Below are 115,343 nucleotides of genomic sequence, written 5' to 3'. Positions count from 1 at the left end.
CCAGTCGTCCACGAAAACGATCATGCCAGAAGGCTCAGGTGTGGCCAGGAAGCTGCGGACGGCCGCTGGCGCAGTATGGGGCGGCCGCCCGGGACCCGCCGTCATGCAAAGACCACAGCTGCGTCGCCGAGAGGCAGCAGCGCGATGGCCAGCAGGTCCGTGCGGGCGGGACGCGGATCCTGCGGCGAATCGTCTGGTTCCGCCGCGGGCGCACGCAGCCGGTCGACGAGTAGCGCTTCGGCTCCCGCCCGCTGCGGGACCTGCTGCGCCGCGCGCCCCCGTGCCCCGCGGGCCATCCTCGCCGTCCTGAATTGGCGCATCCGCCGATGGTGCGTCTGTTCGGGGGTGATGAGCGAGCAGATCGCGGGCAGGTGCGCGCCGACAGGGGAAACGGCTCCCCGGATACGGCAGGCCCGACATCGGGCCGGCGAAGAGGAAGGACACTTCATGTCGCAGGTCGAAGAGTCGATCGAGGTCAACGTCCCCGTGCGTACGGCGTACAACCAGTGGACGCAGTTCGAGACGTTCCCGCACTTCATGGACGGTGTGGAGCGTATCGATCAGCGCACCGACACCATGACGCACTGGGTCGCGAAGATCGGTGGAGTGACCAAGGAGTTCGAAGCGGAGATCACCGAGCAGATCCCCGACGAGCGAGTCGCCTGGACCACCCTGGGCGGCGAGGTGAAGCAGGCGGGCGTGGTCACCTTCCACCACCTCGCCGACAGCAAGACCAAGGTGATGCTGCAGCTCGACTACGACCCGGACGGCTTCGCCGAGACCGTCGGCGACAAGCTCGGTTTCGTCAAGCGGCAGGTCACCGGTGACCTGAAGCGGTTCAAGGCGTACATCGAGGACCGCGGCCGCGAGACGGGGGCCTGGCGCGGCGAGGTCTGATTACCCCGTACTGGCCTCCCAGGGTGAAGCTCCCCGGCCCGCTGTCACCCGCTGCCGGGCCGGGACCGACTGGGAGTGGGGTGCGAGCCCCCGAGGACGGAGCGCCGACGGCGACCCGCGGCCGGATGCCGCGCCACGGGCCACCGTCGGCCCCACCTCGTCAGACCGCGTGCAAGACAGGCGGTTCACCAAGGGCCATGCTCCGCAAAGCCCGGATCACCGACCGCCACGGTTACGAGCCGAAGCATTCCAGCAAGAAGCCCGTGCGCTCGCCCTGACCGGCGCGTCCTTCGATGCGGTCACCCCCGGCCTCGATGAAGCCTGCCACGTCCTCGACCAGGCACAGCCCTCCGAACCCGCCAGCTGCAACGGGCTTGTGTGCGCCGGCTACCAGTCGGCCCCGGAGGTTGCTCAGTCGGCCTGGTCGGCCTGCTTGGGCAGGTAGAACATCAGGGCCCACATCAGGGCGAGGAGGCCGCCGACCCACCACAGCACGGTCACGAACGCGTCGCGGTTGACCGCGCCGTCGGGAGAGCCGCCGGTGACGGCGAAGAACGCCACGCCGGTGAGCGCGGTGCCCAGCGCGATGCCCAGGTGAATGGCGGTGTTGAACAGGCCCGAGGCCGAGCCTGCGTCCTCGTGCGGGACCCTGGCCAGCGACAGATCGGCGAGCGGGCCGGAGACCATGCCCAGGCCGAAGCCGATCAGCACTACCGGAGCGGTCATGGCCCGCATGGTCAGTTCGCCCTGGTGGCTGCCGATCTGGAGCCCGTAGGCGACCATCGCAGCGGTCGCGATGAGGACCCCGGCCTGCGGCAGACGGCGGGCGAACCGTCCGGCGGCCTTCGCCGCGATGGTCGCGCCGCCCAGTTCTCCCACGGAGAGCAGTACGAAGGCCACCGCGGCCTCCAGCGGGCTCATGCCCAGCCCGCGCTGGAGGTACAGCGTCCAGGTCATGAAGAACAGGCCGCACAGCAGGCCGTGCAGCAGGTCCGCGGCCATGCCCCCGCGGAACTGCCTGACCCGGAAGAGGGACAGGTCCATGAGCGGGGCGTTGTCCTGCCGGCGCCACTGGTGGCGCAGGAACAACCAGAGGACCAGGACGCCGGCGCCGAGCATGACCAAGCACCACAGCGGCCATCGGTGAGCGTGGCCCTCGGTGAGCGGGAAGAGGATCAAGACGATGGCCAGGCAGGACAGCAGCATGCCGGCCAGGTCGAGCCGGTCGGCCTTGCGGACGGTCGACTCGGGGATGAACCTGCGTCCGAGCAGGAGTACGGCCAGCCCGACGGGCACGTTGACCAGGAAGATCGGCCGCCAGGACAACCCGAACAGGTCGGCCTGGGTGAGCACGCCGCCCAGGACCGGGCCCAGGACGTTGGCGATGGCCAGGACGGCCCCGTACAGGCCGAATGCCTTGCTGCGGCTCTGGCCCTCGAAGGTGACGTGCATGGTCGCCAGGACCTGCGGGATCATCGCGGCCACGCCGACGCCCTGGAGCAGACGGGCGCCGATCAGCACACCGGGGCCGGTGGCCAGACCGCACAGCAGCGAGGCAGCGGTGAACACGACGGTGCCGACGAGCAGGATCCTGCGGCGGCCGTAGATGTCACCCAGCCGCCCGCCGGTGATCAGCCCGACGGCGACCGGCAGGGAATAGGCGGTGGTCAGCCACTGCACCGCGACCGGTCCGGCGCCGGTCGACTCCTGGATCGCGGGCAGGGCGGTCAGGATGACCGACTGGTCGAGCATGTTCATCAGCTCGGCGGTCAGCAGCACCAGAAGGGCGATCCATGCCCCCACGGCCATCGTCGACGGTCCGGATGACGGGGGGTTCGGGGTCTGGATGGTGGCGTGCTCTGGCTCGTTGCCGAGCGAGGAGGAAGACAAGACGGGAGCTCCTGATCCAAGGGAATCGGGGAGCCCTGCCGACAGCCGCACCGGGGCCGTGAACACGAGACCCGGGGCAGACGGCAGAGCTGCACCCGGGAAGGAAACTGCGGGGAACGGTGACGCAACTCAGGCCAGCGCGACGTCCGCCCCCCGAACACGTGCGACACAACAGCACGCGGGGATAACGGACGACTACATGGCCTGGTTGATAAGAAGTCACCTCAAGATCGACACACAGATGGAAACAGGAAACCTGGTCACCGTCACCGATACCTCGGCACAGCAACCCCACCACGTTACGACACCCCGGAGCCCAGGCCCACATCAAATAGTGGACGCAGGCCGGGGCCGCGCGTCACGGGAGAGGATACGCAGAGGCCCCGCACCTTCCGGGAAGGTGCGGGGCCGTTGGGCGGCTACTGGTGCGGAGCCGGCCGGGTCACCAGGTGCCCGGCAGGGCCTGCCAGCTGCGGAGGCTGTTCTCGAAACCGCCGTCCGGGCGGCTCTTGAACGTGAAGGTGCTGGAGGCACCGCTCGCGTAGTTATACACGATGCCGATGTCCTCCCGGCCGTCACCGTCGGTGTCGCCCGAGACCGGCAGGGCAGCGCTGGTGCCGTACCAGTTCCCCTCCGGCGTGTCCCAGCTGCGGACGTTCTCGCCGACCGTGCCGTCGGCCTTGCCGAGCAGGGTGTCCAGCGAGGCGTGGCCGTCACCGTGGTCGTACATCAGGGCGACGTCGGCGCGCTTGTCGCCGTTGTAGTCGCCGACGGTGATCTTCGTCTTCGCGTACTCCCAGACACCGGCGGCCTTGGCCCAGTGCTTCACCGGGGCGGCGAAGCCGCCGTTCGGCTGGGCGAGTCCGGTGAACAGGGCCGTGCCGTAGGAGGCGTAGCCGTACATGGCCAGGAAGTCGTCCCGGCCGTCGCCGTTCATGTCCCCGACGCGGAAGGTGGCGTAGTCGATCCACCACTTGCCGGTGCCCGTGCGCCAGCTCGCGACGGAGGCGTTGAAGGTGTTGTCGCCCTTGGAGGTCCACGTGTGGGCGCCCATGTCGCCGTCCCCGTAGTCCTGGATCAGGGCGAGGTCGGCCCGCTTGTCGCCATTGAAGTCACCGGCCAGGGGCTGGGACTTGGCCCAGGTGTACACGCCCTTGGCGACGGTGATGCTCTTCACCGGGGTGAAGGTGCCCGTGGAGTTGGAGACGAAGTTCCACAGCGCGGTGCTGCCGTCCTCGTATCCATACCAGGCGCCGATGTCGGCCCGGCCGTCGCCGTTGAAGTCGCCCGCGACCCACTTGGCCTGGGTGGCGGAGAAACTGCCCTTGGCGCTGGTCCAGCGGACCGTCGGCTCCGAGAAGCCGCCGCTGGGCAGACCGTCGAAGACCCACAGCGCGGTGGTGCCGTCGCCGTAGTCGTACGCGGTGGCCAGGTCGCTGCGGCCGTCGCCGTTGAAGTCGCCCGACAGGTCGGTCCGCAGGTGCGCGGTCCGGTCGGCGGGCAGGTGCTCGACGGTGCTGCCGGTGGTGCGGTTGTGGCGGATGTAGCCCTTCTCGAAGTCCTCCCGGGGTCCGCCCGCGACCTCGTACTCGTCGGAGGTGGGGTAGCCGAGGGTGCTCTTCTCGCCGCCCAGCGCGATCCACTTCTTGCGGATCGAACCGAACACCGACCAGGCGCCGTTGGTCTTGGTCCAGTAGACGGAGCCGGTGTCGGCGGAGTCGGAGCGCTTGCGGAAGTGGTTGAAGCGGGCCACGCCGCCGTCGCCCACGTTCGTCTCGTCCGTGGTCGGGTAGCCGAGGTAACTGGCCGGGCCGCCGAGCGAGGCGTACTTGTCGAAGACCGCTCCGTGGACGGACCAGGCGCCGGTCTCGGGAGACCAGTAGATGCCGCCCCTGCCGCCCGCGGTGGAGGAGAAGGTGGAGTTGTAGCCCGTGCCGTCGAAGTTCTTGGCCTCGTCGGAGACGGGGTAGCCCATGATGGACTTCTCGGCGCCCATGCTGAGCCACTTGGCCCGGATGGCGCCCCAGACGACCCAGGCACCGCTGCTGGGGTGCCAGTAGATGGAGCCGTTGTCGCTGGTCGCGCCGACGCCGCGGATGTTCACGTACCGGCCCACGCCGTCGGCGGGGACGAGGACGTCGGTCGTCGGGTAGCCCAGCGCCGTGCCGCCCTTGGCCAGGAACTTGGACAGGATCGGGCCGCACAGCGTGTGCGTGCCGGTGGCCGTCGAGGTGAAGGCCTGGCACTCGGACCACGAGGTGCCGCCGAGGACCAGCGGACGGCCAGCCGCGAAGGCGGAGCCGGCGGACGCGGCCCGGCCCGGGAACTCGGTGATCCGGCCGTCGCCGCCGCGGGACCACAGGTCCGCGAAGCCGTCGGTCTCGAAGTCGCCGTTGGTGGACAGGTGCGGGTAGGCGGCGCCGGTGAACCCGGTGGCGATCTCGCCCGCACGGGCGGAAGGCTCACCGAAGACCGCGAGGTCGGCGGTGGTGGCCGCGCCGGGCTCCGTGGTGCGGCGGCTGGTGTACTGGTGGATCTTGCCGGTGACGGTGTCGCGGGCCCAGACCTCGGGCAGCTGGTCGCCGTTGAGGTCGCCGGGAGCCATGATCGTCATGTTCTTCCAGTCGGCGTTGCCGAGCGCGATGGGCTCGCCGAACACGTCCAGGAAGCCGACCGCGGAACCGAGGTACAGCCACAGCTGGTCGCCGGACTTGACCAGCAGGTCCGGCTGGTCGTTGTCGTCGGTGCGGCCGTCGCCGTTGTCGTCGTTGACGCTGCCGATGGAGACGACCTGGTCGGCATTGGCCCAGTGGTCGTTCGCCTCGGGATCGGCGACCTGGAGTTCCAGGCGGTTGGCGTCGGCGTTCTCCAGATCACCGTCGCCCTTGTTCGGGTAGACGTAGAGGTTCTTGCGCGAACCGTCCGGGCTGGGCCTCAGGACGACGAGGTCCTCGTAGTAGTCCTCGTTCCAGCTGCCGCGGTGCGCCACGGAGGCGGCATCGGCGAAGGACCCCTGGTCGAGCTGGCGGGACAGATCGAAGGTGCCGTCGCCCTTGCCCGGGTGCATCCACAGGGTGCCGGCCCCGGGGTCGACGCTCCAGATGTCGACCGTGCCGTCGCCGTTGAGGTCGCCGTGCTTGTCACGGGTGGCCAGGCGCTTGGCGTAGAAGAGGTATTCCTTGAGGTTCGACCGGTTGCCGGAGGCGTCCAGGCTGCGGACGAAGAGCCGCTGCGGACCGGCCGTGGTCGGCATGTACTTGACGTCGATCGAGCCGCCCTGGGTCGTCGGGGCGACCTTGTTGACCTTGGGGTTGGAGTCGGTCCACCACTCGAAGGCGGTGACGTCCTTGACGCCGTTGGCACCCAGGGTGAAGACGCCCTCGGTGCGGGCGAAGCCCGTCTTCTCGGGGTCCTCCTCGTTCTCGGGGAACTGGACGGACTTCACGGACGGGGTCTTGTCCGGCCTGGTGCGGTCGATCGTGAAGGTGCACTGGCCCGCCCAGGGACCGGGAGCACCGACCTTGTCCAGTGCCCGGACGTCCCAGCGGTAGGTGCCGTCGAGCCCGGTCGCGGGGATCGGCAACTGGGCCACATTGCCGTTGGTGACGCTCCTTTCGACCTTGGTGGGGGTCGAGGCGCCGTCCTTCCAGTAGTGGAACTCGGCCCAGAGACCGACGTCCTCCTTGTCCTTGTCCTTCACGCGGGCCCGCAGGACCACCTGGTCGGTCGTTCCGATGGTGCCGCCGGTGCAGGGGACGGAGGGGTCGGTGGAGCGCTCGGTCACCTTGTCCGGGGTGGTGTTGAAGGTGACCGAGATGCGGGCGCTGTTCGGGTCGAGCTTGCGCCAGGAGACGTCGACGGTGTCCTTGGCCGCCTTCAGCCCGAACGTCCAGTTGCCCCAGTGCTTCTGCGCGGCCGTCGCCACGGCCGACTTCACGTTCAGCTCGATCAGGTCGCCGTCGCCGGGGCAGTTGCGCCCGCCGTAGGACTGGCCGGTCGCGTCGACCATGCGGACCCAGTTCGGCTGGTTGTTCCAGGTGGTGGACTTGGAGATGGTGCCGGTGTCCCAGACCTGGATGTCACCGGACTTGCAGCTCCAGGAACCGGCCGACTTCTGCTTGATGCGCAGGGTCGACTCGATGATCTGCTTGTCCCAGTAGTCGGTCATGCCGACCTGGAAGAACGTCTTGGCGCAGATCACCGCGTTGCCGTTGGCGGCGTCCTTGGCACAGCCGACGCGGGCGTCCTTGCTGAGCGTGCCGCCGTTCCAGTAGTTGGTGTTCGGCGAGGACGGGAACGCGTTGTGCTTGTACGCGATCGTCCAGGCCTGCTTCCAGGCGTCCCAGGTCGGGTCGATGACGACCGGGTACGTGGTGTCCGGGGCCCGCAGCAGGCTCTGGTCCGGGGTCAGCGTCAGCGTGGACCCGGAGAGCCGGATGCCGAGGTCGGCCTGCTTGGCGCCGGTGGTGACGCCCTCGACCGGGGCGACGGGAGCCGCCGGGGCCGCGGCCGCGGGTGCGGCCTGCGGGGCTACCGCGGGTGCGGCGGCCGGGCGCGGCGCCTTGGCCGACGGGCTCGCCGGGGCGGCGGCGTCGGGGGCCAGGGACTGGGATCGGGCCTGCGGCTGCTGCTGGGCCTGCGGCTCGGCGGTCTTCTGCCCGCCCGCGTCCCACATTTGCGGCTTCGCCGAGCCGAACACGGTCTGGCCGTTCGGGTCCAGCGCGCGCAGCTGGCCGTCGGCCTCGGCACGTACGGTCAGCCCCTTGGCCTTGAGGCCGAAGTCGAGCTGTGCGAGGGCCGGGTTGGACGCCGCCTCTCGGGACTTGACGATCAGGGCGTGGGAGAAGCTGTCCACGGTCGCGCTGACGCGCAGGTCGACTCCGGGGAGGACCTCGGGGTAGACGGCGCTGTCGCCCTCCAGCTTCGGCTCGGGAAGCGGCTTGGGCCAGGACAGGGAAACATCACGGCCGTTTTCCGACATCACCGCCAGCGGAGCCTCGCCGCCGCCGGAGAAGGTCAGGCCCATTGCCGTTGCTTTAGGTGCGACACGTCCGTCGCGACCGCGCTCCAGAGTGGTGTCGACCGGTATCAGCTTTCCGCCCTTGCGGACCCGCACGGGCACCAGGGCGCGATTGGCCGTTTTGGTCCCGTCGGGGTTGGCCCACACGTCGTCGGTCTCGGTGCGCCCGCTCACGATCTCGACCGGCTTGCCGGTCCGCTTGGCCTCTGCGGCCGCCCTTTCGGCGTCGGTCCGGGCGGCGGGATCCTCGCTTCGGGCAGCCGCGTCACGGGGACCGGCCGCCACGGCGGCGGGTGCCGCGGCCAGCAGGCCGGCAGTCAGTGCCACGGTGGTGACCAGCGCTGATGCCCGTAGGCGTGGCTGGCCGATGGCGCGGAGCCGCGCCAGGGGTGGTCTCACGGGTGTTCCTCGCAGTCGTCCCGCGCGCCCCGGGAACGGTTCCCGCGCGCGGATGGCTCGAATCGGACCGGGTGAGCTTCTCACGTGGGGCGCACCAGAAATAAAGCGGAAGAGGAGATTCCCATTCCAGGGACTTACTGTCCGCCTTTGCCCGTTCTTGGTTTCCTCAAGAACCTTGGAAAACCTGCGGTAACGGCCGCAATAAAGTGTGACGCACTCCTCGCTGTTACTTTTTGGGTCGTTGTCGAAACAGCGTGTAGATTACTTCCACGCGTGACTTTTCACGGAATCCACTTTGCCAAATCACAATTCGTACGGTAGGGGCGGGCGGCGCAGACGCTCGCTCGGCTGGTTGATACCAGCCCTGGCCGTCAGCCTGGTCGTCACAGGACTCAGTGCACCGCCCGCGACGGCCGCCACCGGGACCAAGCCGGAACTGCAGAAACTGACCAAGGTCGGGGGCAAGCCGGTCACCGGCAAACCCGCCTCCGGCCCCGCGGAATCCCAGCGGAACAAGTGGACCGGCGCCCCCGCGGTCGCCTGGCCCGCGGCCGGCTCCGCCGAGGTCCGGGTCCCTGCGGCCACCACCCCCGAAGCCCCCCGCGCCGGGATGCTCGCCGCTCCCGCGGCGGGCGGCCCCGAAGCTCCGGCCACGGCCAAGGTGCGGGCCGGGACGCTGCCGGTACGGCTCGCCGCCGCGGCCGCGGCGACCCCGCAGACGCGCAGCGCGCCCAAGGGCCCGCAGTCCTTCGCCGCCCCCGCGCCCGGTGCCCCTGCCCCGGCCCAGGACGACGTCAAGGTCCGGGTCGACCTGCACGACCGCACCCAGGCCGACCGGGCCGGCGTACCGAACGGCCTGCTCCTCACCGTGCAACGCACCGATGCCCGTACCGGGGACGCCGCCCCGGTGTCGGTCGAGCTCGACTACAACGCCTTCAAGAACGCCTACGGCGGCAGCTGGGGCTCGCGCCTGCGCTTCACGGCCCTGCCCGCCTGCGCGCTGACCACCCCGGAACGCCCGGAATGCCGTAACGGCACGCCCGTCACCACCCGGAACGACGCGCAGACGGGCACGCTCACGGCGACCGTCGACGCCCCGGCCCGCGGGGAGTCGGCCCCGGCCGTCGGGGCCTTCGCCAAGCCGAGGTCGCAGGCCCCGTCGTCCGGCCGGCCGATGATGCTGGCCTCGGCCGCCGGCGCCGCACCGATGGTGCTCGCAGCCGCGCCCAGCGCCGACGGAGCGAACGGCACCTTCAAGGCCACCTCCCTCAGCCCGACCGGCACCTGGCAGGCCGGCGGCTCCGCCGGTGACTTCTCCTGGTCCTACCCTCTGGAGATCCCCGCCTCCCTCGGCGGCCCCAGCCCGTCGCTTGCGCTCGGCTACTCCAGTGCGCAGATCGACGGCCGCACCTCCGCCTCCTCGCAGCAGACCTCCTGGGTCGGCGACGGCTGGGACCTGGGCTCGAACTTCATCGAGCGCTCGTTCCTGCCGTGCAGCCAGGACAAGAAGGAGGGCTCCGGGTTCAACAACCCCAAGGACGACACCGGCGACCTCTGCCACGCCGTCTCCACCGTCACCATGTCCCTCAACGGCGGCTCCACGCAGCTCGTCCGGGACGACAAGACCGGAGTCTGGCGGCCCTCCGAGGACGACGGCTCGCGCGTGGAGCTGCTCTCCGGCGCCGACAACGGCGACAAGAAGGGCGAGCACTGGCGGGTCACAACCCCGCAGGGCGTCCAGTTCCACTTCGGCCTGAACAAGGTGCCCGGTTGGAGCACGGGCAAGCCCGTCACCAACTCCGCGCTGCTCGTGCCGGTCTACGGCAACCACCCGGGCGAGGACTGCTTCAAGGCCGGTGACTTCGCGAACTCGGTCTGCGACCAGGCCTACCGCTGGAACCTGGACTACGTCGTCGACCCCCGCGGCAACGCGATGACCTACTGGTACAACAAGGAGGTCAACCACTACGGGTCGAACTACAAGATCGCGGGCGGTTCGACCAACCGCGCCTACGACCGCGCGGGCTGGCTCGACCACATCTCCTACGGCCTGCGCAAGGACAACCTCTTCGCCCCGGCGCCCGCCCAGGTCGATTTCACCGTCGCCGAGCGCTGCCTGAAGACCAAGGACTTCGACTGCGCGCAGGACAAGCTGAAGCCCGAGGTCGACTGGAACATCGCCAAGATGTGGCCCGACACCCCCGGCGACCAGCTGTGCGCGGCCAAGGAGGAGTGCAAGGCCCGCTTCACACCGACATTCTTCACCCGCAAGCGGCTGACGGAGATCACCACCGAGGTCTGGAACGGCACGGCGCACCAGCCCGTCGACACCTGGAAGCTGACACAGGACTTCCCGCAGACCGGTGACGGCACCGACTACCCGCTGTGGCTCACCGCCGTCCAGCACACCGGCAAGAACGGCAAGGAGGTCAGCCTCCCGCCGGTCACCTTCCGCGGCAAGCAGCTGCCCAACCGAGTCGACGGCATGGGCGACGGCAAGCCGCCGTACCTGCGCTACCGCATCGAGGCCATCGACACCGAGACCGGTTCCACGGTCAACGTGCACTACCGCGCCCCGGAATGCCGGGCCGCCGAGCCGCGCGTGATGCCGGCATCCCACGAATCGAACACCCTGCGCTGCTACCCGGTCATCAACGAGATACCGGACCCGAACGACCCCAAGCGCGAGAAGAAGCTCTACGTCACCGACTGGTTCCACAAGCACATCGTCGACCAGGTCCAGGAGGAGGACCGCAACGGCAACTCCCCCGCGCGCGTGACCGAGTACCAGTACCTGGGCGCGCCGGCGTGGGCGTACGACGACGAGACCGAGACCATGCGCCCGAACACGCGCACATGGTCGCAGTGGCGCGGCTACGAACGCGTGCGAACGCTGATCGGCGCCGCACCGGACAAGCGGTCCCTGACCGAGACGCTGTTCTTCCGCGGCCTCGACGGTGACCGGGCCGCCCCCTCGGGCGGCAGGCGTTCGGTGAAGGTCAAGGACTCCGAGGGCAACGAGATCGCCGACCACCGGCTCTTCGCCGGCCAGACCCGCGAGGTGCTGGCCTACAACGGCGAGGGCGGCGCCCTGGAGGCGGCCACCACGTACACGCCGTGGTTCCACGGACCGACGGCCACCCGTCTGCGCGAGGGCATCGAACCGCTCCAGTCCTTCGTCCGCGGCACCACCAACGTCTCCTCGCGCACCCTGCTCTCGGGCAACCGGGGCTGGCGGCGCACCTCGCAGGAGACCACGCTCGACGAGCGGGGCATCCCGCAGACCGTGTCCGACCTCGGGGACGTCTCCGACCCGAAGGACGACAGCTGCACCCGCTACGAGTACGAGTCCGACGAAACCCTGTGGATCATCGGCCGGGAGAAGCGGATCGAGACGGTCGGCAAGGCCTGTGACGCCAAGGACGTGCAGCGTCCCGAGGACGTCGTATCCGACGCCCGCCTGTCCTACGACGCCGTCGGCAACGTGGTCCGATCCGAGTCGCTGTCCGGCTACGCGGACGGCCGGCCGCAGTACACCACGGACGGTTCGCTGACCTTCGACGCCTACGGCCGCCCCAAGACCACGACCGACGTGTTCGGCAAGGTCACCAAGATCGACTACGCCCCGGCCGCCGGGCAGATCGTCACCAAGGTCGTCACCACCAACCCGCTCGGCCACACCGACACCACGGAGACCGACCTCGGCCGCGGGTCGATCCTCGCCAAGGAGGACGCCAACGGCCGGCGCAGCGTCATGCGGTACGACGCCCTCGGCCGCCTGGTCACGGCGTGGTCACCGGACCGAGACCCCGACACCAAGTCCCCGGACGCCGAGTTCACCTACGACGTCCGTCCGGACGCGCCCGTCGTCATCACGACCAAGTCCCTCGTCGACGACGGCAGCTACCGCAGCAGCTACGAGATCTACGACAGCAGCCTGCGCATCCGCCAGACCCAGCTGGAAGCACTCGGCGGCGGCCGGCTGATAGCCGACACCTTCTACAACAGCCTCGGCCAGGTGTGGAAGTCCAACGGCGCCTACTACACCGGCGGCACCGCCTCCGGCGAACAGTGGGCCCCGAAGGACAACGAGGTGCCGTCCTCCACCGTCACCCAGTACGACGGCAGCGGCCGGCCCACCGCGCAGATCTCCCGCAAGTTCGGCGAGGAGACCTCACGCACGACCACCGCGTACGACGGCGACAGCATCACCGTCGACCCGCCCACCGGCGAGACCCCGACCCAGGCCTTCCTCGACGGCCAGGGCCGCAAGACCGAGCTGCGCTCCTTCCGCTCGGACTCACCGACCGGCGCCTACGACGCGACCCGCTACGGCTACGACCGGCGCGGCCAACTCGAATCGGTCGTCAACGCGGCCGGCGACACCTGGTCCTTCGCGTACGACATCCGGGGCCGCCAGACGAAGGTCTCCGACCCGGAGAAGGGCACCACCTCCAAGGTCTTCGGCAAGGGCGACCGCCTGGAGTCGGTGACGGACCAGCGGGGCAAGACCGTGGCGTTCGCCTACGACGCCCTGGGCAGAGTCACCGAGACCCACGAGGGCTCGCTCTCCGGTGCCAAGCTCAGTGAGATCGCCTACGACACCCTGCCGGGCGCCGTCGGCCTCCCGGTCTCCTCGACACGCTACGTGGGCGGCAACGCCTACACCCACGCGGTCACCGGCTACGACCAGGGCTACCGGCCCACGGGGTCCTCGGTGACCATCCCGAAGTCGGAGGGCGCGCTCGCCGGCACGTACTCCTTCTCCACCGGCTACCGGCCCAACACGGGCCTCACGGCCTGGACGCAACAGCCCGCGGTCGGCGGCCTCCCCGCCGAGCGCGTGACCATGAACTACAACCACTTCGAACTGCCCACCGTCATGGGGGTGGCGGGCAAGACGTTCGTGGGCAAGGTCGACTACTCGCCGATGGGTGACGTGCTGCGTACCGAGACCGGCGCCGCCGGCTCGCAGCTGTTCACCACCAATTTCTACGACGAGCAGACCCGCCGGCTGACCCGCACCGTCAACGACCGGGAGAAGGCCCCCGGCCGGATCAACGACACCTCCTACGAGTACGACGCAGTCGGCAACATCCTCAAGGTCAAGGACCAGGAGGGCGCGGCCGCCACGGGTACGACGGACACGCAGTGCTTCGCCTACGACTACATGCGCCGCATGAGCGAGGCGTGGACGGCGAGCGACGACTGCGCGGCCAAGCCGAACGCCACCGGTCCCGGCTCCGCGCCGAAGGTCGGCGGCCCGGCCCCGTACTGGACCTCGTATGCCTTCGACACGGCCGGCAACCGCACCAAGGAGGTCCAGCACTCCACCACCGGTGACCTCACCAAGGACGTCGTCCGCTCCTACGGATACGGCACACCCGGCAAGCCCGGCGCCAACCGGCTCCAGCGAGTCGACACCTCCGGCCCCGGCGGCGTCCGCAGCGACACGTTCGCCTACGACGAGGTCGGCAACACCAAGACCCGTACCGTCCAGGGCAACACCCAGCAGATGGAATGGGACGTCGAGGGCCACCTCGCCAAGGTGACCGAGGGCACGAAGACCACCGAGTTCCTCTACGACGCCAACGGCAACCGCCTGATCAAGCGCGACCCGGCCGGTACGACGCTGTACCTGCCCGGCACCGAGGTCAGGCTGAAGCCGAACGGCGCGGTCGAGGCCACGCGCTACTACGCGCACACGGCCGGTCCGACGATGGTGAGGACCGCCAAGGACGGCGCGATCACCACCTCCTACCTCCTCGCCGACAACAACGGCACCGCCACCACGGCCGTCGACGCGGCCACCCAGGCCGTCACGCGCCGCAAGTTCACCCCCTTCGGTGACGCGCGGGGCACCGCGCCGGCGGTGTGGCCGGGGAAGAAGTCCTTCGTCGGCGGTGAGACGGACGAGTCGACCGGTCTGGTCCACCTGGGGGCCCGGGAGTACGACCCGGCCACCGGGCGGTTCCTGTCCGTCGACCCGATCGTCGACTACAACGAGGCCGCGCAGCAGAACCCGTACGCCTACGCCAACAACTCGCCGGTGACGTTCTCCGACCCCGCCGGCCAGGCCATCGCGCCGCCGGTGATGCCGATCAAGGACTTCACCGACGCCGAGGCGGCCTGGGCGAACTGGGCGAACGGCCGAAGCGCCCTGGACGTGGCGCTGGACGTGGCCGTCGGCATCCTCAAGGACGCCTCCGGCTACAACGACATCAAGTCCTGCCTCGGCGGCGACTGGGGTGCCTGCGCCGGCCTCGCCTTCGAGGCGGCGCTGCCCTTCGCGGGCAAGGCCAAGCGCATCCTGAAGGCCCTGGACCGGGCCTGGGACGCCTTCAACAGCTGGATGGGCAAGCTGAAACTCGCGCGGGACATCCTTGCGCGCGTCGAGCGCTACCAGCAGGCCATGGCCAAGTACGCCGAAGACCTGGCCGAATGGAAACGCCAGATCGAGGAAGCGGCCGAACGGGCCAGAAAACTCGAGGAGGAGGCGGCAGCGGCGCGAAGAGCCGCACAGGAACGGGCCGCGGCGGCGGCCCGCAAGGCCGAGGAAGCCAAGGCCACCGCGGCCCGGCAGGCCAAGGAAGCGGCGGCCCGCGCCAAGAAGGCCGACCGGCACGGCAAGTCCTCCAAGTCCGCCGAGCCGAAGAAGGCCGCCAAGAACGACGGCGGCGACGGGGGCGGAGGCAGCTGCAAGGTCCGCAACAGCTTCACGCCCGGCACCGAAGTCGTGATGGCCGACGGCTCGGCCAAGCCCATCGAGGACGTGGAGATCGGCGAGCAGGTCCGCGCCACCGACCCCGAGACCGGCACCACCACCGCCGAACCCGTCTCCGCACGGATCGTCGGCGAGGGCGAGAAGCACCTCGTCCGCATCACCGTCGACACCGACGGAGACAGGGGAACGGCCTCCGAGGTCATCACCGCCACCGACGGCCACCCGTTCTGGGTGCCCGAACTGCGCCGGTGGGTCAACGCGGGCGACCTGAAGGCCGGCCACTGGCTCCAGACGTCCTCGGGGACGTGGGTGCAGGTCACTTCCGTGACGGCGTGGACTCAGGCACAGCGCGTCCACAACCTGACGGTCACCGACACGCACACCTACTACGTGCGGGCGGGCGCGGCCTCCGTCCTGGTCCACAACTGCGGCGCTCTCAAGAACGCCACGGACGACGACCTGCGGGCGAGCGCGCTGAAGGAGATCCCGCCGAAGAACGGCAAGCCGTTCCAGCGCGACTTCCACATGACCGAGGCGGGCCGGGCCCTGCAGAAGCACACCGACCCGGTCAAGCGCACCGCCGACCACGTCAAGAAGTACCTGCCGTTCCTCAACGGCGCGAACCGCCTCACGGACAAGCGGGCACTCAACGACGGGGCCGAGGTGCTGCTGGACGAAATCCTCGGCAGTTCCACTGCCACCAGGACCATCGAGCAGTCCTCTGCCTTCTACGGTGGACACGTACTCGACATCATCGAGAAATCCACCGGCCGCGGCGCGCGATGGAGTCTGCGCGGCGGCGGACTGCAATTCGAGGGATGGCTATGAGGGTTTTCACCGTGGGGGGACGAGAGTACGCCGCCCTCACCGTGCTCGGCAGCGAGGACTTCGACGCCATGGAAGTGGTGGAGATGACCGACGCCGGACGCGGTGGGCTCCTCCTGGAGTTCCGCATGGACGAGGAGTCGGCCAAGCTGACCCATCTCGGTGCGGAGGTGGACATCCCACTGCTCAGGGCCTCCCTGGAGGTCTTCCGGGAGGACTTCCTGGAACCGAGGCGCGCGGCGGGACTGCCGTTGCCGCCCTGGTAACCCGTACGGCCTGAACACCGGGAGAGCCCCGCCGGACAACCGTCCCGCGGGGCTCTCCTGCGCTGCGTTCGGTCCGGCAGGTCATGTGAACGCCGGGCACCTCTTCGCGCAACTGCCGGTTCTCGGCCGCGAGCGTGCAGGTCGTCATCGACGCGGACAGCCGACTCGTCGTCGCGAGCGCCCGCCCGGCGCCGGGCAACAAGGCCTGTGCCCACGTCTGGCGCGAGTCGGATCTGCCGGCCGTGGCGGCCGGGACGACCGGATCGGGGTGTTCGCGGCCTACGCCTCCGGCGGCTGGTGGGTCCTGGTGGGCCGGGAGGTGGGCAGGCGGGTCAGGAGTGGAGGCGAGCCCGCGCCTCCCGGGCCACGCGGCGCTTGACGGCGCGTCGTTCCTCCTCGGTGAGGCCTCCGCACACGCCCATGTCCATGCCCCCTTCGAGTGCCCACTCCAAGCAGCGCTCCAAGACCGGGCAGCGGCGGCACACCGCCTTGGCCTCCTCGATTTGGAGCAGGGCTGGGCCGCTGTTCCCGATGGGGAAGAACAGGTCCGGGTCTTCCTCGCGGCAAGCCGCTTGGTGACGCCAGTCCATCGTCATGCCTCCGTTCACGTAGTCGGTCGCTCACCCGCGCACCTGACCGGGATCCGCGGCTCTATGCGGCCGACAGGGGCATCGTTGGATTCTTCACCGCGGCCTGCTCCGAGAATGCCGCTCTGATCTCTGTTGGTCATCGGCGTCCGGGGCAGGTTGTGCGCATGTTCAAGCATCGACGTGTACGTACGGCCGTGGTTTTCGTGGTGGCCTGGGTGGTCCTGACGGGAGCCGAGCGGTGGGCTGAATCGGCGGAGTGGCCAAATGCCGTGCTGCAAGGGCTGCTCTGGGCTGCCGTGGTCACCGCTGCCTGGTGGTTCGCCGACTGGACCCGGGCGGGCAGCCCCCAGCCGCGACATCTTGAGGAGCATCGCGGGGAGCGGTGAAGCCGGGCAACGCGGACGGCACGTATCCGACCCGGTTTCCGGAACTCGGCGGCAAGGCCTGCCCGCCTGCGCCGCCAAGAGCAGGCCGCCGGCGGCCTGGCCCTGGACCCCGGCCTGCAGGGCGAGCGGTGCCGGGCGGCGCGGGTCGGGCACGGTCCAAGGGAGCCGGCCCGGGAGGAGCCCCCCGACCCGCCGCCCGGGCGCCCGCGTCTCATCTGCCGTGCATCACCGGGTCCCGGGTGCCGTTCGGGAGCGGGTGAAGTAGTCCGCGTCCTTCGGCCGGTCGGACGGGTGGCCGGCGCGGGGGCCCGGCACCAAGTGGGGTATGTACTTGGAGCAGTGGATGTAGGCCTCTTCGACGGTGAGGTGCACCCACATCTCCGGGCTCCGGCCCGGCGCGGTGTCGCGCGGCAGGCCGGGCTGCGTGGAGCGGAGGTCCTCGTCGTGGTAGAGGCGGGCAACACCGTTGACGTGCAAGCCGACGCGATGGTGCGTGAAGTCGACGAAGAGCATGCCGAGATGCGGGTTCTCGGTCATGTTCCCGGCGCTGGCGAGCACCCCGTTGCCGCGGAACTCGGGGTAGGCGAGGGTGTGTTCGTCCAGTACGTGCACGAATCCGGGCGGGCCGGCCCGGAAGCTCGAATCGCATGCTCCCCCGGAGTCGGCCGTCGCCAGGAAGACCATGCTCTGGCGGCCGATGAACTCCCGCATCTCGGGCGTGAGGCAGGGGCGGACCTGCTGGTCGTAGAACCGGGCGGCGCGGTCGGCGCTTCCCATGTGCTGCTGCAGCCGGTGTTCACCCGCTGATCCGAACGGCGGTGGGGGAAAGGTCACGAGGGCGTTCTCCTGGCAGGATCGGCGCGCCTGTGGCTCAGGGAGCGGACAGGTCTCAATGAGCGGACAGGACGGGGGTCTCGAACGGGTCGTGGTGGATTCGGTCGGGCAGGGTGCCGTGCTGCGTCAGCGTCTGGCTGGCGGAGACCACCATCGGGGCCGGTCCGCTCAAGTAGACGTCGTGCTGGTACCACGGCCCGTACTCGGCCAGGACCTCGGGCAGCGATCCCCGGATGCCGGGGATGTACTCGTGGGAGACGGCGCCCCTGATGGACAGCCAGTGGTGCTGCTGCGCCATACGGAGCATGTCGTCGACCCCGTACAGTTCGGCGCCGGTCCGCGCGCCGAGGAACAGGTCGACATTGTGCCCCCCGCCACGGCGGGCCACTTCCTCGACGATCGCGCGGATCGGTGCGAGACCGGTCCCGCCCGCCACGCAGAGCAGGTCCCTGTGGACGGCGGCGTCGAGCACCATGTCGCCCATGGGTGGTCCGAGTTGGAGTAGGTCGCCCACGGTGGAGCGGTGTACGAGCGCGTCGCTGACCGAACCGCCGCCCACCGCGCGGACGTGCAGGGTGAGGGTGCCGTCCGGGCGGGGTGCGTTGGCGGCGGAGTAGTAGCGCCACTGCTTGGGCCACCACGGTGTCTCGAGACTGACGTACTGCCCGGCCGCGAACATGTACGGCATGTGGGGCCGCAGGGTGATTTCGGCGATGCCGTGTCCGCGCAGGACCTTGTGCACCACCTTGGCGGGCCAGACGGCGGGCCGCTGCGCCTCGTCCTGCTCGGCGGCGCCGATCATGACGTCGGCGACCACGCCGTATGCCTTGCCCCAGGCCGCGGCGGTGTCCGCGGTCCAGGCCGGACCGGCGTAGCGGGCCAGCGAGGCGAGGAGACACTCGCCCACGGCGGGGTAGTGCGCGCGGAGGGTGCCGAACTTGCGGTGGTCGCGGCCGAGGTGGCCGCAGAAGCGGACCAGGCTCTCCGGGTCGTCGACCAGATCCACGATGTGCAGCAGCGCGCGCAGCAGCCGACCGCGCTGGGCGTCCATCCCCGGGGGGAACATCGGCCGGACTTCGGGATATCGGGCGAAGAGGATCGCGTAGAAATAGACCGTCATGTCCGCTGCGAGCGGCTCGACCACGGTGACGGAAGCCCGTATCAGCGCTATCTCGTGGGCCGACAAGGGCGGCTCGGCCGCGGGCGGCTCGGTCGCGGGCGGCTCGCCGGGCGCTGCGGGGGTGGTGTCCGCGTGGGGGGCGGGACCCTGCGGGTGCGGGTGAGTGGGCGGGTTCGTCGGGCGTCCTATCCGGAATCTCAAGAGACCCGCGCTCCTCCCGTCGGTGTGCGACCCGGACACGATCGTCTGGCTTTCTGGGTGGTGGCAGGGGTGGGCATGGGTTCTCCTGCTGGGGGGATCGTCGAAAACGGATCGAGCGGTTCCGGAGGTTACATGATCGTGGGTGTGACTCAGAAGTAGTAACGGGCCGCGGCAACCGGCGGGGCCGATTCCGCGCTCTGCGATGCGTGCTTAGTGTGCATTTCGCTCGGGAGCCGCGACCGTGGAGTCCTGAAATAGACGTGGCGCGGTGAGTCAAAGGGGCATGGGGGACGGTCCGTTCGGGAGGGTGTTCAAGGGCAGGGTGGGACGCAACAGACCCTTGTGCCCCGTCAAGCGGAGAACATGCGGCGTTGCCCGTGTGAGGTTCGCCAGCCCCGCCCACCGGCCCTCTGGTGCGCCCGCGTGCGGTGAAATCCGTTCGCGTGGGTAGCCGGTGGAGGACCAATGGCCCGCTCGGAGAATATGGAGAACCCCATGACGTCCTCATTGCTCGAAGCCGTCGACATCAAGGCGCCCGTCTCCGTGAGCTGGGCCCTGTGGCAGGACGTGGAGCGCTGGCCCTCCTTCCTCAGCCACGTGCGGCACGTCAAGCGCATCGACGCCGACACGTTCGTCTGGCAGGTCTCCCTGCCCGGGGCCGACAAGCAGTTCGTGGCGGAGCTCACGGAAGTGATTCCCGAGGAGCGCATCGCCTGGCGCACCTCGGAGGGGGTGCACCACGCGGGCGTGGTGACCTTCCACCGGCTGAGCGCAACGGAGAGCCGGGTGGCCCTCCAGATCGAGTACGACCCTAAGGGTTTCGTCGAGCATCTGGGCGCCCTCACCAACCTCGACTCGGTCCTGGCCAACTACGACCTCGGCGAGTTCCAGGCCATGGCGGAGCGCGAGGCGGCCGGCTGACGAGGCCCGCGCCCCACCGCCCGCCGTGCCCGCCCCGGCCACCGGTGCCCTCGCGGCCGTGATGGTGAGTACCTTCGCCGACGCCGGTGCTCCGGCTCCCCTGCCGCAGCCACCGGTCCGGTTGCCTCCACGGTGTGGGGGTGAGATGCGGACGAGGTACCGGTGCGCGGGGTGGGATCGGGGTGTGCGGCAAAGGCGCCGAAGCCGCCGTCGTCACCAGCCTGACCCGCTACACCGTGCGCGCGGCCGACCGGCATCACGAGGACCCCACCGAGGTCCTCAACGCCCTCGACAGAGCCAGTCCCCCACACCACACCCCCACCATCGAATCCCCAGAGACTCGATCATGCCTTCCCCTACCGCCCCCCAGTGGCCGGCTGCCGGCATCCGGAGCACCTCCCGACTCACCCTCGGCTGGGGAGCGCCAGGGCTGACAGTGTGGTGGCGGGCAAGGTCACAGCAACGCGGCGATGCCCTCTCGATTGTCGGGCAGCCCGGCCGCACGGAACCACAACGTGTTCCTGCCGATACCGCCCGTCGCATCGTCGGTGTCCACGAATGCCCGCAGCAAGTCGCGTTGGGCGCTGGAGAGCGGGTGGGCCGGGTCGTACCCACCGGCAAAAGCTCTGAACAGGATGGGCCCGCGCTCGAAGTCGACGACCGACGTGCCTCTGGCTGCCACGATAGCGACCGCCACCGATGCCACCTCTTCGAAGGTTTCTGCCAGGGCGAGCGCGGAGCGCAGCACGGTGAACCGGAACCACCCGTCGAGCCCGGGCAGCGGTTCGGGGAACCATCCGTCCGTCGTCTGCGGGTCCCGAAGGGCGTGGAGGAGGACGGCGAGAGCGCGTGGCCGATCTACTTGGGCGGGCCCGAGCGCGGCGCAGACCCGCACAGCCGGGTCGGAATCGGTGAGCAGGTCGGAGGTGTCCATCCCCCACACTCCGAGCGCCCGCGCCACACTCGCTCGCTCCCGTCGCCCCGACCCCGTACCCAGACGCGCCCGCAGCAACGTGGCGGCCTGCGGCACCCGGTCGGCGAGCTCTGGGGCGGTGAGGAGCGGCACCGCGGCGCCGAGCGCGGCCTCTCGGACGTGAGCGTCGGGAGAGGACAGGAACGGTTCGACGGCGTCGTACAAGGCGGGGCGTATCTCCCGGCACGCGTGCAGTGCGGCGAGCTCGTCCGGGTCGTGCTCGTGCCTTGCCCGGTCATGCCAGGGCTCCCACTGCCAGTCGGTTCGCTCGCGTACGAGGTCCTCCCCGTAGGCGGCCGACTCGGCAACTTGTCCCAGCCAGACGAGCAGGGCGGCCCGCAAGGTGCGCGACGGGCCGTCATCCCACGGGAAGTGCCCCTCGTGCTCGGCGAGGGCCACGCGATGGTCGAGGATCGCGGCGACGAACAGGACTGCGGGCGCGGTGACGGTGTACAGGGAGCCCTGGTGCAGCACAGCCATGTCCAGCGCGGCCAACGCCTCGGACCGGACCTCTGGATCTTCGTCCACGAGGGAGCACAGCGAGAGGGGTATGTCCTCGCCGGAGCCGTAGGCGTGCTGGAGAGACTCCCAATCCGTACCCAACAGCAGGGCTTGGGCGCCCGCCGGCAATCCGCTCAGGATCCGCGTCATGCGGGCACTCTCGTCATTCGTCATGCCCACACCCTGTCAGCGCCCACCGACAACGCCCGCTCTCGGACGAAGGGAAGGACGGCGAACACCCCGGCAAAGCACGTACGGGCCTCACCTTGCTGGCGCCTGCGGCGCTCAACAGGACAATCCCGAAGCTCAATGGACAGCTGGAGGGCTCAGTCACACCGCGGCCCCGACACCGCGCTCGAAGGGCTGGAGTGAACCGCTACCCACAGGGTGCGGGATGAGCCCCGACCTGCGCGTGCTCGTGTATCCGTGAATGCTGAGGGCGGGCGGCGCATCCGGCCGGAACGCTTCCAGGCGGAGTCGTATGCGTGGACGTCAATGACACCGCCGCGCTCCAGGCCGCGCAGCTCCGGGGTGCCGAGGGCCGTTCGCACACGGTCCGGCGGGCCCCCTGCTCGCCGCCCGGCAGCCGGACCGGCCCGCATCCGTACGTAGCGCCACGACGGAATACGGCATAGAGACACACGACGTGATACGAGGCCCGTAATGAAGCCCACCCGTGAGAACACCGTCGACTCGAACCGTTCGGAACGGAATCGTTCGGAGCGGGCCCCAGATCAGCCGCAAGATCCAGGAGTCGACCGTGACGTTCTGCGCCTGCCGAGCGCCGGCTGGCGCACGGCGCCCGACCACGGGCGCTCGGAACCGCGCCCGTGCCCGCACGCCGGGGAACCGGCGCGGGCTCCACTGCGAATCACGGGCTGCGAGGAATGCCAGGCCGCAGGACGGGGCGATTGGGTTCACCTGCGGGTCTGCTTGGCCTGCGGGCACAACGGCTGCTGCGACAGCTCTCCGGGAGCCCATGCGTGGAAGCACGCACAGGACACCTGCCACGCGGTCGCGGCCGCGGTGGAGAGCCCTTGGGCGTGGTGCTACGTCGACGATGTCTTCCTCGTACCCGTCGAGAGCGAACCAGGCTCTCAGCCCCCTACTCCCCCGCTCTAGAAGATCGCCCCACCGCACGAGCCTCTACTTCATCGCCTGCCCTCTTCTCGACTGCCTCGATGATCTGCTCGGCGGTCACGAAGTCGCCGAGCGCCTCGGTGGGGAGAGTGACGCCGTGCGTCGTCTCAAAGCCGCTGACCAGCTGAATCACGTCCGACTATTCGCAGCTGAAGGAGTCCATCGCGGCCCAGGACTGGCTGCCCCCCCCATACGCGCCCGACCTCAACCCGGTCGAGGGCATCTGATCCCTTTGCGAAGCGGATTCCTGGCCAACGTCGCCTTCGCGGACCAGGGCCACCTCGTGCGGACGGTCAGGCGCGGCTTACGGGAGATCCAGTACCGACCTCAGCTCATCGACGGCTGCCTGGCCGCCACCGGGCTGACCACCGACATCGCGAGTTCAACCTAAGCGACAAAGCACTACCAGCCTTCGCAGGTTCGGAGCGCCGGCCTTCCCGCGGCCCGGCGCCGGTAAGCCGCGCACATCTCCTCCGGCGAGCGTCTGCCGGCCCCGCAACCAGGACACCCATGCCAGCGCCGCAACCAGGTCGTATGCGACATATACCAGCACAGCCGCAACGCGTTCATCGACCACTCAAAGAGGGTCGACTCCATCTGGTAGCAGCCCGGGAGGCGCTCGGCGTGCTACTTGACGTAGATCTCGTCGAGGGTGTCGATGACCCCCGCCGCGTTCAGGTGGTAGCGGAAGGGCAGGCCCTTGTCCGGGTGGGTGTCCAGCCACCCGGTCAGCTCGCTGGTGGAGATCGGCTTGCCCGTCACCGTGGAGGGCCCGAGGATCGGCGCCGTCGCGGTGATCTTGGCCGTCTCCGCGATCGGGATGTACGTCCACGCGCCCGACGGTTCGAAGCGCCCGGGGCAACCGTACGTGCCGTGTTGGACGATGAGAGTGGTCATACCGCCCTCGGGCGTGTAGCGGTGCACGGCGATCGTGTCGGGCGAGATCGGCATCCTGTGGTCGGCGCCGCAGGTCGGCGCGGGGGGCGGGGCTGGTGCGGGTGGATTCTTCGCCGCCGGGGTGGCCGTTGCCGAGGGCTTGGGCGCCGCGCCGGTCTTCGAAGGGGCCGGCACGGCGACCGTGGCGCCGGCGGTGGGCGGGGCCGAGGCGGCCGCGGTGGGCTTCGCGTCCGGCGCGGCCAGGTCGTCGCCGTTCTGACAGGCGGTGAGCGCCAGTACGCCGCACACCGCCAGGGCGGCCACGGCCACCTGCCTCCGAACCGCTCTCATGGTCTTCTCCCTCTCCCGGATTCCGCCGTCGCCGCACCGTAGCCGCCGCAATGCAGCCGGGGCGACGGCCGGACGCGGTTCGTCACCGGGCCGGGATCCCGTTGTTGCGGAGTACGGACCTCCGCCCCCGCCCCGCGGACGCCCGCGACCGCGGGGCGGTCGGGGGTCTCCCGGAGCCGTCGGTAGCGGCGGGGAACGCCGGCCACCTCAGGGAAGCTCGACCTGGCTCGCGCCATAGCTGATCATCCGATACGCACGCCCCGTCCCGGGTCCGCGAAGTACGCTCCTGGCAATGTCGAACCTGATGACGGAGGGCTCTCGTGGCGGAGCGGTTGATCGGTGGTCACTATCGGTTGCTCGACGTCATAGCCGCGGGAGGGTTCGGCGAGGTATGGCGGGCGTACGACGAGCGCTTGAGTGCCTTGGTTGCGATCAAGCGCATCAAGATCGACCCGCACACCTCCGCCGCAGAGCGGGCGGAGCTCATCGCGAGGGCGAAGCGCGAGGCGCGCAATGCCGCCGCGTTACGCGACGAGCCGAACGTGGTGGCCGTGTATGACGTGGTCACTGAGGACGGCCTGCCGTGGGTGGTGATGCGCCTCATTGATGGTGTGTCCCTGGCGCAGGAACTCAAGCGACGCACTCGCCTGGAACCGGAACGGGCCTCTGAGATCGCCCTCGGTGTACTGACGGCTCTCAGGGCCGCGCACCGGCTTGGCATCGTGCACCGGGACGTCAAACCGGCCAACATCATGCTGGCCGCCAACGGGCAGGTGCTGCTGACTGATTTCGGTATCGCCAAACACCGCGACGACACCTCGCTCACCTCCACCGGCATGGTTGTCGGCACCCTCGAGTACATGGCCCCCGAGCGCTTCGGCCCTGTCCCGGGCGCGGACAACCCGGCGGGAGACCTCTTCTCCCTTGGAGCGACATTGTTCGAGACGGTCGAGGGAACCTCACCGTTTCGTCGTATGTCGGCGGCGGCGATCATGGCGGCGGTAGCCTTTGAACCACATCCGCCATTGCGGAACGCGGGCCCGCTGACCGCGCTGATCGAACAACTGCTGACGAAGAAGCCCGAACACCGCCCTGATGCAAGTGCCGCGATCGCGGCACTTGGGGGGCTGTCAGCGACATCCACCCGCCGAGGGGAGAACACCAACCCGCCGACACAAGGCGGTTGCAGGGACGATGAAGAGTTCTACGACGTCATCCTCGACTCTGCCGGCAACAAACCGATCTGGGTCCTCAAGGTCGTACGCCAGCTGACCTCGCTCGGCATGAAGGAAGCCAAGGACCTTGTCGACAACACACCCAGGCCGATTCTGAAGGCGGTCAGCGCCGAAATCGCAGCCAAGGCCGACGCGGCTTTGAAGCGAGCCGGCGGCGCAGTGACAATACGGCGCAGGGGATGATCTGCGCGCCCTCGCTGGGAGGTTGTCCTGGGATCGACCGCAGTCAGCACCCGGCACGGAGTCGTTGTCTGCACCATGCGCGTCGTGGCCGGGCACCACCGGGTCATCGCCGACCGATCACCCGAGGTGCGGGGCAAGTTCGGGTGCGCACCCCCGCCCGGACTTCCTACGCGTCCCCGGGAGTGATGATGCGGCCGTCGCGCAGTTCCACTACGCGGTCGGCGAGTTCGATCAGGTTGGGGTCGTGGGTGGCGACGAGGATGGTGACGGCCTTGCTGCGGACCACCGCGCGCAATAGTTCCATGATCGAGCGACCGGTTTCCAGATCGAGTTGACCCGTGGGTTCGTCCGCGATGATCAGGTCGGGGTCGTTCGCCAGGGCACGGGCCACCGCGACGCGCTGCTGCTGGCCGCCGGAGAGTTCGCCGGGGCGTTGCTCGGCGTGATCCGCGAGGCCTACCAGGGCGAGCAGGGTCCGGGCGCGTTCCTCGCGCTCCTTGGCGGGGATGCGCCGCAGTCGCATCGGTACGCCGACGTTCTCGACGGCGGTGAGGACGGGGATCAGGCCGAAGGACTGGAAGACGAAGCCGATGCGGTCGCGGCGCAGTGCGAGCAGGCCCGGCTCGTCGAGGGCGGCCAGGTCGGTGCCGTCGAGGGTGATCCGGCCGCCGGTCGGACTGTCGAGGCCGCCGACGAGGTTCAGCAGGGTGGTCTTGCCCGAGCCCGACCGGCCCCTGAGGGCGACGAGTTCGCCGCGGCGGATGTCGAAGGACACGCCGCGCAGGGCGTGGACGGCCCGTGGTCCGCTGCCGAAGCTGTGGCGTACGTCGTCCACGACCACGATGGGCGTGTCGCCGTCCTTCCGCGGTGCGGTGACCGTCGTCGTGGTCTCCCGTTTGACCGTCATGATCTGCACTCCCCCGTTGAGTGGTGCGCGGTGCCCCCGCCCCAGCCTTCCGCGCATTCCGCCACTGCGGATTTCCGCTCACATTTGCGCACCTGTCACGCTATTCACGCAAGTCCCTTCCTCTCACCGCCCGAATCTGACAGCATCGTCCGCTATCCGGTACCGAAAGTCCGGATGGGGGAGGAACTGCACACGTGCTCGGCTTCGTCGTGCGCCGACTGCGCGGGCGATGGCCGCTCGGTGTCGCCGCACTGCTCACCGTATTGATCACCGCGACCGCCCTGACCGCGCTGACGGCCTTCACCCGTGGCGTGGGAGAGGAAGGGCTCCGGCGGACCCTGGCCGGCCCGGAACGACCCCGGACCACCGTCGTGGTCACCAGCGGCCGTCCCGCTTCCTCCCGCGCCAAGGACGACGAGTCCGTACGGAGCTTCGCGGACGAGGTGTTCGGGCGGTTTCCGGTGGCCTCCGAGAGCGTGGCCCTCAGCCGTTCGTACGGGCTCCCCGGCGCCGCCGCTTCCGGCCGCGACGCCGACCTGACCCTGCTCGCCGCGCTCGGCCACGAGCACGTACGGCTGCTCGCGGGCGAGTGGCCGCGGCCGGTCGCCGCCGCCGTCGCGGGCGGCACTCCGCCGCAAGTGGCCGTGCCCCGGGCGGCGCTGGCACGGCTCGGACTGGCAGAGTCCGCGCTGCCCGCGCCGGTCCGGCTGGACGACCGGTTCGGCGGCCCTCCGCTGACCGTGCTGGTCACCGGCGTGTACCGGGCCGCCGATCCGGACGCCGGGTACTGGCGGCTCGACCCGCTCGGCGGCCGGGAGATCCAGGCCGGCGCCTTCACCACCTACGGCCCGCTCATGGTGGACGACACCGCCTTCACGACGGGCGGCCTCCTCCAGGAGTACCGCGGCACGCTCCTCACCCCGGACCTCGGCACGATCCGTACCTCCGAGGCCGCCGCCGTCTCGACCGCCGCGAACACCGCTGGGATCTCCCTCCAGCGCACCACCTCACTCCGGACCTCCACCGAACTCCCCGCACTGCTGGCCGAGTTGCATTCCGGGTTGCTCGTGGCCCGGTCCGCGCTGCTGGCGGGTGCCCTCCAGCTCGGCGTCCTCTCGGCCGCCGCACTGCTCCTCGTGTCCCACCTCATGACGATCCGTCAAGAACCGGAGCGCGTCCTGCTCATCGCCCGCGGCGCCTCCCGCCGGCGCCTCGGCGCGCTGGGCGCGGCCGAGTCGCTGCTGCTCGCGCTGCCCGCGGCCGTCCTCGCACCGCTGCTCACACCGCCCCTGCTTCACCTGTTCGGCCGGGTCGGACCGCTCGGGCGGGTCCACTTGGAGATCCCGGACACCTGGCTGGTGTGGCCGGTCGCGGCCGGCTGCGCCCTGGCCTGTGTCCTGCTGACGACCCTGCCCTCCGTCCTGCGCGGTGCTTCGGCCGCCGTGCTGCGCCGCGCCGGTGGCAGGCAGGCCGTGGTGAGGGGCGCCGCCCGTTCCGGCCTGGACCTGGCCGTGGTGGCCCTCGCGGTACTCGGCTACCAGCAGCTGTCGTACCACCGGGGTTCGGACGCCCCGGGGGCCGGCGGTTCCACGGCCGGCGACCTGGGCGTGGAACCCGTGCTGGTCGCCGCGCCGTCCCTCGCCCTGGTCGCGGGGACGCTGCTGGTCCTGCGGCTGCTGCCGTTCGCGGCGAGGGCCGGGGGGCGGCTGGCGGCGCGCGGCCGGAGCCTCGGCCCGGCCCTCGTCGGCTGGCAGCTCGCCCGCAGGCCGGGCCGCGCCGCCGGGCCCGTGCTGCTGCTGGTCCTCGCCGTCTCCAGCGGCACCCTGGCCCTCGGCCAGCACACCGCGTGGTCCGCGTCCCAGCGCGACCAGGCCGACTTCGCGACCGCCGGCGGTCTGCGGATCTCCGGGAGCAGCATGTCCGCGATGGGGCAGGGCGGACGCTACGGGGCGCTGCCGGGCGGGGACCGGCTGATCCCGGTGGTCCGCGAGGAGCAGCAGCTGCCGGGCGGGGGCGTCGGCGACGTCGTGGCGCTGGACGCCGCCAAGGTGGGCGAACGGGTGCCGCTACGGGCCGATCTGCGGGGCGGCCACGGAATGCGCGAGCTGTTCACCCCGCTCGCCGCCGGCGCGGGAGCCACCGGCGCGGGGCCGGCCGGCACCCCCGCGGCCGGCCCGGGTATCGCCCTGCCCGGCTCGCCCCGCCGGATCGACCTCGACGTGACGGTACGGACCGCCGGTACGAGCTGGGCCACCGTGAGCCTGCTGCTGCGCGACCGGTTCGGGGCGACCCACGGGACGACGCCCGTCAGGCTGCCCACCAGCGGTGACGCCACCCTCCCGTTCGGCCTCGACACCCTGACCGACGCCCCGGTCGGTGCGGCGGCGGCGCCGTTGACGCTGGCGGGGATACGCCTCGCGTACGCCGGGGACGGCGGCCCCGCGGGCGACGGGAGCGAACTGGCCCTGCGCCGGATCACCGTCTCCGACGCCGCGGACGGCGCCGCCGTACCGGTCGCCGTGCCCCCCGCATCCTCCGGGCCCGGCCCGGGCGGCGCCGGGGGCTGGCGGTCGGCGCCCCCGCAGGAGCCCCGCTCCCCGCAGGCCGCCGTCGTCACCCCGGTCCCGGCGGGTTCCACGGACCTGCTGCGGCTGCGCTACCAAGGCGGCTTCGGCACCGAGAAGGGAGTGCACGCCCTGCTGTTCCCGGCGCCCGCCGCGCCGGCAGCCGCCTCCGTCCCGGCCGTCGCCACCACGCACTACCTGCGGTCCCTCGGCGCCTCCGTGGGCGATACGGTCCGCATCACGCTGGACGGGGCGACCGTCCCGGTGCGCATCACCGCCGCCGTGGACGCCCTCCCCGTGGTCGGACGGACGGCGCTCGCCGTCGACCTGCACACCCTCGGCCGGTTCCTGCTGGAGTCCGCCGGCCAGCAGCCGGCCCCGCCCACCGAGTGGTGGCTGCCCGCCGCCTCGACTGCCGACCCGGTCCCGGCCCGCGCGGCGGCCGCGCTGCGCGAGGGGGCCAGGACCGAACGCGTCCAGCTCCGCGAGGAGATCACCGCGGGCCTGCTGGACGACCCGCTGAGTGCCGGGCCGCAGAGCGCGCTGGCCGCCCTCGCCGTCGCCTGCGCGGTTCTGGCGGCCATCGGCTTCGCGACGTCCACCGCCGCCGAGCGGCGCGTACGCGGGCGGGAGTTCTCCGTCCTGCTCGCGCTCGGCACACCGCGCCGGTCGCTCGCCGGGGCATCCGCCGCCGAGGGCGGGGTGCTGATCGTCCTCGGGACCGCGGTCGGGACCGGGCTGGGTGTCGCCCTCGTCCATCTGATGGCGCCCCTGGTGGTGCTGACGCCCGCCGCACAACTGCCCTTCCCGCCCGTGCGGGTGGACATGCCGTTCTGGCAGACCCTGTTGACGGCCGCCGCGATCGCGGCCGTTCCCCTGTTGTCGGCCGCGTTCAGCGGCCCCCGGGGCCGCGACATCGCCGCCCGGCTGCGCCCCGTGGAGGAGATGTGACCACCCCGCCGCCGACCGTTCCGCCGCCGTCCGCCGCCACCCCGCGGTCCGGGCCGCGGCCCGCTCCGTGGGTCAGGACCCGGCTGCGGGCGGCGCCGGTGGCCACCGTGCTCGGCGCCGCGCTGGCGTTCGTCGCCGTCCTGCTGGCCGCCGCGCTGCCACGGGCCCAGGACCGGGGCGCCGACCAGGCCCTGAGGTCCTTCCTCCACCACAGCGGGCCGAGCGACACCAGCCTGCTGGCGACCGCGCCGCCCCCGGAGGCCGGGCAGAGTACCCAGGTCCTGGACGGAACACTGAAGGACCTGCTCGCCCCTACGGGCGGCAGCCTGCCCATCGACGCGGACGCGGTGATCCACGGCAGCCGGACCGTCAAGCGGCAGCCGCTGGTGAATCCGGAACTGTCCCGGCCGTCCGGCTTCCCGCCGAACATGGCCCTGCTGTACGTACGGCAGGCGCAGGCGCACGTGCGGCTGGTGGAGGGGCGCTGGCCGGGCGACGCCCCCGCCGCTGCCACCGGGGGCGCACCCGCGCAGGGCGCCCAGGACCCCGCCGGGTCCGCGCGGCCCTTGCAGATCGCGCTCTCGAAGCGCGCTGCCGAGACCCTCGGCGCCCGCCTCGGGTCGGTCCTGACGAGCGCGCCCCAGCTCCACGGCACGCCGTCCGTCGAGGTCGTCGGTCTGTACACGGTCCCCGACGAGACCGAGGACTTCTGGGCCGACCTGGGGTGCCTCGCCCGCGCCTGCGAGCACTACATCGGGGAGAACCTCTCCTGGGACGTCGACGCCTTCGTCGGCGCCGGGGACCTCGACCGGTTGGACAGCTGGGGCCGCACGGCCGTGGACTTCTGGCGGCTTCCGGTGGACATCGGCCGGCTGCAGGCCGACCGGCTCGACGCCACGGCCAGGGAGGTCGCCTCGTACGTCGCGGGGCCCACGGCGGCCGCACTCGCCCGTGAGAGCAACCGCGATCTGCTGCGCAGCACTTCGAGGCTGTCCGAGCTGTTCGAGCAGGCCCGCGTGCGCAGACAGGCCGCGGCTCCGCTCGCCGCGATCGGGCCCGCCGGGGTCGGCGGGGTCGCCTTCGTCGTGCTGTGCCTGGCCGGTGCGCTCGCCTCGGACCGCCGGGGCGCCGAGCTACGGTTGCTGCTGGCGCGGGGCGGCTCGCGGGTCGGCATCGTCGGGCGTCTCCTCGGGGAGGGCGCCGTCACGGTGCTCCCGGCGGCCGCGGCCGCCGCCGCACTGGCCGTACTGCTGCTGCCCACGCCCCGGCTCGCACCCGCTCTGCTCTCCGCCGCGGCCGTCGCTCTGCTGGCGCTGCTGGCCTTCCCGGTACGGGCGGCCGTCCTGCTGGCTCCGCCGCGCCCGGCCGCGCGGTGGCGCAGGCCCGTCGGCGAGCTGCTCGTGCTCACCGCCACGGGCGCCGCCGTGCTGGAGGTCCGCCGCCGCGGGATCTCCCCCGCCGGCAGCGACATGGACCCCCTGCTGGTCGCGGCTCCGCTGCTGCTCGCGCTGTGCGGCGGGCTGCTGCTGGCCCGGCTGCAGCCCGTGGTGACCGGTTGGCTCGCCCGGGCGGCCGGCCGCGGTTCCGGGCTCGTCGGCTTCCTCGGGCTGGCGCGGGCCGCCCGCGGCTCGGGGGCGAGCGGGGCGCGCGCCCGGGGCCGGGGCGGACCCTCCGTCCTGCCGCTCGTCGCCCTGCTCCTCGCCATCACCACCGGCGGATTCGGGGCCGCCGTGCTGCAGTCCGTGGACTCGGCCCGGCTGGAGGTGGCCCGGCTGACCGTCGGGGGCGACGCGGCGATCTCCGCGCCCGGGAACTCCCCGCTCCCGGACGGGCTCGCGAAGGCCGCGGGCGAGCTGCCGGGCGTACGGACGTCCGTGCCGCTGTGGATCGACCACGACTCCTTCGTCCTCGGCACCGCCCAGGGCACCACCCAGGTCACGCTGATCGTCGCCGAGCCCGCCGCCTACGCGGAGCTCTCCCGGACCCTCGGCTGCGGCGCCTTCGACCCCGCCCTGCTGGCCGGAGGCGGCGCGGGGTCCGCCGATGCCCCGGTGCCCGCCCTGTTCAGCGCCGACCTGGCGCGGCAGGCGGCGCCGGGCACGTACGTACTGCGGGCCGGCAGCGGCGGGGAGCTGCGGACGCGGGTCACGGGCGTGATCGACTGCACTCCCGCCCAGCCGGGTCCGGGCGGCGTGACCGTCGTCCTGCCCGCAGGCCCCGCGACGGCCTCGATCCACGGCGTCGACCGCCCGAACCGGTGGTTCGGCCTCGGCTCCCCAGCCGCGGACGGGCTGCGCGCGCTGGTTCGGGCCACGCGCCCGGCGGCCGGCGCGGCGGACGCGGCTGCGACCGCGGCGCCCGGCGCGGTGAGATATCCGACTGCCCAGGCGCTCCCGGTCGACGAGGCGTATCCGGTGCGCACCAGCGCGGAGGCCGTCGCCGAGCTGGCCGCCGATCCGCTCCAACGGTCGGCACAGCGCCTCTTCTGGGCCTCCGTCGCGGCGGCGGCCGGCTTCGCACTGCTGGCCGTACTGCTCACGCTGATGCGCAACGTCCCCGAACGTGCGGCGCTGCTGGCCCGGCTGCGCACCATGGGGCTGCGCCGCCGGCAGGGCGTGGCACTGATCCTCGCCGAGGCCCTGCCGCACACGCTGGCCGCGGCACTGGGCGGGGCTCTGGTGGCGGCGGCCGCGGTGGCCTTGCTGGGCCCGGCGATGGACCTGTCCACGCTGGTCGGCGCGAGCGTGCCGGCCGGGGTACGGCTCACCGCGCGGCCCGTGCTGATACCGGCTGCGGGCCTCGCCGCCCTGGTCGCTGCGGCCGTGCTCGTCGAGGCGGCGACATCCGGGCGACGGCAGATCACCACCGAGTTGAGAGCGGGAGACCAGCGTTGAACACCGAGCAGCCGACGTACGAGGAACTGCGCCGCAGGGCGACGGCCGCCGCGGAGCCCCGCACCGCCCCGGTGGACGCCGCGATCACCTGCGACCGTCTGGTCCGGATCTTCAGCACAGACGGCATCGAGGTCCAGGCCCTCCAGGGGCTGGAACTGACCGTCGCCCAAGGCGACCTGGTGGCCCTCGTCGGCGCCTCGGGCAGCGGCAAGTCCACCCTCCTTAACATCCTGGCGGGTTTGGACGTCCCGACGGCGGGCAGTGCGGCGGTCGCGGGGTACGACCTGCTGGAGCTGTCGGCGCGGGACCGGCTGCGTTACCGGCGGGAAGCGGTCGGTTTCGTCTTCCAGCAGACGGCCCGCAATCTGCTGCCGTTCCTGACGGCCGCCCAGAACGTGGCGCTGCCGATGCAGTTGAAGGGCGGCGGCTCCCGTCGCGGCGCGGCCGCACGCCACGCCGCCCGGGTCGCGGAGGTCCTGGACGCCCTCGGGATCGGCGACCTGGCCCACCGGCACCCGGCGCAACTGTCCGGCGGGCAGCAGCAGCGCGTCGCGATCGCCGTGGCGATGGCGAACGATCCCAAGGTGCTGCTGGCCGACGAGCCCACGGGCGAACTGGACTCGGAGACAGCCGCGGCGGTCTTCGAGACCTTCCGCACGGTGAACAAGGAGCTCGGCGTGACGGTGGTCATCGTGACGCACGACCCCATGGTGGCGGGCGAGGTCCGCCGCACGGTGGCGATCCGCGACGGCCGCACCAGCAGCGAGGTCCTGCGCAGCCTGGTCACCGACGAGCACGGCGAGGAATCGGTCAGCGAACGCGAGTACGTGGTCCTGGACCGCTCCGGGCGCGTCCAGCTCCCCCGGAAGTTCCTGGCGGCCCTGGGCATGGAGCACCGCGTGGCGGTCGACCTGGCCCCGGACCGCATCGAGCTCCGGCCGGACGGGAGTGAGGAGCTCTCTTACGGATCGTGAGCATGGTGGCGTACCACCGCGGAAGTGTCCGAGTACGCCGGATTGCGCCGTCCTGCCGGACGGATCGTTCAATCCCGGTCCACGAGGGGCGGAGCGGCCGTAGGGTCCTGCTGTGAACATAAATGGAGACCGCGGAGCCGAAAACGTGTACGAGGTCGGACCGCTGACGTACCGCCAGGGGTTCGTGTCCGTGTGGAAGGAGAACGGGGGATGCAGGGATGACGCGCTCATGCACGACCGCGTGGTTGTCGCGGTGTACACCGGCACTCCGGATCGCCGGGGTGAACAACTGTTCCGCGCTTGGGTGGACGCCGGGGAGCTTCCCTCGGTCCTCGGCCAGTGGGCGAACGTCCTGAGCTAGAGGGCGTTTTCAACCTCACCGGCGGACAGCATCCGCCTGTCGCGGTTCAGGAGCGGTGATGACTCGGTGGGCGGCCGCTCCGCTCAAGGACGGGACACCGTGGATCCGGCTGCGCGGGTACTCGTACGGAGACGGGCCGCCATCAACGATCGGGCCGACGCTGCGGGACGAGGCACGGGCTCGGCCGCCCTCTCCGCCGGCACCCCGCCCGGCGCTTCGCGACCCGGGTCGGGCCGGCCCGGGTGCTGCGGCTCTCCTGCGTGGTGGGAGCCGCAGCGGCTGCCGGCCGGCGGGGTCAGCTGTGGTCGTGGCCGTAGTACTGGTCGAGCCGGCCGCGGTAAGCGGCGTCGCCGCGGTGCTCCTCCTTGTCGTATTCGGGCGAATCCTTGATCTGGTCCTTGGTGAGGTTGAGGTGGATCTTCTCGTCGTTCATGTCGATGCGGGCGATGGCGCCGGCAGGGATCAGGACGTGCTTGCCGAAGATCCACGGTCCGGTGTCCACGACGATGTACGACGCGTCGACGTCCTCGGTGTGCTCGTCGACCTTGCCGATGTGGCCGTCACTGGCTTCGACCTTGAAACCGATCAGGCGGGTGCCCGGCGTGTAGTTCGTCGCGGGGTCGTAGCTCCACATGTCTGCACTCACGGAATGCTCCATCTTGCTGTGGGGACGGGGACGGGAAGAGCGCATCAACCCTGCCCGCCCAGCCAGCCCTGTTACCGGTCCTACGCCGGTCGCCACACAGCGCTCACCCCAACGGCCCTGTGATCGCCGAGTCGCGGCCGAGCGGAGGGCTGCGCAGCGTAACCCGAAACTGGTATCGCCGCAGGTCGGACGGCTGGCAGCGCGGATTCAGGGCGCCCCCGCGCGCCGCGGGTTTCGGCTCGTCATACGGTCACCGTGCCGTGGGCTGCCTCCGGCTACTCCGTGCGACGTGGCTTGTGCCGGCTGGTACGGAAGTTCACCTGGAAGGGGAGATCGCTGTGGCCCGTGGATTGCCGGGCTCGGGTCAGCGGGCCGTCGCACAGCGCCTGGAGGACCTCGGCCGGGTTGGTGTCCGGGGCGAGAGTGGCGTCGAGGTGCGCTTCCGGGTGGCGAGCCGTTCCGAGCATGTGCGCCGTGGCTTGGCCGATGCCGGCCTGGCCGCGTGCGTCTGCGGCCAAGGCGTCACCGAGGGCGCGCTCGTTCAGTTCCACCCCGTCCGCGGGTGCCGACGGTCGTCCCAGTCGGAGCCGCCCCGGGTGGGTCCGGCGGAGTTGGGCCAGCAGCCACCACAGGGCCAGCACGGCGATGACGACCAGGACGGCGATGGCGACGGGCCACCACCAGCCCTGGTCCGTCCAGCGGGTACGGGTGCCGTCGCTGATGACGACGGCTCCGGGGGTGGTCAACGGCCAGCCGTCGGGGGGCGTGAGGTTCCGGCGCTCGTAGAGGTTGAAGCCGCCCGCGAGGACCACGAGCCCTGAACCGAGCAGGACCAGGCCTGCCAGGCCCAGAAGGATCCGGTTGATCACCGATTGCCTCTTCATGGGAGCCGTCCTGTGCTGTGTCGTCGGCGGGGGTGTCCGGCACGTCACTTCCGGGAGGGACGTGCCCGGACGGAGATGCGGTGGGGAGGGCGGGCCAGGGCGAGCCGGTCGAGCTGTTCCCGAAGGGCACTCGACACATCGGCCCTGACCTCGTCCGGATCACGGAACCGTACGTCCGCTCGGGCTGCGAGGCGGCGTCTGCCGAGGTGGATCGTGGCACGGCTGACGCCGGGGACGCGCAGAGCGGCGTCGCGGAGGAAGAGGGTCGCGGCTCCGCGGTCGAGTACGGCGCGCACGTCGGTGTCGGAAGTCTTGAGCGGCAGCCGGCGGCGCAGGCCCGGGGTGAGGGCCAGCACGATGAGCCAGAGCCCGAGCAGGGCGACGACGATTGCGCCGATCCGTACCCAGACGTCGTCGAGAGGGCGGGTGGCGAGCTCATGAGCGAGGCTCGTGCGCCAGGCCGCGGCGGACCGGCCGACGCGGACCCTGACGACGTCCACCAACAGCAGCACGGCGGCGGCCGCGACGACCAACGCGATCAACGCGGCGGGGATCCGGCGGGCGGACCACGGTCGGTGCCCGCGGACGACACCGTCTCCTGGCTGCCCGGGTCCGGGGGTGTGCCCGGCCGGTCGCCCGACCGCGCCTGAGGCGCCGCCATCGGCTGTGCCCGACTGCTCCGTCCGAACCGGCTGATCGAGGTCCCGCTTCATGCCGGCTCTCCTTCCGAGGGGAGATGCCGCTTCCGGCCGCTCACTGCACACGGCCTTGCCGAGGGCCGCCGGAGGCGACGAGTTGCTCGATGACCACAGAGACCTCGGTGACCTTCATCCCGGTCAGTCGGCTGACCTTCTCGCCGACGTATTGCTGCACGCGGCGAGAGGCGGTCGCGAGGTCCGTGGGATAGGGCAGGTTCATGGAGAGGCTCAGTCGCACCGTGCCGTTCCCGGTGGTGACGGAGGCGCTCGGAGTACCCGGACTGCCGCGCTCGGGTGACGCCGCCGCTCCCCCGGCCAGCGCCTCCCGGGCGGCCCGGGCCGCGATGCGGGCCACGACCTTGTCCGGGATGACCGTGGCGCCGCGTTCCGCCGGGGGCACCGCCGCCACGGGTGAGGCGTCGGCCGATCCTGCGGACGGGCCGGTGACGGGATGCGAGGTCATTGCCGATCCCGGCGACGGAAGTCTGACGTCCGTACGTCACCTTGTGCCATCAGGCCGAGCCCCAGGCCGACCGCGCCGAGGACCAGCACCAGGAGGAAGGCCCAGAATCCGCCGAAGAATGCGGCGAATCCCAGAGCCATGCCGGCCAGCAGGCCCACTGCCGCTGCGCTCATCTCACTCACCTGCTCTTTCGCAACAATCTGCTTGTGCCGTGTCGGGATCGCTTCGCTCGCACTTCGCTCGCGGATCGCGACCGGGGCATTGGCGCGCGGATCGCGTGTGGGTCACTGCACGCGCGTCGCCGTGCCGTCCAGGTCCTCGTCGTCTTCCTCGTCGGGCAGGTGGACGTCATCGACGGTGATGTTCACTTCGACGACTTCCAGGCCGGTCATGCGTTCCACGGCCGAGATGACGTTGCGGCGGACCTCGCCGGCGAGGTCCACGATGGCCACCCCGTACTCCACGACGACGTCGAGGTCGACGGCCGTCTGCCGTTCACCCACTTCCACCTTCACGCCACGGCTGACGCTCCTGCGTCCGCCGGGAACCATGTCCTTCACGGCGCCGATGGTGCGGGCCATACCCGCGCCGAGACTGTGGATGCCGGGAATCTCGCGGGTTGCCATACCCACGATCTTCTCGACCACGCTGTCCGAGATGGTCGTCCGGCCCCGGGAGTGGGGCGCGGTGCCGGCGCCGACCTGACCGGTCGGAGCAGGGCTCGACGCGGGCTCCGCCCCGCCGGGGGTGGGGTTGATGGTGTCCGACATGAGGAACCTCCCCAGGTGTCCCGTCCGGGCACCGGTGTGGTGCCCTCCACTGTTTGGACACACGGCACACGCATCCCTCACGCCGTATGTGCCTCGAAAGCCGCTTATGATCGGAAATAGGCAGAAGATCACACAAGCCCTTCGCGCTGGAGAGGGCGATGCGCCAGAAGTCCCGACCCCGGCAGATGTCCCGACCCCGGCCCCCGCGACACCCGCGCGGGCCCGAACTCCCCTCGCGGCCCACAACACAGCCGGAGGGCGCAGTCACAGCAGGGCAGAGGCGTACGCCAGGGCAAGATGTCCACGGGGACCTTCCGGACGCCCTGCTGACCGTACGGGCCGGGGAAGGCGACGACGATGCGTTCGCGGCTCTGGTCCGCCGGCACGGCAGCCGCCTGCTCGCCCTCGCGCAGCGCCTGCTCGGCAACCCGATGGATGCCGAGGACGCCGTGCAGGACGCCTTCATCAGCGCTTGGCGACAGCTGCCGGAATTCCACCGGGATGCCTCTTTCGGCACGTGGATGTACCGCATCGTCACCAACCGGTGTCTGAACATGCAACGTCTGCCGCGCCTGCTGCCCCTGGACACGCTTCCCGAACCTGCTACCGCCGACCCCGGCAGCTCACCGCCACGAGTCGCCGAGTCGCACGCCGCCGCAGCCGCCCTGTCACGCGCTCTCTGGGAACTCGGCCCGGAGCTGCGGGCGTGCTGGATCCTGCGGGAGCTGCACGGCCTGACCTACGCCGATATCGCACACGTGGTGGGCTGCAGCGAACAGACAGTGCGCGGCCGACTCTTCCGCGCACGACGCGCCTTGACGGAGGCGATGCGCCCATGGCACTAGACGACCCGCACCCGCGCCCTACCCCTGACGACACCCCCGCTCGCCCGGACCGCCCCGGATCGGGGAGCCGCCCGGAAACAGACGCCGGGCTGGACTTCGGCAGTGAACGTCTTCCCTGCGGGCGCCCACTCGCCCGTGTCTGGGAACAGGCCCGCGCTCCCGCCACAGCCGCGATCGACCCGCACACCACCGGCTGCGCCTTCTGCCGAGAGGCCATCGAGGGGCTGGCAGCCCTGGACCGCGCCACTCGCGCCCTGCGTGCCGAGGATCGCCCTGACGACCACAGCCTCGCCGATCGGATCATCAGCGCCGTGCGCGCGGAGACACGGCTGGGCGCCATGCTGCTGCTCGACGACCCCGACCGGAATCGGCGCATCGCCGAGAGCACTGCCGCGAAGGTGCTGCGGCGGGCAGCCGACAGCATCCCCGGGGCCCGGGCCGCCAGCTGCCGTCTCTCGCCCGTGCAGGAGGGCGACACCTGGCACACCGTCTCCATGACGATCGCCGCCGCCCTCGACGATCCCTTGCCGCAGCTGGCCGAAGAGGTCCGCGGAGCGGTGCTGGGTGCGGCACACCACATGCTCGGCCTCGCCGTCGCTGCCGTTGACCTGACCATCAACGCCGTACTGGAACCGCCCGCGCCGGCGGTGGACGACAACCCGTGAAGAGGCCGCGAGGTACTCGTCGCTGACAGCACGTCGAGGAGATGGGCACCGAGCGGGTGGTCATGCGGATGGCCGGCTCGGCCTCCAGCGGGAGATCGATGACGGCGAAGCGGTCGGCGCACTCGCCCTTACGACAGCGCCGTCCTCACCAGCCGTGCCCGCCCTCCACCGCCGAGGCGCGCGAACTGCTCCTCGCTGCGCCCTGCCGTGCGCGCGGGCACGCCGTGCCGACCTGGGAGCGGCTGCGTCGATGAGCTCCGGCAGCAGACGAGTGGGAGTGGAGGGTCGGGGGACCGGGGTGATCAGGTGTTGTTACGACTGCTTGATCGCAGAGATGTCGAACTCCAGGACGACCTTGTCGCCGACCAGCACGCCGCCGCCTTCCAAGGCCGCGTTCCAGGTCACGCCGAACTCCTTGCGGGAGATGGTCGCCGTTCCTTCCAGGCCGACACGCAGGTTGCCGTAGGGGTCGACGGCGTTGCCGGTGTACTCGAAGTCGATGGTGACGGGCTTGGTGGTGTCCTTGACGGTCAGGTCGCCGGTGACCCGGTAGTCGGTGTCGGACTTCTGCTCGACCTTGGTGGTGCGGAAGGTGATGTCGGGGAAGCTGGGCGCGTCGAGGAAGTCGTTGGTGCGCAGGTGCTGGTCGCGCTGCTCGACGCCGGTGTCGATGCTCGCGGTCTTGATCACGATCTGGCCGCTCGAATTGGCGGGGGTCTCACCGTCCAGGTGCGCGGTGCCCTCGAACTGGTGGAAGGCGCCGCGGACCTTGGTAACCATGGCGTGGCGGGCGACGAAGCCGATGCGGGTGTGGGCGGGGTCGAGGACGTAGTCCCCAGTGAGCTCCGAGGTTTCGACAGTCATGGTGATGTGCCTCCGTTGGGTTCGGGTCCCGGCGTGACACGCCTGGGGCATGCCGGGCCAACGCTAGGACGTAGCCGGTCCCTGACGTCGCCAAACGCCCGGTGCGGCGGTCAAGTGCACCCGGAGCGGTGACCCGCCGGCCCGTGTCAGGCCCGAGGTGTCAACGGTTCGGGCCTCGCATCTGCTCCCGGCGCCCGCCGCCCGGCGCCGCGGGCTGGGGCACGTCTGGAAGGGCATCGACGCTGAGCGATGGAAGAGTTCAGCTGTCAGGGGCCAGCCGCCGGTTGGTGCCAGACCGGTTGATGTCCAGCTCCAGCAGCGCAGTGAGGGCGGTGCCGCTGTTCCAGAAGCCAAGCAGGTCCACGTCGACGAGGACCAGGTCGTGGCGGGCGGCAAAGGCTCGGGCCTGCTTGGTGAACTTGCATGAGGCGACGAAGAGCGGAATGTCCGCTCCATGTTCGCTGCGCGCGGTGCCGTTGAACTTCTGCAGGTCCGGGCTTCCGACAGTGCGGTGTTTCGCGTAGCGCTTGCACTGCACCACCAGCTTCCGGCCGTCCGGCAGCCTGCCGATCACGTCGGCGCCCAGATCGTTCGCCGCACCCACACGGCGCACGTCGACGCATCCGTCGCGGCGGCACAGTTCCGCGACGTACTCCTCGAACTGCAGCGGATCCATCGCCCAGACCGCCTCCATCGACCGGACGGCCTGGATCCTTGCCTGTTCTGCCAGTCGTGCCTTCTCCGCTGCGGCTTCCCGGCGCCCAGAGCGCACCAGAACCCCCATCAGAGCCGCCGCGCCGATGACGGCTGACAACACCAGTACCACCGTGCCCATCCCCACGCTCTCCCCTCCCGCAGTCAGCTGTCGGCCGGCTTGTACAGCTCCCCAGCCGGGGCGTCCTCCATCCCGTGTGCGGAGAAGGGATTGTTCTCATCGAACGTTGACCGTCAGCCGGCGAGAGCGAAGACGAGCGCACGTCCGTCATGCCGATTCAGCCTCGCCCGACTCCGAGGAAGCCGGGCTGGAAGATCTCCTGGCAGCCGTTTCGGGTTGATGCGTCACGACTCGGCCTTCGGTGAGGAAACCCGGCACGCACCAGCCGCAAGGGGGCGGCAGCGAGGCGGCGCGACCAGGCCGGCTCGGCTGACGCGGCTGGTGTTGCCGTTCCGGTGACCGGACGGGGCGCAGGCGCCGGCTGGGGGCGGTCGGCTGAGAAGGCGACCTCGGTCAGGGGATCACTGTCGGCCCGCACCACGGCCAATTCCTTGATCAGCGCTGCGACGGACGGGCCCGTTCGGGGGCTTGGCGAGGCACGGGGCGACGACCTCAAGGCATTGCGGCAGGCGGGTGATGTCCGGTTCGGCATACGCGGTGGGGAAGTTGAGCACCTGGGCGACCCCTGTACCGAAAGGCCCATGCCGGTGGCTCGGTACCGCCTCACTTGCCGAGGATCGGTCAGCTGCAGCCCGTCCACCGGGCTCCCCCTCGCCGTATGTCACGCCGCTCGGCGCGATGACAACACCGCCGCGCCCGCATGTGCAGCAGTACGCCCGGGACCGCCCTGCCATCGGCGTGATCTCCCGGGCCGCGCCTCCTTCCCCTGGAACACCCGCGGCTCGCTCCAGTGGCCCAGGAGAAGCATCACGTACGCGGAGTACGTGCTTGGGGGCGCGCCAGTGCCTGGGTGGCCAGCGGGGCTCACAGCCGGTGCTCGCCCGAGGCGGATCAGCCGGGCCTGGCTGCCGGTGGGCGGTGGGAGGAAATGACAGAGCCCGGCCGGGGTGACTGGGGACCGGCCGGGCTCTGCGTGCGTGGGGTGCCGCTCTGTTCTAGAGCTCTTCGTCGCGCAGGTCTCGCTCTCCGTGGAGCGGGTGGTCCTCGCGGCGCCGCTTGATCTCCTCGGGGCTCTTGCCGCGGGACGGCTGGCCGGGCTGAGGGTGGACGGGGTCCTGACCGGGCCGCTGCGGGCGCTGCTGCTCCTCGCGGCCCTTGCCCGGCTCCTGGCGCTTGTCCTGCATACCGCCCATGACGGCGACTCCTCTTGATGCGGGGATGAAGGATTCCTCGTCCCCACGCTCGCACGAAGCGTTACGATCCGCACTATTTCGGTTACGGAACGTGGCGCAGGGGGTTAATGCTCGTGACAGGGGCGGTGGCGTCGGAAAGCGGACCAGGTGTCCGGTGACAAGGGTGAGCATGCTCCCCGCCCGCCTGCTGTCAGGCGTGTACCGCCATGCTGGGGCCCAAGCCGCGCAATGGCCGCACCGAGGTCGCTTTCGTCCTGACCGCCGACATCCTGCCAGGCCCCGGCTCCTACCCCCCGGCGCCAGGGGTCGTCGTCGCTCCCGGGCTCAGCCATCCTTGCGGCCTCGGTTCATGACGGAACGGTCACGCGCCGCCACATCAGGCGCCCCGCTTCGTTGAACCCGGGCATGGAGCAGAGAATCGTTTTGCCTCCGGAGCGAGCCGGATTCGCCCGGCTGGCCGAGGAGTTCTGGCAAGTGTCCGACACCCCGATCTACGACGCCGTCGAGCGCCAGTGGCTCGCCGAGGGCCGGGACGTGCCCCGCCGTCCGGGACCAACACGGGGTGCCCGGATTCCGGTGAACGCTGGAGACCTGTTCAACCGCGCCTGAAGCTGACCCTCACGGTGGACGCCGTCGGGGCAACGACCTCGGTCCGTCGGTCGACGCCGCCTGGAGCGCGGTGGCGGGCTTCGGCGTGGAGCCCAGCGCAGACGTATCCCGCCTCGTTGCGGCGGGCGGGCACGGCCCCTACGCGGCTCTCCGCGAATGCGCCACGGAGAGGTCGCTTTTCCTGGCTGTGCCCGGAAAGCTCTGGCAGCGCAACGTGCCCCTTTCTGGGCAACCGCGCCCAAGCCGCCCTCTTGGCCCGCGACCCCGGCCTCCCCTGCCACGTGCAAGGCGGCCATCGATTCTCATGCCCCCTTGCAGACGGCAGTTGCCGGCGCGGCGCCCGGCCCATGCCCGTCGGTCTCGGGCGGCTGCCGTAGCAGCGGTGTCCGGTACAGGGGGAACGGCGGGTGACCGACCGGCTCGGCCGTGCCGCCGTCGACAGCCGCGCACGGGCGGCACGGCATACCGCGTCCCGTCACGCGGTGCACGTGCGATTCCAGAGCAACCACCCACCGCACTCAGTGGGAACCAAGGGCGCCTGAGAGGCGGCAGCGGCAAGCAACTCGTTCGCCAGCGACGCGGCAGCGCATCCCGCTAGTGTGGCGGAACTCACTGCCGCTGGGGGGCAGGTGGTCGATCGTGACCACTTGGGTGTGATGACACCTGGCCGAGCTCTGCCCTGCGGCGGCGTATCCGGAGGACGACCGGCATCGTCGCCTGGCGTCTTGACATGCAGAGGAGCAGCGTGCAAAGGCCGCTTCCCCAGGGGATCGAATACCTGATCGAGCAGTTCGATACGTTCGCCGGAAACCGGAGCGCGAGCCGACGGTTACCGGTGATGCTGCTGAAGCGGGATCCGGCTCCGCCCGGGACCACGCAGGCATCCACCGGCCGCACCGTCATTCTGGGCTACCGAGACCGTCTGTGCGAGGAGGATCTCGGCCGTACGGTCGACCTCGTCCCGCACGCCCTGATCGAGGACGGTGACGCCGCCGCGCGCGCCGCCGGCCCCGGCGGCGTGACCGACCAGCACGTCGCCCTGCTGGACGCCATCGTCGAGCAGTTGGAGGGCACCATGCCCCCGGGCGCAGGCGAACTGAAGCTGCCGCGATTCCACACCTGCCGTGCCGCCCTGGACGTGCCGGTCGGCGCCGGTTCCATGGCAACCAAACGCCGCCGGCTGCGCGACGAGCTGTACCTCCAGCTCCTGCTCCGGCGCCCCTTCCTGGGCACACTGGCGCGACTGGCCGGAGCCACCGGGGACAACTTCCTGGTCAACATCTGGCTCTCCCTGTTCCAGCTTCTGGTCGTCGGGCTGCCCCGCCGCGTGTACGGGCTGTGGCTCAGCAGACGCCGCAGCCTGCGCTGGGTCGGCTCGCGGCGTCCCAAGGGCGCGAACTTCCTCCGGATGGCGCTGACCATCACCCCCTCCGGCATCGCCCGCGGCAACCACGCCCTGGTCCAGCGGATGCTGCTCATGGCCCTGCTCAACGACCTGTCCAAGGCCGCCTCGCCGTCCCGGCTCTGGATCCACCGGCCCCGCCGGCGCTGGCCCTTCGTCCTGCTGCTTCCCGAGGTCGGCGAGGAAGGCACTCCGGTCCGTCAGCTGCTGGACACCTACGCGGACATCGTCCGTACCGAGCCGCCCGCGCCCCTGATGGTCCTCGGTGCGCTGCAAGGTGAGCCGCCGTCCTACGCGCAGACCGTCCCGGCCGACGTCCGAAGCGTGACCGGGCTGGCCGACCGAGTCCACAGCCTGTACACCAGGGGCTCGGCCTCGGCCGTGTACGTCGTCCCGCTGTCCGCGAGCGATGACGACGGGCCGGCCGACCGGTGGGTGGAGACCAACCCGCAGGTCACCGTACGGGCGAGCGGCCGGGGGGATTACGCCCGGGCCCTGGCGGCCCCGGTGGTGGTCTGCGTCCTGGTGACCGGAGGCCTGTACTTCGTCGAGCGCGATACCGGACCGTCACCCTCGTGCCACAAGGTCAGTTCGGGGGAGATCGTCGGGGTCACCGACGGACGCGAGTGCCACCTGGGCGTCCCCGGCCGGGACAACGAACTGCTCGCCCTGGAAGCCGTCGCGGCGGAGCAGAACCGCGACGCCGTCACGAGCGGGCGCCCGTACCGGACAGTGGTGTTCTTCGCCCCGCTCACCGCCGAGCCCGGCGACTCCACCCCGGTCAGCATCCAGAGCCTGCGCGGCACGCTGGCGGCCCAGAACCAGGTCAACAGCCGTGAGGGCGACATCGTCCAGATACGTCTGCTGATCGCCAACGCGGGAAAGTACTTCGCCTACGGATCCCAGAACGGCCAGGGACCGGATGTCGCGCGGGAGATCATCGAGCGGAAGGACCGGGACAGGATCGCTGCCGTGGTGGGCATCACCCAAAGCCGCCCGTCCTCCTTCGCCGCGGTCGGGGAGATCTCGGCCGCAAGCATTCCCGTGATCGGCAACTCCGTCACCGGCAGCAGGATGGTGGACGAGCGCGCCCCCTCCTACTACTTCCAGGTGTCCCCCTCGAACGACCGCATAGCCGAGGTGATGGCCGAGTTCGCCGCGTACTCGGAGCAGATCGGTGAGCTCACGACGAGCAAGGACGGCAGGACGGCCGTGGTGGTCTACGACCCCGACGACGAGTTCTTCAGCGCCGACCTCCAGCGCAAGTTCACCGAGCACTACAAGGGGGGCAAGGTGGTCAACGTCCCCTACTACGAGAACCGCAACGGACAGATCGTCTCGGAAGTGGCGCGCGACATCTGCGCCGAGATCCGAGCCTCAGGTGGATACATCCTGTACGCGGGCCGCTCGGGCGAGATGCCGGAACTCTTCGACGCCCTGCAGGCAAGCGCGGACTGCCGGAAGGCGGACGGGAAGCCGGTTGCCGTCTTCTCCGAAAGCACAGCCGCGACGTACATGCAGGATCCGGGAGACATGCTCCAGAAGCACTCCGTGCTGAAGCCCTACTACGTGATGCTCAACAACTCCACGGGCACGGTGAGCCCCGACAGCCCGTACTCCGAATTCACGGTCCGCTTCCGGAGCGTCTTCAAGGACGGCTCGGTGCCGGAAGGGAACGCGGCAGGGGCCTACGACGCGCTCCGGGTGGCCTCCGAAGTGATCAACTCGGTTTACGCGCAGTACAAGACACCACAGAACAGCAGCGCACCGTTCCAGCCGACGGACGTGTACGCGCGCCTGTCGAACCCGGGCGTCCAGAACTTCTCGGGCGCATCGGGCCTCCTGTCTCTTGACAGCCGCCACAAGTATCCGCCGAACAAAGCCGTCTACGTCCTGGAGTCACACACGGACAAGAGCGTGACGACATGGATGGCGTGCGGCCTCCTGCCTGACCAGCCACCGGGCCTCGACAACCCTGCCACCTGGGGCAGCCGCGGCAAGGCCCGCCCCTGCCCCTCCGCGTAGGGACCTCGTGCCCCGAGTCCGGTGGCGTGCCGTACTCGGGGTCGGACCGCGCAATTCAGCGCCGCCCCCTCCGGCGATGGCCCCGAGCCACCTCTGGCCGGCCGCCGCACGGCCAGGGGCGTGGGCAGCGGGGCCTCACCTGGACGGCCCATACGCCGGGCAGCCAGCGGACGTGCGTGGCACGGCGGCAGAGCGGGGTCCAGGCACCGCGGAACCTGACCGCCGGCCGGCACCGGCACCGGCACCGGCACCGGGGACACGCTGGTCTGCCACTCGGGTGAGCTGCGGAGCTTCGCTGCCTGGGGGCGATCTGTTCGGGGAAGCCAGTACCTCATGGGTGACTACGACACATCGATCACTGTGGCGGTTCCCGCGGCCACGCTCTTCAGCTACCTCGCCGACGTGCGAAACCTGCCCGCCTACATGCCGCGCCTGACCTCCGCGAAACCGCATGACGGTGACCGCGTCACCGTCACCGCCCACATCGAGCCGCCCGGTGAACCGGAACAGGACGTCACGAGCGAAGCCTGGATTCACGTCCTCGAGGAGGGAAAGTCGCTGGAATGGGGCGCACCAGGCCCGCACGACTACCGCGGCAAGCTGCACGTATCCCCTGGCGACGACGCCCACCACGCACGGCTCTCCGTGGAACTGCACACTGAGCAGGTTGAAGGCGCACAGGTCGACCACGGCCTGGTCGAAGCCCTCGAAGGGATCAAGTCAGCCGTCGAGGCAGCGGAAGCTGCACGATAGCCACGTCCAAGGTGCGATTGCGCAGCTCCCGAGCGCCTGGCCGCCGACGACGGCGGAGCTAGGTTCCGAGATGCGTGATGCCGGCATGTGGGCGACGGTGGAGGCTACGCCGTCGGATCCCAAGGAGCACCATGATCGTCAAGATGCTGCACGACAAAGGCCTGCGGAGCGAACACGCGTACACCGTCGCCTGCCTGACCATCGGACTGTCCATCGCCTCATGGGCGACGTCGATGAAGGTGGAACCGGCGGGCATCGACCGGGCGGACCGGTGGGGGATCTTCACCGCGACCTGGCCCGCGACCTGGTTCGGCCTCGGGCTGGCACTCGCCCAATACGAAGAGGCCGAAGTCCTGCACAAAGAGGTCTAGTCACGGTCCAGGGCCCGACCGCCCCCCCATGTGGAGCAGATCGGGCCCTGGTCAGTTACGGAAGCAACCGGCAGAACCTCGTCACCCGCTCGGTGGGGCGGTGCGGGAGGTGAGGGCCTCGGCCGGTCACGCGGCGGCTTCACCCGAGGCCGCTGACGAATGCCAGATGCTTCGCGTCGACGCGCTCGCACGGTTTGCCCGACAGCGGATACCGCCAGGTTGGCCGGGAGCGTCTCGGGCAGAGTGAGCGTGTCGAGCAGTTGCTCCGCGGGGCCGGCTGCGGCCTTCGCCGCCTCGGCGAGCCCGGCCTTGATGTATGGTGCGTTCTCCTCGGACTCCCGGGTGCGACCGGTAACACTGCTCGTGCTCGGCCTCCCGTGTGCCAGGCCGAACCCTCTCCACGCATCCGCAGTTCGGGAACACCCGGCGTTGCGGTCCGGGTGCCACAACGCCACCAGCTGCGGATACGCCTTGGCCAACGGCACCGGGAACGGGCAGGGTACCGGCTGTTCGCGACGGCGCACGTCAGCTCCTACGGTCACGTGATCAAGAGGCAGAGCCAGCCGACCGCATACGGCGGTCCGGTGTCGTTGTGGCGGGTGACCGTGATGATCGCAGGCGCGGGCGGAGCCGGAGGTGGCGTGCATCCCGCGTCCTGCTGCCGCACGCACGGCGGCCCTAAACCAGGATCTGCTGCCGGACAGAATCCGCACTCGATCACGAAGGTTCAAGAAGTTAAACAGGCAACTACTTTGCCGGTTCCGACACTTGATGCCCATTTTCTGTCGGAATCCGTCTTGCTACGACAAAGCCGGTGACGGATTGGAACCACACCCCTACGGTATGCGTCTGCGTGCACCTGTCATGCACCTCCGTTGGTGCGCGCTCCACGCCACAGAATGGGAAGCCTATGTCCCGTCCCGTGCCCGCATACCGCTCCCGGCGGCCGCTGCGCACCGCAGCGGCCGCCATGCTGACCGCCCTCGCGCTGACCGCCGCGGGAGGCGTCACCACCACGTCGGCGGCCTCGAAACCGGCCCCCGAAGGGGCCGCCGCCGCGTCGACCCTGGTGAAGACCGCCCAGAACGTGACCGACCCCGGCCGGATCCCGCTGGACCACGGCTCCACCGTCAACTGGGCCGTCAGTTACGCCAACTCCGCTCCCGGAGCCCCGGCGCCCGCCGTCGTCACCGACCCCATCGCCGGCGCCGGTACCGCGCAGACGTACGTCCCCGGCTCCCTGAAGGTGCCTCCGGGCTGGACTCCCGCCTGGTCCACCGACGGGACGACCTTCGTCGCCGACGACCCCGGATCCGCGACCCGCGCCGTGCGCGCGAGCCACCCCGCGGCCCGCCCCGGCGGAACCGCCCTCGCCACCAACCTCCTGCCGCCGGTGCGGCCCACCGCCCAGTCCACCGGCGGCGACGGATTCACCCCCGTGCTGCACCGCACCGACAGCGGTGACGTCGAGGCGTGGAACATGTACCACCACACCGGTCCCGCCGCGCCGCAAGCCGTGTGCAGCAACCTGTCGACCGGGCAGCCCTGTACGGGCGGCCCGTGGCCCCGCCCCCTCAACACCACCCCGGGTCCCCTCGGCTCCGGGAACACCGGGAACATCAGCAGCACCCTGACGCCCCAGTACGTTCTCGACCCCGGCCGGCCAGGCGTGCTCTACTACCCGGCGGTGACCGCGGCAGCGCTCGGCGTCGGCTGTCTGGACCTCGGGGCCCGTGCCAACTGCGGCTTCTTCGCCCTGCGGGCCACCGGCGGCACCCCGTCCAGCGCCAACGGCATGGCCGGTCTCGTCGCCGAGGCCGGGAACCTGTACGGCGTCGCCAGCACGGGCCAGGTGCTCTGCCTGGAGATCGCCAGCCGCACGCCCTGCGCCGGACAGCCGTACGCCCCCGTCGTCCGGCCCAACCACGACCTGCCCGGCGGGACCGGGTCGCTCTACCTCGGCGGTATGACCACGGCCGGCGGCAAGGTCTTCGCCTCCTCATCGCCGCAGAGCAGCGGGTCCACCCTCGCCGCCGCGCCCGCCCTGGGCTGCTTCGACCCGGCCACGGCCACGATCTGCGCCGGCTGGGACACCGCGCATCCGGCCGGCCCAGGTGCCACGCACTACACGTACAACGCGTTCACCTCCTACACCGCCTCCGGTGCGGCGGGCGGCGTGTGCACCGCGGCCACCAACGGCGGATCGCCGCTGACCACGTGCTACGGGATCGACGGCGCGCCCCTCGCCGCACCGGCCACCGGTCTCGGCGCGGTGGGCAACGGCGTCCTCGTCTTCAATCCCGAAGTCGTCGCCACGGCCACCGACACCCGCAGCTACTTCCCCGTCTGGGGCGGGCCCGTCCCAGGGGCGACCCTGTGCTACAGCTGGACCACGGCGCAGCCGTGCGCCGGGTTCCCGGCCACCGCCACCCACCCGGGCGTGGGCGGCGGAGCGACCCGCGACTACGGCTACACCTACGACGCCACGACCCGCTGCCTGATCGCCCTCGGAGACGCGGGCATCCTCTTCTCCGTGGACCCCGGCACGGGGTCCACTCCGTGCGTCCACAGTGGTGCGGCCGTCACCCTCAAGCCCTCCGACTTCTACTGCGACGGCGCGTCCGGCCACGTCCAGGGGTACACCGAGGCGCGGCTGGAAGGCCTTGACCTCAGCCACGTCAACCTCGCCGCGTCGGCCGCCGTGGTCACCGACCCCGACGGCACCGTCCTCGCCACGCCCGCCCTGACCGCGGCCGGCACCGTCGACCTCAGCGGCATCTCCGCCGCCGATCATCCGGCCATCACCGTCACCGTCCAACTGGTCCTGAACAGCGCGGCCGACTTCACCGCCACCAACCACCCCGCTCTGGTGGCCAGTTACCAGGGCGACGCGCCGCAGATCTGTGTACGCACCGTCGTGGCGGCGGACTGCGCGGTCACCCAGGTCTCCGATACCGCGACCGCTACCGACGGGTCCGGCGCCCTGACCTCCAACACCGTCGAACTCGCCGTGGCGCCCGGCGCGCAGTGCAAGCCTCAGGTGACGGTCGAGAAGGAAATCTGCACCGTGTCGAACCCGCACGCGTGCGGACCGGGCGGCGCGGGGCCCTGGGCCAAAAAGAGCCCGGTGGGCCTGCTGCAACTGCTCGGCACCGCGTACTGGCGGATCACCGTGACCAACACCGGTCCCGTCGCGGCGACCGGAGTGACGGTCAATGACCCCACCACCCCCAGCTGCCGGACGGCGGCGGGAACCTTCGACCTCGCGGTGGGCTCCAGCCGACAGGTCTACTGCGATTCCTTCCTGCTGGCGCTGCCGCTCAAGAACACGGCATCGGCCACCTTCTCCGGATTGAACGCACCCCCCGGCACCCCGCCGACCACCAGCGCACCGTCCTCGGCCGTCGCCTGCTCCCTGCTCTGCATCCTCACCAGGGAGTCCTGACCCGAGGAGCCCTCGGACCCGGCCCACCCCGTGCGGCCGCACCCCGACAAGGGCGCGGCCGCACGGTCGCACCCTCGTCGGGGCGCGTGACGCGGGGACGTACGGAGGTCGCGGCGGGGCCGGCTGCCGTGTGGCGCCGAGTTCCGGGTGTCCGCCGGGGCAGCGGACGCCGAGGACACCGCACGCGCTCCCGACCTGCCTGCGCGACCTCGGCGTACTGGACGAGCCGCTGGATCGCGCTTCGGCATCGCACCCGATGTGGCGCTCCTCGTACAGCACGGCGCGGGCGTCGGCTGGAGCCTCACGGAGCCCGTGCGCGGTAGGGCGTCTCCTCGGCGTCGCGGCCCCCGTCACGGGATCGCGGTACCGGAGATTTCTCCGGGTGGATCGGGCCTCGTCAAGAGGCGTATAAGTGGGACTTTCGGGACCGTCCGGCCCTCGCGGACAGTGGCCTCACGTCGTCGTTGATCGACCGATCCGACTGAGGAGACTGACCACCGCATGGCCACTCACGACCGCGGGCCGCTGCCCCTGACCCCGCCGCAGAACGGCGTCTGGTTCGCACAGCAGCTCGACCCCACCCGCCTCGACTACACCATCGCCGAGTACCTGGAGATCCGCGGGGCGGTGGATCCGGAGCTGCTCGCCGAGGCGGTGCGCACGATGGTGGCCGGAACCGAGACGCTGTGCGTCCGCTTCGCCGAGGTGGACGGCGTGGTGCACCAGATACCCGCCGGTCCGCCTGCGCTGCGGATGGAGACGGTCGACGTCAGCGACCACCCGGACCCGGACGCCGAGTCCGAGCGGCTGATGCGCGCCGAGCTGGCCAGGCCGACGGACCTTGCCTCGGGGGACGTGTGCCGGCACCTGCTGATACGGACCGGTCCGGCGACCTACCGCTGGATGCAGGGCTACCACCATCTCGTCGCGGACGGGGTCACCGGCTCGATCCTCGCGCGGCGGACCGCGCAGGTGTACTCGGCGCTGGTCGCGGGCGAGCCCGTGCCGGCCGTCGAGAGCGCGCCGTGGCAGCGGATCGTGGCCGAGGAGCAGGAGTACGCGGGCTCCGAACGGTGCGCGGAAGACCGGGAGTTCTGGCGGGCCCGCCTGGACGGTGCCCCCGAGCCCGTCTCCTTCACCGGCAGCGTTCCGGCGCCCGGCTCGGGTACGACGGTACGGGTGAGCGGCGACCTCGACCCCGCCGAAGCCCGCACCCTGCGCGAGGCCGCGCGCCGGCACGGCACGCGCTGGTCGGCGCTGGTGATGGCCGCGGCCGCCGCCCACCTGCACCGCGCGGGCGGCACCGAGGACGTGGTCCTGGGTCTGCCGGTCACCGGCCGCACCACCCCGGACGCCCGCCGGACGCCCGGCATGTTCTCCAAGGTGCTGCCGCTGCGACTGACGGTCACGGCGGACACGACGGTCGGCGAGCTGCTGCGCGCCACCTCGGCCGGCATCAAGGAGGTCCTGCGCCACCAGCGTTACCGCATCGAGGAGTTCACCGGGACCGGCCCCCGACTGTGGGACGCCGCCGTCAACCTCATGTCGTTCGACTACGAGCTGTCCTTCGCCGGGGCTCCCGCCCGCGCGCACAACCTCTCGGTCGGCCCCGTCGAGCACGTCTCCCTCAACGTCTACGACCGCGGCGGCGACAGCCCGCTGACCGTGCAGGCCGAGGGCGACGCCGCCGACCTCGATCGGGTCGGACTCGACGCGCTGCGGGTCCGGTTCACCCGCTTCCTGATCGCGCTCGCCTCGGCCGACGACGCGACCGCGGTCGGCTCGCTGCCCTTCCTGACCACCGAGGACGAGGAGCGGCTCGCCGCCTTCGCCGAGGGCGGCGTCGATCCCATGGCGGCGGACGCGTCGCTGCACACGCTCTTCGAGGAGGCGGCGGCCCGCACCCCCGAGCAGGCCGCCGTGATCTGCGCCGGCCAGGAGGTCACCTACCGTGAGCTCGACGCCTGGGCCGAGGGCATCGCGGACCGGCTGCGGACGGCCGTGGAACCGGGCACCCCGGTCGGCGTCTGCGTGGAGCGCTCCCCGTCCATGGTCGCGGCTCTGCTCGGCGTCCTGAAGGCGGGCGGCTGCTACGTGCCGCTCGACCCCGGCCTGCCGCCCGAGCGCATCGCGTACATCGTCCGCGACGCCGGGCTGCGTACGGTCGTCGCCGGGCCGGGCAGCCGTGAGCGGCTGCCGCACGACCTGCCGAGCGTGGTCGACGCGAGTGCGCCGACGGACGGGTCCCGCGCCGGCCGGAGGTCCGTACCGCTGCCGGCCGCGTCCGCCGCGTACCTGCTGTACACCTCGGGCAGTACGGGCGAGCCGAAGGGCGTCGTCGTCCCGCACGCGGCGGCCGTCGACTTCGTACGCGGCCACCTCGCGCTGTGCGGCGCGGGCGACGGCCTCGGGTCCGGCGAGACCCGCGGGTCCGGCGGGTCCGGCGACTGCGGCGGTCCCGGTGGGTCCGGGCGCACGGAACGGTTCCTCGGCTTCGCCTCGCTGTCGTTCGACGTGTCGGTCCTGGACGTGTTCGGTTCCCTGCTGAGCGGCTCCACCCTGGTCCTGGCCACCGAGGCCGAACGGGTCGACGTCGACCGGCTCCAGTCGTTGCTCGCCGAGCATGCGGTGACGGTCGCCGACCTGCCGCCGGCGCTCCTGCCGCTGCTGGACCCGGCGGGACTGCCGGCGCTGCGGTTCCTGTCCACGGGCGGTGAGGCCCCGTCCGGGGACGCCGTGGACCGCTGGGCGACGGGCGGCCGCGAGGTCTGGAACGCGTACGGGCCCACCGAAGCGGCCGTGTCCGTGACCATGCACCGGGTGGTTGCGCCCTCGTACGGCCGGATCCCGCCGATCGGGCGCCCGATGGTCAATCACCGTGCGTACGTGGTCGACCGGGGGCTTCGGCTGCTGCCGCCGGGGGCGACCGGCGAGCTCTGCGTGGCCGGTGCGGGTCTCGCCCAGGGGTACGCGGGGCGCGCGGCCATGACCGCCGACCGTTTCGTGCCGGACCCCTTCTCCGGTGTGCCCGGGGCGCGGATGTACCGGACGGGCGACCTCGTGCGCTGGACGGCACGGGGCGAACTGGAGTTCGTGGGGCGGGTGGACCGCCAGGTCAAGATCAACGGCCACCGGATCGAACTGGGCGAGATCGAGGCAGTGCTCGGCCGGCAGCCCTCGGTGGGGCAGGCCGCGGTCGTCGTGCACGCCCCCGCGGGCGGAGCCCGTCGGCTCGTCGCCTTCGTGGCACCGCCGGCCGACGGCGGCCCGGCGCCCGAACCGGACTCGCTGATCACCGAGTTGGGCCGGGTCCTGCCGGGCTACATGGTGCCCCGCACCGTCGTTCCGGTGGACCGGCTGCCCCTCACCCCGGGCGGCAAGGTCGACCGCGCCCGGCTGCACGTGCCGGAGGCCGCGGCCCGTCCGGAGCACCCCGAGCGGGCGTACGGCGCCACCGAGCAGACCCTCGCGGCCCTGTTCTCCGAAGCCCTCGGCACCCCCGCGACCCCGGACGACAACTTCTTCGAGCTCGGCGGCGACAGCATCACCGCCCTCGGTCTGACCAGCCGGGCGCGCGCTCGCGGCTTCTCCTTCACCCTGCGCGAGGTGTTCGCGCACAAGACCCCGGCCGCCCTCGCCGCGGCCGTCGGCGAGCCCGGCCACGGGCCCACCGCGGCCGGCGCCGCTCCGTCCGTGGCCGAGTGCGGTCCGCTCCCCGCGACACCGGTCATGCGCTGGCTCCTCGACGGGCCGGGCCCCATCGGCCGGTTCAGCCAGTCCATGGTGCTGACCCTGCCCGAGGGAGCGGACGACGCGACGCTCGTACGGGTCCTGCAGTCGGTCGTGGACCGCCACGGGGCGCTGCGCATCGGCGTGGACGTCGGCCCGGAGGGCCGGCTGTGCACGGTCGGCGAGCCCGGTTCGGTCGACGTGTCCCGGCTGTACCGCACCGTCGACGTGGCCGGGGCGGACGACTGCGCCCGCGCCGCCATCATGTCGGAGGCGGCCCGGGAGGCGGCCGGACAACTGGACCCCGCGGCCTCGGCGATGCTCCGGGCCGTGCGCTTCGACACCGGTGGGGCGGCGCCGGACCGGCTGCTGCTGTGCGTGCACCACCTGGCGGTGGACGGGGTGTCGTGGCGGATCCTGGCGGCCGACCTGGCCGCGACCTGGGAGGCCGCCGCCGCCGGGCGTCCGCTTCCGACCGCTGACGGGGAGGTCTCGTTCCGCGCGTGGGCCCACCACCTCCAACTCCAGGCGGACTCCCCGGAGGTGCAGGCCGAACTGCCCTTCTGGCGCTCGACGCTGGACGCCCGCGGGGACGCCCCGGAGCCACAGGAGCCCTGGCAGCGGATCCCCGACCCGGTGCGGGACACCGCCGGCGCCACGCGCACGCTGACGCTCGGCCTGCCCGCCGAGGTCGCCGGCCCGCTGCTGGCCGGGGTGCCCGGCGCGCTGCGCACCGGCCCGGCCGAGGTGCTGCTCGCCGGACTGGTCCTCGCGACCCACCGCCTGCGCTCCCCCGGCGGCTCCCCGGGGTCGCTGCTGGTCGACCTGGAGGGCCACGGCCGCGTCGACCGCACCGGCCTGCACGACCTGGCGCGCACCGTGGGCTGGTTCACCACCCAGTACCCGGTCCGGTTCGACCTCGCCGGCCTCGACCTGGACGCGGCGGCGAAGGGCGGCGACGCGCTCGCCGAGCTGGTCGGGCGCATCCACGGGGCGGTCGCCTCCGTACCGGACCACGGCACGGGCTTCGGGCTGCTGAGCAGGATCGATCCGCGGACGGCGGCGCAGCTGTCCGGGCTCCCGCGCCCCCGGATCCTGTTCAACTACCTGGGCAGGTTCGCCGGCGGCGGCGAGACACCGTGGAGCCCCGCCCCCGAGTCGGGCGGCCTGCGGGCCGACGTGGATCCGGCGATGCCCGTCGAGCACGCCCTGCAGATCGACGCCATGGCCGTGGACGGCGCCGACGGCCCCGCCTTCACCGCGGTCGTCACCCACCCCGCGGAGCTGTTGACCGAGGCAGAGGCGGACGCCCTGGTGGGGGCCTGGGGCGAGGCCCTGCGCCTGTTGGCCCGCTGGACGGGCGCACCCCGACCGCGCTGCCTGACCCCCCGTGACCTGCCACTGGTCCGGCTGACGCAGCCGGAGACGGACGCCCTGGCCGCGCGCTACGCCGGACTCTGCGACGTACTTCCGCTCTCGCCGCTCCAGGAGGGGCTCTTCTTCCACTCTGCCTTCGACACGGGCGCGATGGACGCCTACACCGGCCAGATCGTCCTCACCTTGGACGGCGCCCTGGACGAGGACTCCCTGCGGGCGTCCTGCGACCGGCTGCTGCGCCGCCACACCGCGCTGCGCTCCGCCTTCACCGACCAGGGTCTGGACGGGCCGGCGCAGGTCGTCGTCGAGTCCGTCGAGGTGCCGTGGGAGGCCGTGGACCTGGGCGGACTCGGTTCCGCCGAGCGGGAGCGGGAGTGGCAGCGGCTGCTCGCGGCCGACCGGGCCCGACGCTTCGACCTGGAGCGGCCGCCGCTGGTGCGCTTCACCCTGGTCCGGTTCGGCGCGGCCGAGCACCGCCTCGTCATGACGAACCACCACATCGTCTGGGACGGCTGGTCCTCTGCGGTCCTGCTGCGCGAACTGCTCACCGGCTATGCCGAACAGACCTCAGGTGCCGAGTCGGGCGCGGTCGCGGAAGCGGTCCCGTACCGCTCGCACCTGGACTGGCTGGCCCGTCAGGACGACGGCGCCGCCGAGACGGCGTGGCGCACCGCGCTGGCCGGGCTGGAGGAGCCGACCCTGCTGGGCGCGGCCGATCCGAACCGGATCGACGCGCTGCCCGAGCGGGTCCCGGTGGAGCTGTCGGCCGAGCTGACGGCCCGGCTCACCGCGCGGGCCCGTACCGCGGGAGTGACCCTCAACAGTGTGGTCCAGGGTGTCTGGGCGATGCTGCTGGGGCGGGTGACCGGGCGGGACGACGTGGTGTTCGGCGGGACGGTCTCCGGGCGGACCGCGGACGTCGCGGGTATCGAGGACATGGTCGGCCTGCTGATCAACACCCTGCCCGTGCGGTTCCGGATCCGCGAGGACGAGCCGCTGCTGGCCGCGCTCGCCCGGTTCCAGGACGAGCAGGCGGAGCTGATGGACCACCAGCACGTCGGACTCGCGGGCATCCAGCGGGCGGCGGGGCTGGGCGCCCTCTTCGACACCACGGTCGTGGTGGAGAACTATCCGCTCGACCTGGAGTCGATGCGGGAGCTGGCCGGCGGACCGCGGCTGACCGAGGTGGAGGGCTCGGACGCCACCCACTACACCGTCAACCTCATCGTGCTGCCCGGGGAGCGGCTGCGGCTGCACCTCGACCACCGTACGGACGTCCTCGACGCGCGGACGGCGCGGAGCCTGGGCGAGGCGCTGGAGCGGCTGCTCACGGCCGTCGCCGACGCCCCCGCCACCGCGGTCGGGGAGGTGGACCTGCTGTCCGCGGAGCAGCACCGGCTGATCCGGGAGTGGAACGGCACCGCCGTGCCCGTTCCCGACACCACGCTGGTGGAACTGTTCGAGCAGCAGGTGGCCAGGACGCCGCAGGCGCCGGCGACCGTCTTCCGCGGCGAGCGCCTGACGTACGGCGAACTCGACGCCCGGGCCGAGCGGTTGGCCGGGGCGCTGCGCGCCCGGGGCGCCGGTCCGGAGGAGATCGTCGCGGTCGCCCTGCATCGCTCCACCGAGATGGTGGTCTCGCTGCTGGCCGTGCTGAAGGCGGGGGCCGCCTACCTTCCGGTGGACCCCTCGCTGCCGGCGGACCGGATCGCGTACCTGCTGTCCGATGCCGAGCCGGTGCTGCTGCTCGCGGACGACGGGGTGGCGGCGGCGCTGCCCGCTGCGGCGGAGCTGCCGCGGCTGGATCCGGGGGCCGTCCACGACGGGGACCCCGGTGCGGTGGGGCCGGCGCCGCTGCCCGGACACCCCGCGTACGTGATCTACACGTCCGGGTCGACGGGGCGGCCCAAGGCCGTCGTCGTGGAGCACTCGGCCATCGTCAACCGGCTGCTGTGGATGCAGGACCGGTACGGGCTGGACGCGGACGACCGGGTGCTCCAGAAGACCCCGTTCGGCTTCGACGTGTCGGTGTGGGAGTTCTTCTGGCCGCTGATCACCGGCGCGACCCTGGTGGTCGCCGAGCCCGGCGGGCACAAGGACCCCGCCTACCTCAGCCGGGTGATCCAGGAGGAGTCGGTCACCACCGTCCACTTCGTCCCGTCGATGCTGGCGGCGTTCACCGAGGATCCCGAGGCGGGCCGCTGCCGGTCGCTGCGGCGGGTGGTGTGCAGTGGCGAGGCCCTTCCGGAGGAGCTGAAGAACCGTTTCCTCGATGTGCTCGACGTGCCCCTGCACAATCTGTACGGGCCCACCGAGGCCGCGGTGGACGTCACGCACTTCGACTGCCGCCGCGAGGACGCCGGGCCCGTGCCGATCGGCCGGCCCATCTGGAACACCTCGCTGTACGTGCTCGACCCGCGGGGCCGGCCCGTCCCGGTGGGAGTCGCCGGCGAGCTGTTCCTCGCGGGGGCGGGCCTGGCCCGCGGCTACCTGCGGCGCCCGGCGCTGACCGCCGAGCGCTTTCCGCTCGACCCCTTCGGCCCGCCGGGCTCGCGCATGTACCGCACCGGCGACCTGGCCCGCCACCGGGCCGACGGCTCGGTGGAGTACCTGGGCCGCACGGACGACCAGGTGAAGATCCACGGCTTCCGGATCGAACTCGGCGAGATCGAGACGGCGCTGGGCCACCTCGACGGCGTCGGCCGGGCCGCGGTCGTCGTCCGCGAGGACGTCCCGGGCGAGCGCAGGCTCGTCGGGTACGTCGTCCCCGAGGCCGGGGCCGACCCGGCCCCGGACACCGAGCCGATGCGCGCCGAACTGGCCCGCTCGCTGCCGGAGTACATGGTGCCGGTTCTGGTCGTCGTGGACGGGCTGCCCGTCACGCCGAACGGCAAGCTGGACCGCAGGGCGCTCCCGGCGCCCGCCGCGGCCGCCGCCACCGGGTACGAGCCGCCCGCCGGGGAGACCGAGGAACTGGTCGCCATGGTGTGGGCCTCCGTACTGGACGCGCCGCGCATCGGCCGCCACGACGACTTCTTCGCCCTCGGGGGGCACTCGCTGAGCGCCACCCGCGTGGCGGCCCGGCTGCGCCAGTCCCTCGGCCTGGACCTGCCCTTGCACACCCTCTTCGAGCAGCGGACCGTCGCCGCCCTCGCCATCGCCGTCGAAACGGTGCTGCTGGCCGAACTGGACGCCGAACCGGCCCCGTTCACCGCCGCCGACGCCGCCGTTCCTTCACTCGTACTTCAGGGAGAGACCTCGTGACCACCCAGGAGAGCCTGCCGGCCACCGGCACGGACAGCCGCCTGGCCGTTGCCCGTGAACTGCTGCGCCGCCGTGTGCGCGCCGCGCTGGACGACACGGCGGCCGGTCCGGCCCCCGCACCGGAGCCGGACCCCGCTCCGGCCGCCGACGGGCCGGACGCCGAGCCCGTCGCCTCGTTCGCCCAGGAGCGGATGTGGCTGGTGGACCGGATGGCGGAAGGCACCCCCGGCTATGCGATCCCCGAGGTCGTGCGGCTGCGCGGCGCCCTCCACCCGGAGCCGCTGCGCCGCGCCCTGACGGCCGTCGTGGCCCGTCACGCCCCGCTGCGCACCGTCTTCGAGGAGCGTGACGGCGCCCCGCACCCGGTGGTCCTGCCCGCCCCGGCGGCCGTCCCGCTGCCGGTGCTGGACCTGGGCGAGGCCCCCCTCGCCGAACTGGAGGAGCGGGCCCACGCCCTGGCCCGGGAGGAGGTCCGCAGACCCTTCGACCTCGCGGCCGGCCCGCTGCTGCGCGCCCTGCTGATCCGGCTGGGCGCCGAGGACCACCTGCTGGTGCTGGTGGTCCACCACATCGCCACCGACGGCTGGTCGATGGGCCTGCTGTGGCGGGAGCTGTCCGAGGCCTACGCGGCCCTGCTCGCGGGGCGGCCCCCGGCGCAGGCGCCGCTGCCCCTGGAGTACCAGGCGTACGCCCGTGCCCAGCGCGAGCGGTTCGCGAGCGGCGCGATGGACGGCCGGCTGCGCTGGTGGGAGAAGTCCCTCGCGGGGCTGGAGGCGCTCGAACTCCCCGCGGACCGGCCCCGTCCCACCCGTCGCAGCGGTGACGGCGCGAGCCTGGAGTTCACCCTCGACGCCCACCTCACCGCCCGGCTGCGCGGGATCGCCGAGGGCGCCGGCGCCACCCTCTTCATGACGCTCCTGGCCGGCTTCCAGGCCGCCCTGGGCCGCTACGCCGGCACCACGGACCTCGCCGTCGGCACCCCGGTGGCCGGGCGCGACCGGGTGGAACTGGAGCCCCTCGTCGGGTTCTTCGTCAACACCCTGGTGCTGCGCGCCGATCTGTCGGGGGAGGTCGGCTTCCGTGAGCTGCTCGGCCGGGTCCGCCGGGCGACGGTGGACGCTTACGACCACCAGGAGGTGCCCTTCGATCGGCTGGTGGAGCACCTGAGTCCCGAGCGGGTCGGCGACCGCAACCCGCTCGTGCAGGTGATGTTCGCGTCGGCCCCGGACGAGACGGCCGGGCTGCGACTGCCGGGCCTGGACGCGCGGCCGGTGCGGACCGACTTCGGCGGTTCCCTCTTCGACCTGAGCGTCTTCGTCTCCGAGGGCGCCGAGACCTGCTCCGGCTCGCTGGTCTACGACACCGACCTGTTCGACCGGGCCACGGCCGAACTCGTCCTCGGCCACTACCTGGAGCTGCTGGCCTCCGCCGCCGAGGAGCCCGACCGTCCCGTGGCGGAGCTGCTGCCCTCCGCCCGGACCGCGGCCCGCCTCGCGGCCGAGGGGCACGGGACGGTCCGCCCGGACCTGGCCCCGGCCTCCCTGGTGGAGCTGTTCGCCGAGCAGGTCCGGCGCACCCCCGACGCCGAGGCCGTGGTCTGCGGCTCCGAGCGCCTGAGCTTCGCCGAACTCGACTCCCGGTCCGACCTGCTGGCAGCCGGGCTGGCCGCCGCCGGGGTGGAGCGCGAAAGCCCGGTCGCCCTGCTGATGGAGCGCTCGGTCCACCTTCCCGTGGCGATCCTGGCCGTCCTGAAGGCCGGCGGACTCTACGTCCCGCTCGGCGAGGGGTTCCCCGTCGCGCGGCTGCACTGGATGCTGGAGCGGACCGGCGCCCGCCTGCTGCTCGCCGATCCCGCGACGGCCGGCCACGAGGCGGTCCGTACCTCGCCCGTCCCGGTGCTCGACGCGACGGCTCCGGCGGAGGGGGCTCCGGCCGACGCGCCGGTCCCGTACCCGCCGTGCTCGCCGGACCAGCTGGCCTACGTGATGTACACCTCCGGTTCCACGGGCGAGCCGAAGGGCATAGGCGTCACCCACGCCAATGTCGCGGCGCTCGCCCGTGACACCGCCTTCGGCGCCGCGCACCGGCGGGTGCTGGCCCACTCCCCGCTGTCGTTCGACGCCTCGACGTACGAACTGTGGGCGCCGCTGCTGTCCGGCGGGGTCGTGGTCATGGCGCTGCCCGGCCGGGTGGACACCGCCGCCCTGGCCCGGCTGGTGGAGGAGCACCGGATCACCTCGATGTTCCTCACGGCCGCCCTGTTCAACCTGGTGGTCGAGGAGTGCGTGGAGCTGCTGACACGGGTGCGGGAGGTGTGGACCGGCGGCGAGGCCGCCTCCCCGCGCTCCTTCGCCCGGGCCCTGGAACAGGCTCCGGACACCGTCCTCGTCAACGCCTACGGGCCCACCGAGACCACCACTTTCGCCACGCACCACCGGCTGGACCCCCGCGCCGGCGCCGTCGTCGACGGCCGGATCCCCATCGGGACCGCCCTGGACGACACCCGCCTGTACGTCCTGGACGGGCGCGGCCGCCCGGTGCCGCAGGGCGCCGTCGGCGAACTGTGCGTCGGCGGCACCGGCGTGGCCCGCGGCTATCTCGGCCGACCCGGCCTGACAGCGCGGCAGTTCACCCCCGACCCGTACGGCGCCCCGGGCGCCCGGATGTACCGCACGGGTGACCTGGCCCGGCGGCGCCCCGACGGCACCGTCGACTACCTCGGCCGCAGCGACCAGCAGGTCAAGATCCGCGGCCACCGGATCGAGCCGGGCGAGATCGAGGCCGAACTGGCCCGCAGCGCGCGGGTCGGACACGCCGCGGTGGTGGTCCGCGAGGACGCCCCCGGCGAGCAGCGCCTGGTCGCCTACGTGGTGCCCTCCGAGGGCCAGGTGGCGGATCCGGCCGAGCTGCGCCGGGCGCTCGCCGACCGGCTGCCCGCGTACATGCTGCCCTCGGCGATCGTGCCGCTCGCGGCGCTGCCGGTGACGCCGAACGGCAAGCTGGACCGGCGCGCGCTGCCCGCGCCCCCCGAGGAGGGGGTGCTCCGGGCCGAGTTCGAGGCGCCGGCGACCGCGACCGAGGAGCTCGCCGCGGCCGTGTGGGGCGAGGTGCTGGGCACCGGGCGGATCGGCCGCCACGACGACTTCTTCGCCCTCGGCGGCCACTCGCTGCGGGCCACCCGGGCCGTGTCGCGGCTCGGCGCCCGCCTGGGCACGGGCGTGCCGCTGCGGCTGCTCTTCGAACACCCGACGCTGGAGCGGTTCGCCTCGGCCCTGGACGCCCTGCGCGGCGGCGGCCACGGCGCCGCCGCGCCGGCGGCCCCCGTCACCGTGATCGGCGCCCGGCCGGCCGGGGAGAGCGCGCCGCTGTCGTTCGCGCAGCAGCGGCTGTGGTTCCTGGACCAGCTCCAGCCCGGCCGGCCCGACTACAACATCCCCGTCGCGGCCCGGCTGCGCGGCGCGCTGGACGCCGACGCACTGGCCGCCGCGCTGTGCGCGGTGGTGACCCGGCACGAGGTGCTGCGCTCGCGGATCACCGAGGGGCCGTCCGGCCCCGTACAGGTCGTGGAGGCGCCGGAGGTCTTCGTCCCCGTCCGCACCGACCTGGGGGACCTGCCCCGCGAGGAGGCCCGTTCGCGGGCGCTCGGCCTGGCCCACGCCGACGCCGCCGCCCCCTTCGACCTGGGCTCGGCACCCCTGCTGCGGGCCCGCGTGGTGCGGGTCGCGGACGACGAGCACCTCCTCGTCCTGGTCCTGCACCACACCGTCGGCGACGGCTGGTCGATGCCGGTGCTGTGGCGGGAGCTGTCCGGTGCCTATGCGGCCCTGCGCCGCGGCGAGCGTCCGGCGCTGCCCGAACTGCCGGTCCAGTACGGGGACTTCGCGTACTGGCAGCAGCGCCGGCTGGCGGACGGCGAGGCCGACGCGGGCATCACGCACTGGAGGGCGGCCCTCGCCGGGCTGCCGGCCCTGGAGCTGCCCACCGACCGGCCGCGGCCGCAGGTGCGCTCCGGCGCGGGCGACGCCTTCGTCTTCGAGGTCCCGGCCGAGCTCGCCCAGCGGCTCGGCGCGCTCGCCCGGGAGCGCGGCGCCACCCTGTTCATGGTGCTGCTCGCCGGCTTCCAGGCGCTGCTGGCCCGCTACACGGGCCAGGCCGACATCGCGGTGGGCTCGCCCATCGCGGGCCGCGACCGCACCGAGCTGGAGCCGCTCGTCGGCTTCTTCGTCAACACCCTCGTGCTGCGCACCGACCTGTCCGGCGATCCGGCCTTCGGCGAACTGTTGGGGCGGGTGCGCCGGACCGCGCTGGCCGCGTACGAGCACCAGGACGTCCCCTTCGACCGGCTGGTGGAGGAGCTGCGGCCGGAGCGCGACCTCAGCCGCAACCCGCTCTTCGACGTCCTGTTCCAGCTCCATCCCGAGCAGCTCGCCGCCCTGCCGCTGGACGGAGTGGAGGTCGAGAGCCTCGACACCTCCAACGGGACGGCCAAGTTCGACCTCAGTCTCGCGATGACCGAGCACCCCGGCGGTCTGACCGGCACCGTCCAGTACGCGACGGACCTCTTCGACCGGGCCACCGTCGAGCGGTTCGGCGCCCACTACCTGCGGCTGCTGGAGGGTGCGGCCGAGACCCCCGACGCGCCGCTGTCCCGACTGGACGTGCTGTCCCCGCGGGAACACGCCGCCCTGCTCGGGGAGGACCCGGGTCCCCGGGCGGACGGGGCGGCCGCCCGTACCCTGCACTCCCTGGTGGCGGAACAGGCCCGGCTGCGGCCGAACGCCCCGGCCGTGACCTGCGAGGGCCGCACCGTCGGCTACGCGGAGCTCGACGCGGCCGCCAACCGGCTGGCCCACCGCCTGCGGGAGCTCGGCACCGGCCCCGAGACACGGGTGGCCGTCCTGGCCGGCCGGGACCCGCGGATGCTGGTGTGCGTCCTCGCGGTGCTGAAGGCCGGCGGCGCCTACGTGCCGCTCGATCCGGGGCACCCGGCCGAGCGCATCCGTACGGTCCTCGCCGACAGCGGCGCCCACCTGGTGCTGACGGCGGGCCTGCCCGACGGGCCGCCCGCGGACCTGACCGGCGGCGTACCGGTCCTGGACGTGGACGCCGAGCAGGGCCTGGTGGACGCGCTGCCCGCCACGGAGCCGCCCGTCCCGGTCTCCCCCGCGCACCTGGCCTACCTGCTGTACACCTCCGGCTCCACCGGCCGCCCCAAGGGCGTGGCCGTCACGCACGGCGCCATCACCGGCTACCTGGCGGCGCTGACCGCCACCTTCGGGCTCGGTCCCCAGGACGCGGTGCTCGCCCGTACCGCGCTGACCTTCGACCCCTCGGTGCGTGACCTGTTCGCCCCGCTGGCCACCGGCGGGCGGATCGTGCTGGCCTCGCAGGACGAGGCCGGGGACCCGGAGGCGCTGGCCCGGCTGCTGCACGGCGAGGGGGTGACGGCGCTGCTGTCGATCGTCCCGTCGATGCTGGAACCGCTGGTCACAGCCGTCACCGAACCCGCGGCCGCGCTGCGGCTGGTGATGACCACCGGCGAGGCGCTGACGCCCGGACTGGCGCGCGCCGCCCACACCCTGGGCGTGCCCGGCCGGCTGCGGCTGGTCAACCAGTACGGTCCGACGGAGTGCACGAACACCACCACCTACCACGTGGTGACGGACGCCGACATCGAGGCGGGCCGCATCCCCATCGGGCGGCCGCTGCCCGGCGCCCGGGTCCTCGTCCTCGGCGAGCACCTCGAACCGCTCCCCCGCGGCGCGATCGGCGAGTTGTTCATCGCCGGACGCGGGGTGGCCCGCGGCTACCTCGGCGATCCGGCGCGCACCGCCGAGGCCTATCCGCCGGACCCGTACGGGCCGCCCGGCGCGCGCATGTACCGTACCGGCGACCTGGCGCGACTGCGGTCCGACGGGGTGCTGGAGTTCCACGGCCGCCGGGACAACCAGGTCAAGGTCCGGGGCCACCGGATCGAACTGGGCGAGGTGGAGGCCGCCTTGCTGCGCCACCCCGACGTGGCCCGGGCCGTGGCCGCCGCGCACGGCGAGGGCGCCGACCGGCTGCTCGCCGGGTACGTGGTGTGGCGTGAGGGCGGCGGTGATCCGGCCGCCGTGCTGGACTTCGTCCGCGCGGCCCTGCCGGCGGCGATGGTGCCGTCCGCGCTGGTGGTGCTGGACGCGCTGCCGCTGACCCCGAACGGGAAGACCGACCGCCGGGCGCTGCCCGCGCCGGAGCCCGGCACGACGGGCGGGCACCGGGCGCACGTGGCCCCGCGCACCCCGCTGGAGCGGACGGTCGTCGAGGTCTGGGAGGAGGTGCTCGGCGAGGGCCCGATCGGTGTCCGTGACCACTTCTTCGAGCGCGGCGGGCACTCCCTGCGCGCCACCCGGGTCATCTCCCGGCTGCGCGCCCTGCTGGGCCTGGACATCCCGATGCAGCTGCTCTTCCGGCACCCGGTGGCCGAGGACCTGGCCCGGGCGCTGGCCTCGCGGGTCGCTGCGGACGCGACGGACGCGGCCGGAGCGGCGATCCCCGCGCTGCCGGAGGGGCCCGGCCCGCTGTCCTTCGGGCAGCAGCGCCTGTGGCTGCTGGACCGGCTCCAGCCGGGCCGGCCCGACTACAACATGCCCGGTGCCGTACGGCTGACCGGGGAGCTCGACGCCGACGCCGCCCTGGGCGCGCTGAAGGACGTCGTCACCCGGCACGAGGTGCTGCGCTCCCGGATCGAGGAGACCGGGCAAGGGGGCGACGAGGGGGCCTTCACGGCCCGCGCCGTGCCCGGTCCGGCCTGCCTGTTCACCCCCGATTTCACCGACCTCTCGGAGCTGGGTGGGCAGGCGGCCGAGGAGCGGGCGCTGGAGCTGGCCGCGCACGACGCCGCGCTGCCCTTCGACCTGACGGCAGCGGGCCCGCTGCGGGCCCGGCTGGTGCGGATCGCGGCGCGGGAGCACCTGCTGGTGATCGTGGCCCACCACATCGCCTTCGACGGCTGGTCGGTGGGGGTGTTCTGGCGGGAGTTCTTCGCCGCCTACCGGGCCCGCATCGTGGAAGGAGCCGAGCCGCTGCCGGAACTCGCGGTCTCCTACCGTGAGTTCGCCTCGTGGCAGCGCGAGCGCCTGGGCGACGACGCCCTCGCGGACACCTTGGGGTACTGGCGCGACCGCCTCGGCGGCCTCGCCCCGCTGGACCTGCCCACCGACCGGCCCCGGCCGGCCACCCCGTCCGGGCGCGGCGAGCAGTTCTCCTTCGAACTGCCCGAACCGTTGCTGCGGCAGCTGCGCGACCTGGGGCGCCGGCACGACGCCACGCTGTTCATGGTGCTGCTGGCGGGCTTCCAGGCCCTGCTGGCCCGCTGGTCGGGCGGCGAGGACATCGCCGTGGGCTCCCCCATCGCCGGCCGCGACCGCACCGAACTGGAGCCGCTCATCGGCTTCTTCGTCAACAGCCTGGTGCTGCGCACCGACCTGTCCGGCGACCCGGCCTTCGGCGAGCTGCTCGGCCGGGCCCGGGAGACGGCGCTGGGGGCCTACGCCCACCAGGAGGTGCCGTTCGAGCGTCTCGTGGAGGAGGTCCGGCCGGAGCGCGACCTGAGCCGCAACCCGCTGTTCCAGGTGATGCTGGTGCTCGACGAGGAGGCCGCCGCGCCGCCCGCGCCGGCCGGCCTGGACGTCGAACCGCTCTCGCTGGCCAGCGGTGCCTCGAAGTTCGACCTCTCGCTGTACTTCGTCGAGGAGGAGGGCGCGCTGCGCGGTGAGGCCGTGTTCGCCACCGACCTCTTCGACCGGTCTACCGTCCAGCGGATGACCTCGGCGCTGACCGAACTGCTCACGGCCGCGGCGGCCGATCCCACGACCCCGCTGGGCGCCCTGCCCCTGATGGGGCCGGCCGAGGAGCGCCGGATCCTGAGCGCGGGTGTCGGCTCCGCCGAGCCGGCCGCCGACCGGCCGCTGCCCGTGCTCGTCGGCGAGCAGGCCTCCCGTACGCCGCGGGCGGTCGCCGTGGACGACGGCGACCGGAGCCTGACGTACGCCGGGCTGTGGGAGGTCTCGGGCCGGCTGGCCCGGGAGCTGACCCGCCTCGGTGTCGGCCCCGAGGCCGCGGTGGCGGTCTGCGCGGAGCGCTCCGTACTGCTCCCCGCGGCGCTGCTCGGCGTGCTGCGCTCCGGCGGGCTGTACGTGCCCGTGGACCCCGGCTATCCGGCCGACCGCATCGGCTACATGCTCGCCGACAGCGGCGCCCGGGTCATGGTGGTGTCGGGGCTGTCCGGCCCCGCGCAGGCCCCGGACGGGGTCGCGGTGGTGGACCTCGACGCCCTGGCCGCGGACGGGAGCGCGCCGACCGACCCCGCACCCGTGCGGCTGGAGCCGGAGCAGCTGGCGTACGCCCTCTACACCTCGGGCTCGACGGGACGCCCGAAGGGGGTCACCGTCCCGCACCGGGCGCTGGCCAATTTCACCCGGGACATGGTCCGCAGGCTGGAGCTGACGGCCGGTGACACGGTCGCGGCCGTCACCACCGCCTCCTTCGACATCGCCGTGCTGGAGCTCCTGGTCCCGCTCGTGTGCGGAGCGACCGTACGGGTCGTCGACCGCGAGACCGCCAGGGACGGCACCCTGCTCGCGAAGGAGCTGGACTCGGCTCCGGTCACGGTCGTCCAGGCCACTCCGGCCACCTGGCACCAACTGATGGAGTCGGGGTGGCGGGCGCCGCACGTGCGGGCGCTGTGCGGCGGCGAGGCGCTGCCGTCGGCTCTGGCCGAGCGGATGCGTACGGCGCTGGGCACCGTCCGGAACGTGTACGGGCCGACGGAGACCACCGTCTGGTCGACGGCGCACCGGCTGTCCGACCCCGTCGGCGACGGGCCGGTGCCGATCGGCACGGCGCTCGCCAACACCCGGCTGCACGTACTGGACGCGGGGCTGCGCCCGGTTCCGGTGGGTGTGTTCGGCGAGCTCTACATCGGCGGTGACGGGGTGGCCCGCGGCTACCACGGGCGGCCCGGGCTGACCGCGGACCGGTTCGTACCCGATCCGTACGGGGCGGGCGAGCGGCTGTACCGCACCGGTGACCTCGTACGCCGGCTCGCGGACGGCACGCTGGAGTACCGGGGCCGGGCCGACGGCCAGGTGAAGGTGCGCGGCCACCGCATGGAGCTGGGCGAGATCGAGTCCGCGCTCGCCCGCCACCCGCGGGTGCTGGCGGCGGCCGTGGCCGTCCACGGCACGGGGGTGGACGCCGTCCTGGCCGGCTACGTGACCTGGCGGGACGAGGAGGGCGACGTGCGCGAGCTCGGCGACTTCCTGCGCCAGGACCTTCCCGAGTACATGGTCCCGGCGGTCCTCACCGCGCTGGAGCGGCTCCCGCTCACCCCGAACGGCAAGCTCGACCGCAAGGCGCTGCCCGCGCCGTCGGCGGACGCGGCGCGCGGTGGGGGCGCCGGCCGGATCGCTCCGCGCGACACGACCGAGCTGCGGATGGCGCGGCTGTGGGAGCAGACCCTGGGCACGGCCCCGATCGGGGTGCGTGACGACTTCTTCGCGCTCGGCGGCCACTCGCTCAAGGCGTTCGCCCTGATGGCGGCGGTGCGCCGGGAGTTCGGGGTGGAGCTGCCGCTGAACCTGGTGTTCCGCCGGCGCACCGTGGAGCTGTTGTGCGAGGCGCTGCCGGAGGCGGGGGCGGCCGCGGACAGGCTGCTGGTGCCGTTGGCCGACGGTGACCCGTCCAGGCCGCCGCTGGTCCTCGTCCACCCGCGGGGCGGCGACGTCGTCTGCTACCGGAACCTGGTGCGGGACCTGTCCGCCCGTCCCGGGGGCGACCGGCGGATCCTCGGTCTGGAGTCGGTGGGCTACAACACCGGCGAGCGGCCTCTGGAGACGGTGCCCGAGATGGCCGAGCGCTACCTGGCCGCCCTGCGCGAGGAGCAGCCGCACGGCCCGTACCTGCTGGCCGGCTGGTCGTTCGGCGGGACGGTGGCCTACGAGATGGCCGCCCGGCTGGAGGCCGCCGGCGAGGAGGTCGCCTTCCTCGGTCTGATCGACGCGGCCGCGCCGGGCGCGGCGCCCGGCGACCGGTCCGGTACGGCCGCCGGGCCGGGCGATCCGGACCTGCTGCGGTACGGCATCGCCGCCGGGATCGACGCCGACTCGGCGCGCGAACTGGACGAGGAGGAACTGCTCGACGTCCTGGTGCGCCGGGGCCGCGCAGAGGGCACCCTCCCCCGCAGCGCCCCCACGGAGGCCCTGCGCAGGGTGCTGCGGGTCGCCGAGGCGAACGGAGCGGCCTCCGCCGCCTACCGCACCGACGCCGTCCTCGCCGTCGGCCTGCACCTCTTCACCGTCGACGAGCGGCACCCGGAGCTCGGGACCCCGCTGGTGGACCCGGCGGCCTGGCACGCGCGCACCGCGGGCGGCGTCGCGCGAGCGGCGGTTCCGGGCAACCACCACGACGTGGTGGACCCCCCGCACTGCGCCGCGCTGGCCGAGCTGCTGGCCGCGGCCCTGCCCTCCTGACCCGCACCACCCCGCTCCACCATCCACCCTTCCGCTTTTCCGATCCTTCGAGGAGAACACCATGAACGACGCGTCCCCGCAGCAGTACCTGGTCGTGGCCAACGACGAGGAGCAGTACTCCCTCTGGGAGGCCGGCCGGCCCGTGCCGCTCGGCTGGCACGACCAGGACGTACGCGGCACCAAGGAGGAGTGCCTCGCGCACATCGAGCGGGTGTGGACGGACATGCGCCCGCTCAGCCTCCGCGTGAGCATGGCCGGCTGACCCGACGATCCCCGGGCACCACGCCGCCCGGCAGACCCCACCGCGGGCTGCCGGGCGGCGCGGCGGTGCCGGAAGGAACCCCGTATGACCAGCTCGTACCCCGGCGGCTCCGCGTCCTCGCACCGCCGCACCCCGTTGGGCGCCCTGGTGGCGGCCTCCGGGATCTCCTCGCTCGGCATGGCGGCGACCCTGGTCGCCGTGCCCTGGTTCGTCCTGCACAGCACCGGCAGCGGTACCCGGACGGGGCTCGTCGCCACCGCCGAGGTGCTGGGGCTGCTGTGTTCCGCCGTGCTCGCGGGACCGGTGGTCGACCGGTGGTCCGTCCGTGCCGCCAGCGTCGGAGCGGACCTGCTGACCGCCGCGGCGATCGGCCTGATCCCGCTCCTGCACGCCTGGGGCGCGCTGCCGCTGCCCGTCCTGATCGCCTTGGTCTTCCTGGTCGGGGCGGCCCGCGGCCCGTCCGACACCTCCAAGCAACTGCTCCTGCCCGGCGCGATGGAACGCGCGGGCGTCACGGCGGAGCGGGCCACCGGAGCGGTCGAGGGGGCCCGCCGGATCGGCATGATGGCGGGCGCGCCGCTGGCCGGCCTGCTCATCTCGACCGTCGGCCCCGTGCGCACCCTGTTCGCGGACCTGGCGGCGATGGCGTTGTGCGCCCTGGTCGTGGCGGCCCTGGTACCGGCGACGGACCGTCCGCGCCCGGCCGGCGACAGGCAGCCGAGCGGTTCCTACACGCGGGAACTGCGCTTCGGAATCTCCCAGTTGCGCAGGGACCGGCTCCTGGGCGCGATGGTGGGGGTCCTGATGCTGACCAATGCCCTGGACGGGGCGCTGAACGGGGTGCTCTACCCGGCGTACGGGACCCAAGTGTTGCGCAGCAGCGCCCTGTTCGGGGCGATGGTGACCGCGATGGGGGCCGGCGCGCTGCTCGGGGCGGCCCTGTACGGGTGGGCGGGGCACCGAATGCCCCGCCGCGCGGCCTTCGTGGGGGCCTTCGTCCTGGTCGGGGCGGTGCGCTGTGCCGCGCTGGCCGCCGAGCCCCGGGCGACGGTACTGCTGGCGGTACTGGCCCTGTCCGGCATCGGGTCGGGGATCGTGGGCCCGCTGATGATGTCGGTCGCTTACGAACGGGTGCCCGAGGCGGTACGGGGACGGGTGTTCGGGCTGCTGGTCGCCGCCGCGCTGGCGGCGACGCCGCTGGGCATGCTCGGTGCGGGGCTGGCCCTGGACGCGGCCGGACTTGTGCCGGCGTTGCTGGGGACGGGGGCGGTGTACCTCGCGGTCACCCTGGCCCCGCTGGTCCTTCCGGTGTGGCGGGAGCTCGACAGCCGGGGCCAGGCGGAGCACGCGGAGCCTCCGGCCCGGCGGGAGCAGGGCTCTCCGGCCCCTGTAGGTGCGGCAGTCGTGACCGAATAGTACGGATCCATGCGCTTTTGCGGCCCCTCACCATCGCGCCAGGCAGCTTGATGAGCAGCCTGATCGATCACCGAGGGGCCTTGCGCACGGCAAGGTTGGTCTTGCACCGACCGGCGCGGACGGCCCACAAAGTGGTCCGCGCCCGGATCAGACCGCTCGTACTTCTGGGGATCCCATGCTCAAGCGTTACGTCTTCGCCCTGTCCGTGGGCGCGTCCGCACTCCTGCTGCCCGCCGCCGGCCCCGCGCAGGCCGCCGACGGCGACACGGGCGCGACCACGACCACGACCACCGTGACCACCACCACGGGGAGCGAGGGCAGCACCACTGCGCCGACGCCGCGTCAGATCGTCCTGCCCGACGGCCGAGTGGTGACGATCAGCGGCGCGCACGGCCGGAACCGCGACACGGCCGACAGCTCCTGGGGAGGCTGATCCCGTCGGCCCGCAAGGGCCGCCGAAAAGGGGGGAGGGAGGATCGCGATGCGATCCTCCCTCCCCCTTTTTCACCTCTCGCGCCCTCAAGCGCCCTTGCTGCCGAGGCAGATGACCGCGTACCGGGCCTGCGGTGCGCCGACGCGGCGACGCGACCAGCCGGCCGGTACGTACAACAGCTCACCGGGCAGCAGCCGGCACTGGAAGGACTCCGGCCGGCCGCTCTCGCCGGTCCCGGTCAGCTGCCAGGTCACCGGACCGGCGATCTGGTGGATCAGCAGGTGCTCCCGGTCCCCGGGCTGCCCGGTCCAGACCGCGTCCCCACCGACGTCCGGGGAGGTCCCGGCCGTCTCGACCCGGTCCAGCCGCACGGACAGGCCCGTCAGCGAGGCCAGTTCGGCGGTGAACCGCTCCACCTGCGCCGGGCTCACAGCGCCGCCGGCCGAGCCCGCCCCGATGCCGTCGGCGTCCTCGGCCTCATCGCCCTCTTCGGCTTCGACGGTGTCGTCACCGTCGTCGACGTCACCGAACGCCGGGTTGTCGTACTCGGGCCACAGCACACCCGGCGCCCGGTCCAGGTGGACCGAGAGGAACAGGACGATCTCCCGCAGGTGCGGGGCCTCCCGTTGCCAGGCCTCATCCGGCATGTCCATCACGTGCCCCTCTTGTTCGGCGGCTCCACAGCTCCCATCCCAGCAGCATGCGACACGCCGCCCTCCCGCGACAGACACGAGAACGCGTGACACCAGGTCAGGAAGGCTGTACCGACTCGCCCTCCACCTCGACCCCCACCCCGCCCTCCAGGTCCAGCAGTCCGCGCGCGGCGGCGGCCACACCGGCCTGGAAGCGGCTGCCCGCACCCAGCTCCTGCATGATGTCGGCGATGTGGCGCCGGGCGGTGCGCAGCGACATGCCCAGGCGGCGGGCGATGGCCTCGTCCTTCAGTCCCGCCGCCAGCAGCCGGATGATCGTCTCGTGGATCTCCCGGGCCACCTCTTCGAGCCCCTGTCCCGCGGCGGGCGAGAACGGGGAGGCCAGGTCCCAGGTCTGGTCGAAGATGTTGCACAGGTAGGCGACGGTCGACGGCTCGCGGATCACCACGGCGCCCCAACTGCCGTCGGAGACCGGGATGAACGCCAGTTCCCGGTCGAAGGCGATGAGCCGGCCGAACAGTTCGTGCGCGGTGCGGTACTGCGCCCCCAGTACGGACGTGGCCGCGACGTAGGCCTGACTCGGCCCGTTGAAGCGGGCCGTGTGGTGGTAGAGGGTCCGGATCGAGATCCCCCGCTGGAGCATCGTCTCGTCGCGCCGCAGCGCCTCCTGCATCGCCTCCGGCACCCTGCTGCCGCCCCCGGGCTGCGAGCTGAGCATCTCCGTCGCGCAGTTGAGGGAGGCCCGGTTCAGTGCCCCGCGCACGTCCTCCAGGCTCTCCAGGACCTCCAGCGACTCCCCCGTGGAGCGCCGGCCCAGATAGTGCGGCAGGAAGCGGCCGAGGTCCTCGCGGATCCCGCTGATCGCCCGCTGCTGGTCGCGGATCTGCGCCTCCAGGGGCGCGACGAGCTGCTCGGCCGCGGTGTCGGGGGCCACCGCGAAGGCGACCGTCGGGTCGATCGGGCTCACGTGCAGCAGGCGTGAGGCGCGCAGGCGGGAAACACTGCGCCGGACCTCTTCCACCTCTCGCCCCGTACCGGCGGCCACCACGTCCACGTCCACCGTGCGGTGTTCGAGCACCCAGCCGTAGATATCGATGTCAACATCGGCGTTGTTCGGATCCGGCACGACGTCTGATGTTTGCATTGCCCCACTTTGCCTTTTTCGCCCCTGGTCGCTTTACTGCCAGGCACTTTGGTGAGGTGCCCGCCCCCTGGCGCCAGGATAAGCAGGACGGAAGGCTGGGCCCTACGAACAGCAGCGGGTGTCCGGCCACTTCAGGCCCCGGACGGCCGAAACGGTGCGATCACGCCCAAACCGATCACACCGCCACCGGGGGTGCCGACCCCCGCCGCTCCCCTTCGATCCGGAATCCGGAGCCCCACAGCATGCTGCACACCACTCTCACCGCCCCCTCGCCGGAGCTGCCCGCGCTGACCCCCCGCGAACAGGAGGTCCTCGCCTACCTCGCGCAGGGGGACACCTACCGGATGATCGCCTGCCGGATGGGGCTGAGCCCGCACACGGTCGACACCTACCTGCGCCGGCTGCGCAGCAAGACCGGCGCGGTGAACCGGACCCAGCTCACCCACATCGCCTTCCGGATGGGCTACTGACCCGACCGCACGCCCTCGTCCCCGGCCTCAGCCTCGGCCCCGACCACCGGGGCGTCGTCCTCGAACGTGCGCATCCGCCGCAGCGGGGAGCAGAGCAGGACCAGCGGGGCCGCCGACAGGGTCGCGGCACACGCCCACAGCGCGTCCCGCACGCCCAGGAGTTCACCGAGGAGTCCCGCCAGCAGACCGCTCAAGGGCAGTACGCCCCACACCAGGAAGCGCATGGTGGCGGTCATCCGACCGAGCAGGTGCGGCGGGCAGACCGTCTGCCGATAGGTGACCTGGCAGATGTTGTACAGGGTGACGCCGGCCGACTGGACGAGCGATCCGAGGACGAACAGGCCGATGCGCCAGTCCTTGTCGGCCAGCGGCAGCAGCAGCCCGAAGGGCATGGTCACCAGCAGGGACAGCCACGTGAGCCGGGCCGCGCCGACGGCCCGGGTCACCCGGTCCGCGGCGGTGGCGGCCAGCACCGAGCCGATCGTGGCCGTCGTCAGCACCCAGCCGACGGCCGCGGGCGGCAGCCCCACGGTCCGGGTCAGGAAGAGCACCTCGAGGGCCATCACCGCGCTGAGGAACAGGTTCACGGCGGCCGTGTTCAAGGCGATGAGCCGCAGGATCCGGTGGCTCAGTACGTAGCTCAGCCCCTCGCGGACGTCACGCAGCAGGTGCCGGCGCGGGGCCGGTTCCGGCTTCTCCTCCCGGGCCCCGATCCGGCCCAGCAGGACCACGGAGACCAGTGAGGTGACGGCCTGGCCGGCCAGCGTCCCGGGCGCGCCCAGCAGTTGCACCAGGAAGCCGGCGACGCCGGGACCGGCGAACTCGGCCCCCGAACGCACCGTCTCCAGCTTCGAGTTGCCCGCGATCAGGGATTCCTTGCCGATGAGGGCCGGAAGATAGCTCTGGTCCGCGACGTCGCCGAACAGCCGGGCGCAGCCCAGCAGCAGGGCGACCACGTACAGCAGTGGCATCGAGTGCAGGTCCAGCAGCCAGGCCACCGGCAGCGCCGTCAGCAGGACGGTGCGCGCGAGGTCGGCGGCCATCATCACGCGGCGCTTGCGCATCCGGTCCACCCAGGCCCCGGCGGGCAGGCCCAGCAGCAGGAACGCCGCGTGCTCCGCGGCGGACAGCAGACCCGCCTGCATCGCCGAGGCGTCCAGGGTGAGCACTGCCATCAACGGCAGGGCCACGTACGTGATGCTGCCGCCCAGCTCGTTGCAGATGTGCGAGGACATGAAGAGACGGAAGTCCCTGCGCTGCCTGCGCTCCACGGCCTGACCGGTCTCGGCGGACTCGTCGGTGGTGACGGACACGGGTGCGTTCCTTGTCTGCTCGCGGACGCCGTCCGCGGGGTGCGGGTTCATCGGAGGGCGGGCGCGGGGAGCGCCCTGGGGTCGAGCTTGCCGCCCGGGGTACGGGGCAGCCGCTCCATCAGTGTCACCGCGGCCGGTACGAGGTACCCGGGCATTCTGGCCAGAAGGTGACGGCGCAGTCCCTCCGGGGTGAGGGGACTGCCGACCGTGACGGCGGCCCAGGCGGCGAGCTGCGGTCCGCCGGTCGCCGCGACGGCGCGCACGACCACGTCGACGACGTCGGGGTGGGCGGCCACGGCCGCCTCCACCTCCTTGAGTTCGACGCGGTGGCCGCGGATCTTGACCTGGTCGTCGGCGCGCCCGAGGAAGACGAGCGGGCCGCCGGGGGCGCGGGTGACCCGGTCGCCCGTGCGGTACATGCGGCCGCCCGGGGCGTCGGCGAAGGGGTCGGCGACGAACCGTTCGGAGGTCAGGCCCGGGCGGCCGTGGTAGCCGCGGGCCAGGCAGGAACCCGCAAGGTACAGCTCGCCGGCGGCGCCGGGGGGTGCCTCGCGCAGTTCCTCGTCGAGGACGTACGCCCGCACGCCGGCCAGGGGTTCGCCGAGCGGGATCAGCTCCTCGCCGGTGAAGGCGGCGAGTTCGGCCGGTACCGGCTCGTAGGAGGTGGCGGTGATCGTGGACTCGGTGAGGCCGTAGCAGCTGATCACCGGGGGGTGGCCGGCCGTCGTCCAGCGCGCGAGGTCCGCGGTGCGGCCCGCGTCGCTGCCGATCACCACGCGGCGCAGTGCGGACGGCAGCGGCCGGGGGGCGCGCTCCAGATCCTTGGCCCACTGCGACCAGTACGGGGTGGGCAGGTTGACGACGCTGATCCGCTCCGCGGCCAGGAACGGCTCCAGTTCGGCGGGCGAGAGGACGTTGTCCTTGACGAAGACGGCCGCGCCGCCCGTGCACCAGGTGGGCAGGGCCTCCTCCAGGCTGACGTCGAAGGCGGGGGCGGCGAACTGCAGGACCGCGTCCTGGTCGGTCAGCCCGTAGCGTCCGGCCAGGGTGGCGACCTGTGCGGCGAGTCCGGCGTGGCCGACCGCCACGGGCTTGGGCTGCCCGGTGGATCCGGAGGTGAAGAGCACGTAGGCGAGGGACCCCGGTGCGACGTCGGCGGGCGGGGCCGCCGAGGTGGGCGCCGCGGTCGTGGTGGACGCCCAGAACAGCTCCCTCCCGGTGCGGCGTTGCAGCATCGCGGCGGCGTGGGTGTCGGGGGCGACCGCGTGCCGGGTGCCGGCGGCCCCCAGCAGGGTGCGCAGCCGCTCGTCGGGGGCGTCGAGGTCCACCAGGAGGGGGGCCGCGCCGGCGTACCAGATGCCCAGCAGCCCCACCGCCCAGTGGACGCCGCGGCGCACCCCCAGGAGCACGGTGTCCTCCGGCCCGGCGCCGGCCGCGCGCAGCTCCTCGGCCACCGCGCGCGCCCGGCGGTCGAACTGGCGGTACGTCAGCTCGCCCTCGGGAGCGCGGACCGCGGTGGCCTCGGGGGTCAGCCCGGCCCGGTGCGCGATGCGCAGGGGCACGGGGGTGGTCTCGGTCGGGCTCATGGTGGTGGTGTCTCCTGGGGGTGCGGTCGGGGCTCTTCGCGGCGCGGTCACGCCCGGTCGGGCGTGACCGCGCCTGGTCAGGGGTGATCAGGCCTGGTCGCGGGAGCGGGGGCGCAGCGCGGGGCGGGCGGGGGCGGCGGTGGCCTCGGCGAGGCGGGCGGCGATGCCCGCGGGGGTGGGCGTTTCGAAGAGGTCGCGGATGCCCAGCCGTACACCGAGTTCGGTGCCGATGCGGCCGGTCAACCGGGTGGCGAGGAGCGAGTGGCCGCCGTGGGCGAAGAAGTCGTCGTCCATCCCCGCCTCCTGGAGGCCGAGGACGGAGGCGAAGATCTCGCAGACCGTCTTCTCGGCGGGGGTGGCGGGCAGCCGTCCGGCGGGGCGGTGCACGGTGCCCGGGTCGGGGAGGGCCTTGCGGTCGAGCTTGCCGTTGACGGTGAGCGGGAACTGCGGCAGGTGCAGGAACAGCGAGGGAACCATGTAGTTGGGGAGGCTGCGGCCCAGTTCCGTGCGGACCTCCTCGGCGGTGGGCGTACCGGTGAAGTAGCCGACGAGCCGCTGCTGGCCCGCGTGGTCCCGGTCTACGGCGACGACGGCCTCGCCGACGCCCGGTACGGCGCGCAGCGCGGTCTCCACCTCGCCCAGTTCGATGCGGTTGCCGCGGACCTTGACCTGGTGGTCCTGGCGGCCGAGGAAGTCGAGCTGGCCGTCGGCGCGCATCCGCGCGAGATCGCCGGTGCGGTACATGCGGCTGCCGGGCACGGCGGAGAACGGGTCGGGGACGTAGCGCTCGCTGGAGCGGCGCGGGTCGCGCAGGTATCCGGGGCCCACGCCGGTGCCGCCGATGAAGAGTTCGCCTGGCACGCCGGGCGGTACGGGGGCGAGCGCGGCGTCCAGCAGGTAGAGGGAGTTGTTGCGCAGCGGGCGTCCGACGGGCAGCCGGCCGTGTTCCAGCTGGGCGTGTACGTCGGGGCCGATGAAGGCGTGCGTGTTGTCGTCGGAGCACTCGGTGAGGCCGTAGGCGTTGACGATCGCGGCCTGCGGGTGGCGCGCGTACCAGCGGGTGCACAGTTCGGGCGGCAGCACCTCGCCGTTGACGATGAACCAGCGCAGCTCGGGCAGGGCCGGCGGCAGCACGCCGGTGTCCCACAGGTCGACGGCGGCGCGGACGAAGGACGGCACGGTCTCCAGTACGGTGATCCCCCTGCGCGCGGCGTCGTCGAACAGCGCGGCCGGGTCCCGGGCGGTGTCCCGGGTGACCAGGTGCACCTGTCCGCCGGTGATCAGCGGGGCGAGGACCTGCCACACGGAGATGTCGAAGGTCAGCGGGGCGTTCATCACCACGCGGTCGCCGTCGCCGAGACCGAGGTCCTCCACCTTGGCCAGGAGGTGGTTGTTCATGCCCCGGCGGTGGACCATGGCGCCCTTGGGCTTGCCGGTGGAGCCCGAGGTGAAGCAGACGTAGGCGAGGGCGTCGGGCCCCCCGGCCGGCGCCGGGCGCTCGCCCGGGGCCGCGGCGGCCGCGTCGTCGATCACCAGGACGGGCAGCCCGCCGGGGACCGCGGCGGCGATCTCCTCGGCACGCGCCCGCTGTTCGGGGGCGGCCAGCAGGCGGGCGATCCCGCCGCTCGCCAGGAGGTCGGCGGTACGGGTGACGGGGCCCTCGGGGTCGAGGGGGACGTAGGCCGCACCGGCCCCGAGGATGCCGAGCATCGCGACGGGGACGCGGGCGGTGGGCTCGCTGAGTACGGCGACCAGGTCGCCGGGGCGCACCCCGTCGGCGAGCAGGGCCAGGGCGAGGGCGTCGGCGCGGGCCACGAGGTCCGTGTAGCTCAGTTCGCGGCCGGTGTCGTCGGTGGTGGCGACGGCGTCGGGGCGGCGCCCGGCCTGCCGGCGGACCCGCTCGACGACCTCCGCGTACTCCTCGTCGCGGGCCGTGTCGTTCCATTCGACCAGGACCCGGTGGCGTTCGGCGGGTGAGAGCAGGTCCACGGTGCCCACCGGGCACGAGGGGTCCGCGGCGACGGCTTCCAGGAGACGGGCGAGGCGTTCGATCAGGGCCTGGGCGGTGTCGCGTTCGAAGACGTCCGGCCGGTAGTCGATCTGCAGCCGCAGCCGGTCGCCGGGGATGGCGGTCAATGAGAGCGGGTAATGGGCGGCGTCGTGCGGGTCCACTGCGGTGACCTGGAGCCCGCCCGCGCCCAGTGCGGCGAGGCCGGCCGCGTCGATCGGGTAGTTCTGGAAGGCGACGCAGGAGTCGAAGAGCTCGCCCGCTCCCGCGAGCCGCTGGATCTCGACCAGCCCCAGGTGGTGGTGGTCGATCAGGCGCGCCTGCTCGTCCTGGAGCCGCTCGAACAGCGCGACGAGGGACTCGGCCGGGTCGATGCGCACGCGGACCGGCACGGTGTTGATGCACAGGCCCACGATGTCGGCGACGCCGGGCAGTTCGGGGTCGCGGCCGCTGACGACGGCGCCGAAGACCACGTCCTCGGAGCGGATCTGGCGGCCGAGCAGAACTGCCCACGCGCCTTGGAGCAGGGTTCCGGAGGTGATCCGGTGGCCGCGGGCGAGGGCGCCGAGCCGTTCGGTGAGGGACTCGGGGAGGTACGTCTCCACGCGGTGGGGCAGCACCGAGCCGGGCGGCGGTGACACGGGCGCGGTACGGGTTCCGCCGGGCAGGCCGTCCAGCGCGCGGGTCCAGGCGTCCTGGGCGGCGGCCGTGTCACGGCTGTGGAGCCGGCTCAGGAAGGCGGAGTAGGGGGTGACGGGCCCCAGGGGGGCGTCGTCCGCGGCGTGCAGGGCGAGGAGCTCGCGGACCAGGACCGGCCAGGACCAGCCGTCCATCACGATGTGGTGGTAGGTGAGCAGCAGTCGGTGGGAGAGCGGGCCGGTGCGGACGAGGGTGAAGCGCAGCAGCGGCGGCCGGGCGAGGTCGAAGCGGGTGGCCCGGTCCTCGGCGAGGAGGGTGTCGACGGCTGCGGTGCGCTCGCTCTCGCCGAGCCCGGACAGGTCCACCTCCTGCCAGGGGGCCCGGACCCCGCGCTGGACGACTTGGGCGGGTTCGCCGGTGGCGCGTCGCAGGAAGCCGGCGCGGAGGTTGGCGTGCCTCTCCAGGACGGTGTCGGCGGCGGCGCGCAGCCGGTCCGCGTCGAGGGGGCCGTCGAGGTCGAGGAGCAGCTGGGCCACGTAGACGTCGCGTTCTTCCTCGTCGAAGAGGGCGTGGAAGAGGATCCCGTCCTGGAGCGGGGACAGGGGCAGGACGTCCTCGACCAGGGAGCGGGCGGCCGGGGCGGCGGCGGGTGCGGCAGGGGTGGACTGCGGGTGGTTCACGGTGGTGGTCCTTCGGTGGTCAGGCGGTCTGGGTGCGGCGGGCCCGGCGGACGATCGGCGGGTCCTCGGCGCCGGCACCGGCGGCCGCGGCGGCGGGCAGGGCGGCGGCCAGTTCGGCGACGGTGGGGCCGGTGAAGAACTGGCGGATCGCGATGGCACCGCCGAAGCGGTCCCGGACCTCGGCGAGCAGCTGGGTGGCGAGCAGGGAGTGCCCGCCGAGGTCGAAGAAGCTGTCGTGCACGCCGATGTGCGAGACGCCCAGGACCTTTTCCCAGATGGCGCACAGGGCGCGCTCGTCGTCGGTGCGCGGCTCCTGTCGGGCGCCCGCGGTGCCGGCGGTCGCCGGGGCGGGCACGGGCAGGGCGGCAAGGTCCGTCTTGCCGTTTGCGGTGACGGGGAAGGCGTCGAGCAAGGTGAGGGTGGCGGGGACCATGTAGTCGGGCAGCCGGGCCCGCAGGTGCTCGCGCAGTTCCCGCGGGTCGGGTGCGGGCGTGCCCTCGGCGGGGACGGCGTAGCCCGCGAGCGCGGGACCGGCGGCCGTGTCCACGACGGTGACGGCGGCCTGGCCCACCGCCGGGTGGCCGGCCAGGACGTGCTCGATCTCGGCGGGTTCGATGCGCAGTCCGCGGATCTTGACCTGCCGGTCGGCGCGGCCGAGGTACTCGACCTGGCCGTCGGCGCTCCAGCGGGCCAGGTCGCCGGTGCGGTACATCCGGCTGCCCTGGGGGCCGTACGGGCAGGCGACGAAGCGTTCGGCGGTCAGCCCGGCCCGCCCGAGGTAGCCCTGTGCGAGTCCGGCGCCCGCGATGTAGAGCTCGCCGATGACGCCGGGCGCCACGAGGGCCAGCCGCTCGTCCAGGACGTACAGCCGGGTTCCGTCGAGGGGGCGGCCGATCGGGACCTGCCCGGCGGGGGGCTCCTGGCCCGGGCCGACGGCGAAGGTCGCCGCGAAGGTGGTGGTCTCGGTGGGGCCGTAGGCGTTGGTGACGGTGGTGGCGGGGCAGGCCTCGCGGACCCGGCGGACCATGGACGGCGAGGCGGCCTCGCCTCCGGTCATCACCTCGCGCAGCGCTGCGAGCGCGGGCAGGCAGCGGTCGGCGAGGACGTTGAAGAGGGTGGCGGTGAGGAAGGTCCCGGTGACCTCCTCCTCGGACATCAGCCGGGCCAGCGCGTCCACGTCGAGTTCGCCGGGCGGCGCGACGACGACCAGGCCGCCGTTCAGGAGCGGCACCCACAGTTCGTAGGTGGAGGCGTCGAAGGCGTGCGGGGAGCGGAACAGCACCCGCTCGTGCGCGCCGCCGCGCCAGCGCCGGTCGGTGGCGAGGGCGACGACCTCGCGGTGGGAGACGGCCACGCCCTTGGGGGTGCCGGTGGAGCCGGAGGTGTACATCAGGTAGGCGAGCGCGTCGGCGTGCCCGCCCGGTCCCCCGGTGCCGGCCGTCCCGGCCGCCGCGGCGGGCCGTCCGTCCGGACGCAGTACGTGGCGCGGACCCGCCGGTACGGGTTCCCCCTCCGGGGCGTCGGTGACGAGGACGGCGGCCCCGGCCGCGGTGAGCACGGCCTCGGTACGGGCGCGTGGGGCCCGCGCGTCCAGCGGCAGGTAGGCGCCGCCCGCCTTGAGGATGCCCAGGCAGGCGGCGACGAGGTCGGCGGAGCGGTCCATCAGTACGGCGACGGACTCGCCCGGTCGGACGCCGAGGGCGCGCAGCCGTCCGGCGATCCATTCGGCCCGGGCGTCGAGTTCGCCGTACGTGGTCTCCCGGCCGGCGCAGAGAACCGCGGGGCGGTCCGGGTGGGCGCAGGCGCGCTCCTCGAAGACGCCGTGGACGGTTCGGGCGTCGGGGGTGACGGGCGCGCCCTGCCAGTGCTCCAGCAGGTCGGCGCGCTCCCCGGGCAGCAGGACGTCGAGTGCGGAGAGCGGGACGCCGGGCTCGCGGACGACGGCGTCGATGAGGTGGACGAGGCGGTCCAGCAGGCGGCGGGCCGTGGTCCCGTCGAACAGGTCGCTCGCGTACTCCAGCCCGAGGACCAGGCCCAGGGGTTGCCCGGTGGCCGGGTCGTGGAGCTCCTCCACCTCCAGGGTGAGGTCGAACTTGGCGGTGTCGGTGCGCACCGCCTCCACCTCGGCCCGCAGGCCCGCGAACGCGGGGCGCCGCGGCTCGCCGCGCTGGGCGGAGACGGCGACCTGGAAAAGCGGGTGGCGGGCGGGCGAGCGGGCCGGGTTGAGGCGTTCGACCAGCGATTCGAAGGGCAGTTCCTGGTGGGCGTACGTCTCCAGGGCCGCGGTGCGCACGCGGCCCAGCACCTCCGTGAAGGTGGGGTCGCCCGAGGTGTCGGCTCGCACGATCAGGGTGTTGACGAAGAGGCCCACGAGGTCGGTGAGGGCCTCGTCGTCCCGGCCGTCGACGGGGCAGCCCAGCGGCAGGTCGGTGCCGGCACCCAGGCGGGTGAGCAGGGCGGCGAAGGCGGCCTGGACGGCCATGAAGGGGGTGGCGCGGGCGCCTCGGGCCAGCGCGGCCAGTCCGGCGTGTGCTTCGGCGCCGGTCCGGGCCTCCACCAGTGCGCCCCGGTGGCCGGCCACGGCCGGCCGGGGCCGGGCGCCGGGCAGGGCCAGTTCCTCGGGCAGGCCGTCGAGGACGGTGGCCCAGTGGGTGAGCAGGCGGCCGTGCAGGGAGGCGGGGTCCTGGGCGGGGCCGAGGAGTTCGCGCTGCCACAGTGCGTAGTCCGGGTACTGGACGGGCAGTTCGGGCCAGTCGGGCGCCCGGCCGCCGCACCGGGCGGTGTAGGCGGCGGCGAGGTCGCGGACGAGGATGTTCACGGAGTGGCCGTCGCCCGCGATGTGGTGCAGGACCAGCAGCAGGTAGTGGTCCTCGGCGCCGTCGGTGAACAGCTCCACGCGCAGCGGTGGTTCGACGCGGAGGTCGAAGGGCCGGGACGAGGCTTGCTCGGCCCGCCGGGCGCGGTCGGCGGGCGGGCAGTCGGTGACGGTGAGGACCGGGGCGGCGTCCGCGGGGTCCAGGACCCGCTGGTGGGGGCGGCCCGCCACCTCGGGGAAGACGGTGCGCAGGGCCTCGTGGCGCCCGCTCACGTCCGCGAGGGCGGCGCGCAGGGCCGGGCGGTCGAGGGCGCCGTCCAGCCGCAGTCCGACGGGAATGTGGTAGAGCGCGCCGTCGGCGCCGTCCCGGGCGTGGAACCACAGCCGCTGCTGGGCGTGGGACAGAGGGATCACAGCAGGGCTCCGAGCTGGGATTCGAAGGTGTCGAGGTCGGCCTGGCTGACCTGGGCGAGCGGGACGTCGGAGGGGGTCAGCCCGCCGGCGTCGGGGCGGCCGGCGTGGGTGACGACGGCGCGCAGCATGGTGAACCACTCCCGCGCGAGGTCGTGGACCCACGGCCCGGGAAGGGCGTTGCCCGCCCAGGTCCAGGTGGCGCTGAGGGTGAGCCCGTCCGGGCCCTCGTGGGCGGCCGCGTTGACCTCCACGGCGTGGGCCATCGGGAGGCCTTCGTCGGCGTCGTCGAGGGCGAAGTCGTGGCCGGGCGCGGCGTCCCAGGGGGCGTCGCCGCCCATCGGGAACCGGCCGAGGTAGTTGAAGCCGATCTGGGGGATGCCGCGTGCCGCGAGATCGGGCCCGGTACGGGAGTTGAGGTGGCGCAGCAGCCCGAAGCCGATGCCCTTGTCGGGTACGGCGCGCAGTTCCTCCTTGACCAGCCGCAGGGCGGCGCCGACCGCGGGTCCGCCCCGGCGGGCCTCGTCGAGGTCCGGGCGGCCGAGGGCGAGGCGTACGGGGAACACCGTGGTGAACCAGCCGACGGTGCGGGACAGGTCGGTGCCCTCGGCGACGTCCTCCCGGCCGTGGCCCTCGACGTCGATGAGGACGGCGCCCTCCTCGTCCGCCCCGTCCGCCCCGTCGGCACTGCGCCGGCCGAGCACGGCGAGGGCCAGGGCGGTCAGCAGCACGTCGTTGACCGTGCCGTTGACGAGGCCGGGCGCGGTCGTGAGCAGGGGGCCCGCCACGTCCGGCCCGAGGGTCAGGGTGAGGGTGTTCTCCGCGCACTCCGGGTCGAGGCCGCCGGGCGGGCGGACCCCGGCCAGGGGCTGGGGGGCCTCACGCAGGGCGGCTGCCCAGCGGTCGGCTTCGGCGGTCCGGCGGCCTGAGGTCGCCTCCGCGCGCAGCAGGTCGGCCCAGTGCGCGAAGGGGGTCGCCGCCGGTTCCAGGACGGGCTCGCGGCCCTCGGTGAGCGCCGTCCAACAGGTGCGCACATCGTCCTGGAGGATCCTCCAGGAGACGCCGTCGACCACGAGGTGGTGGATGACGAGCGCGAGCCGTCCCTGCCGTCCGGCTCCCCGGTCCAGGAACACGGCGCGCAGCATGTGGCCGTCCCGCGGCGCGAGCAGGCGCCGCGCGGCGCGCATCCGCTCCCGGGTCAGGGCGGGCAGTTCCGCCTCGGCCCTCCCGCGGGCGTCCACGTGCTCCAGCAGGTCCGTCGCGGCGACGGAGCCGGCGGGCGGTACGACCGGTTCGGCGCCGGTGGCCCCGATACCGTCGGGCAGCCGCAGGCGGAGCATCTCGTGGGTGTCCAGGAGGGCATGGACGGTGCGTACGGCGGCGGCCGCCCCGAAGCCCGGCGGGGTGCGCAGGACGAGCGACTGGTTGTACGTGTCGACGGGACCGCCGAGTTCGGCGAGCCAGCCCATGATGGGGGTGGGTGCCACCGGGCCCAGACGGCGCGGGGGCGTGGCCGGGCCGGCGTCCTCGCCGACCCGGCCCCGGGCGGTGGCGGCGAGCGCGGTGACGCTCTCCGCGCGGAGCACGTCGCGGGTGCTGACGGCCAGGCCCGCCGCGCGGGCACGGCTGACGACCTGGATCGCCTGGATGCTGTCGCCACCCAGCCCGGTGAAGCTGTGGTCCGCGTCGACCTCGGCGCGGCCGAGGACCTCGGCGAAGAGGGTGCGCAGGGTCCGTACGGGGTCGGGTCCGGCCGGGTGCTCGGTGCGGTGGACGGGCTCAGCCACGGGGCGCGTCCCCGGTGAGGGCGGCCACCAGGGAGGCGGGGCGCATGTCGGTCCAGACCCGCTCGACGTGGTCCAGGCAGGCCTGGCGGCCGTCGGGGCCGTGCACCACGGTCCAGCCGGCCGGGACGGGGTTGGTCGCGGGCCACAGGGAGTGCTGGAGCTCGTCGTTGCGGACCACGACGTAGGAGGCGTTGTCGTTCTCGAAGGGGTTGCTCATGGCGGTTCACCTTTCGGGTCGGGTGCGGCCGTACGGGTCGTACGGCGCGTCGTCGGGACGGGTGGGGCGGAGGGTCAGGAGCGCGGCGCGGCCTGGATGTCGAGGTGGACGAGGGCGCGCGCGGCGTCGAGGGCGGTGTGCACGCCGTCGGGTTCCGCGTGGCGGGCGATCACGTGCCCGAGCCGGTCGGAGGCGCTGCGGGGCCTGCGTACGGGGGTGCCGGGGGCGGCGGTGACCAGCACCGATTCGACCCCCTCCACGACCGCCGCGGCCTCCGCGCCGTGGACGGCCGTGAGGGTGCCGTCGGTGTCGGCGAGCAAGAACTGGATCCCGGCGTGGCCGGCTTCCTCCGCCTTCAGGTGCGGGGGCAGGCCGAGGGCGGCGCGCAGCTGCGCGTCGAGGAGGTCGACGCCGGTGGCGAGCCGGATCAGTTCGGGGATCATGCCGCCGGCCGGGCGCGGGTTGATCTCGACGAGGGCGGGCCCGTCGGCGGTCAGTTTGACCTCGGTGTGGGTGGCGCCCAGCCGGATCCCGGCCGCGTCCAGGGCCGCGGTCACCGTGTCGGTGATCAGCTGGGCGGTGGCGGCGGGCAGGGGGGCGGGGAAGAGGTGGCGGTGCTCGACGAAGTGCGGGCCGGCGGTCACGGACTTGGCGGTGATGCCGACGCACACGGCCTGCCCGTCCAGGCCGAACATCTCGACGCTGTACTCCGGCCCGTCCAGGTACTCCTCGACGAGGACGGTGCGGGCGGTGGGCATGCCCCGCACGTTGGTGTCGATCGCGAGGATCCGCTGGATCTGGGCGCGGGCCTCGGCCTCGTCGGCGCAGAGCAGGACGTTGGTGGAGCCCGAGTCGTCGGCCGGCTTGACCACGCACGGCAGTCCGGTGCGGGCGACGGCGGCCGCGGCTCCGGCCGGCTCGCGGACGAGGGAGTAACGGGGCTGGCGGACGCCCGCGGCCCGCAGTCTCTCGCGCAGGGCGGACTTGTCGCGGCAGACCGCCACTGCCTCGGGCGCGTTGCCGGGCAGGCCGAGCCACTGGGCGATCCGGGCGGCGGCCGGTACGTAGAAGTCGCTCGTGGTGGTGACCCCGGCGATCTCCTCGCGGCGGAACCGCTCCTGTACGGCGGCGCGCAGGGCGGCGTCGGAGTTGGTGTCGCAGCGCACCACTTCGGCGCCGCTCTCCGCGAGTCCCCGGTAGCGGTCGGGGTCGCCGGTCAGCAGGACGGGGACGGTGCCCAGTTCGCGCGCCCGCGCCAGCGCGAGCATGCCGGTGCCGGTGGTGTTGGACTCGACGAACAGCAGGTGCCGGCCGATCCCGGCGGGCGGGCTGTAGGCGACGGTGGACCAGGTGCGCGCGGTCCCGTCGGGTCCGAGGGCGGCCGGCGCGGTGGCGGTGGGCACCTCGCGCAGCCGGTTCGCGTCCCAGTGCTCGTCGTTGTAGACGGTGTCGGCGTAGCGGTCGCCGCGGTCGGGGAGGATGCCGACGATCCGGGTGCCGGGTTCGGCGCCGTCGGCGAGGCCGGTGAGGACCCGGTAGACGGAGCCCGAGGTGTTGCCGCCGAAGATCTGCTGCTCGCGGGCGAGGTCCCAGGTCGCGGCGAAGGCCTCGTGGTCGTTGAGCCAGTGCACCTCGTCGACGAGGGTGCGGTCCAGGTTCTTGGGCAGCAGGCTGTTGCCCAGCCCGCTCTGCAGCCGCTGCGGTACGTCGGGCTGTCCGAAGAGGGCGCTGCCCACGCAGTCGACGCCGACGACGTGCAGGGCGGGCAGCCGCTCGCGCAGCGCCCGGGCGGTGCCGCACAGGGAGCCGCCGCTGCCGACGGCTCCGACGAGGGTGTCGAACCGGCCGAGGTCCGCCAGGAGTTCGCCGGCGAGGGGACGGTAGGCGCCGGGGTTGTCGGGGTTGGTGTACTGCTGCGGCCAGAAGGCGCCGGGCAGTTCGTCGAGGAGCTCCGCGAGCCGCTCCAGGCGGGCGCTCTGCCAGCCGTGGCTGGTCATCGCCTCGACGATGTGCACCCGGCAGCCCAGGGCGCGGAGTTTGGCGAGGGTGACGGGGTCGATCCGCGGGTCGGTGACGATGTGCACCTCGTGGCCGAGCGAGCGGCCGACGAGGGCGACGCCGAGCGCCATGGTCCCCGAGGAGCTCTCGATGACGGGGTCGCCGGGCTTCAGGGTGCCCAGCCGCCGGGCCTCCAGCAGGATGTTGCGGGCGACGCGGTCCTTCATGGCGAACAGGTTCTGCAGTTCCAGCTTGGCGTAGACCTCCACGCCCCGGGCCTCGCCCAGGCGCAGCCGGACCAGCGGGGTCCCGCCGATCGCGTCGGTCACGGTGTCGAACAGCATGCTCAGATCTCCAGCTCGGTGGGGTGGGCGGGTGGAGCCTGCGGGCTCCAGCTGTCGTCGGCGCCGAGGGAGCGGTGTACGGACACCTCGCCGCCGAGCGCCGCGCAGCCGGCCCGGATGTGCTCGGTCTTGCCGGCGAGGGCGGGGTCGTTCGCCTCCAGGAGGACACCGAGCATGGTTCCGCTGTGGGCGAGGACCAGGCCCAGCCCGTCGACCTCGCGACACAGGGCGTGCAGTTCGGCGAATCCGGCGCGCCGGCGGCGGCGGGCGTTCATCTCGGCGCTGCGGGTGGCGACGGCGCCGACCTCGGCGAGGTCGCCGCGGGCCACGGCGTCGGTGAGCCGGTCCAGCAGGCGGGCGTACTCCTCCCGGTCTGCGGCGTCGATGGCCCGGGCGCCCCGGTTGTGCGCGACCGTGTCGACCTGGCCGCCCTCGTCGTGGGCGACGACGGTGAGGGGCGGCAGCACGCCGAGGCGGCGGCCGAGGCGCACCTCCCGGTGGTGGAAGGCGACGATCTCGTCGTACATGACCCCGTCGGCCGGTTCGATGCCGCGCAGGAAGCCCTCCGTCTCGTCGGGGGTGAAGGCGCGCCCGTGGGCGGCCCCGACGGCCCGTACGGTGGCGACCAGGTCGGCGGAGGAACTGGCGAGGCCCTTGCCCTCGGGCAGGTCCCCGGCGACCTCCAGCAGGCCGCCGCCGGCCGTGCCGAGGGCGGCCAGGACGGCCTCGGCGACGCGGCGGGACTTGGCCTTGTGCGCCGGGCGCACCCGGACCTCGCGGCGGCCGGGCTCCGGGTGGAACACGGCGGTGGCCCAGCGGGCGAGGGGAAAGGTGACCAGGAAGTCCCCCTGCGGGTGGGGCAGGGCGCCCTGGAGCAGTTCGCCGAAGGTGCCGAAGGCGCTGCCGGAGCCGGGGCCGACGGGGACGGCTGTCGTCCCCTCGGCGGTGTCAGTGGGCGTGCTGTACGCGGGTGCGGGTGCCATCGCCGTCCTCCTCTTGGGTCTTGTCGGCCGGCGTTCCGTACAGGGCGCGCTCGCCCTCCTCGGCGCCCGCGCGGAGCGCGTCGGCGCGCGCCTGCCAGTCGGCGCGCAGCTGTTCGTACGTCTCCTGCTGGTCGCGCAGGACCGCGCGGACGGCGTCGGGGCGGGCCGACCCGGCGGACACCATGCGCTCCAGGCCCCGGTCGACGTCGAAGGCCTCGTCCAGGAGTCGGGCGGGGTCGGCGAGGGTGATGCCGTGTCCGGCGGCCGCCTCGGCCAGCAGGGCGGGTTCGCCGGGGGCGGGGGCGGCGCCCGCCGTCGCGGCGAGCACGACGTACTTCCCGGCGACGACCTGGGCGGTGCGCCAGGGCACCCCTTCGGTGAGGCAGAGGGCGTTGGCGAGGCTGAAGCCGCCGAGGAACTCGCGCTCGCACACCTGGCGCATGCGGTCGGCGCGGAAGGTCAGCCGGCGCAGTACCTCGGTGAGGAGGCGGACGGTGCCGTGGGCGGAGTCGAAGGCGTTCAGCAGGTGGGTGCCGGCCTCCTTGGACACCTCGACGAGATTGCAGAAGGGGGTGTTGCGCTGGCCCAGGAGCACGTCGAAGTGGAAGGCCGTCAGGTGGGCGGTGCGCCCCCGGATGCGCTCCAGGACCGGGTAGTTCTTCTTCTGCGGCATGGCGGAGGAGATGCCGGACAGTTCGTCGGGCAGTTCGATGAACCCGTACTCGCTGCCACCCCAGGTGAGGAGGTCGGTGGTGAAGCGGCTCAGCGCGGTGCCCAGCAGGCTGAGTTCCGCGGTCAGTTCGGCGCTCCAGCGGCGCGAGGCCACGGCGGTCAGGGCGTGGGGCTGCGGCCGGGAGAAGCCGAGCAGCCGGGCCATCCGGTCGCGGTCCCAGGGCAGTTCCTGTCCGGCCATGGCGCCGGCGCCGAGCGGGCAGGCGTCGATCCCGTCGTAGGCGTTCAGCAGCCGGGCGTGGGTGTGCAGCAGGTGTTCGGAGAGCGCGGCGAGGTGGAAGCCGGGGGTGATGATCTGGGCGGCCTGGAAGTGGGTGTACCCCGGCATGGGCAGGTCGCAGGTCTGCTGAGCCAACTCAACCACGATTGAGCCGAGTTCGAGGAGGGCGCTCGCGAAGCGGGCGAGCTGGTCGCGGCCGTACATCACCTGGGCGCAGGCCTGGAGGTCGTTGCGGCTGCGGTCCGCGTGCCAGTGCGTGACCGGGGCGGGCAGGCCGGCCTCGACGTGCCGTTCGAGGGCGAAGGCGATGTCCGACATGTTGGCGCCGGGCTGCGCGCTGAGGGTGTCGGGCCCGACGGCGTCCAGCAGGGCGGCGATCCGGTGGGCCTCCTCCTCGGTGATCAGGTCCATGCGGACGTATTCGGCGGCCAGGGTCTTCTCGATGGCGACGTAGTGGCGTAGCAGGTGGCGGGACTCGAACCCGAACTGCGGGGCGAGCACTTCGTCGTGGAGGAGTTCGGCGGGACCGCCGCGGATCCGGCCGCTCAGCTCGGGGGCGGGCCCCGGGGTGTCACTCGTCACGTGGTGTGTTCCGTTTCCTGTTCTGGTGCGGGGCGCGGGGGCATGCCGGGGCACGCCTCGTCGGCGCACGGCGCGCGAAGGGCTGGGGCGGGGTGGAAGGGCCGGGGGGGGTGTCTCGTCGGTCGGGGCGAGCCGTTCCGATCGGCGGGACACCCCCTACGGGCGCCCCGGGCGGGCCGGGGGGCCCGGTCAGCGGGGGTCGGCCTCGGCGAGGGCGGTGCGCAGCAGGGCGGCGGCCGCGCTGCTGTGCGGCGGCCGCATCAGCCCGTAGTGGTCGGTGGCGGCGTCGTGGCGGGTCAGGCCCGCCCCGACCCGGGCCGCCCATCGGTCGGCGGCGCTCTCCCGGGCCCCGGTCGTGCTCTGGAGGAACAGGACGGGGCAGGGCGGGGCGGGGGGCCGGTAGGCGGCGGCGGCGCGGAGCCCGGTGCGGAAGGCCGTGTAGTGCCGGGCGAGGTCGCGCGGGTCCAGGCCGGGGGCGAAGCCCTCGCGTTCCACCTGCTCGGCCAGGACGGCGAGCCGGGCGGGGGTGTCGGCGACGCTCAGCAGGGCGCTGCGCAGCACGGACAGGTTCTGGTCGGTGGGGTCGAACCCCGCGGAGCGGGCCAGGTCCTCGTGGAACCACTCCAGCAGCTCGTTCTCGTCGTCGGGGACGTGGCCGGGCTCCGGGTAGCCGGTGTCCAGCAGGGCGAGGGTCGCCACCTCCTGTCCGGCGGCGCGCAGTTGGGCCGCCATCTCGTAGGCGAGGAGTCCGCCGAAGGACCAGCCGGCCAGGTGGTAGGGGCCGGTGGGGCGGATCCGGCGCAGGGCCTTGAGGTGGGCGGCGGCCAGCTCCTCGACGGTGGCGTCGGGCGCGGCGTCGGATATGGCTGCGGGCGCGGTCCCGGCGGTGACTTCGGGGTCGGTCGGTCCGGGCGCGGTCAGCCCGAACACCGGTCGGTCGGCGCCCAGTTCGGCGGCCAGGGCGCGGTAGCACAGGACGTTGCCGCCGATCGGGTGGAGCAGGACGAGCGGGTCGAGGCCGCCCTCGGTCCGCAGGCGCACCACCGTGTCCGGGGCCGCCTCGACCTGGCGGCCGCGCAGCAGCTCGGCCTGCCGCGCCACGGTCGGGTGCTCCAGGACGGCCGAGACGCCGAGGCGCTCGCCGAAGGCCTGGTTGATCCGGCCGATCAGGCGCAGGGCGTCGATGGAGTGGCCGCCGGAATCGAAGAAGTCGTCGTGGACGCCGACCGGGCCGGCCACCAGGAGCTGCTCCCAGATCCCGGCGAGGCGGGTTTCGAGTGCGTCGCGGGGCGGGGTCGGCTCGACGCCTCCCCGCAGGTCGGCGGGGTCCGGATCAGGCAGCGCGGCACGGTCCAGCTTGCCGTTGGCGGTCAGCGGGAGGGCCGTCAGGCACACCCAGGCGGAGGGGACCATGTACTCGGGCAGCCGCTCCCGCGCGTGGCGGGCCAGTTCGCCCGGTTCGGGCGGGGAGGCGGGCGCCGAGGCGGTCTCCGGGGCGGCCGGCTCGGGGACGAAGTAGCCGACGAGGCGTTCGCCGCGGGGCAGGACCGCGCAGTCGCGGACGCCGGGGTGTTCGGCGAGGACGGCCTCGATCTCCCCGGGCTCGACGCGGAATCCGCGGATCTTGAGCTGGTGGTCGGTGCGGCCCGCGTACTCCAGGGCTCCGTCGGGGCGGTGCCGGGCGAGGTCGCCGGTCCGGTAGAGGCGCCGGAGGGTGCCGTCCGGGCCGGTGTGCTCGATGAACCGCTCGGCCGTCAGCTCGGGTCGTCCGTGGTAGCCGTCGGCGAGGCCGACGCCTTCGAGGAAGAGCTCACCGGTGACGCCGAGGGGGGCCTCGGCCAGGCGGCGGTCCAGGACGTGGGTGCGCATGTTGGCGATGGGCCGGCCGATGGGCACGGTGTCGCCGCCGTCCGGCCGGCACTGCCAGTAGGTGACGTCGACGGCCGCCTCGGTGGGCCCGTAGAGGTTGTGCAGCTCGACGCCGGGCAGCCGCTCGAAGAACCTGCGCTGGAGCTCGTGCGGCAGGGCCTCGCCGCTGCAGACGACGCGGGTGAGGCCGGCCGCGCCGGCCAGGGCTGCCGGGTCGTCGAGGAAGACGCTGAGCATCGACGGGACGAAGTGCACCGTGGTGACACCTTCGGCCCGGATCAGTCCGGCGAGGTAGCCGGGGTCGCGCTGGCCGCCGGGACGGGCGAGGACCAGGGTGGCGCCGGTCAGCAGGGGCCAGAACAGCTCCCACACGGAGACGTCGAAGGTGTACGGCGTCTTGTGCAGCACCCGCTCCCCCGGGGTCAGCCCGTATGCGTCCTGCATCCACAGCAGCCTGTTGGCGATGGCGCGGTGCGAGACCACGACCCCCTTGGGCTTGCCGGTGGATCCCGAGGTGAAGATCATGTATGCCGGATCGGACGGTTCGGGCGCCCGCGCAGGACCCGCGGTGCCCGTCGCGGCCTCCTCCGGCCGCAGGACGGTGACCCCGGAGTCCGCCAGCCGCTCGGCCCACGCGCCCTCGGCGACCACCAGGCCGATGCCAGACTCGGCGAGCAACGACCGTACGCGCGGCTCCGGGTGCTCCGGGTCCAGCGGGACGTAGGCGGCGCCGGACTTGAGGACGGCGAGGAGTACGACGGGCAGGGCCAGGGAGCGTTCCAGCAGCAGGCCCACGAACGTGCCGGGGCCGGCGCCGCGTTCCCGCAGTGCCGCGCACAGCCGCTCGGCCTCGGCGTCGAGGGCGCGGTAGGTCAGCTCGGCGCCCTCGAAGCGGACGGCGGGTGCGTCCGGGGTCCGGTCGCGCTGCTCGTCGATCAGCCTGGTCAGGACGTGCGGCCGCGGGTAGTCGACGGCGGTCCGGTTCCAGTCGGCGTAGCGGCGGTGTTCGGCCTCGGGCAGCAGGTCGGCGGCCGTGCAGTCGCGATCGGGGGCTTCGGCCAGATCGCACAGGGCGGCCCTGTAGGAGGCGTGCGCGCTCGCCATCTGCTCCTCGGAGAACTGGGCCGCGTCGAAGCGCAGGCCGAGTTCGAGCAGGGCGCCGTCGGGGCTGCGGGAGAACTCCGCGCCGAAGGCGAAGTCGGTGCCGGCCTCTCCGGTCTCCTCCAGCACGGTGAACGCGCCGTCGGCCGGCCCGTCCTGCTCCACGTGGAAGTGGGTGTAGTTGAAGAACGTCTCGAAGAGCGGGCCACCCCCGGACAGGCGCTGGATCTCGGCGAGCGGGAAGCGGCGGTGCGCGTGCAGTTCCGCCTCCGCGGCGGCGACGTGCCCGACGAGGCCGCGCCAGCTGAGCCCGGTGACGGTGAGGCTCAGCGGCAGGGTGTTCAGGAAGACGCCGACGACCTTGTCCCCGTCGGTCTCCTCGGCGCGGCCGTTGTGGACCACTCCGGTGGTGACAGCGTCGCCGCCGCCCAGCAGGGCCATGGTCCTCAGGTGGGCGGCGAGCAGGACGGTGCGCAGCGGTACGCCGCATGCGGCGGCCAGGGTGGTGAGCCGGTCGTGCAGTTCCCCGGGCAGGGGCGCGAGGTACCAGGACATCCGGGCGGGTCCGCCGGTCGCCGCCGGGCGGGCCAGCTTGGTCGCGGGGGCGTCGGCGGCCTTGCCGGTCCAGAAGGCGCGCTGCCCGGGGTCGGCCAGGGCGGCCCGTTCGAGGGCGACGAAGGTGGCGAACCGGGAGCGGGGGCCGGCCTGCGGGGAGGGGCCGTCCGCGGGGGTCCGGGCGGCGAGCGCCTCGGTGTAGCAGGAGGCGAGTTCGGTGAGGAGCGAGCGTTCGCTCCAGCCGTCGAGGACGGCGTGGTGCTCGGCGACGAACAGCTGGAGGCGGGTGTCGGAGAGGCGTTGGACGTGGAACCGGATCAGCGGGGGCCGGTCCCAGTCGAAGGGCCGGTCGCGCTCGGCGGCGTAGCGGGCGGCGACGGCGGTGCGCTGGGCCTCGGTGTCGAGGCCGTGCAGGTCCTCGAAGGTGAGCTCCGGGCGGGCGCCGCGGTGGACGAGTTGGAGGGGCTCGGTGAATCCGTGCGGGTCGAAGGAGGTGCGCAGCATCTCGTGCCGGGTCGCGAGGACCTCGACGGTGGTCCGCCAGGCGTCCTCGGAGAAGGGCGCTTCGATCAGGTAGGAGGCCACGTTGTGGTAGACGCGTCCGCCGGCCGACGGCAGGTCGCTGTGGTAGAGCATGCCGGCCTGGAGCCGGGTCATCGGGTAGGCGTCCTCCAGCCCCTCGGGCAGGGCGGCGCGGTCCGCGGGGGTCAGCAGTGCGAAGGGCTCGTACGGGGTTTCGGCAGCGGCCGCGGCCCGGTCCCGGGCGGTGACGTACGGGGCGAGGGCGCGGACCGTCGGGGAGCTCATGAGGTCGGCGACGGTGAGGTCGAGGCCTCGTTCGCGGATCCGGGCGAGCACCTGGAGGGAGCGGATGGAGTCCCCGCCGAGGGCGAACCAGTTGTCCAGGGCGCCGACCCGTTCGTGCCCGAGGACCTGGGCGAAGACCTCGGTGAGCGCGGTCTCGACCGGCCCGCGGGGTGCCTCGTACTCGGCGGTGGGGGTGCGGCCGGCCGAGCCGGGGGCGGGCAGCCGGCGCCGGTCGGTCTTGCCGTTGGCGGTCAGCGGGAAGGCGGGCAGGGTGACGAACGCGCCGGGGATCATGTAGCCCGGCAGCCGCCGCGCGAGGTGCTCGCGCATCTCCTCGACGGTGGGCCCCGCCCCGTCCTCGGCCCCGGTCACGGCCAGGTAGCCGACCAGGACGTCGTTCCCCGCGGGATCGGGTGCGACGAGCGCGACCGCGGCGTCGACGAGGGGGTGGGCGGCCAGGGCGGCCTCGACCTCGCCCAGTTCGATCCGGAAGCCGCGCAGTTTGACCTGGTGGTCGATGCGGCCGAGGTACTCCAGGTCCCCGTCGGGCAGGGCCCGCGCCAGGTCTCCGGTGCGGTAGAGCCGCTCACCGGCCGAGGGCCCGGCGGGTGCGTCGGCGACACCTTCGGCGGGTCCGGTGGGAAAGCGCTCGGCGGTGAGTTCGGGCCGGCGCAGGTAGCCGCGCGCCAGGCCCGCTCCGGCGACGTACAGCTCCCCGACGGCGCCGCGCGGGACGGTCCGGCCGCGCGCGTCGAGCAGGTGCAGACGCAGGTCCGGGATGGGCACGCCGATGACGCTGCCGCGGCCCTCCTCGGCGTCGCGGGCGGTCAGCGGCCGGTAGGTGACGTGCACGGTCGTCTCGGTGATGCCGTACATGTTGACCAGGCGGGGTGCGGTGTCGCCGTGGCGGGCGAACCATCCGGCGAGGGCGGCGACGTCGAGGGCTTCCCCGCCGAAGACGACGTGGCGCAGGGCGAGGCCAGGGTCGGCCGGTCCGGCCGTGCGGTGGTGTTCCTCGTCGGCCCGGGCCAGCTGGTAGAAGGCGGAGGGGGTCTGGTTGAGGACGGTGACCCGTTCGGCGCGCAGCAGCCGGTGGAACTCCTCGGGCGAGCGGCTGGTCCCGTACGGGACCACGACGAGGCGGCCGCCGTGGGCGAGGGCTCCCCACAGCTCCCAGACGGAGAAGTCGAAGGCGATGGAGTGGAAGAGGGTCCACACGTCGTCGGGGCCGAAGCCGAACCAGTGGTCGGTGGCGGAGAACAGCCGTGTGACGTTGGCATGGGGCACCAAGGTGCCCTTGGGGAGGCCGGTGGACCCGGAGGTGTAGATGACGTAGGCCAGATGGTCCGGGGTCACACCGGTGGCGGGGGCGGTGTCCGGTTGGGCGGCCAGGAGCGGGGCGTCGGCGAGCAGGTCGACGGTGTGCAGGCCCGGGGCGTCCCACAGGGCCCGGGTGCCGGTGGTGCCGACGACGTGCTCCAGGCGGGCGTCCTGGACGATGTGGCGCAGCCGCTCGGGCGGGTTGTCGGGGTCGAGGGGCAGGTAGGCGCCGCCGGCCTTGAGGATGCCGAGCAGAGCGACGACGAGGTCGGCGGAGCGGGGCAGGCACAGTCCGACGAGGGTGTCGGGGCCCACGCCGAGGGCGCGCAGCCGGTGTGCGAGCCGGTTGGCGCGGGTGTCGAGCTCGCGGTAGGTGAGGGAGGTGCCCTCGTGGACGAGGGCGACGGCGTCGGGAGTGCGGGCGGCGTGTCCGGCGAAGATCTCGTGGACGCAGGCCGGTGCGCCCGGGATGTGCGGGAGGGCGGCGCGGTCGGGGAGCTGCGAGCCGATGCCGGTCCGCTCGCCGGCCGACAGCATCGGCAGTTGGCTGAGGGGCAGTTCGGGGTTCTCGGTGGCGGCGTCCAGGAGGCGGGCGAAGTGCCGGCCGAACTGTCGGACGGTGGCGGCGTCGAACAGGTCCGCCCGGTATTCCAGCCGGCAGGTCAGCGCGCCGCCGGTCCGTACGACGTCGAAGGTCAGGTCGAACTTGGCGGTTCCTGCCGGTCCTTCGAGCAGCGTGGCCTTCGGGCCGGGCAGGCCGTCGGTCATGCCGTCCTCGTCGTGCAGGCCGAACATGACCTGGAAGGGGCCGGCGTCCTCGCCGGTGCGTCCGGCGGCGAGGCGGTCGACGACGCGTTCGAAGGGCAGGTCCTGGTGGTCCTGGGCGTCGAGCACGGTGTCCCGTACGCGTTCCAGGTGGACCCGGAAGGCGGGATCGTCGGAGAGGTCGGCGCGGATCACCAGCGTGTTGACGAACAGGCCGACGGTGTCCTGGAACTCCTTGCGGCCCCGTCCCGCCACCGGCGTCCCGACGAGTACGTCGTCGGTGCCCGTGTAGCGGCCCAGCACGATCTGGAAGGCCGCCAGCATCAGCGTGTAGGGGGTGCTGTGGGTGTCACGGCACAGGCGTTCCATGCGGGCGAGCACCGGGGCCGGCACCTCGAAGGAGTGCAGCGCCGCCGCGCCGCGGGCCGCGCCTGCCGCGGGCCGGCCGTCGCGGGGCAGGGGCGCGTCGGGCAGTTCGCCCTCCAGCTGCTTCTCCCAGTAGGCGAGCTGGCGCTGGGCGGCGGGGCCGCGGAGCCATTCCTCCTGCCAGTCGGAGAAGTCGGCGTACTGGTACTCGGGGGCCTCCGGGGCCACGAACCCGGCCGGGCGCCGGCGGTCGGTGCCGTCAGGGCCGCCGTCGGGCCCGTCGCCGTAGTGGGCGTACGCGGTGAGGAGCTCGCGGACGAGGATCCCGACGGACCAGCCGTCGGCGACGATGTGGTGCATGGCGAGCGCGAGGACCGCGCCCTCGGGGGTGTGCAGCAGGGCCGCCCGGAAGAGCGGTCCGGACCCCAGGTCGAAGGGCCGGTGGTGTTCGGCGGCCATCCACTCCTCGACGTCCCCGGCTCCGTGCGCGACGGCGGAGGACCAGACGAGAGCGGCCTCGGTGTCGATGTGCTGCCACAGCTCGCCGTCCCGCAGGACGAAGCGGGTGCGCAGCGCCTCGTGCCGGTCGACCAGGCCCTGGGCGCAGGCGCGGAGCGCGGTCTCGTCCACCGGGCCTTCGAGGCCGTAGAAGACGGGCATGTGGTAGGTCGGCCTGCCCTCCTCCAGCTGCTGGAGGAAGTACATCCGCTGCTGCGCTCCGGACGCGCGGAACGCGCTGAACGACGGCCCGGCAGGGCGTTCGATCGGATCGTGACTGGCCAAGACAACTCCCTCGGCGCCGCACCGGTGACCGGCCCGCGACGCATGCTCCGCTTGCTTGCCCGTCCAGCCTAGGAACAGCATCGATTCGGGTGAAGTCGCCTGTTTCCGGTCCCCGGTTCACGTGACATGGGGTGTGGACGACCTGTGGATGCGCCGGCGGCAGGCCGTGTTCCGAGGCCGTGCGCGGGACCGCGGGGGTGCGCTCGGTGCAAGACCGATCGCGGCGGGCGTGAGTTCGAAGGAGGCTGCCCGGCCGGGTGATCTTCCGGCGGTCCGGGTATCAAGCCAAGGTGACCGGCGAGCGAGGGAGGCGGACCTCGGATGGGGGCAGCGGACGAGCAGGACCGTCAGGACGGGGAAGGCTGGCTGACGAAGGCCGAAGTCCGGGAGCTCTGGCCGCAGGTCAGGGCGATCAGCATCACCGCGGTGGCTCGGGCCAACAGCGTACGTATGTCGGCTGCGCCCTCCCAGGACCTGACCGGCGAGCCGACCTACCACGCGGCCGACGTACGCCAGGTGGCCGCGCGGATCGCCCGGGGTGAGGCCCAGGTCGCGCCCTGGCAGCGCGCCGACTCCGACGCCGCATGCGAGGACGCCAGGCCCGTCCCGCCCGTCCCGCCCGTTCGGCAGCAGGTCGGCTGGGGGGCCGACAACGTGCCGGGGCTGATCCTGCTGGCGATCATCGTGGGACTGATGCTCTGGGGCCTGACCGCCCCCGACAACCACGGCACGGTGACGGACTTCGTGCGCTGACGGCCGACGCCGGCGTGCCGGTTGACCGAGCAGGGCGATTCGCGCTTCGAGGTGGTTTCGCGACGTAGCGGGCTTGGCACCGCCGCCCATCTGCGGATGCTCATGCGCCGCGGGACCGGCACCACGCCATCGGCGTACAAGCGCCGCTTCGGGCCGCGGGTGAACTGACGGCCGGTCCCCCTGCCGGCACCCACGTGCCGCTCATCGCCCCTTCGCCATCAACGTCAGCGGGAAAGTACCCCTCTCGGGGAGGTGGGGCAGGTGGACGCGCCCGGCTGCCATCCGGGCGCGTCGTGTCACTCGGTCATGCGGGGCCGGGTGCCGCCTCAGTTGCCGATGCCGGAGGTTCCGACGCCGGAGTTGCCGATGCCGTGGCTACCGATGCCCGTGTTCGCGATGCCCGCGTTGCCCAACCCCAGGTTGGCGATGCCCGCGTTTCCGACGCCGTCGTTCAGGGCGCCGGCGTTCCCGACGCCGTCGTTCAAGGCGCCGGCGTTTCCGACGCCGTGGTTGCCGATGCCCGAGCTGCCCACGCCATCGGCGGCGGCCGCGCCGGCGCCGACGGCGGCCAGCATCGCCACGCCACCCACCACGGTCGCCACACGGTGAAGAGTCGTACGCATCATCACATACCTCCTGTTTAGTGGAACTTTCCGCTCATATCCTTAGCATGTGACCATGTCTTACCCGGGGACGCCCGAACCTGGCGTGCCGTCCGGAATCCTCGTCCCCCGGCGTTTGCGGGGCGCAGCCCGGCCCAGGGAGCCCGTTTTCCGTCGGATCGGCCCTGGCTGGGCGTCGGCTGAACGTGGTCGATGCGCTCGGGACCCGCTGCGTCCCGTCCCGCCGGGCGCCGTGGTCCTGGCCCTCGCTACCGGACCGGCGCTCACCCCCCATGGGGGCGAGCGCCGGCTCGTGCTCACCGACCCACGACCAGCCCTCGGCCGCGGTCAGCTCAACTCAGATCCGCTCAGCTGAGGGCGGTGATCACCTCCTTCGCCGCCCGCTCCCCCTCGGTGGCCCCGCCTTCCATGAACCCCTGGAAGTCGTAGCTGCAGTGCTCGCCGCCGATGTGGATGCGACCCTGAGCGGTGCCCTCGTACTTCGCGTACTTGTGCAGGTAGCCCGTCGGCCAGTACGAGTACGCGCCGAGCGCGTACGGATTGCGGTGCCAGGCCGAGAGCTGCGCCCGACCGGTCCAGGCCGCCTTGGTGCCCGGGAAGAAGCGGTCGATCCCGGTGAGCATCCGGCCCGCGAGGGCGCGTACGTAAGGGTCGGAGTCGGTGGCGAACGGGCTCCCCGGCGTGAGCGAGCCGGCCCGCGTGCCTCCTCCGTACTGGAGCAGGATGCCCCCGGTGCCGGGCTGGACCTTGGTGGTGTCCCAGGTCTGCTGGACGTCGAGGTCGGTGAAGCAGTCGCCGGAGGAGACTCCGGGCCAGGGGCCGGTGCCGCGCCAGGGCCGGCTGGTGAACTGCATGTTGAGTTTGGTGCAGTAGCCCATGCGGGCATCGCGCAGCAAGTTCGTCATCAGCGGGTCGAAGCCGGCACCGGTGATGTCGATCCGCTGGAGGATCGGCAGCGGAAGGCACAGGATCGTGTGGTCCGCCACGACCGTGCGGGTGGCGCCGGCGTCGTCGAAGGTCAGTGTCTGGGTACCGTCGGCCGCGACACGGACGGCCACGAGTTCACGGCCCATCACGAGCGAACCGGCGGGCAGGGCCTGGGCGATGGCGTTCGGCAGCCGGTCGTTCCCGCCGATGATGTGGTAGCGCTCGTTGGACAGACCCCAGACGTTGAAGTTGCCGGGGTTCGGCTGGTAGCCCATCAGCAGGACGAGGGCGAGGGCGGACTGCTGATCGGTGTCGGCGCCGTACTCGACGTTGTACGCGACGTCGATGAAACGGCCGAGCTGCGAGCCGTGGCCGCCGGGGATCCGCGTCTCGATCCACTCGTACAGGGTCATGTTGTCGAGGGCGGTGCCCGCAGGGGTGGTCGCGTTCCAGGAGACCTCGCCGGCGTTCTGGAGGTCGCGGTGCAGTGCCTGGTAGACGGCGTTGAAGTCCGCGTCGGCTTGGGTGCGCGAGTAGTAGGTGCCGCCGAACCAGAGGACTTCCTCGGCGCCGTTCGGTCCCCCGCCGAGGAAGTCCTCGGTCGGCAGGTCGAAGCGGCGGCACAGCTCCAGGATCTTCTTGTGGCTGGTGTCGATCAGCTCACCGCCGATCTCGGACGTCTGGCCGTAGGCCCAGAGGGAGCGCTGGCTCCACATCCGGCCGCCGACGCGGCTCGGATTGGCCTCGTACAGTGTGCAGCCGACTCCCGCGTCCTTGAGCGTGAGGGCGGCGGTCAGCCCCGAGATGCCCGCGCCGACGACGGCCACCCGGGCGGGGGTGACGGGCTTCTTCTCGGGGAGGGCTTCCGCGGCCTGGGCTCTGGCGGAGGCACCCGCTCCCGAGGCGAGGGCGGTGCCGAGTCCCAGCGCGGCGGCGCGTCCCAGGAGCTGGCGTCTGGTGGAACCGCGGACGTCGGCGACGGGCAGGCCGAGCCGGCGGGCTGCGGCGTGATCGGCGGCGAGCCGACGGAGCGCGTGCATCAGGGGGGTACGTGCCATGGCGGTGGCTCCTCGTCAGATGTTCGCGGCGGAGGGGGCGGGCTCGTCGGGGGCGGGCTCGTCGGTGCGTTCGGCGGCGTCCTCCAGGACGACCCGGCCGATGATCTCGTAGCGCTCGGGAGCCTTGAACTTGAGCCACAGGCCCAGTCCCAGGCCGCCGAAGAACACCACGCCGACGATCCAGGGGATCAGCGTGAAGAAGACCGAGTCGGCGGCCAGCCCGGCCGCCGTCTTCATGTTCAGCAGCAGCAGGACGACCACGGCGGCCATGGCGATGCCGCCGACCAGCGGGGCGGTGAAGGTGCGGAACCAGTGCCGGTCCTCGGGGTGGTTCTTGCGGAAGTAGCCGATCACGGCGAAGGAGCACAGGGTCTGCACGATGAGGATCGCCATCGTGCCGAGGATCGCGAGCAGGGTGTAGAGGTGGATGTACGGATCCTGCCCGGTCAGCCAGAACAGCGCGACCAGGGCGGTGGCGATGGCCGTCTGCACCAGGGAGGAGATGTACGGGGATCCGTGCCTGGCGTGCGTACGGCCGAGGCCGGGGTGGAGGAAGCCCTCGCGACCGATGGCGTAGAGGTAGCGGGCGGCGCACTGGTGGAAGGCCATGCCGCAGGCGAAGGAGCCGGTGAGGAGCAGCCACTGGAAGGCGTCCACGGCCCAGGAGCCGATGAAGGTCCGGGTGGGCGCGAAGAAGAGGTCGAGCGGGCTCGTGGAGGCGGACAGTTCCACGGACTTCGCGAGTCCGTTGCCGGCGATGGTCATCCAGGAGACGTAGATGTAGAAGAGGCCGACGCCGACGACGGACACCAAGGTCGCCTTGGGGATGACCCGCTTGGGGTCGCGGGACTCCTCTCCGTACATGGCGGTGGATTCGAATCCGACCCAGGACCAGAAGGCGAAGAACAGGCCCAGGCCGGCGGAGGTTCCGGTGAAGGCGTTCTTCGGGTTGACGGGTTCGAGCGGGATCCCGTCCGGACCGCCGCCCGCGATCAGCACGGCGGTCGCGACGGCGAAGAGGACGGCGATCTCGGCGACGAGCATCGCGCCGAGCGCTTTGGCGGTGAGGTTGATGTCGAAGTGCGCGAGGGCGGCGGTGATGGCGAGCATGGCGGTCGCGTACACGATCCAGGGCAGGTCGATGCCGAGTTGGTCGTGGACGGTGGTTTGCGTGAAGTAGGAGAACACGCCCACGATCGAGGCCTCGAAGACGATGTACGCGAGGACCGCGAGCATGCCGGAGGCCATGCCGGCGATCCGGCCGAGGCCGTGCGAGATGTACCCGTAGAAGGCACCGGCCGCGGTGATCCGCTTGGCCATGGCCACGTAGCCCACGGCGAAGACGGTGAGGACGGCAGTCGCGAAGAGGTACCCGGCGGGAGCGCCGATGCCGTTGCCGAAGCCGACGGCGATGGGGAGGTTTCCGGTCATCGCGGTGATCGGGGCGGCGGTGGCGACGGCCATGAAGACGACGCCCACCAGGCCCACCGAATTGGCCTTCAGTCGCTGGACCTGCGGTGCGCCGCCAGCGGTGCCGGTATCCGTGCTCATGGCTCCTCGTTCCTGTCGTGAGGGCGCTCACTCTCTCCTCGCGTGACCTGTCCCACAATCGGCATGCGGTCCGGTAATTCCCCTGTAGGGGCGACGAGTTGTCGCGAGAAGAAACCTGCCGGCCCGGCACATGCGGCCAATCCGGTCGCGCCCCGCGCCCACTCGCCCAGGCAGTGCGGTGGGAGACGCCCCGAACGAGCCGCCTTGTCGTACCGGACGGCCCTCGGCAGTCGCGGGCCGGGCGCCACCCCGCGAGGGCGACATGTCGGTCTGCCGTTGCGCGAGCGAGATGCCGGGGGCGGGGCGCCACCGACACGGCCATGGAGGGCACGCAGCCCCTCGGCGCCCTGGTGGTGTCCTGAGGGGGCGGCAATTACCTCCGGGGTAATCGCCCCGCCCAACCTCCCACAGCTACGTTCGCGGTCATCGCTCACCCCCGGAAGGAAGGAGCCCCGAGGTGCCCGCTTACGGTTTCGCCCATCTCCGCAGCCGCCGGAATCACTCCGACGTCATCGAGTACCTGGAGCGCATCCAGGAAACCCTCGACCCCTTCGCAGGCCGCTTCGTCATCCACGGCCCGCCGGCCGAAGTCGTCGAGGGGACGTGGCCCGGCAGCATGGTGCTGATCGAGTTCCCCGGCCTGGCCGAAGCCCGCGCCTGGTACGACTCTCCGGCCTACCGGTCCATCCTGCGCCTGCGTACCGATCACATCGACGGCGACTTGCTGCTCATCGAGGGCGTCAGGCCGGACTACGACCCGGCCGAGCGAGCCCGCAAGCTGCAAACAGAAGCCGACCGGGAGGGGCAGTCGACCGCCTGATCCCCCGTCCCTCGGGCCCCGTTCACGCAGGAGCGGAAGTCTGGCCCGACCCCGAACGTCCGGTAGCGGGGGCAGCCCTCCTGCGCCGGTCAGGGCCGCAGGCCTGGCCGCCCGCCTGAATGCGACATCGGACAAGGCAGCGACGACGACCTGCCCTTCGTCTCCGAAGCCGAATGGGCGTGACGTGGCTACGCCCGCCGGAGTTCGAGGACGGGAATGGTGCGGATTCCCGCCGTCTTGCGTGCGTACTCGGCGAAGCCGGGGTAACGCCGCGCTTGTTCGGCGAAAATGCGGTCGCGTTCGTCACCGGTCAGTTCGCGGACGGTCACCTGGTAGGTCGCTGTGCCCCGCTCGATGGTGCCCTCACCGTGGGCCATCAGATTGCGGTACCACTCCGGGTCGGTGGGCGCTCCGCCCTTGGACGCGAAGACATAGACGGTGTCCGGCTCGGCGTCGTGCGGGAGGTACATCATCGGGCTGACGTGCTCCCGCCCGCTCTTGCGGCCGCGGTGATGGAGGAGGACCAGCGGGGCGCCTTCGAAGGCCCCACCGACCCGGCCCTCGTTCGCACGGAACTCCGCGATGACTTGCGCGTTCCGGTCGACTGCTTCGCTCATGTCGAACTCCTGTCGTTCACGGTCCGGCTGATCCGCCGGGAGGGGTGATCAGTAGAGGCAAACATGCGCTGCACTGCGCTGGGCTGCGAAGGCCGAGGCCATGCGCAGCGGTGCGACCGGGGACGCTCCAGGCGGGCGGGCGGCAAGGTCAAGCATCGTCTCCAGGGCGGACAGAGTGTACTCGCCAGGCTCGAAGACGCCGAAGTACTCGAAATCGGTTCGTGGAACCGTGTCGGCAGCGCCGCCGGCCGGCGTGGCTCCTGGCTCAGTGGAGCGCGGCGCGCAGGGACGGAGCGTCGGAAGATCCGATAATTGGTTTGCCGACCCGGTGGCCGTGTGTCAACGTTCGGCCGGGACCGGAAGTTGATCATCAGCGGCCGGTCGAAGTCGACATGTCGACGGCCTCTCGGGGATCCACCGGAGAGGCGACGAAACGATGGGGATCGGTGCCGTGGGGAACATGTACGAGGACGAGTGTCGCCGGTCGTTGGCCGAGGAGCAGGCCAAGAGCCTTGCCGAGACCAACGACTGGGAGCACGTGGACAGGGAGCGGGTCCACCAGGACTGGGACGTCCTGTACCGGGAGATCGCGGCTCTCCTCGACGGCGGCTCCTTGCCCGGAGACCAGCGGATCCAGGAGCTCGTCCGCAGGCACTTCGACATCGTCTGCCGGTTCTACATCCCCTCCAGGGAGGCGTACGTCGGCATGTCGCTCTTCTACGCCGAGGACGAGGCCATGAGGGCGTTCCACGATTCCTACCACCCCGGGATGGTGGAGTTCATGGGCGCCGCGATCAAGGTGTTCGCCGAACAGGGGAGCGGGTTCGCCCCCAGCGCGGGAGCCGAAGCCTCTGCGTAATCGGGCGACGCGGGCCAGGCCATGCGGGGGCGGGAACGCCGGGACCTGGGTGGCCCAGGCGACCGCCGAGGGGATACGGCGAGGTTCCAGTCCCAGGGGCTGTGACGGCCCCCGACACGTCGCCCCCGGCTCCCGGGCCACCGGTCGGTCCGGGAGCCCGCAGGCAGGGCCGGGCGCGGGGACGCCCGCCCCGGTGTCGAGCTCGGCGGGCGCCGGAGCCCGGGCTGCGCCGCGTACGGGAGCGGTCGGCCGCGCGCGGACGACTCGGCGGATCATGCGGACGCGCGGATATCCGTCGAGCCGCGAGGGTTCGGGCGCCGCTCGGCGGGGTGATGCTGGTGGCATGACTGCCCTCGCACCAGAAACCCGAACCCGATACGACGCGATGGTCACGGTCGGTGTGGAGGAGGAGTTCTTCCTCATCGACCCCCACACCCGCCTGGTTGTTCCCGCCGGGCCCGCGGTCGCCGAACGGGCGGCCGAGCGGGTGGGGGATCTGGTGGCCAAGGAATTCGCGTTGTGCCAGGTGGAAGCACGCACGCCGCCCTGCCGGACCGGGGCAGAGCTGTACGGCCATCTGGAACGGGTACGGGCTGCGCTGGTGGGCGCGGCCCGCGCGGAGGGCGTACGTGTGTGTGCGTCGGGCACGCCGGTGCTACAGGATCCCGGTCCGGTCCAAGTGGCCGATCATCCCCGCTACCGGGCCGCGAACCTGCAGTACCGGAGCATGATGGACGACTTCGCTGTCAGTGCACTCCACGTCCACGTCCACCTCCCCGATCGTGAGCTGGCCGTGTGGACGGTCAACCGGATGCGGCCGTGGCTGCCTCTGCTGATCGCCGTGAGCGCCAACTCGCCGTTCCACCGCGGCATGGACACCGGCTACGCCGGCTACCGGACCGTGCTCCGCAGCCGTTTCCCCTGCCTGGGACCCCCGCCCTACGCTCGCACCCTCCAGGAGCACGAACGCCTCGCCACAGCCATCAGCGACAGCGAGGCCATGCTTGATCCGGCCACCGCCTACTGGGACCTGCGGCCCCACCCCCGTCTGCCCACCCTGGAAATCCGCGTCATGGACGTCCTGCCGGACGTGCGGGACACGGTTGCCGTGGCCCTGCTGCTGCGGGCCCTGGTCACCACGCTGGCCGGCCGGGCATCCGAACACGGTCCAGGCCCGGCGTGGGAGGCGGAGGTGCTGCGGGCCGCGTGCTGGCGCGCCGCCCGCGACGGATGGTCGACCGCCTGCTTCGACCCCGCCACCGGCCGCTACCGGCCCGTCGTCGACATCGCCGCCGATACGGTTGCCCTCCTGCGGCCGGCCCTCGAAGCATCCGGGGACACGCGGGAGGTCCAGGCACTGTTCCTGCGGCTGGCCGAACGCGGCGACCCGGCCACCGGGCAACGCGCCTGGGCCACCCCGGACGACGGACTGCGGACCGTAGTGGACCAGCTCATCCTGGCCACGGAACGCGGCCACGGCACCGAAAACTGACCCCCAAGGCCCGGAGTCCGGGAGCCGGGCGAGGCCGGCCTCCCATACGACTGGAACGGGTGGAACCGACGTCGTACCCGCCGACGACGACGCCGCTGCCCATGCGCTGACCGGTCACGCCGGTACGCCCGTACGCCGTGGCGGGGTCCTACCGTTGGCGTATGCGGCTTCTGCTGATGTCCGACACGCACGTCCCCACCCGCGCCCGGTCGCTCCCGGCGCCCCTCCTGGCGGCCGTCGACGTCGCCGATGCCGTCCTCCATGCCGGGGACTGGGTCGACGAGGCCACCCTCGACCTGCTGGAATCCCGGTCGCGTCTCCTGCTCGGCGTCCACGGCAACAACGACGGTCCCCCGTTGCGCCGCAGACTCCCCGAGGTGGCCCGCGCCGAGCTGGCAGGGGTGCGCTTCGCGGTCGTGCACGAGACGGGTACGGCCAAGGGGCGGGAGGGCCGGTGCGCCGAACGGTTCCCCGATGTCGACGTCCTGGTGTTCGGCCACAGCCACATCCCCTGGGATTCCACGACGGTGGGCCTGCGCCTGCTCAATCCGGGTTCCCCGACGGACCGGAGGCGGCAGCCCTACTGCACGTTCATGACCCTGACGGTCGAGGACGGGACGGTGCACGACGTGACGCTGCACCGGCTGCCCCCGAGGAGCTGACCGTTCCCACCCGGCCGTCCCGCAGGAGTTCCAGGACGGCTTCCTCGACCGGGCCGTGCGTCGCCGGACGGCCGAACAGGCCGTCCTCGCCCAGTGAGCCCAGAGCGGGCGCGACGGTCTTGCCGTCTTCGTAGAGCTCGATGACGCGCGGGTCGATGTAGGAGGCGCGGCACACCGCGGGCGTGTTCCCCAGGTAACCGCTCACCTCGCGCACGGCGCGCGCCACGACGGTGCTGCGCCGCCCGCGGGAAGCATCCGACGTGCCGTCCGACACCCCCAGGGCCACCGCAGCCAGGACCGTCGCGTACCACGTCCTGAAGTCCTTCGCCGTTACGTCCCGGCCCGCCCGTTCCCGCAGGTAGGCGTTCAGCTCCTCGGCCCGGACCTCGTGCCAGGCCCCCCGCTCCCAGTACGCGAACAGCCGCGGCCCCGGATCCTTGCGTCTGAGCAGCGCCCGCACGACGGCGTACGCCTGTTCGTCCACCAGCGCGCGGGTCACGGTCTTCCCCGACTTGGCGGGGAAGTGCAGGCGGACCTCGCCGTCGCGGCACCGCGCGTGGTCCCGGAGCAGGGTGGTCAGTCCGAAGCTGCCGTTGTCCCGGGTGTAGCGCTCACCTCCGATCCGCAGGAATCCCAGATCGAGCAGCCGGGTCAGGCAGGCGAGGACGCGCACACGGGTGAGGCCCCGGCCGGAGAGGTCGCGTTCCACCTGTACCCGCAGTGCGGGCAGCACACGCGCCACGTCCTGGACGTGCGCGTGTTTGGCGGCGTCCTGCTGCGCGCGGAACGCCGGGTGGTAGGTGTACTGGCGTCGGCCGGCTTCGTCGGTGCCGACCGCCTGGATGTGGCCGTTCGGCCAGGGACAGATCCAGACGTCCCTCCACGCCGGCGGGACCGCGAGGGCCCGCACCCGGTCCCGGTCCGCCGGGGCCAGCGGCCGTCCGTCCGTGTCCAGGTAGCGGAAGCCGCGGCCGTGGCGCAGCCTGCGCCATCCCGGCCCTGCCACGTCGCTGGTACGCAGTCGCACGAGGAGCCCGTCAATCCGGGGTGCGCGCGGGCCGCGGCGGACGGTGCTGTTCCGGGCGCTCGTGAGCCGAGGCGGGGAACCGGTGGCTTGTTTCGCCTGGTTTGCGTCGATCTGTCTTGCTCATGCCGCACCCCTACCCGGCTGCGCCCCGACCATGTCCGCTCGCCAGGTGCCGGCGCTCGCCCATGTGGGTGATCATGCCGAAGGGGGGTAGCCGCACGACGTGATCACCGTAGGAGTGGAAGAAGAGTACTTGCTGGTGGATCCGGCGACGGCGGAGCCGGCCGCCGTCGCGGAGGAGGTTCTGCGTACGGCCGGTCTCGGGCCTTTCGCGGAAGGCGACGAGGTCCAGGACGAGCTCCTCCAGGCCCAGATCGAGGTCGCCACTCCCGTGTGCTGGAATCTGGAGGAAGTGGGCGGCCACCTGCTGCGCCTGCGTCACGCCGTGGGGTCGGCGGCCGAGGCCAACGGCTGCCGCATCGCCGCCACGGGAGCGGCGCCGCTGCGCGGCGTCCGGCCCGTACCCGTCACCCGGACTCCCCGCTACCTGAGGATGGAAGGCGACGCGCGGCAACTCGTCGACGAACATCTGATCTGCGGCATGCACATCCACGCAGGAGTCCCGGATCGGGAGACGGGCGTGGCGGTGCTGAACCGGATCCGGCCCTGGCTGCCGACACTGCTGGCCATGTCCGCCAACTCGCCCTTCTGGGACGGCCGCGACACCGGATTCGCGAGCTGGCGCACCCTCGTCTTCGGCCGGTGGCCCGTCAGCGGGCCGCCGCCGCACTTCGAGGGGCTCGCCGATTACGAACAGCGGCTGGAGGCGTCGGTGGCCACCGGCGTGATCGCCGACCGGGGCCAGTTCTACTGGCAGGCGCGGCTGTCCGACCGCTACCCCACCGTCGAGGTGCGCTGCCCGGACGTCCAGATCAGAGCCGACGACGCCGTCATGTTCGCCGGCATCGTCCGAGCGCTGGTCGCCACGGCGATCACCGAGGAGAAGGCGGGTGCGCGTCTGTCCGTCACGCCGCCGGAGCTGTTGCAGCTCGCCAACTGGCATGCGGCGCGGCACGGCCTGAACGGCACCCTTCTGGATCCTCTCGGGCGCCCGCACAGCAGTGGCGACGTCCTGTACGCCCTTCTGGACCACATCACACCGGCCCTGGAGGAGGCCGGCGATCTCCGGGCGGTGAGTGCGCTCGTGCACCGTCTCCTGCAGAACGGCACGGCCGCCGACAGCCAGCGCCGTGCTCTCGCCGAGGGCGGGCTGCAGGGGTTGATCGATCTCTTGACGGGCGCCGCCCCGTCTGACTGAGTCACGCGCCACAGAGGATGCCGATGACAGGCCCGACCAGCGAAGGCGGTGCGGGGGTGCGGCCCCCGTCGCGGGCCCTGATGGCCCAGGCCGCACCCCCGGCAGGCGCCTACCCCGAGCCACCGGTCGCATGTGTGTTCCCGTATCCGCATCGCCCCGTGCCATCGCCCCGGAGGGAGACCCCCGTGCAGACGTTCCTTCCCTTCCCGTCGTTCGACGCCTCGGCGGCCGTGCTGGACGTGCGAAGGCTCGGCAAACAGCGGGTCGAGGCGGTGCAAGTGCTGCGCGGCCTGATCGTTCCGGGCTACGGATGGCGCCGACATCCGGCGGTGCGGATGTGGAGCGGTTACGAGGAGGCCCTCGTCCGCTACGGGTTGGAGATCTGCGCAGCCTGGACCGCCGCGGGGCGGGCCGACACCTGCGCCGGCACCCTGGTTCGGGAGTTCGGGGAGCTGCACATGGCGGCGGCCCCGCGGACGCAGGAGCAGCTGGCCGCCGACGGCGACCTCCCGCCGTGGCTGGGCGCACCGGACTTCCATCAGAGTCACCAGTCCGCGCTGGTGCGCAAGGACCCGGCCTTCTACCGGGAGCGCTTCCCAGGTGTCCCGGACGACCTGCCCTACGTATGGCCACCGTCCGACAGGGAAGCGGACGCCGCGGCGTGATCGGCCCTGCGGGCATCCGGGCGATGCGTACAGCGAAGAACGGCGGCGTACGGGGCCCCCGGATTCAGAAGGCGTACCGGATACGCAGCCAGGGAGCGTTCGACGCCACCAGGCGGCGGACGGAGTCGACAGCCGCGGCCTTGTCGAGATTGCGGTACCGCACGTTCAGGCTGCCGTTCTCGGAACGTTTGGCCTGTTGGAGGTCGGGGCGCCACAGCACCTCCTCGGCTCGCGGGTGCCAGGCGAGGTTCAGCTCGTGCAGGTCCTTGTTGTGCGTGAGCATGATGACCTCCGCCGCGGCCTGCTCCTTCACGGCCGTGGGCAGGACGTCGTCCATGTGCCTCAGCAGCTGCCCCCAGTCCTCTTCCCAACCGGGCCGGACGACCACCGGCGACAGGTTGAAATGCACCTCGTACCCCGCCTCGAGGAAGTCCGCGGCCGCCGCGATGCGCTGTTCCACCGGGCTGGTGCGGATGTCCAGCAGCCGGGAGTCCTGAGGCGGCATGACCGAGAAGCGCACCCGGGTGCGGCCGCGCGGGTCGAGCAGCAGCAGATCGGGGTTGACGAACTTCGTGGCGAAGGAGGCCTTGGCCGTGGGCCAGCGGGAGAACGCGCGTACCAGGTCCGCGGTGTTCTCGCAGACGAGGGCGTCCACCGAGCAGTCGTTGTTCTCACCGATGTCGTAGACCCAGGCGGTCTCGTCGCATTGGTTGGGCTCCGGCTTGTGGCCCTGCCGCGCGACGTGCCGGCCGAGGTGGGCGATGATCTGCTCGATGTTGGTGAACACGGTGATGGGATTGGCGTAGCCCTTGCGGCGCGGCACGTAGCAGTAGGCGCACGCCATGGCGCATCCGTTGGCAGCGCCCGGAGCGATCCAGTCGGCCGATCTTCCGTTCGGCCGTGTGGTGAGTGCCTTCTTCTCGCCCAGGACGAGTACCTCGCTCTTGACGCGGACCCAGCGTTCGAGGTTGCCCTCGTTGCCATGGAGGTCCGGAACGCGCCAGTGGGAGTCCACGTCGATGACCCGCGCCCCGGGAAAGCGCGCGAGGATCTCCTGCCCGCGTGGTGAGGCCGCTGCCGCGGGCTCCGCGTGGATCTCGCGTACGGAAAGCATGCGGCGGGCGGCGGGCGAGTCGCGGAAGGAGGGCCCGACGAGCGGTCCGGACCGGGCCGGCGCGGCCGAGGAGGTGCCTGCGCTCAGTTCCTCCAGGCCGAACAGGGCATCAGCCTGGCCTGGAGAGGGGGGCCCGGGCGACCGGCGGGCGCCGGCGGGCGGGAACTGGCCCATGGTGCACTCCCAGGTCTAGAGCCGAACCGATCCCCGCGCTGAGGGGGCCGCTCGGCCCGGCGGCTACGAGGACGGTCCACTTTAGGTCCTGTCGCTTTAGGTCCTGTCGGCTTCAGGTCCTGTCGGCGGTTCCCCGCCGGGCGCAGGCCACGCAGGTGGTCGCCGCCGGACGGATCTCCAGGCGCTCGGGCGGGATCGCCGCGCCGCAGCTTTCGCACGTCCCGTACTCGCCGTGTGCCAGCCGTTCCAAGGCGCGGTCCAGTTCTTCCAGGTGCCCGCGCGCCTGCATCAGCAAGGAGGTGACATGCGCCCGCTCGAAAGCGGTGGTGCCTCCTTCGGGGTCGTGCTCGTCGTCCACCGCCACCAAGGCGTTCGCCGCGACGATCCCGTCGAAGTCGCGGCCGAGCGCCGCCATCCGCGCGAGCGTGTCGGCACGGTCGGCTGCGAGCCGCTCACGAACGCCGGCGGACGTCGACCCGCTGTGCTCCTTAGGGTCATGCCGGGGCGAATCGCTCATGAGTGCGACAACGTCGGCCCGCTGTCCGTGATTCCCGCCGGCTTCCTCACGCCTCGGGCGGTGCCTCGCTCCCCCGGCGCTGCCGCTCGCGGTAATTGCGCATGGACACCTGAGAGCCGCAGCCGGTACTGCAGTACAGCCCTCCCCCGTTGCGAGTGCGGTCGAAGAAGCCGAAATGGCACGGGGGGTTGCGGCACGCCTTGATGCGGCCCCAGTCGCCGGTCTGGGCGACGGTCGTCACCGCGGCCAGTACGGTCCCGAACACGCGCGGCACCCCTGCCTGCGGCGACGCCAGCTCGACGCCGCGGGCTGTGACCACCGTCGCCAGCGGGTAGAGCGCACCCGCCCGCCTCAGGTGTTCCTCGGCGTGCTGGAGCGGCTCGCCCATGCTCTCCTCGTCGCCCGAGTGCGCGAGCAGCAGGGTCACCAAGGCGTCACGCAGCTCGCGCGCGGCAGCGGCGTCGGCGTCGGTCGCCACGGTCTCCCCTCCGAACTCGTCGCGCTCCGCGAGCCACGCGGCGAACGAGCGCCCGTCCCCGAACAGCTCTTGCTCCCCGCCGCCGTTCGCGCGCGTGTTCACGAACGAGAGCACGGTCTCCACCACGGGCGTGGCGGCGCGGGGGTCGGTTTGGGCAGATCCGGCTGCAGCACTGCTCATCGCTCCACCCTACATCAGCGAGGCGAGGCACTAGCTGACCTAACGCGCAACGCACAGCACACACGCGCTTGACTCGTTATGAGCTAACGACTTACGGTCGCAACATGAATGCGACTTCACACCAGCAGACCAGTCCCCGCTCGTGGCTCATCACCGGTGCGACGTCCGGCATCGGCCGCGAACTGACCCTCCAGGCACTGGGGAACGGCGAAGTCGTCTCGGCCATCGCCCGGGACACCGCTTCCCTGGACGAACTGGCCGAAGCGCACGGGGAGCGTCTGTTGCTCATCCGGGCGGACGTGCGTGACGAGGAGGCCGTCCGGGAAGCGGTGACGCGCACGCTCTCGCGGTTCGGCCGCATCGACGTGGTGGCCAACAACGCCGGCTACGGACTCTTCGGAGCCGTCGAGGAAGCCTCCGACGCTCAAGCCCGCGCCGTGTTCGACACCAACGTCTTCGGCGTGCTCAACGTGCTCCGCGCGACGCTCCCGGTACTCCGCGTCCAGCGATCCGGGCACATCCTCCAGGGCTCCTCGATCTACGGGCAGTCCGCCCACCCCGGCGTGGGGCTTCTGGCCGCGACGAAGTACGCGGTCGAAGGGCTGTCGGACGCGCTGGCTGCCGAGGTCGCGCCGCTGGGAATCAAGGTCACGATCGTCCAGCCCGGAATGACCGCCACCCCCTTCCTCTCCAACCTCGACGTCGCGGCCGGCATAGACGATTACGACCAGACCGTGCACGAGGTCCAGAAGGGCATCGGAGAACTGCCCCCATCCGCGTTCTCCTCCGCAGCCCGGATCGCCGAAGGCATCCGAACCGCGGTCGACAGCCCGAACCCCCCGCTGCGCCTGGCACTCGGCACCTCCAGCGCCACCGGCATGCGCGCCGCCTTGGCGGCCCGTACCGCAGACCTGGACAACTGGAATCGCGTGACCGACGCCGTCGACAAGTGATCGCACGTCCCGCAGCGGGTCTCGGCGCTCACGGCTGAGGCCCCCTCCCCGACCGAGCGCAGCTCGGATGACCAGAAGCTGTCTGTCACGTCACGGCTGGGCCACGGGCAAGCAGCCCGTGGCCCGGCCGCCCCCGCGGCCCCGGTCGCCGTGGTGGACCCGGTTTCCTACCATGGGAAGGTCGGCTCGGGGACGTGCCTCAGTGGTGATCCTGCATGGGCCGGTACCGCACGCCCACCGCCGTGGCCGCTGCCTGCCTCCTGCTGACCGCGCTGTGCGCGGGCCAGGCCCCCGCCGCCGCCCCGCCGGGCCGGATAGGCATCGACGACGTGACCGCCGAGAAGCTCGACGACGCGATCACCGCGGCCATGCGCGAGGCCGGCATCCCCGGTGTGGGCGTCGGCCTGTGGGTCGACGGTGACGGTTCGTACGTACGCGCCTTCGGCACCTCCGACAAGACGACCGGCACCCCCGTCAAGACCGACATGCACACCCGTATCGGCAGCGTCACCAAGACCTTCACCATCACGGGCGTCCTGCAACTCGTCGACGACGGGAAGGTACGGCTCGACGCGCCGATCTCGACGTACCTCGACGGGGTGCCGGGCGGCGACCGCATCACCGTCCGCCTCCCGCAGGACCGAGCCACCTTGGTGATCATCGTCAACTCCGACGTCGACGGGAAGTTCGGCAATCTGAGTTCCCTCATCGCCAACAGGATCACCAAGATCGTGTCACCCAAGCACGTCTGGTCCCTTTCTAAGCAGCCCAACGCGCTCCCGGAGCCGTCCTCGACCGTCCCTCCCGCGTCGCCCAAGCCGCAGGACTCGGCGTGTCGGCGGTGTCCACCGAGGAGACCACGACCGATCCGAAGCGGGCACGTACGCGGCACCGATCCATCGGCGTCCGCACGAGCCGGCCGCCGGCCGATCAGCTCGCCTCGCCTTCCTGTGGCCCTGTCCGCGTCCACCCCTCACCGGCTCGGGCGTCATCCATGATGTGCTCCCGGCCCGCCGCGCCGACGGGGACCGGTCCGCGCCCGTGAGCGGCCGCATCACCCTCCAGCATCCGGCGCATCGTCTCCGCCGCCCGAACCGAGGCGTCGGCACAGCAGTTGTTGAACAGCACGTGGACGGAGGCGGCCCGCTCCGCCATGTCCCGCAGGCGCGGCAGCCATTCGGCCAGCTCCGCCTCGGTATAGGTGTGGCGGTACTTCGCCTCCTTGCTGCCGGGGCCGCTGGAACCCCACGCGAGGCTCCGCCCGTGGAAACGCACCATGGCGAGGTCAGGAGAGGTGACGCACACGACCGGAGGGACGGAGGTGGGCAGCCCCTGGGCCGTGTCGACGGCCACGGCCGCGATGCCGTGCCGCGCCAGGAGGGCGGCGGTGGCCGTCCGACGCCCCTCCGCCCACCACCCCGGATGGCGCAACTCCACGGCAAGCGGCCAGCCGGCCGCCCGTTCGGCGCACTCCTCCAGTACCGCCTCGGCGCGCGCCCCTGGGGCGAGCGAGGCCGGGAACTGGAACAGCAGCGTCCCGAGCCGTCCGGCCTCGCGCAGGGGCACGAGCGCTCCACTGAAGCGCTCCCACACTTCCTTGCGGAGTCCGCCGTCGGCCCGCACCCAGGCGGAGCCGCCTCCCACAGGTCGTAGATCGGCGGGGAGGGCGGCCGTGCGGGTCGGCTGGCCGGTGAGCAGCGAGAACGCCTTGACGTCGAACCGGAAGTCCGGCGGGGTCCGCTCGGTCCACAGCCGGCTGTTGCGGGCACTCGGCAGCCCGTAGTAGGTGGAGTCGACCTCCACGACCGGGAAGCGGGCGGCGTAGTGCCTCAGCCGCCCCTCCGCGTCCCGCCGCCCGGCGGGGTACCACCCGCTGGCGACCAGTGCCGGATCCGTCCACGAACACGCGCCCACCCTGATGTCACCCATGGGACCCCGTATGCCCCGCCGGGCCGACTCCCCAC

General features: G+C 72.5%; 71 protein-coding genes and 3 pseudogenes. 36 read left to right on the top strand and 38 right to left on the bottom strand.

The window, feature by feature from the left end:
• The first annotated feature begins 447 nt into the window (after positions 1 to 447).
• A complete protein-coding gene (locus tag ACS04_RS34810; protein WP_048480857.1) occupies positions 448 to 897 on the top strand; it encodes an SRPBCC family protein in 450 nt (149 codons plus the stop codon).
• Positions 898 to 1,308: 411 nt separating this feature from the next.
• Here the strand turns inward: ACS04_RS34810 and ACS04_RS34805 are convergent, their stop codons facing one another.
• Together ACS04_RS34805 and ACS04_RS34800 are read right to left on the bottom strand one after the other, a co-directional pair.
• The gene (locus ACS04_RS34805; RefSeq protein ID WP_048480856.1) at positions 1,309 to 2,787 is read right to left on the bottom strand and encodes an MFS transporter; all 1,479 of its coding nucleotides are present in this window, start codon (positions 2,785 to 2,787) and stop codon (positions 1,309 to 1,311) included.
• Positions 2,788 to 3,229: 442 nt separating this feature from the next.
• Positions 3,230 to 8,134, bottom strand: coding sequence for an FG-GAP-like repeat-containing protein (locus tag ACS04_RS34800; protein ID WP_048480855.1), 4,905 nt, complete (start codon positions 8,132 to 8,134; stop codon positions 3,230 to 3,232).
• Positions 8,135 to 8,558: 424 nt separating this feature from the next.
• On the opposite strand from ACS04_RS34800, the gene ACS04_RS34795 reads away from it, so the two are divergent.
• From ACS04_RS34795 to ACS04_RS39930, 3 genes and pseudogenes are all read left to right on the top strand, one after another.
• Positions 8,559 to 15,758: a polymorphic toxin-type HINT domain-containing protein gene (locus ACS04_RS34795; protein WP_053081123.1), complete on the top strand. Its 7,200-nt coding sequence runs from the start codon at positions 8,559 to 8,561 to the stop codon at positions 15,756 to 15,758.
• 11 nt (positions 15,759 to 15,769) lie between these two features.
• Positions 15,770 to 16,021 (top strand): hypothetical protein, encoded by a 252-nt coding sequence (locus ACS04_RS34790; protein WP_158977825.1) that lies wholly within the window; start codon positions 15,770 to 15,772, stop codon positions 16,019 to 16,021.
• 95 nt (positions 16,022 to 16,116) lie between these two features.
• Positions 16,117 to 16,281 (top strand): annotated as a pseudogene (locus ACS04_RS39930) (IS5/IS1182 family transposase); the annotation flags it as partial.
• Between the two features lie 72 nt (positions 16,282 to 16,353).
• Here the strand turns inward: ACS04_RS39930 and ACS04_RS34785 are convergent.
• Entirely contained in the window at positions 16,354 to 16,611 is a 258-nt protein-coding gene (locus tag ACS04_RS34785; RefSeq protein ID WP_048480938.1) for a WhiB family transcriptional regulator, read from the bottom strand.
• Positions 16,612 to 16,775: 164 nt separating this feature from the next.
• Between ACS04_RS34785 and ACS04_RS38530 the strand changes: the two genes are divergently transcribed.
• Positions 16,776 to 16,997, top strand: a complete 222-nt coding sequence (locus ACS04_RS38530; protein ID WP_158977822.1) for a hypothetical protein — start codon at positions 16,776 to 16,778, stop codon at positions 16,995 to 16,997.
• 225 nt (positions 16,998 to 17,222) lie between these two features.
• On the opposite strand, the gene ACS04_RS34780 is transcribed toward ACS04_RS38530, so the two are convergent.
• Both ACS04_RS34780 and ACS04_RS34775 read right to left on the bottom strand, forming a co-directional pair.
• Positions 17,223 to 17,774: a pyridoxamine 5'-phosphate oxidase family protein gene (locus ACS04_RS34780; protein WP_048480853.1), complete on the bottom strand. Its 552-nt coding sequence runs from the start codon at positions 17,772 to 17,774 to the stop codon at positions 17,223 to 17,225.
• A gap of 112 nt (positions 17,775 to 17,886) precedes the next feature.
• A complete protein-coding gene (locus ACS04_RS34775) occupies positions 17,887 to 19,152 on the bottom strand; it encodes a globin domain-containing protein (protein ID WP_078865659.1) in 1,266 nt (421 codons plus the stop codon).
• 495 nt (positions 19,153 to 19,647) lie between these two features.
• Here ACS04_RS34775 and ACS04_RS34770 point away from each other — a divergent pair, with 495 nt between their 5' ends.
• Both ACS04_RS34770 and ACS04_RS39925 read left to right on the top strand, forming a co-directional pair.
• Positions 19,648 to 20,073, top strand: coding sequence for an SRPBCC family protein (locus ACS04_RS34770; RefSeq protein ID WP_048480936.1), 426 nt, complete (start codon positions 19,648 to 19,650; stop codon positions 20,071 to 20,073).
• Between the two features lie 86 nt (positions 20,074 to 20,159).
• A complete protein-coding gene (locus tag ACS04_RS39925) occupies positions 20,160 to 20,507 on the top strand; it encodes a SpoIIE family protein phosphatase (RefSeq protein ID WP_107438789.1) in 348 nt (115 codons plus the stop codon).
• A 20-nt stretch (positions 20,508 to 20,527) separates the two neighbouring features.
• Here ACS04_RS39925 and ACS04_RS34765 read toward each other — a convergent pair whose 3' ends face one another.
• Positions 20,528 to 21,721 (bottom strand): HEAT repeat domain-containing protein, encoded by a 1,194-nt coding sequence (locus tag ACS04_RS34765; protein WP_245236702.1) that lies wholly within the window; start codon positions 21,719 to 21,721, stop codon positions 20,528 to 20,530.
• Between the two features lie 489 nt (positions 21,722 to 22,210).
• On the opposite strand from ACS04_RS34765, the gene ACS04_RS40355 reads away from it, so the two are divergent.
• Both ACS04_RS40355 and ACS04_RS34760 read left to right on the top strand, forming a co-directional pair.
• Positions 22,211 to 22,669 (top strand): UBP-type zinc finger domain-containing protein, encoded by a 459-nt coding sequence (locus tag ACS04_RS40355; protein ID WP_078865658.1) that lies wholly within the window; start codon positions 22,211 to 22,213, stop codon positions 22,667 to 22,669.
• A gap of 167 nt (positions 22,670 to 22,836) precedes the next feature.
• Positions 22,837 to 23,078 (top strand): annotated as a pseudogene (locus tag ACS04_RS34760) (IS630 family transposase); the annotation flags it as partial.
• A gap of 236 nt (positions 23,079 to 23,314) precedes the next feature.
• On the opposite strand, the gene ACS04_RS37965 reads toward ACS04_RS34760, so the two are convergent.
• Positions 23,315 to 23,914: a hypothetical protein gene (locus tag ACS04_RS37965; protein ID WP_048480851.1), complete on the bottom strand. Its 600-nt coding sequence runs from the start codon at positions 23,912 to 23,914 to the stop codon at positions 23,315 to 23,317.
• Between the two features lie 320 nt (positions 23,915 to 24,234).
• Between ACS04_RS37965 and ACS04_RS34750 the strand changes: the two genes are divergently transcribed.
• Positions 24,235 to 25,332, top strand: coding sequence for a ribosomal protein L7/L12 (locus ACS04_RS34750; protein ID WP_053081120.1), 1,098 nt, complete (start codon positions 24,235 to 24,237; stop codon positions 25,330 to 25,332).
• A 166-nt stretch (positions 25,333 to 25,498) separates the two neighbouring features.
• On the opposite strand, the gene ACS04_RS34745 is transcribed toward ACS04_RS34750, so the two are convergent.
• Positions 25,499 to 26,239 carry an ABC transporter ATP-binding protein gene (locus tag ACS04_RS34745; protein ID WP_048480850.1) on the bottom strand — a complete coding sequence of 247 codons (741 nt, stop codon included), beginning with the start codon at positions 26,237 to 26,239 and terminating at the stop codon, positions 25,499 to 25,501.
• A gap of 194 nt (positions 26,240 to 26,433) precedes the next feature.
• On the opposite strand from ACS04_RS34745, the gene ACS04_RS34740 reads away from it, so the two are divergent.
• The 3 genes from ACS04_RS34740 to ACS04_RS34730 are packed head-to-tail and all read left to right on the top strand — an operon-like array spanning position 26,434 to position 33,622.
• Positions 26,434 to 29,754 (top strand): ABC transporter permease, encoded by a 3,321-nt coding sequence (locus tag ACS04_RS34740; protein ID WP_053081119.1) that lies wholly within the window; start codon positions 26,434 to 26,436, stop codon positions 29,752 to 29,754.
• Complete coding sequence (locus tag ACS04_RS34735; protein ID WP_048480849.1) at positions 29,751 to 32,648, top strand: FtsX-like permease family protein; 2,898 nt, start codon at positions 29,751 to 29,753, stop codon at positions 32,646 to 32,648. Before ACS04_RS34740 ends, ACS04_RS34735 begins: the two co-directional genes overlap by 4 nt.
• Positions 32,645 to 33,622: an ABC transporter ATP-binding protein gene (locus ACS04_RS34730; RefSeq protein WP_048480848.1), complete on the top strand. Its 978-nt coding sequence runs from the start codon at positions 32,645 to 32,647 to the stop codon at positions 33,620 to 33,622. The genes ACS04_RS34735 and ACS04_RS34730 overlap by 4 nt, the downstream gene beginning before the upstream one ends.
• Before the next feature lie 656 nt (positions 33,623 to 34,278).
• Here the strand turns inward: ACS04_RS34730 and ACS04_RS34720 are convergent.
• From ACS04_RS34720 to ACS04_RS34695, 6 genes are all read right to left on the bottom strand, one after another.
• A complete protein-coding gene (locus ACS04_RS34720) occupies positions 34,279 to 34,629 on the bottom strand; it encodes a PRC-barrel domain-containing protein (RefSeq protein WP_048480846.1) in 351 nt (116 codons plus the stop codon).
• 275 nt (positions 34,630 to 34,904) lie between these two features.
• Positions 34,905 to 35,513, bottom strand: coding sequence for an alkaline shock response membrane anchor protein AmaP (gene amaP / locus ACS04_RS34715; protein WP_048480845.1), 609 nt, complete (start codon positions 35,511 to 35,513; stop codon positions 34,905 to 34,907).
• A gap of 44 nt (positions 35,514 to 35,557) precedes the next feature.
• Positions 35,558 to 36,055, bottom strand: coding sequence for a DUF6286 domain-containing protein (locus ACS04_RS34710; RefSeq protein ID WP_209441841.1), 498 nt, complete (start codon positions 36,053 to 36,055; stop codon positions 35,558 to 35,560).
• A 211-nt stretch (positions 36,056 to 36,266) separates the two neighbouring features.
• Positions 36,267 to 36,674: an Asp23/Gls24 family envelope stress response protein gene (locus ACS04_RS34705; RefSeq protein ID WP_048480843.1), complete on the bottom strand. Its 408-nt coding sequence runs from the start codon at positions 36,672 to 36,674 to the stop codon at positions 36,267 to 36,269.
• Entirely contained in the window at positions 36,671 to 36,847 is a 177-nt protein-coding gene (locus ACS04_RS38815; RefSeq protein ID WP_048480842.1) for a hypothetical protein, read from the bottom strand. Before ACS04_RS38815 ends, ACS04_RS34705 begins: the two co-directional genes overlap by 4 nt.
• 111 nt (positions 36,848 to 36,958) lie before the next feature.
• The gene (locus ACS04_RS34695; RefSeq protein WP_048480841.1) at positions 36,959 to 37,444 is read right to left on the bottom strand and encodes an Asp23/Gls24 family envelope stress response protein; all 486 of its coding nucleotides are present in this window, start codon (positions 37,442 to 37,444) and stop codon (positions 36,959 to 36,961) included.
• 185 nt (positions 37,445 to 37,629) lie between these two features.
• Here ACS04_RS34695 and ACS04_RS34690 point away from each other — a divergent pair, with 185 nt between their 5' ends.
• Positions 37,630 to 38,289 carry an RNA polymerase sigma factor gene (locus ACS04_RS34690; RefSeq protein ID WP_078865673.1) on the top strand — a complete coding sequence of 220 codons (660 nt, stop codon included), beginning with the start codon at positions 37,630 to 37,632 and terminating at the stop codon, positions 38,287 to 38,289.
• A 311-nt stretch (positions 38,290 to 38,600) separates the two neighbouring features.
• Positions 38,601 to 38,954 (top strand): hypothetical protein, encoded by a 354-nt coding sequence (locus ACS04_RS39915; RefSeq protein ID WP_245236701.1) that lies wholly within the window; start codon positions 38,601 to 38,603, stop codon positions 38,952 to 38,954.
• 312 nt (positions 38,955 to 39,266) lie between these two features.
• Here the strand turns inward: ACS04_RS39915 and ACS04_RS34680 are convergent, their stop codons facing one another.
• From ACS04_RS34680 to ACS04_RS37180, 3 genes are all read right to left on the bottom strand, one after another.
• Positions 39,267 to 39,818 (bottom strand): YceI family protein, encoded by a 552-nt coding sequence (locus tag ACS04_RS34680; protein WP_048480839.1) that lies wholly within the window; start codon positions 39,816 to 39,818, stop codon positions 39,267 to 39,269.
• A 259-nt stretch (positions 39,819 to 40,077) separates the two neighbouring features.
• A complete protein-coding gene (locus ACS04_RS34675; RefSeq protein WP_048480838.1) occupies positions 40,078 to 40,653 on the bottom strand; it encodes a restriction endonuclease in 576 nt (191 codons plus the stop codon).
• Between the two features lie 995 nt (positions 40,654 to 41,648).
• A complete protein-coding gene (locus ACS04_RS37180) occupies positions 41,649 to 41,846 on the bottom strand; it encodes a hypothetical protein (protein ID WP_078865655.1) in 198 nt (65 codons plus the stop codon).
• A gap of 405 nt (positions 41,847 to 42,251) precedes the next feature.
• Between ACS04_RS37180 and ACS04_RS34665 the strand changes: the two genes are divergently transcribed.
• The 10 genes from ACS04_RS34665 (at position 42,252) to ACS04_RS34620 (ending at position 71,443) form a co-directional block, all read left to right on the top strand.
• A complete protein-coding gene (locus tag ACS04_RS34665) occupies positions 42,252 to 42,455 on the top strand; it encodes a hypothetical protein (RefSeq protein ID WP_048480836.1) in 204 nt (67 codons plus the stop codon).
• An 838-nt stretch (positions 42,456 to 43,293) separates the two neighbouring features.
• A complete protein-coding gene (locus ACS04_RS34660) occupies positions 43,294 to 45,882 on the top strand; it encodes an ABC transporter substrate-binding protein (RefSeq protein ID WP_048480835.1) in 2,589 nt (862 codons plus the stop codon).
• A 333-nt stretch (positions 45,883 to 46,215) separates the two neighbouring features.
• On the top strand, positions 46,216 to 46,635 hold the full coding sequence (locus ACS04_RS34655) for an SRPBCC family protein (protein ID WP_048480834.1): 420 nt from the start codon (positions 46,216 to 46,218) through the stop codon (positions 46,633 to 46,635).
• 131 nt (positions 46,636 to 46,766) lie between these two features.
• Positions 46,767 to 47,006 carry a hypothetical protein gene (locus ACS04_RS34650; protein ID WP_048480833.1) on the top strand — a complete coding sequence of 80 codons (240 nt, stop codon included), beginning with the start codon at positions 46,767 to 46,769 and terminating at the stop codon, positions 47,004 to 47,006.
• 922 nt (positions 47,007 to 47,928) lie between these two features.
• Positions 47,929 to 50,451: a DUF7617 domain-containing protein gene (locus ACS04_RS34645; protein WP_245236700.1), complete on the top strand. Its 2,523-nt coding sequence runs from the start codon at positions 47,929 to 47,931 to the stop codon at positions 50,449 to 50,451.
• Between the two features lie 501 nt (positions 50,452 to 50,952).
• Positions 50,953 to 58,821, top strand: coding sequence for a non-ribosomal peptide synthetase (locus tag ACS04_RS34640; protein WP_053081118.1), 7,869 nt, complete (start codon positions 50,953 to 50,955; stop codon positions 58,819 to 58,821).
• Positions 58,818 to 69,332 carry a non-ribosomal peptide synthetase gene (locus ACS04_RS34635; RefSeq protein WP_053081117.1) on the top strand — a complete coding sequence of 3,505 codons (10,515 nt, stop codon included), beginning with the start codon at positions 58,818 to 58,820 and terminating at the stop codon, positions 69,330 to 69,332. The genes ACS04_RS34640 and ACS04_RS34635 overlap by 4 nt, the downstream gene beginning before the upstream one ends.
• A gap of 61 nt (positions 69,333 to 69,393) precedes the next feature.
• Positions 69,394 to 69,594 (top strand): MbtH family protein, encoded by a 201-nt coding sequence (locus ACS04_RS34630; protein WP_030756641.1) that lies wholly within the window; start codon positions 69,394 to 69,396, stop codon positions 69,592 to 69,594.
• Positions 69,595 to 69,678: 84 nt separating this feature from the next.
• Positions 69,679 to 71,010 carry an MFS transporter gene (locus ACS04_RS34625; protein ID WP_048480832.1) on the top strand — a complete coding sequence of 444 codons (1,332 nt, stop codon included), beginning with the start codon at positions 69,679 to 69,681 and terminating at the stop codon, positions 71,008 to 71,010.
• A 175-nt stretch (positions 71,011 to 71,185) separates the two neighbouring features.
• On the top strand, positions 71,186 to 71,443 hold the full coding sequence (locus ACS04_RS34620; RefSeq protein WP_048480831.1) for a hypothetical protein: 258 nt from the start codon (positions 71,186 to 71,188) through the stop codon (positions 71,441 to 71,443).
• A gap of 86 nt (positions 71,444 to 71,529) precedes the next feature.
• Here ACS04_RS34620 and ACS04_RS34615 read toward each other — a convergent pair whose 3' ends face one another.
• Positions 71,530 to 72,096 (bottom strand): hypothetical protein, encoded by a 567-nt coding sequence (locus ACS04_RS34615; RefSeq protein ID WP_048480830.1) that lies wholly within the window; start codon positions 72,094 to 72,096, stop codon positions 71,530 to 71,532.
• Positions 72,097 to 72,193: 97 nt separating this feature from the next.
• Positions 72,194 to 73,240, bottom strand: a complete 1,047-nt coding sequence (locus tag ACS04_RS34610) for a response regulator transcription factor (RefSeq protein WP_048480829.1) — start codon at positions 73,238 to 73,240, stop codon at positions 72,194 to 72,196.
• Between the two features lie 242 nt (positions 73,241 to 73,482).
• Here ACS04_RS34610 and ACS04_RS34605 point away from each other — a divergent pair, with 242 nt between their 5' ends.
• A complete protein-coding gene (locus ACS04_RS34605) occupies positions 73,483 to 73,710 on the top strand; it encodes a response regulator transcription factor (protein ID WP_048480828.1) in 228 nt (75 codons plus the stop codon).
• On the opposite strand, the gene ACS04_RS34600 is transcribed toward ACS04_RS34605, so the two are convergent.
• From ACS04_RS34600 to ACS04_RS34555, 10 genes are all read right to left on the bottom strand, one after another.
• A complete protein-coding gene (locus ACS04_RS34600; protein WP_053081116.1) occupies positions 73,704 to 75,023 on the bottom strand; it encodes an MFS transporter in 1,320 nt (439 codons plus the stop codon). The two genes, ACS04_RS34605 and ACS04_RS34600, sit on opposite strands and share 7 nt — an antisense overlap.
• Positions 75,024 to 75,070: 47 nt before the next feature.
• Positions 75,071 to 76,609 carry an amino acid adenylation domain-containing protein gene (locus tag ACS04_RS34595; protein ID WP_048480827.1) on the bottom strand — a complete coding sequence of 513 codons (1,539 nt, stop codon included), beginning with the start codon at positions 76,607 to 76,609 and terminating at the stop codon, positions 75,071 to 75,073.
• Between the two features lie 87 nt (positions 76,610 to 76,696).
• Positions 76,697 to 79,936, bottom strand: a complete 3,240-nt coding sequence (locus ACS04_RS34590) for a non-ribosomal peptide synthetase (RefSeq protein WP_053081115.1) — start codon at positions 79,934 to 79,936, stop codon at positions 76,697 to 76,699.
• Between the two features lie 19 nt (positions 79,937 to 79,955).
• Positions 79,956 to 83,165 (bottom strand): non-ribosomal peptide synthetase, encoded by a 3,210-nt coding sequence (locus tag ACS04_RS34585; RefSeq protein ID WP_053081114.1) that lies wholly within the window; start codon positions 83,163 to 83,165, stop codon positions 79,956 to 79,958.
• On the bottom strand, positions 83,162 to 84,949 hold the full coding sequence (locus ACS04_RS34580) for a condensation domain-containing protein (RefSeq protein ID WP_048480925.1): 1,788 nt from the start codon (positions 84,947 to 84,949) through the stop codon (positions 83,162 to 83,164). The genes ACS04_RS34585 and ACS04_RS34580 overlap by 4 nt, the downstream gene beginning before the upstream one ends.
• A complete protein-coding gene (locus tag ACS04_RS34575; RefSeq protein WP_048480826.1) occupies positions 84,942 to 85,166 on the bottom strand; it encodes an MbtH family protein in 225 nt (74 codons plus the stop codon). The genes ACS04_RS34580 and ACS04_RS34575 overlap by 8 nt, the downstream gene beginning before the upstream one ends.
• 74 nt (positions 85,167 to 85,240) lie before the next feature.
• Entirely contained in the window at positions 85,241 to 87,508 is a 2,268-nt protein-coding gene (locus ACS04_RS34570) for a pyridoxal-phosphate dependent enzyme (protein WP_048480825.1), read from the bottom strand.
• Between the two features lie 2 nt (positions 87,509 to 87,510).
• Complete coding sequence (locus ACS04_RS34565) at positions 87,511 to 88,491, bottom strand: GHMP family kinase ATP-binding protein (RefSeq protein ID WP_048480824.1); 981 nt, start codon at positions 88,489 to 88,491, stop codon at positions 87,511 to 87,513.
• Entirely contained in the window at positions 88,457 to 90,025 is a 1,569-nt protein-coding gene (locus ACS04_RS34560; protein WP_048480823.1) for an argininosuccinate lyase, read from the bottom strand. The genes ACS04_RS34565 and ACS04_RS34560 overlap by 35 nt, the downstream gene beginning before the upstream one ends.
• A gap of 189 nt (positions 90,026 to 90,214) precedes the next feature.
• Positions 90,215 to 97,591: an amino acid adenylation domain-containing protein gene (locus ACS04_RS34555; RefSeq protein ID WP_158977819.1), complete on the bottom strand. Its 7,377-nt coding sequence runs from the start codon at positions 97,589 to 97,591 to the stop codon at positions 90,215 to 90,217.
• Positions 97,592 to 97,912: 321 nt separating this feature from the next.
• Between ACS04_RS34555 and ACS04_RS34550 the strand changes: the two genes are divergently transcribed.
• Together ACS04_RS34550 and ACS04_RS39910 are read left to right on the top strand one after the other, a co-directional pair.
• Positions 97,913 to 98,344: a hypothetical protein gene (locus ACS04_RS34550; RefSeq protein WP_048480822.1), complete on the top strand. Its 432-nt coding sequence runs from the start codon at positions 97,913 to 97,915 to the stop codon at positions 98,342 to 98,344.
• 12 nt (positions 98,345 to 98,356) lie between these two features.
• A pseudogene (locus ACS04_RS39910) lies at positions 98,357 to 98,512 on the top strand (AraC family transcriptional regulator); the annotation flags it as partial.
• A 158-nt stretch (positions 98,513 to 98,670) separates the two neighbouring features.
• On the opposite strand, the gene ACS04_RS34545 reads toward ACS04_RS39910, so the two are convergent.
• The 3 genes from ACS04_RS34545 to ACS04_RS34535 all read right to left on the bottom strand — a co-directional run bounded on the left by ACS04_RS34545 (position 98,671) and on the right by ACS04_RS34535 (position 102,503).
• Positions 98,671 to 98,946, bottom strand: coding sequence for a hypothetical protein (locus tag ACS04_RS34545; protein WP_245236699.1), 276 nt, complete (start codon positions 98,944 to 98,946; stop codon positions 98,671 to 98,673).
• A gap of 368 nt (positions 98,947 to 99,314) precedes the next feature.
• Positions 99,315 to 100,952: a flavin monoamine oxidase family protein gene (locus ACS04_RS34540; RefSeq protein ID WP_048480821.1), complete on the bottom strand. Its 1,638-nt coding sequence runs from the start codon at positions 100,950 to 100,952 to the stop codon at positions 99,315 to 99,317.
• A gap of 15 nt (positions 100,953 to 100,967) precedes the next feature.
• On the bottom strand, positions 100,968 to 102,503 hold the full coding sequence (locus tag ACS04_RS34535) for an APC family permease (protein ID WP_048480820.1): 1,536 nt from the start codon (positions 102,501 to 102,503) through the stop codon (positions 100,968 to 100,970).
• A gap of 457 nt (positions 102,504 to 102,960) precedes the next feature.
• On the opposite strand from ACS04_RS34535, the gene ACS04_RS34530 reads away from it, so the two are divergent.
• Positions 102,961 to 103,323 (top strand): DUF1330 domain-containing protein, encoded by a 363-nt coding sequence (locus tag ACS04_RS34530; protein ID WP_048480819.1) that lies wholly within the window; start codon positions 102,961 to 102,963, stop codon positions 103,321 to 103,323.
• A gap of 188 nt (positions 103,324 to 103,511) precedes the next feature.
• On the opposite strand, the gene ACS04_RS34525 is transcribed toward ACS04_RS34530, so the two are convergent.
• On the bottom strand, positions 103,512 to 103,940 hold the full coding sequence (locus ACS04_RS34525; RefSeq protein WP_048480818.1) for a nitroreductase family deazaflavin-dependent oxidoreductase: 429 nt from the start codon (positions 103,938 to 103,940) through the stop codon (positions 103,512 to 103,514).
• 460 nt (positions 103,941 to 104,400) lie between these two features.
• On the opposite strand from ACS04_RS34525, the gene ACS04_RS34520 reads away from it, so the two are divergent.
• From ACS04_RS34520 to ACS04_RS34510, 3 genes are all read left to right on the top strand, one after another.
• Positions 104,401 to 104,799, top strand: a complete 399-nt coding sequence (locus ACS04_RS34520) for a TipAS antibiotic-recognition domain-containing protein (protein WP_107438797.1) — start codon at positions 104,401 to 104,403, stop codon at positions 104,797 to 104,799.
• A gap of 343 nt (positions 104,800 to 105,142) precedes the next feature.
• A complete protein-coding gene (locus tag ACS04_RS34515; RefSeq protein WP_048480816.1) occupies positions 105,143 to 106,291 on the top strand; it encodes a carboxylate-amine ligase in 1,149 nt (382 codons plus the stop codon).
• A gap of 161 nt (positions 106,292 to 106,452) precedes the next feature.
• The gene (locus ACS04_RS34510) at positions 106,453 to 106,953 is read left to right on the top strand and encodes a metallophosphoesterase family protein (protein WP_048480815.1); all 501 of its coding nucleotides are present in this window, start codon (positions 106,453 to 106,455) and stop codon (positions 106,951 to 106,953) included.
• On the opposite strand, the gene ACS04_RS34505 is transcribed toward ACS04_RS34510, so the two are convergent.
• Entirely contained in the window at positions 106,883 to 107,980 is a 1,098-nt protein-coding gene (locus ACS04_RS34505; RefSeq protein WP_078865649.1) for a DNA topoisomerase IB, read from the bottom strand. The genes ACS04_RS34510 and ACS04_RS34505 overlap by 71 nt on opposite strands.
• Positions 107,981 to 108,203: 223 nt before the next feature.
• Between ACS04_RS34505 and ACS04_RS34500 the strand changes: the two genes are divergently transcribed.
• Positions 108,204 to 109,298, top strand: a complete 1,095-nt coding sequence (locus ACS04_RS34500) for a carboxylate-amine ligase (RefSeq protein WP_048480814.1) — start codon at positions 108,204 to 108,206, stop codon at positions 109,296 to 109,298.
• Positions 109,299 to 109,483: 185 nt separating this feature from the next.
• Positions 109,484 to 109,963 carry an MSMEG_6728 family protein gene (locus ACS04_RS34495; RefSeq protein ID WP_048480813.1) on the top strand — a complete coding sequence of 160 codons (480 nt, stop codon included), beginning with the start codon at positions 109,484 to 109,486 and terminating at the stop codon, positions 109,961 to 109,963.
• Between the two features lie 64 nt (positions 109,964 to 110,027).
• Here ACS04_RS34495 and ACS04_RS34490 read toward each other — a convergent pair whose 3' ends face one another.
• The 3 genes from ACS04_RS34490 to ACS04_RS34480 all read right to left on the bottom strand — a co-directional run bounded on the left by ACS04_RS34490 (position 110,028) and on the right by ACS04_RS34480 (position 112,426).
• Positions 110,028 to 111,251, bottom strand: coding sequence for a spore photoproduct lyase family protein (locus tag ACS04_RS34490; RefSeq protein WP_078865648.1), 1,224 nt, complete (start codon positions 111,249 to 111,251; stop codon positions 110,028 to 110,030).
• Between the two features lie 112 nt (positions 111,252 to 111,363).
• The gene (locus ACS04_RS34485) at positions 111,364 to 111,768 is read right to left on the bottom strand and encodes a TraR/DksA family transcriptional regulator (protein ID WP_048480812.1); all 405 of its coding nucleotides are present in this window, start codon (positions 111,766 to 111,768) and stop codon (positions 111,364 to 111,366) included.
• 46 nt (positions 111,769 to 111,814) lie between these two features.
• Positions 111,815 to 112,426, bottom strand: a complete 612-nt coding sequence (locus tag ACS04_RS34480) for a CGNR zinc finger domain-containing protein (protein WP_048480811.1) — start codon at positions 112,424 to 112,426, stop codon at positions 111,815 to 111,817.
• A gap of 104 nt (positions 112,427 to 112,530) precedes the next feature.
• Here ACS04_RS34480 and ACS04_RS34475 point away from each other — a divergent pair, with 104 nt between their 5' ends.
• Both ACS04_RS34475 and ACS04_RS34470 read left to right on the top strand, forming a co-directional pair.
• A complete protein-coding gene (locus ACS04_RS34475) occupies positions 112,531 to 113,379 on the top strand; it encodes an SDR family NAD(P)-dependent oxidoreductase (protein WP_048480810.1) in 849 nt (282 codons plus the stop codon).
• Between the two features lie 215 nt (positions 113,380 to 113,594).
• Positions 113,595 to 114,377 carry a serine hydrolase domain-containing protein gene (locus ACS04_RS34470; RefSeq protein WP_048480809.1) on the top strand — a complete coding sequence of 261 codons (783 nt, stop codon included), beginning with the start codon at positions 113,595 to 113,597 and terminating at the stop codon, positions 114,375 to 114,377.
• On the opposite strand, the gene ACS04_RS34465 is transcribed toward ACS04_RS34470, so the two are convergent.
• Positions 114,310 to 115,308, bottom strand: coding sequence for a DUF72 domain-containing protein (locus ACS04_RS34465; RefSeq protein WP_078865647.1), 999 nt, complete (start codon positions 115,306 to 115,308; stop codon positions 114,310 to 114,312). The genes ACS04_RS34470 and ACS04_RS34465 overlap by 68 nt on opposite strands.
• Between the last annotated feature and the right edge of the window lie 35 nt (positions 115,309 to 115,343).

The sequence above is a fragment of the Streptomyces roseus genome (genome assembly GCF_001044425.1).
GTDB lineage: Bacteria > Actinomycetota > Actinomycetes > Streptomycetales > Streptomycetaceae > Streptomyces > Streptomyces roseus.
Note: the sequence above shows the minus strand (reverse complement) of the source record. Positions and strands in the feature narration are given on the sequence as shown.

Excerpts from the sequence above, each read along its gene's own strand:
- ACS04_RS34810 (WP_048480857.1), top strand. The coding sequence starts at position 448 with ATGTCGCAGGTCGAAGAGTCGATCGAGGTCAACGTCCCCGTGCGTACG.
- ACS04_RS34785 (WP_048480938.1), bottom strand. The coding sequence starts at position 16,611 with ATGGACTGGCGTCACCAAGCGGCTTGCCGCGAGGAAGACCCGGACCTG.
- ACS04_RS38530 (WP_158977822.1), top strand. The coding sequence starts at position 16,776 with ATGTTCAAGCATCGACGTGTACGTACGGCCGTGGTTTTCGTGGTGGCC.
- ACS04_RS34780 (WP_048480853.1), bottom strand. The coding sequence starts at position 17,774 with ATGGGAAGCGCCGACCGCGCCGCCCGGTTCTACGACCAGCAGGTCCGC.
- ACS04_RS34770 (WP_048480936.1), top strand. The coding sequence starts at position 19,648 with ATGACGTCCTCATTGCTCGAAGCCGTCGACATCAAGGCGCCCGTCTCC.
- ACS04_RS34765 (WP_245236702.1), bottom strand. The coding sequence starts at position 21,721 with ATGACGAATGACGAGAGTGCCCGCATGACGCGGATCCTGAGCGGATTG.
- ACS04_RS40355 (WP_078865658.1), top strand. The coding sequence starts at position 22,211 with ATGAAGCCCACCCGTGAGAACACCGTCGACTCGAACCGTTCGGAACGG.
- ACS04_RS37965 (WP_048480851.1), bottom strand. The coding sequence starts at position 23,914 with ATGAGAGCGGTTCGGAGGCAGGTGGCCGTGGCCGCCCTGGCGGTGTGC.
- ACS04_RS34745 (WP_048480850.1), bottom strand. The coding sequence starts at position 26,239 with ATGACGGTCAAACGGGAGACCACGACGACGGTCACCGCACCGCGGAAG.
- amaP (WP_048480845.1), bottom strand. The coding sequence starts at position 35,513 with ATGAAGAGGCAATCGGTGATCAACCGGATCCTTCTGGGCCTGGCAGGC.
- ACS04_RS34705 (WP_048480843.1), bottom strand. The coding sequence starts at position 36,674 with ATGACCTCGCATCCCGTCACCGGCCCGTCCGCAGGATCGGCCGACGCC.
- ACS04_RS38815 (WP_048480842.1), bottom strand. The coding sequence starts at position 36,847 with ATGAGCGCAGCGGCAGTGGGCCTGCTGGCCGGCATGGCTCTGGGATTC.
- ACS04_RS34695 (WP_048480841.1), bottom strand. The coding sequence starts at position 37,444 with ATGTCGGACACCATCAACCCCACCCCCGGCGGGGCGGAGCCCGCGTCG.
- ACS04_RS34690 (WP_078865673.1), top strand. The coding sequence starts at position 37,630 with ATGTCCCGACCCCGGCCCCCGCGACACCCGCGCGGGCCCGAACTCCCC.
- ACS04_RS34680 (WP_048480839.1), bottom strand. The coding sequence starts at position 39,818 with ATGACTGTCGAAACCTCGGAGCTCACTGGGGACTACGTCCTCGACCCC.
- ACS04_RS34675 (WP_048480838.1), bottom strand. The coding sequence starts at position 40,653 with ATGGGCACGGTGGTACTGGTGTTGTCAGCCGTCATCGGCGCGGCGGCT.
- ACS04_RS37180 (WP_078865655.1), bottom strand. The coding sequence starts at position 41,846 with ATGGGCGGTATGCAGGACAAGCGCCAGGAGCCGGGCAAGGGCCGCGAG.
- ACS04_RS34665 (WP_048480836.1), top strand. The coding sequence starts at position 42,252 with ATGGAGCAGAGAATCGTTTTGCCTCCGGAGCGAGCCGGATTCGCCCGG.
- ACS04_RS34660 (WP_048480835.1), top strand. The coding sequence starts at position 43,294 with ATGCTGCTGAAGCGGGATCCGGCTCCGCCCGGGACCACGCAGGCATCC.
- ACS04_RS34655 (WP_048480834.1), top strand. The coding sequence starts at position 46,216 with ATGGGTGACTACGACACATCGATCACTGTGGCGGTTCCCGCGGCCACG.
- ACS04_RS34650 (WP_048480833.1), top strand. The coding sequence starts at position 46,767 with ATGATCGTCAAGATGCTGCACGACAAAGGCCTGCGGAGCGAACACGCG.
- ACS04_RS34640 (WP_053081118.1), top strand. The coding sequence starts at position 50,953 with ATGGCCACTCACGACCGCGGGCCGCTGCCCCTGACCCCGCCGCAGAAC.
- ACS04_RS34630 (WP_030756641.1), top strand. The coding sequence starts at position 69,394 with ATGAACGACGCGTCCCCGCAGCAGTACCTGGTCGTGGCCAACGACGAG.
- ACS04_RS34625 (WP_048480832.1), top strand. The coding sequence starts at position 69,679 with ATGACCAGCTCGTACCCCGGCGGCTCCGCGTCCTCGCACCGCCGCACC.
- ACS04_RS34620 (WP_048480831.1), top strand. The coding sequence starts at position 71,186 with ATGCTCAAGCGTTACGTCTTCGCCCTGTCCGTGGGCGCGTCCGCACTC.
- ACS04_RS34615 (WP_048480830.1), bottom strand. The coding sequence starts at position 72,096 with ATGGACATGCCGGATGAGGCCTGGCAACGGGAGGCCCCGCACCTGCGG.
- ACS04_RS34610 (WP_048480829.1), bottom strand. The coding sequence starts at position 73,240 with ATGCAAACATCAGACGTCGTGCCGGATCCGAACAACGCCGATGTTGAC.
- ACS04_RS34605 (WP_048480828.1), top strand. The coding sequence starts at position 73,483 with ATGCTGCACACCACTCTCACCGCCCCCTCGCCGGAGCTGCCCGCGCTG.
- ACS04_RS34595 (WP_048480827.1), bottom strand. The coding sequence starts at position 76,609 with ATGAGCCCGACCGAGACCACCCCCGTGCCCCTGCGCATCGCGCACCGG.
- ACS04_RS34575 (WP_048480826.1), bottom strand. The coding sequence starts at position 85,166 with ATGAGCAACCCCTTCGAGAACGACAACGCCTCCTACGTCGTGGTCCGC.
- ACS04_RS34570 (WP_048480825.1), bottom strand. The coding sequence starts at position 87,508 with ATGCTGTTCGACACCGTGACCGACGCGATCGGCGGGACCCCGCTGGTC.
- ACS04_RS34565 (WP_048480824.1), bottom strand. The coding sequence starts at position 88,491 with ATGGCACCCGCACCCGCGTACAGCACGCCCACTGACACCGCCGAGGGG.
- ACS04_RS34550 (WP_048480822.1), top strand. The coding sequence starts at position 97,913 with ATGGGGGCAGCGGACGAGCAGGACCGTCAGGACGGGGAAGGCTGGCTG.
- ACS04_RS34540 (WP_048480821.1), bottom strand. The coding sequence starts at position 100,952 with ATGGCACGTACCCCCCTGATGCACGCGCTCCGTCGGCTCGCCGCCGAT.
- ACS04_RS34535 (WP_048480820.1), bottom strand. The coding sequence starts at position 102,503 with ATGAGCACGGATACCGGCACCGCTGGCGGCGCACCGCAGGTCCAGCGA.
- ACS04_RS34525 (WP_048480818.1), bottom strand. The coding sequence starts at position 103,940 with ATGAGCGAAGCAGTCGACCGGAACGCGCAAGTCATCGCGGAGTTCCGT.
- ACS04_RS34520 (WP_107438797.1), top strand. The coding sequence starts at position 104,401 with ATGTACGAGGACGAGTGTCGCCGGTCGTTGGCCGAGGAGCAGGCCAAG.
- ACS04_RS34515 (WP_048480816.1), top strand. The coding sequence starts at position 105,143 with ATGACTGCCCTCGCACCAGAAACCCGAACCCGATACGACGCGATGGTC.
- ACS04_RS34510 (WP_048480815.1), top strand. The coding sequence starts at position 106,453 with ATGCGGCTTCTGCTGATGTCCGACACGCACGTCCCCACCCGCGCCCGG.
- ACS04_RS34490 (WP_078865648.1), bottom strand. The coding sequence starts at position 111,251 with ATGGGCCAGTTCCCGCCCGCCGGCGCCCGCCGGTCGCCCGGGCCCCCC.
- ACS04_RS34485 (WP_048480812.1), bottom strand. The coding sequence starts at position 111,768 with ATGAGCGATTCGCCCCGGCATGACCCTAAGGAGCACAGCGGGTCGACG.
- ACS04_RS34480 (WP_048480811.1), bottom strand. The coding sequence starts at position 112,426 with ATGAGCAGTGCTGCAGCCGGATCTGCCCAAACCGACCCCCGCGCCGCC.
- ACS04_RS34475 (WP_048480810.1), top strand. The coding sequence starts at position 112,531 with ATGAATGCGACTTCACACCAGCAGACCAGTCCCCGCTCGTGGCTCATC.
- ACS04_RS34470 (WP_048480809.1), top strand. The coding sequence starts at position 113,595 with ATGGGCCGGTACCGCACGCCCACCGCCGTGGCCGCTGCCTGCCTCCTG.
- ACS04_RS34465 (WP_078865647.1), bottom strand. The coding sequence starts at position 115,308 with ATGGGTGACATCAGGGTGGGCGCGTGTTCGTGGACGGATCCGGCACTG.